The organism is Paraburkholderia bryophila, from assembly GCF_013409255.1.
Classification (GTDB): Bacteria; Pseudomonadota; Gammaproteobacteria; order Burkholderiales; family Burkholderiaceae; genus Paraburkholderia.
Map to the genome: position 1 here is coordinate 1,897,964 of NZ_JACCAS010000001.1, position 115,343 is coordinate 2,013,306.

Below are 115,343 nucleotides of genomic sequence, written 5' to 3' on the forward strand. Positions count from 1 at the left end.
TTTCGCGACGTCCCACAGGGTCAGGCCATGCGCCGCGAGCTGCACGTAGTTCTGCGTGTCGCGCAAAAAGCCCAGCACCGGCAGATTCAATCCTTCGACAAAGCGATGCAGTTGTTCCGCCGAGCGCGTGCGCGCGTCGACACGCATGCCAACTACGCCGATTTCGATCGTGCCCTTGCGGACCGCTTTTTCCTTCGCCAGACGCTCGAGAAAGTCCTGCGTGGCGAGAATGTCGAACATGGACGGCTGCAGCGGCACGATAACCTTGTCGGCCAGATCCAGCGCGATGCTCATCCGGTTGCCGTGCAACCCGGCGGGGGTGTCGATGACCGCGTGCTCCAGCCCCTTGGGCGGCTTGGCCGGCGTGTCCTGGTTGATTTCCCAGGTTTCGATGGCCGGCAGCGTGTCGGGGCGCAACGAGAGCCACGCGTGCGCGGACTGCTGCTTGTCCAGGTCCGCGAGGGCGACCCATTCGCCCGACGCCGCGAAATAGCCGGCCAGATTGGTGGACAGCGTGCTTTTACCCACGCCGCCCTTCGGATTCGCCACCACAATCACCGTCATGAATTCTCCCGGAAAGAAGGCTGGTCGCCGCCAGCCGGTTTGCCGCGTATGTCGTTCTGACTTCGTTCTGAGTTCGCGCCGGCCCGCTGCCGCACCGGCTGAACCTGCCGGTTTCGGGCACGCATGCCGATCCAGCCGTTGATAATATCGAGAAATGCACCGGGGCCGAAGCCCCCAGGCGGCCAAATGACCGCTTGGCACCGTCGATTTTTCCACTTGGGGCCCATCAATCCATGAGCAAACTCCGCCCGGAATACACCGTCGAACGCCTGCACGAACGCCAGCGGGGCAAGCTGCCCGGCTTGCTGGGCGTGCAGGTCCTGTCGCTCGAACAAGGCGCCCTGACCGCGGAATTGACCGTGCGGGAAGAATTGCTCGCGCCGAACGGTTTTTTGCATGCCGCCACCGTGATCGGGCTCGCCGACACGGCGTGCGGCTACGCGTGCCTCGCGCATCTGCCGGAAACGGCGCGCAATTTCACGACCGTCGAGCTGAAAAGCAATTTTCTCGGCACGGCGACCGAAGGCACGATCCGCGCAGTCGCCAAGGGCGTGCATCTCGGGCGCAGCACGCAGGTGTGGGATGCGACCGTGACTGATCCGAATGGCAAGACGATCGCGCTGTTTCGCTGCACGCAGATCGTGTTGTATTGATGGGGTGGGTGCGCTGCGGTGAGCGCCGATAAAGCCGCAGCGTCATGCCATAAAAAAGCACGCGACCTCACGGCGCGTGCTCAGACTGCTGACAAAGTACCCCCAAAGCCTGGCCTTGCGTCGGGCTTTGTCGTTTAATTGGGGCATGCTGAAGACACCGACGCCCATGCAGCACGAACTCGAGATGGTGACGCTCGAGGAACTCGTGCCGAAGGACCACCTGCTGCGCCAGATCGACGCGGCGGTGGATTTCGAATTCATCCGTGAGAAGGTGGCGCACCTGTATTGCGCGGACAACGGGCGCCCAGCGCTCGATCCGGTGGTGATGTTCAAATTGCTGTTCATCGGCTACCTGTTCGGGGTACGCAGTGAGCGCCAGCTCATGCGCGAGGTGCAGGTCAACGTGGCCTACCGGTGGTTTGCACGCTTTCGGCTCACGGACCGGGTGCCTGACGCCTCGACGTTCTCGCAGAACCGGCGACGGCGCTTCACCGACACGACGGTCTACCAGGAGATCTTCGACGCAATCGTGCAGCAGGCGATCGGGCGCGGCATGGTCGAGGGACGGGTGCTCTACACCGACAGCACCCACCTGAAGGCGAACGCCAACAAGCGCAAGTTTGATCTGGTGCAGCTCGAACAGGCGCCTTCGGCTTATCTGGCGGCGCTGGACGCTGCGGTCGATGCGGACCGGGCAGCGCACGATAAGAAGCCGCTGCGGCGCGACGAACGCAAAGGCCCCGACGACGATGAGGGCTCGAGGTCGGCTGCCACACCGGAGCGCAAGGAAACGAAGGTCAGCCGCACCGACCCGGACAGCGGCTACATGGTGCGCGACGACAAGCCCACGGGCTTCTTCTACCTGGATCACCGCACGGTCGATGCGCGCTATTCAATCGTCACCGACACGCATGTGACACCCGCCTCGGTGCACGACAGCCAGCCGTATCTGGCGCGGCTGGACCGGCAGCGCGAACGCTTTGGCTTCCAGGTGCAGGCGGTGGGGCTGGATGCGGGCTACTTCACGCCGGCAATCTGCCAGGGGCTGGAGGATCGCGGCATTGAGGGCGTGATGGGCTACCGCACGCCGAATCACAAGCCCGGGTTCTTCTACAAACGCGAGTTCAGATACAGCCGGTATCGCGAGGAATACACGTGCCCACGCGGGCAGGTACTGCGCTACAGCACGACAAACCGCGCGGGCTATCAGGAGTTCAGGTCCGATCCGTCGCGCTGCGGCACCTGTGAGGCGCGCGGCCAATGCACGACGAGCGCAAACCATGTGAAGGTGGTCATCCGGCACGTATGGGAGCGCGCGAAGGAGCGCGTCGATGCGCGTCGCCTGACCGACTGGGGCAAGGCGATCTACAAACGGCGCAAGGAAACGGTGGAGCGCAGCTTCGCGGATGCCAAGCAGCTGCATGGGCATCGCTACGCGAGGATGCGCGGGCTGCGCAAGGTGGCCGAGCAGTGCCTGCTCGGCGCTGCGGCGCAGAACATCAAGAAGATCGCGCTGCTGGTGGCACGCCTGCGGGCGTGTTTATGCGTGCGCCAGCGGCCCGGCAATCGCCTGCAGTGGCTCATCGCTGCACTTCTGGCCCGTTTCAACCGCCACGTCGTGCTTCACTGCCAGATTTGCTTTGCCTGAAAAACAAAACCCCACGCTCCGAAAAACGTGGGGTTGGTCAGCAGTCTGAGCACGCGACCTCACGGCGCGTGCTTTTTTGTTGTCCGACATTGTTGCCGGCGAGACTGCGCAGCCCTTACGCCACCGCAGCCCGCACCGTCTTCACGCTACCCAGCGCCAGCGCACCGCCGCCCAGCAGCGACTGCACCGCCAGCGTCACCGCCCAGAACGCCGGATATTCCCAGCCGCCGTTCGGCGACGCGAAACCCCAGCCGTTATGCCAATGCGCCGACATCGCGCCGAGCATGAACGGCAGCAACGCCAGCGCGACCCAGCGGACCTGCACGCCGAGCAGCAACGCAATGCCACCGAGCAATTCGACGAACGCCGTCACATAGCCGAGCCAGCCCGGCAAACCCAGCGAAACGAAAAATTGCGCCGTGCCCGGCAGCGTGAAAACGAAGATTTTTTGCAGGCTGTGCGCGAGATACAGCACGCCCAAGGCCACACGCAGCAGTAAAGCAGCCAGATCGGCGGAGCGGTTCGAGTTCATGACGAGTCCTTGAAGAGAGAGACGGCCAAAACCAGCCGTCGATGTCAGGACTCTATTCGAACCATATGGAGTGAAAAACCACGTTTCAGGCTTAGATTAATTCCCATCAGGATTTAATCGGTATTGCGGTGTTGATCCAGATCACGCCATCGCCCCAAAAAGCTTCGCCAGATCAAGATGTTCGGCCAGCGTGTCGGCGAGTCGCTCCAGCGACGCCTCGCGCAACGCCGGATAGTCGATCGCTTCGGCGTCGCTCAACCCCGCCCACGCCAGCAACGCGGCGCACGCGGACGGCGTGTCGAACAGGCCATGCACATAGGTGGCGAGGATCTGGCCGTCGGCGGACAACGCGCCATCCGGACGCGCGGCAAGCGCATCGCCCAACTGCAACGCGGGCGAGTCCAGCGCCGGGCCGTGCGTCTCGCCCATGTGGATTTCGTAACCCGACACCTCGGGCGAACCGGGCAACGCGAGGCGTCCGGTGACGTTCTTCAGCGTCTTGTCGCGCGTGAGCACCGTAGAGTAATCGAGCCAGCCAAGTCCCGCCGACGTCCCCGGCGCGCCTTCCACGCCATGCGGATCGGCCACTTCGCGCCCGAGCATCTGCATGCCGCCGCAAATGCCGATCACCCGTCCGCCGTAACGCAGATGCCGTTGCAGCACCGCGTCCCACCCTTGCGCGCGCAGAAACGCCAGATCGCCGGGCACATTCTTCGAGCCCGGCAGAATGATCAGATCGGCCGACGGCATCGGCATGCCGCTTCGCACGTAATGAAAATCGACCTGCGGATGCGCGCGCAGCGCATCGAAATCGGTGTGGTTGCTGATGTGCGGCAGCACCGGCACGACCACGCGCAGCATCCGCTGCGCGTCGCCGCGATGGGCCGCGCGCAGTTCCGGCGGCAGCATGTCTTCCGCGTCGAGCGTCAGGCCGTGCAGATACGGCACCACGCCGAGCACCGGCTTGCCGGTCTTCGCTTCGAGCCAGTCGAGGCCGGGTCGCAGCAAGCTAACGTCGCCACGAAACCGGTTGATGACGAAGCCGCGCACCCGCGCCTGCTCGCTCGCCGACAGACACGCAAGCGTGCCGGTCAGATGCGCGAACACGCCGCCGCGATCGATATCGGCCACCAGCACGACCGGGCAATCCACCGCCTCCGCGAAACCCATGTTGGCGATGTCGCGATCGCGCAGATTGATCTCGGCGGGGCTGCCCGCGCCTTCGACAAAAATCGCGTCGTAGCCGGCCTGCAGGCGCGCATACGATTCCAGCACCGCTTCGAACGCGATGGGTTTGTAGTCGTGATAAGCGCGGGCATCGAGATTCATGCGCGCCTTGCCGTGGATGATCACCTGCGCGCCACGATCGCTCGTCGGCTTGAGCAGCACGGGATTCAGATCGGTGTGCGCGGCGATCCCCGCGGCCACCGCCTGCAACGCCTGGGCGCGGCCGATCTCGCCGCCGTCGACCGTGACCGCGCTATTGAGCGCCATGTTCTGCGGCTTGAACGGCGCGACCCGCACGCCCGCGCGCCGCGCGAGCCGGCATAAACCGGCCACCAGCGTGCTCTTGCCGGCGTCGGACGTGGTGCCCTGAATCATCAGCGTGCCGCGCGGGACGGGGACGGCGTCTTGGGGAATCGAGGTGGTGGTCACGAGGTGTGGTGGGTCGGCGGTGAAGAGGAACGCGGCATTATCCCACCCCGCCGCCGCCATCCGCGCGCCGGTACAATCACGCGATGACTCCCCGCGACCTCACCTTCGTCCTCGGCGGCGCCCGTTCCGGCAAGAGCTTGCACGCCGAGCAACTGGCCGATCGCAGCGCCCTTCCCGTCACCTACATCGCCACCGCGCGCGTCAGTGACGACGCCGAATTCGCCGCGCGTATCGCGCATCATCGCGAGCGGCGTCCGGCACATTGGCGGCTGGTCGAAGCGGGTGTCGATCTCGCCGCTGCGCTCACGCAAGCAGATGCGCCCAAACATTGCGTGCTGATCGATTGCCTGACGCTGTGGCTTGCCAACCTGCTGTGTCCGTCCGAAGGTGAAGCGCTGTCGCTCGATCGCTATCGCGCGCAAGTCGCCGCACTCGAAACGGCGCTCGGCGCCGCGCACGGCAAAGTCATCGTGGTCAGCAACGAAATCGGCCTGGGCGTCGTGCCGCTCGGCGCGGCCACGCGTCTTTACGTCGACGAACTCGGCCGGCTCAATCAGCGCATCGCCGCGTTGAGCACCCAAGCCACGATGATGGTCGCGGGCTTGCCGCTCGCGTTGAAAACGGCGGGCCACGCGTGATGCTGTCGCTTCCTCTGATCGTCACGCTGGCGACCGCGGGCGTCGCGGTCGACCGCTGGCTCGGCGAGCCGCGCACCGCGCATCCGCTGGTCGGCTTCGGCAACTGGGCGAAGCGCCTCGAAGCGCGCTACAACACCGGCCGCCGCTTGCGGCTCAAGGGCTTGCTCGCGTGGGCGCTGGCCGTGTTGCCGCCGGTGCTGGTCGCGTGGTGGCTGGTCTCGGTGCTGCCGTTTTTCGCGGCCTGCGCGGTACATGTCGTGCTGTTGTGGTTCGCACTCGGCGCGCGCAGCCTGCACGATCACATCGCGCCGATCGCCCAGGCGCTCGCGCAACGCGATCTCGCGCAGGCGCGTCTCCTGACCGCACGGATCGTCTCGCGCGAAACCGCGCACGCCGACGAAGGCGCGTTGTCGCGCGCCGCCGTGGAATCGGCGCTCGAAAACGGCAACGACGCGATCTTCGGCGCGCTGTTCTGGTTCGCGATCGCGGGCGGTCCGGGCGCGCTCGGCTTCCGTCTCGCCAACACGCTGGATGCCATGTGGGGCTATCGCACGCCGCGCTATTTGCGCTACGGCTGGGCGGCTGCACGCATCGACGACGTGCTCAACTGGATTCCCGCGCGTCTGACCGCCGCGAGTTACGCGTTGCTCGGCGATACGCGCACGGCGTGGCGCTGCTGGCGCGAGCAGGCGCCGCGCTGGGACAGCCCGAATGCCGGGCCGGTGATGGCGGCCGGCGCGGGCAGTTTGAATGTGCTGATCGGCGGGCCGGCGGTGTATCACGGCGCGCTGGAGCAGCGGCCCACGCTCGGCTTCGGACATCCCGCGAAGGCCGCGCATGTGACGGCCGCGTTGATGCTGGTGGAACGCACGGTGATTCTCTGGCTGGCGATGTTGATCGTGCTGGCACTGTTGAGTGTGCCGTTTCATGCGTGAGGGTGCGATCGATCCGGTCAACGGAGACGCGGCCGCGGCAACCGCCCCCGCCGTTCACGGCGGCAATCTGCACGAAGCCGCCACACGTTATGGCATGCCGTACGCGCAGTGGCTCGATCTGTCGACGGGCATCAATCCGCACGGCTATCCGGTGCCGCCGGTTCCCGCCGATGCATGGCGGCGTCTACCCGACGACGGCGACGACTTCGCCGCCTGCGCCGCGCGCTACTACGGCGCGCCGGATGCCGCTCACGTGCTGCCCGTCGCGGGAAGTCAGGCCGCGATTCGCGCGCTGCCTGCGCTACTGCCACGCGCCCAGGTCGGCATCGCGCCGCTCACTTACAGCGAGTACGCGCCTGCATTCGAACGCGCCGGTCATGACGTCGTGCCGCTCGACGTGTCCTGCGAATCCTTGCCCGACACGCTCACGCATGCGGTTATCGTGAACCCGAACAATCCGACGGCGCAGCATGTGAGCGCCGCGAGGCTGTTGCACTGGCATGCGCAACTCAACGCACGCGGCGGCACGCTGCTAGTCGACGAAGCCTTCGCCGATACGATGCCGTCGGTGTCGCTCGCGGCCGACACGTATCGCGACGGCCTGATCGTGTTGCGCTCGCCGGGGAAGTTCTTCGGCCTGGCCGGCGTACGCGCAGGTTTCGTACTAGGCGCGCCGAGGTTGCTCGGTGCCTTGCGACAGACGCTCGGTGCGTGGACGGTCAGCGGTCCCGCTCGTCACGCGGTCAAAGCCGCGTTCGCGGACGAAGCCTGGCAACAGCGCATGCGCTCGCAACTCAACCTGGAGAGCGAGCGTCTGACCAACCTGTTGCACGCGCAAGGACTTGCCACGCGCAGCACGCCGCTTTTCGCCTGGACCGACGACGCACGCGCGCCCGCTTTACACGACGCATTGGCACGGCGCGGCGTGTGGACCCGACTCTTTACTTCCTCGCGCAGCGTGCGTTTCGGCTTGCCCGGCAGCGAGCCGGAATGGGCACGCTTCGAGCAACGCCTGGTCGAAGCGATGCGGGAAATCGACGCCGCATGAATACGCTGATCCAACCCGTCCTTTTCAACGCGCAGCGCCGATGACCGCACTTACCCGCGTATTGCTAGCCCTCTCGCTGTGTGCGGCGACTTTGCCCGCATACGCCGCCATCACCGTCACCGACGACACCGGCGCAACCGTCACCCTACCCGCTCCCGCTCAACGCGTGATCAGCCTCGCGCCGCACGTCACCGAATTGCTCTATGCCGCAGGCGGCGGCGCAAAAATGGTCGGCGCGGTGTCCTACAGCGACTATCCGCCGGAGGCAAAACAACTGCCGCGCGTCGGCGATAACAAAGCGCTCGACCTCGAACGCATCGTCGCGTTGAAGCCGGACCTGATCGTCGTGTGGCGGCATGGCAATGCGCAACGTCAACTCGATCGTCTGCGCGAATTGCACGTGCCGTTGTTCTTCAGCGAGCCGCATCGTCTCGACGACGTTGCCGTATCGCTGACGAAGCTCGGCCAATTGCTCGGCACGTCATCGACCGCGGATGCGGCGGCCGCCGCGTATCGCCGCGACATCGCGACGTTACGCACGCAGTACACGAGCCGGCCGCCCGTCAGCGTGTTTTATCAGGTGTGGGATCAACCGTTGATGACGCTCAACGGCGACCATATGATCAGCGATGTGATCGCACTGTGCGGCGGCCGCAATGTGTTCGCGAAACTCGAGCCGCTAGTGCCGACGGTTTCAACCGAAGCCGTGCTCGCCGCGAATCCGGAAGCGATCGTCACTGCCGCCCCCGGCGCAACCAAGCCAGATACCCCGCTGCCGCAACTCGCCACGTGGCGCGCGTGGCCGAGTCTGACCGCGGTGGCGAACAACAATCTGTTTGCGGTCGACGGCGATCTGATCAATCGCCCGGCGCCGCGCATCGCGCAGGGCGCGAAGCAACTCTGCGAAGATCTGGAAGCAGCGCGCTCACACAGAAAGCCTGGCGCGAAGTAAAACAGCGACGCCTGGCACCCGCTCATTCACATGACGAGCGCCACGCGCGCACGGCAAGCGTCGCGAAGCCCGCCGTCCTCACGCATTCCACCTCACCAACGACCACTGCTGCGTTTCGTCATCGCGCCTCAACCAGACGATCCCGGTCATGTCCAGCGACCAGCGCAGACAGCCTTCCAACTGCACGTCCAGCACCAGCGACGCGATCACCCGCATCACGCCCGCATGCGTGACCACATACGCCGGCGACAACTCGCGCGTCTGCGCGAACGCATCGAGCCACGCACGCACGCGCGTGACGAACTGCGCGACGCTCTCGCCGCCATGCGCACGCGCATGCTCGAAGTTAGCCGCCCAGGCGTCGAGCAACTCACGATCGATCGCGTCCCAGCGTTGCGTCTCCCAATCGCCGAAATCCATTTCCTTCAGACGATCGTCGTGACTGATCACGCACCCGAACGCGTTCGCCATTTCGGTCGCGAGCGCCGAACAGCGCGTGAGCGGACTCGACATCAGCACGCGCGGCGCGGGCACCTGCAAGGTGGCGAGTTTCAACGCGAGCGCGTCGGACGAGATTTCGGCGTCTTCGGCCAGCGCCACATCGCTGTGGCCATAACAAACGCCCGCCTCGAGCGCAACGGCAGGATGGCGAATCAGGACGATATCCATGCAAGCCCCACCAGATAGATGCTCAATTCAAAGATCTGCTGCGCGAAGCCGAGACAGTCGCCGGTATAACCGCCGATGCGTCTGACGAAATAACGTCCCATGACGAAGCGAAGCGCCAGTAGTAACACGAGCGCCGAGGCAGCGAAGCGCCAGGCGGAGGCATCGGGCCACGTGAGCCCATTCGGCCACCCCAGCCACGGCAAGCCAAACAACACGGCACACAACAACGCCGGGCCGCTCAGCCGCTGCGCGACCGGTTTGGCCTTGCCTTCGGCGCGCACGTAGTCGAGCGTCGCCAGATAGCTGATCGCGCACGTGCGGCTCGCCGCGTGCGCGGCAATCATCAGACTTGCGGCGTGCAGCGGCGGCAACGCGGCGAGCGTTTGCCACTTCAATGCCAAGGCGATCACGAGAGCGATGGCGCCAAAGGCGCCGATGCGCGAGTCATGCATGATGCGCAGCACGTCGTCGCGTGTATAGGCGCCACCGAACGCATCGACGCAATCGGCGAGACCGTCTTCGTGAAACGCACCGGTGACGAGCAGCGACGCGGCCATCGACAGCAACACGGCGACGCCGGCCGGAAACACGTGCAGCGCGGCCAGATAGACTAGCGCGCTCAAGCCCCCGACCAACGCGCCGACCAGCGGAAAATAGCGCGCCGCCGCATTCAGATAATGCGGCTCGAAGCCGACCCAGCGCGGCACGGGCACGCGCGTGAAATAGCCGAGCGCCGTGAAGAAATAGCGCAGTTCCGCGAGCGGATTCATGAAGAGCTCCGGGGCACGCGCCGCGCCGTTTCCGTATGACGGATCACGCGGATCACGGGGGTCACCAGGATCACGCGTCGCGATTCGCGACGCCAGCCGATTCAAAGCTGGCCATGTCGTTGACGAACGCCGTCGCCGCGCGCAGCAGCGGCACCGCGAGCGCCGCGCCGGTGCCTTCGCCGAGACGCATGTCGAGCGACAGCAACGGCAGTCCGCCGAAATGATCGAGCATGCGCCGATGCCCCGCCTCGTTCGACGCGTGCGCAAACACGCAGTATTCGCGCACGTTCGGCGCGAGCGCGTCGGCGACCAGGAGGGCCGACGTCGCGATGAAGCCGTCCACCAGAATCGTCATGCGCGCTTCGGCGGCGGCGAGATACGCGCCGGCCATCATCGCGATTTCGAAGCCGCCGAAGGTGGCGAGCACCGTCAGCGGATCGCTGGACACGTCGTGATGCGCGAGCGCCGACGCCAATACGTTGCGCTTTTTAGCGAGCCCGGCATTGTCGAGACCGGTGCCGCGTCCGACGCATTCGTCGATCGGCACGCCGCACAGGCGGCTCATCAGGCACGCGGCCGACGAGGTATTCGCGATCCCCATCTCGCCGAAACCGATCACGTTGGTGCCGAGCGCCGCGTGATGCCGCACGCGCGCCGCGCCGGCCTGGATCGCGGCGAGCACTTGCTGCGGCGTCATGGCCGGTTCGCGCGCGAAATTGCGCGTGCCGGCGGCGACCGGAATGTCGACGAGTCCTTCCGTCGACGGCAGCGGCGTCGCGATGCCCGCGTTGACCACTTCGAGTTCGATGCCCGCGACTCGGCTCAACGCATTGATCGCCGCACCACCCGCGAGAAAATTCGCGACCATCTGCGCGGTCACCGCTTGCGGGTACGGGCTCACGCCTTCGTCGGCAATGCCGTGATCGCCGGCGAACACGATCATGGCCGGACGCTGTACCGTGGGATGCGTGGTGCGCTGGATCAGCCCCATCTGCCGCGCGAGCGTTTCAAGCCGGCCAAGACTGCCGGGCGGCTTGGTCTTGGTATCGATGATGTGTTGCAGGTCGGCCCGCAGCGATTGATCGAGCGGCGCGACTTCGGGCAAACCGGCCAGGCGGGACAAAGAAGTCATAGGTCTATCTGAAAGAGAATGTTTGTTTGGGTAGAGCGCTCAGCTTGCCGGTCCATCATGAACCGCAAGCGATTCGTGACGCGCGCGCGGCGCCGGAATCAGCGCCTCGTGTTCGCCATCGCGAATCAGAATCAGGGGATAGCCGAACGCGCGGCTGGTCAGCGTGGGCGTCAGCACGTCGTGGGCGGGGCCGGCATACGCGCCGCCCTCGCCGTCGAGCAATAACGCATGCGTGGCGAAACGGCGCGCGAGGTTCAGGTCATGGCACGAAAACAGCACGGTACGACGCGGCTCGCGAGTCCATGCGGCCAGCGCTTCTAAACAGTCGATCTGATGATGCAGGTCGAGATGCGATAACGGTTCGTCGAGCAGCAGCAACGGCGCGTCCTGACACAACACCGCCGCCAGCGCCACGCGTTGGCGCTCGCCGCCCGACAGCGACAGCACGTCGCGCGCGGCAAATGCGGTGAGGCCCAACAGGTCCAGCGCCGCATGCGCCGCGTCGCGATCCGCCTCGCCTTCCCAACCCCAGCCGTTCAGATGCGGGAAGCGGTTCAACATCACGATGTCGAGTACGCTCGCGCTGAATGCGTCGGCGGCGCTTTGCGGCATGAGCGCGCGGCGCTGCGCAAGCGGCAACGGCGGCCAGTCGGCGACCCGCACGCCATCGAGCTCGACGTGCCCCGCCGCCGGTTGCAGCAAGCCCGCGAGCGCGGACAGCAGCGTCGTCTTGCCCGCGCCGTTCGGCCCGGCGACGCACCAGATTTCGCCTGCGTAGAACGTGTGCGTAAAGGCGTCGAGCAAGGTGCGCGAGCCGGCGCGCAAGGTCAGACGTTGCGCGCTGAGCGAAGCTTGAACGAGGTCGTGGGAAGGCGTCATCGGCGTTTGCGCAGCAGCATCCACAGAAACACCGGCACGCCGACGATCGACGTAATCACGCCGACCGGCAATTGCGCCGGCGCGATCACCGTGCGCGCGATCAGGTCCGCGCCCATCACCGCCACGCCACCGCCGAGCGCCGCGGCCGGCAGCAGCATGCGTTGATCGTTGCCGAACGCGAGCCGCAACATGTGCGGCACGACGAGCCCGACAAAACCGACGGTGCCCGCCGTGGTCACGGCAGCGGCCGCCGCGACCGACGCCGCCAGATACACGCGCAACCGCAACGGCATGACCGCGACGCCCAACGCCTGCGCGGCCGCGTCGCCGCGCAGCAAGACATTCAGACGCGGCGCAACCGGCACGATCGCGACCAGCACGATCACGAGCGCGACGAGTGCAACCCATGGCATCGCGCCGCCGTTGAGGTCGCCGGTCAGCCAGAACAGCATGCCGCGCAGCCGGTTGTCGGGCGCGAGGTTCAGCAGCAAGGTGATCAACGCGGCCCAACCCGAGGCGACCACCGCGCCGGTCAGCAGCAAACGCGGCGACGTGTCCTGCGGCTCGCCACGCCACAACTCGCGGCGCGCGAGTCCGAGCACCAGCAGGATCGACACGAAGGCGCCGGCGAACGCGCTGGCATCGACCATCCACCATGCGCAGCCGGCGATCATCGCAACGAGAGCGAAGGTCGCCGCGCCGCCGGACACACCCAGCACATACGGCTCGGCCAACGGATTGCGCAACAGCACCTGCAGCAACGCGCCGGCCAACGCGAGCAGCGCGCCGCACGCGAAGCCGGCGAGCGCACGCGGCAGACGCAAGTTGCGGACGATCTCGCCCGCCAGATCTGTCGACGAGCCGAGCGAGCTTCCCACCGACGCGTGCGAGGGCAGCAGCGCCGCGAGCACACGCATCGGCGCGAGCGACACGCTGCCGAGCGCGAGCGACGCCATCAGCACCGCGAGCGCGATCAGCGCGAGCACGAGCCAGATCGCGGCGGCGCGCTTCGCGTTCATCACGCGCAGTGTGGCGGGCATCGAACCCGACTGGCGGTTCATTCGCGCGATCCCGGCGAGCCCGGTTCGTCACGGCGGATACCGACCGGCAGTGACGGACGCGATGCGGCGCGGCGCTGGATACGAATAAGCCTTTTCATGGTCCCTGTTCAACGGATTCTAATTAGCGTGGCCGCTTAGCACGTCGTCGTGACGTTATAACGCGCGGACAGACTCATGACGACGTGACGACGTGACATCGTGAAGTCACGACGCCGAAGGCGAGATAGTAACTGTTCGACCTTGCGGAATCGGAATAAGGGGTGCGCCGCTTCTGCGCCGCCTTCCCACGCGCGACGCGCAGTGGCACACTCGCAGGTTGAACTTTGAACGCACGATCCGGACTGGTGAATCCGCGCGCGATCTGTTCTGTTAAGTGCGGGTTATTGTCCGATGCATGAGTACTTTTTCGTCATAAGGTCGATAAAAGCCGGCACAAAGCGATGTTGTTACGTCTCGAAACGAGACAATTGTCGGAACCTGCGACATTCCGCGCTAAAATGCGATGTCTTTAGAGGACGCAGCAGATGCTCACCGAACTCGAATCACTTTCACAAAATATCGGCAAGCTGATCACGATCAGCCAACGCCACAATGAAGCGCGTCTCGCGCTCGAAGAGCAGCTCGCCCAATCACGTGCCGAGGTGGAAGCCACGCGCACGGAACTTGCGCTGTTGCGCGAGGAACGCGACACGCTGCAAGCGGAACGCGACGCCCTGTCCGCAAAAATCGACGACGCTCAGGTGCGCCTGAATGCGATTCTCGAGAAGCTGCCGCGGGGGCGCGCGCACAACGAGCCGGATAACCAGCTCGATCTGCTCGAACCCGCGCAGCAAGAAGTCGAAGCGCAGGGCGACGTGACCCGCCACGGAGAAAATGCATGACCACCAAGCAGATCGAAGTATCGATTCTCGGCGTGCCGTATCGCCTCGCCTGCTCGCCGGAAACGGAAGGCGCGCTGCTTGAGGCCGTCGCACGCGTCGACGCCGAAATGTCGAAGATCCGCAATAACAGCAACGTGCGCGGCACAGATCGCATTGCTGTCATGGCTTGCCTGTCGCTGGCATCGGAACTGCTTAAGCTGCAATCGAGCGTGCGACACGGAGAAGCATTTCCCGCAGAGGAAATCCGGCGTACAATGCATCAAATGAACGAACAACTGGGTACTGTGATTCAGCAGTACAGCATGCAGTAAGCACCAGCGGTATCGAGCAGTGTCAAGGTTCCAAGCAGTCGGTCCTGAGATCGGCTGCGAATTCAAACGGAGTGATCGAGCTAGAGTCGTGAAACGTTTGAGTTCCATCGTTTAAGCTTCATCGGTTTAGCTTCCCTGCCTGGTTCGCCAAGGTCATATATTCCTTGAACCAATGCCATGTGCACGGTTGCGGAAATTTGTAGCACGGGTGTGCGCGTCACTCTGTCTGATGTACCCGAAGTGTTGCTAACTGCGACCAATTCTGAACCCCCGGTTCAGGATGCCGGCCTAGCGGCTAAGGCGGGGACCTTATTTAGAACGGCATCGGACTTCGGTTCGATGCCGTTTTTCTTTGGGCCACAGTTTTTCTCTGTGTTGTCAAACCCTTAACGTTCAATTCGATTCATGCGCTACTGGCTAATGAAGTCCGAACCGGACGAAGCAAGCATCGATCATCTCGCCCACGCGGCGCATCACACGTTGCCGTGGACCGGTGTGCGCAACTATCAGGCGCGCAACTTCATGCGCGACATGATGCAGGTCGGCGACGGTGTGCTGTTCTATCACTCGAGCTGTCCCGAGCCGGGTATCGCAGGGCTCGCGGAAGTCTCGTCGACCGCTTATCCGGACCCCACGCAGTTCGATAAGAAGAGCCCGTACTTCGACCCGAAGTCGTCGCAGGAAACACCGCGCTGGTTACTCGTCGATGTGGTGTTCAAGAAGAAGATCCCGTTGATTCCGCTCGCCGCGTTGCGCGAGCACGAGGAATTGAAGGACATGCGCGTGCTCGCTCGTGGCAACCGTCTGTCGATCACGCCGGTGAGCGAAGCCGAGTGGCGCTTCATCATCAAACGGCTTGCGTGAACGTGAGCCTAAGCGTGAGCCTGAACGTGTCGGCGTGACATCCGTTCACGCAGAAGCATGCTGCGAAATCATGCGCAATGATGCGTAATGCGCACGCAGTTGCAAGCAAACGTGAAGGCATTGTCAAATTGGGGAACCAAGCTTAGGTTACAAGCGCCTAACGGTCGCGCAAACGTTGTGCCACCACAGCGCTTGCTCTTATCGTGCATAACCTGTTCAAGCAAGGAGTCCAACAATGACGAAAAACACCGCACGGGCACTCGCTCTCGCTCTCATATGCGCTACGCCGGTCGCGCTCGCACTCACGCCGACGCTGGCTCGCGCGCAGAGCGCCGCGCCGTATCAGCCCGCCGGCGTGCTGTCGCTCAATGCCCAGGCCAGCTCGGAAGTCCCGCAAGACGTCGTCAATATCACGCTGTTTTTCGAGCAGGAAGCGAGCGATCCGTCGGCGCTGACCGCCACGTTGAATCAGCGCGCCGATTCGGCGCTGCAAAAAGCCAAGGGGGTGAGCGGCGTGACGGCTCGCACGGGTTCGTTCTCGATCTATCCGTCCACCGATCGCGACGGCCGCATTTCCGCATGGCGCGGCCGCACGGAGATCGTGCTCGAGTCGCACGACTTCGCTGCGGCATCAAAGCTCGCGGGTCAAATGGCATCGATCATGCAGGTCGGCAACGTGCAGTTCTCGTTGTCGCCGGAAGCACAGCGCGCCGCCGAGCAGAAGCTCACCGGCGAAGCGATCAAGTCGTTCCGCCAGCAAGCGGCTTCGTCCGCGCAGGCATTCGGCTATAGCGGCTATGCGATTCGCGAAGTCAACGTCGGTCAGAACGGTGGCGTGATGCCGCGTCCCATGATGATGATGAGCGCGCGTGCCATGAGCTCGGACGCGAAGATGTCGGCGCCGGTGCCGATCGAAGGCGGTACGTCGACGGTCACGGTCAACGTGTCGGGCTCGGTGCAGATGAAGTAATGCTTGTGGGTTCGGGCGCCGCTTTGTGTGTGCCCGAGCCGCTAGCTGATGCAAAAAAGCCACGGCATGCCGTGGCTTTTTTCGTTGAGCGCTCATCTACATATCGTTTGATAACGCTCGATACCGCTGGCTACGATAACCCGTAGCCGCCATCAGTTCGCACTAACCGCCTGCGCCGGTTCACGACGCGCACGGCGATACGACCACACCAGCACACCGATACCGACGAGGATCATCGGCAGCGACAGCCATTGGCCCATGGAGAGACCCATCGCCAGCAAACCGAGGAAGTCGTCCGGCTCGCGCGCGAATTCCACCGTGAAGCGCGCGAGGCCGTAGCCGATCAGGAACACCGCGGAAATCGCGCCCAGCGGCTTCGGTTTGCGCGAGAAGAAGATCAGCACGAAGAACAGCGCGATACCTTCCAGCGCGATCTCATACAACTCCGACGGATGACGCGGCAGCATGTGATATTGCGCGAACACTTCGTTCAGATGCCACTGCGCGGCCAGTTGCGGATGCGCGCTGAGCCATGCGGCGTCGTCAGGTGCGGCACCGGGGAACATCATTGCCCACGGCGACGACGGATCGGTCACGCGGCCCCACAACTCGCCGTTGATAAAGTTGCCGAGGCGCCCTGCCGCGAGCCCGGTCGGCACCATCGGCGCGACGAAGTCGGTGACTTGCAGCCACGAGCGTTTGCGTTGATACGCGAACAGCACCATGGCCAGCGTCACGCCGAGGAAGCCGCCGTGGAACGACATGCCGCCTTCCCACACCTTGAAGATGTCGAGCGGATGCGCGAAATAGAAGCTCGCTTTATAGAACAGCACGTAGCCGAGGCGGCCGCCGAGGATCGTGCCCAGCACGCCGTAAAACAGCATGTCGTCGATATCTTTCGCGGTCCAGCCTTGCGCCGCGACGTACGGCAAACGCAGCCGCAGCCGGCCGACGACGATCGCCGCGATAAAGGCGACGAGGTACATCAGTCCATACCAGCGCACTGCGAGCGGCCCCAGATGAATGGCAACGGGGTCGAAATTCGGGTGAATGAGCATCGTGTTGTTATGGGCAGTTCAGGTTCAGAAGCGGGTTTTCTAATCGATTCTTTGGGACGGGTGACAGCCTGCGCACGCCGCTAGCACAGACCGCGGCGCAAGCATTGGACGGCGCCGCGCGCAATGCGTTCGCGGCCGCGCCGTTAAACATGCTGCGCGCCGGCGTGCTGCGCCTCGACGGTAGCGGCATGCGCCCGCGCGATGTCGATGAAGCCCGCCAGCACCGGACTCACCTCCGCCGTGCGCCAGACCAGCCCCGTTTCGATCGCCGGCACCGACTCGACGAGCGGACGATACACCACGCCGGTGCGGCGCAGATTACGTAACGATTGCGGCACCAGTGCGACACCCATGCCGGCCGACACGAGGCTCACGATCGTCTGCATCTGGATCGCCTCCTGGCCGATCTGGGGCGTGAGGCCCGCCACGCCGTAGCAATCCATAATGATGTCATAAAAGCCAGGCGCCAAACGTCTTGGGAAGATCACGAGCGGCGCATCGGCGACGTCGCGCAGGCTGATCGGCGTGTCGAGCCATTCGGCTTCGAGGTCCACGTCGTGGCCAGCGTCACGGGCGTCATGTCCTGCATTGTGCCCGGCGGCCTTGGCCAAGCGCGCCGCCATCTCCGACGACATCGCGACGATCAGCGGCTCGCGCGCGATCGGCAGCCACGACAACTGCGTAGCGTGGCGCGACGGCAGCGGCGCGATCACGAGGCCCGCATCGATGCGTCCGGCCACCAGTTCATCGACTTGCACGTCGCTGGTGGCCTCGGTCAGTTCGAGCCGCACGCGCGGATGGCGCGCGCCGAAATCGCGCAGCAGCAGCGGCAGGAGCCCGTAGTCCGCGGTCGAGACGAACGCCAGCGACAACACCCCCGCCTCGCCGCGCGCCAGGCTCTGCGCAAGCGGCCGCAGCCCTTCGGCGCCGGCCAGCAGGCGCTGCACTTCAGGCAACAGATCCGCGCCCACCGGCGTGAGCTCGACCGAGCGCTTGGTGCGCGCGAACAGCTCGACGCCGAGCGTCTCCTCCAGCGCGCGAATGGCCTGCGACAACGGCGGCTGCGTCATCGAAAGACGCACGGCCGCGCGCCCGAAGTGCTTTTCTTCGGCGACGGTCACGAAATAGCGCAACTGGCGCAGGTCGGGGATGGCGGGCAACATGATTGATACATTTTACGACCTAATCGGCCGTCAATAATATATTGGACACGCAGTTGGCAAAACCGCATCCTTGCATCACGCGTCGGAACTACACTGGATTGACGCACGACACCCGCCGCATCCAAGCCGCAATACAGCAAGACAGACACGCAGCACAGACCAGAACAAAACAGACTGGAGTTCCCCATGGCATACAACCGTCGTTCGAAGAACATCACGCAAGGCGTGGCGCGTTCACCGAATCGTTCCATGTACTACGCTCTCGGCTACGAGAAAGAAGACTTCGACAAGCCGATGATCGGCATCGCCAACGGCCACTCGACCATCACGCCGTGCAACTCCGGCCTGCAACGTCTGGCCGACGCGGCCGTCGCCGCGGTCAAGGGCGCCGACGCGAATCCGCAGATCTTCGGCACGCCGACCATCTCGGACGGCATGTCGATGGGCACCGAAGGCATGAAGTACTCGCTCGTCTCGCGCGAAGTGATCGCCGACTGCATCGAGACCTGCGTGCAAGGCCAATGGATGGACGGCGTGGTCGTGATCGGCGGCTGCGACAAGAACATGCCGGGCGGCATGATCGGCCTCGCGCGCACCAACGTGCCGGGCATCTACGTGTACGGCGGCACGATCCGTCCGGGCAACTGGAAGGGCGTGGACCTGACCATCGTGTCTTCGTTCGAAGCGGTCGGCGAATTCACGGCGGGCCGCATGTCGGAAGAGGATTTCGAAGGGATCGAGAAAAATGCGTGTCCGTCTTCCGGATCGTGCGGCGGCATGTACACCGCCAACACGATGAGCTCGTCGTTCGAGGCACTCGGCATGTCGCTGCTGTATTCGTCGACGATGGCCAATCCGGACGACGAAAAGGTCGACTCGGCCGCCGAATCGGCGCGCGTACTGGTCGAAGCGGTCAGGAAAGACCTGAAGCCGCGCGACATCATCACGAAGAAGTCGATCGAGAACGCCGTCGCGCTGATCATGGCGACCGGCGGCTCAACCAATGCCGTGCTGCACTACCTGGCGATCGCGCACGCGGCCGAGGTGGAATGGACTATCGAAGACTTCGAGCGCATGCGCAAGAAAGTGCCGGTGATCTGCAACCTGAAGCCGTCCGGCCAATACGTCGCGACGGATCTGCATAAGGCCGGCGGCATTCCGCAAGTCATGAAAATCCTGCTCGACGCGGGAATGTTGCACGGCGATTGCATCACGATCACCGGCAGGACGCTGGCTGAAGAACTGAAAGACGTGCCGGGCAAGCCGAGCGCCGATCAGCAGGTGATTTTCCCGATCGACAAGGCGTTGTACAAAGAAGGCCACCTCGCGATCCTGAAGGGCAATCTTGCCGAAGACGGCGCGGTCGCCAAGATCACCGGCTTGAAGAACCCGGTCATCACCGGCCCGGCCCGCGTGTTCGACGACGAACAGAGCGCGCTCGAAGCGATTCTGGCCGACAAGATCGTCGCCGGCGACGTGGTCGTGCTGCGCTATCTCGGTCCGAAGGGTGGACCCGGCATGCCGGAGATGCTCGCGCCGACGTCGGCGATCATCGGCAAGGGGCTGGGCGAGACCGTCGGCCTGATCACCGACGGCCGCTTCTCGGGCGGCACGTGGGGCATGGTGGTCGGCCACGTCGCACCGGAAGCGTTCGTGGGCGGCACGATCGCGTTCGTGCAGGAAGGCGATTCGATCACGATCGACGCGCACAAGCTGCTGCTGCAATTGAATATCGACGACGCCGAGTTGCAGCGCCGCCGCGCCGCCTGGCAGCAGCCGAAGCCACGCTACACGCGTGGCGTGCTGGCGAAGTATTCGGCGTTGGCGTTGCCGGCTAACAAGGGGGCGATTACGGGGTGATGCCCGAGCGCAGGAAATGGAAACGCTGCTTTTGATTTGACTCGCGTGGCTTTCGCGAGGCGCGTCTGAGGCTGCGGTCCAGCCCGCGCCGGCAACCTATGCCAGGTCGGTAAGCTACACAACTAAGCTACGTAAAAGCGCAGAGGGGCGCACGGAAAACCGTGCGCCCCTTTCCTTTTATAATGCCTGCACCACGAGTCGGGCATCTGCACCGACGGAGACCAGAATGAAATCCATGTCGCATGCAGCGCTTGCAACCGCCGGCCTGCTAGGCGTTATCTTGAGCGTCGGCAGTCCGGTCGCGCATGCCGAGGCCGCTGCCGGTCTGGCGCTGGCCCAGCAGCAGAACTGTATGAGTTGTCACGCGGTCGCGCGTCCGTTCATGGGACCGGCGCTACATGATGTCGCAACGAAATATGCCGGTCGCGACGACGCCGCAACCTATCTGAAGAACAAGATTCTGGATGGCAGCGCCGGCGTGTGGGGAATGGTGCCCATGCCCGCGAACACGCAACTCACGCCCGATCAGGCGGCCACGTTGGCAGGCTGGGTGTTGTCGCTGAAATGATGACGCCCATGCATCGGTGAGTGTGCATCGGTGAGTGTGCATCGGTGAGTGTGCATCGATGATCGTGCAGCGTTGATGGCGCTGAAACGCATGCCCGCGTTTCAAGCCGCCTTCCCTTCGAATCACGCGTGGCCTGAGCGCCGCGCGATCTCTTCCTCAACCGCTTCCCGCACCCACGCGGTCATTTCGGTTTCCAGCGTGAGCGCGACTTCACGCGTGATCTGGCTGACCAGCCAGCCCGTGTGCTCCTGCAATGCATCGCGGCAGCGTGCCTCGATGACGTCGCGTCCCTCGCCCGTCAGGAAACTCGCGAAGCGTCCACGCAGGCGCTCGGCGATGAGATCTGCATCGACGAGACCCAACTGCGGCGCCGCCGTGGTTTCATGAGCGATATCGGGCGGCACGCTCGTACCGGCTTCGAACGGAGCAAGAGGCTCGGCGCGATTGAAGACGCCGGCATCGCGCTCGGGCACATCGTCATGCGCGTGATGCGCGCGCGAACGCTTCTTCGGATGATGATCCGCGCCATGCGCTGGCGTATGCACAGGTTCCGGCGCGGCCACGCGGCCTAGCTCAAGCACCTCGTCCAGCGTCGGCAAGGGCGGCGGCTCGGCCGCGGGTCCCTGCTCGGCAGCGAGTTCATGCGCATGCATCGCGTGCGGCTCGAGCACCGGCTCAGTGCGAAAACCCGGCTCGCGCGGCGCACCGTCCTCCGTGATGGAGTGTTCCGCCGGCCCGGCGGCGTCGTTCGACGGATGACGCGCCTGCACCGGATTGCCCGGCACGAGAATCTCGCTTAGCACCGGAATCGAATTGTCGTGGGGATCGGACACGTGCGCTCTCCCTGTTTAAGTCGAAGCCAAGGCAGGCCGCATCCACGCCGGATCCTTCAGACAGGAGACCACGCGACGCGGATGGAAAAAGGCCTAGCTGCCTTGCTTGTAGTTGTTCAAAGCATAGCCGCGATCGCGATAGAAACGATAGCGTTCGCGGCCCGCAGCGAGTTCGTCGTGTGCGTTACCGACCACTTCCAGCAATCTTTCGAAGCGGGCGAACTGGGCCGGCACCGTAGCACCCAGATTGAGCAGCACCTGATGATGCGGCACGTCGTCGAGATTCGACGCCAGGACGATAGGCGTTTGCGCGGCGAGCGGTGTGCCCGCCATGCAGTGCGGCACGAAGTCGAGCGGCGAGAAGGTCCACAGCTGTTCGTCGAAAGCCCGCAGACGCTCGGGCTCGGCCAGCACGATGGTCGGCTGGCCCGCCTGATACGCCTTGCGGATCAGGCGGCACGCATACAGCAGCGAATCGCCGACGTTCGAGTGAAAATCGATCCTCGTCATCGGCGGCTCCGCCTTGCGTCGACAGCCGGGCTTGCGCGCCGTTGCACAGCGCGGACCCGGCTTGCCGCCGGGTCCGCTACCGCGCTTGCTACCTTACTGCATTGCGTCATTGTGCAGCGCGGTCGATCAGGAACTGCGAGAGCAACGGCACCGGACGACCGGTCGCGCCCTTCGCCGCGCCGCTCTTCCACGCCGTACCCGCGATGTCCAGATGCGCCCACGGATACGCTTCCGTGAAGCGCGACAGGAAGCACGCCGCCGTCACGCTGCCGCCAGGACGGCCGCCGATGTTGGCCAGATCGGCAAAGTTCGACTTGAGCTGGTCCTGATACTCGTCGTCGAGCGGCATGCGCCAGGCCGGGTCCGAAGCCTCACGCGATGCGTCGAGCAACTCGCCCGCCAGCGCGTCGTCTTTCGAGAACAGGCCGCTGTTGTGGTGACCCAGCGCGATGACGCAAGCGCCGGTCAGCGTGGCGACGTCGATCACGGCTGCCGGCTTGAAGCGCTCGGCGTAGGTGAGTGCGTCGCACAGGATCAACCGGCCTTCGGCGTCCGTGTTCAGCACTTCGATCGTCAAACCCTTCATGCTGGTGACGATGTCGCCCGGCTTGGTGGCCGTAGCCGACGGCATGTTCTCAACCGCCGCGATGATCGCCACCACGTTGATTTTCAAGCCCATTTCGGCGACGGCGCGGATCGTGCCCAGCACCGAACCGGCGCCGCACATGTCGTACTTCATCTCGTCCATGCCTTCGCCCGGCTTCAGCGAGATGCCGCCGGTGTCGAACGTGACGCCCTTGCCGACCAGCACCACCGGCGCGGCCTTCGCGGCGCCGCCGTGGTACTGCAGCACGATGAACTGGGCAGGTTCGACCGAGCCGGCCGTGACCGACAGGAACGAGCCCATCTTCAGCGCTTCGCATTGCTTCTCGCCGAGCACTTCGACCTTCAGCTTCCAGTCTTTGGCGAGCTTCTTCGCGGTGTTGGCGAGGTAGGTCGGCGTGCAGACGTTGCTCGGCAGATTGCCGAGGTCGCGCGTCAGGTCCATGCCGTTGGCCAGCGCGGCGCCTTGCTTGGCGGCCAGCTTGGCGGCCTTGTCGTCGCCGGTGTTGACGCTGAACACGATGCGCTTCAGCGCGCGCGGCGTGGTGTCCGGCTTGCTCTTCATCTGCGTGAACTTGTACGTCAGCTCGCGCAGCGCGAGGATCGCGGCGCGCACGCCCCAATCGGCCGAGCGTTCGAGGATAGGCAACTGGGCGAGCGTGAAGGTGACCTGGACGATCTTGGTGCCCAGCAACGCGCGCCAGGCGGCGCGCGCAGCGTCGCCGTAGGCTTTCTGATTGAAAGCGTCCTGCTTGCCGAGACCGACCAGCAGCACACGCGACGCGCCGATACCCGACACTTCGTGCAGGAACAGCGTGGAGCCGGCTTTGCCTTCCATATCGCCGGCTTTGATGACACGGGTCAACAGCCCTTTCGTGGCCGCGTCGATCTCGAGCGCCGCGCCCGAAAGCGTCTGCGACTCGAACACACCGATCACGATGCAATCGGATTTACCGGTCAGGAAACCGTTTGACGAGCCTTTGGTCCAATCACAGGCTTTTATGCTAAAGTCCATCGCGCTTGTCCTCGGATAAAGTCTGGGCTTAGGATGAAAGCCGCAATTATCCGCTATTTTTCCTGCGGCGGCTGCACCGGAGGTGTGACGGGGAGTAACCCTCGCGCCACTGAGAGCGCCCCCTCTCATCATCAATAATGATCTTCGAACGCTCCCTCCAGCGCGAACTCGCGTATACGGCTGGTGCCGTGTTCATGGTTCTCCTCACGCTCGTGCTGACGACGATGATGATCCGTATCGTCGGCTTCGCGGCCTCGGGCGAGATCGATCCACGCGACGTGCTGGTCCTGATCGGACTGACCGTGATCGGCTACCTGGCGATCATGCTCGTCGCGACCCTGTTCGTGTCGATCCTGTTCGTCCTGACGCGCTGGTACAAAGACTCCGAGATGGTCGTGTGGCTGTCCTCGGGTGTCAGCCTGACCCAATTCATCAAGCCGATCGGTATTTTTGCCACGCCGATCATCATCCTCATCATGTTCTTCGTGTTCGTCGGCTGGCCGTGGTCGAACCAGCAGAGCAAGCTGATCCGCGCGCGCTTCCAGCAGCGCGACGAGGTCTCGCTGCTGGCGCCGGGTCAATTCCGCGAGTCGGCCACCAGCCACCGGGTGTTCTTCATCGAGAAGATGTCGCCTGATCAGGGACACGTGGAAAACGTGTTCGTGACCAGCACCGAGAACGGCAAGGTCAACGTGGTGGTGTCGAAGAACGGCCATACGGAGACGCATAAGAACGGCGACCGCTTCGTCGTGCTCGAAAACGGCCGGCGCTACGACGGCGAGCCGGGGCATCCCGACTTCCGCATCATGGAATTCGAGCGCTATGGCGTGAAGATCCAGAGCCAGCCGGTCGTCAACACGGCGACCAGCACCGGCATGTCGACGCTCGCGCTGTTGCGCAATCCGACCAAAGAGAATCTCGCCGAATTCGCGTGGCGCGCGGGGCTGCCTTTGATCGCGCTCAATCTGATGCTGCTGGCGATTCCTCTCGCGCACCAGAACCCGCGACGCAGCCGCACCATCAATCTGGTGATGGCGGTGCTGATCTATCTGACGTATTCAAATCTGTTGAACGTGGTGCAGTCGTGGATCGAGCAGGGCAAGATGTCGTTCGGCGTCGGGCTGGTGGGACTGCACGTGGTCGTCGCGGTGGTCGTCGCGTTTATCTTCTGGCTGCGCGTGCGCAACCGTCCGCTGTTCACGCGCGCCATGTTCAACCGTTCGCAGGGGACCTGACCGATGCGCATTTATGAAAGGTATTTCGCGCGTCAGATCTACCTCACGTTCATTTTCATTCTGTTTGCGTTTTCGGGTCTGTTCTTCTTCTTCGACCTGATCAACGAACTGAATTCGGTTGGGCACGGTAACTACAAGTTTCAGTATGCGGTGCTGCGGGTCGCGTTGCAGACGCCGTCGCGCTTCTACGAAATCATTCCGGTTGCCGCGTTGATCAGTGCGATTTATGTGTTCGCGCAAATGGCGGCGAATTCCGAGTACACGATTTTTCGGGTATCCGGGCTGGCGACCAATCAGGCGTTGCGCTCGCTGTTGAAGATCGGGATTCCGCTGGTGTTCCTGACGTATCTGATCGGCGAAGTAGTTGGGCCTTATACGGATCAGTTGTCGGAGCGGGTGCGACTGGAGGCGCTGGGGTCGTCGGTGTCGAGTAACTTCCAGTCGGGTGTGTGGGTGAAGGACACGCTCACCGCGCGGGCCGATGGCGAGCAGGTGACGCGCTTTGTGAACGTCGGCGAGTTGAAGCCGGATGCGACGATCAGCAATGTGCGGATCTATGAGTTCGATTCGAAGTTCCGTTTGTCGAATGTGCGGATCGCTAAAAGCGGCAAATATCAGCCGCCGGGCCATTGGCAATTGACTGATGTGACCGATACGCAGTTGATCGATGTGCCGCCGCCTCCCGGGACGCCCGCGGATGCGTTGAATCCGGTTTATCGCGCGACTCAGGTTAGCTTGCCGGAGTATTCGCTGCGCTCGGAATTGACGCCGCAGATTCTGTCAGTGCTGCTGGTGTCGCCGGATCGGATGTCGATGTTCAATCTGTTTAGGTATATCCAGCATCTGACGGAGAATCATCAGGATACGCAGCGGTATGAGATCGCGCTCTGGCGTAAGATTTTGTATCCGTTTGCGGTGTTCGTGATGCTGGTTTTGTCACTGCCGTTTGCTTATCTGCATACGCGGGCTGGCGTGGTGGGGGTTAAGGTGTTCGGTGGGATCATGCTGGGGATGAGTTTTCAACTCTTCAACACGCTGTTCTCCCATATCGGCACTTTGAATACCTGGCCTGCGCCTTTGACTGCGGCTACGCCTGGGTTGGTTTATCTCGTGCTCGGGTTGGTTGGGTTGAAGTGGGTTGATCGGCATTAGGGGCCTCTTGTATGGCTATGCATGGGCTTGTTTTGTTTGGGCACGGTGCAAGGGATGCGCGCTGGCGGGAGCCGTTTGAGAGGCTCGCTGAGAAGCTGCGCGGGGCTCGTAGCGCTGATGCCCTGGCGGGGCCGGTGGTGTTGGCGTTTCTTGAGTTGATGGAGCCGGATTTGCCTGCTGCTGTGGGCGTTCTTGCCGCTGGCGGGTGTGACCTTGTTACCGTTGTGCCGGTTTTTTTTGGGCAAGGCGGGCATGTGCGGAAAGATCTGCCTCTCGTCATCGAACGCTGTCGCGAACTTCATCCCTCCGTTCAGATCAAGTGCGCTGGTGCTGTTGGGGAAGATGAGGGTGTTCTTGATGCTGTCGCGCTTTATTGCCTTCGGCAGGTTTAGGTCTCCCTGTTCTGCTTCGCTTCGCGTCAAGTCGCCTGTTCTTGTCGCTGTACTGCTCTGCCTCCTCCCCCTCCCATTTCTGCACTCGCGGCGCGCTCGGTTGTTCTCTTCGCGTGTTGGCCTTTCCTTGAAGTCATGGTGGTCTATTAGCGTCGCCCCTGTGCGGGGCGGCACTCACTTTTCTTTGCCTGCCGCAAAGCAAAGTAAGCAAAAGAAAGCGGCTCACACCGCCAGCTCATAAGCGGGTCCCCCGCGCAGTCACGGCAGTGGTGCATCTGGAATCTGTGTTCTCGCACATTCCGCGTCCGTGACACAGCAGTCATTCTTCCGGCGGCGCTTCGCGCGCCGTCGCGGTCGTTCGGTGACTACGTGGCTTTTTCCGATTGAGTTCATTCGTGCAGTGATCTGGACTTCCAGCCGCAACGCTCCTTTCGAATGCCTGCGTTAATTCGAAATGCATGTGAGTTCGCGTGGCACGTCCAATCATGCGAACAAAAGCGTAGGAAATTTCAGAAAGCGGCGCAGCGCGCTATTTTTAGCTCGGACGAGTGATCACTCGTTCAGCAAGACGTTCTAGACTCCTCATCGCCGTCAAGACAGCGACGGCCAGGCTTGGCAGCCTGCTCACCATACTCACACCTGCGCATGCGAGTCGCGTGTTTTTCACCACGAGACTCTTGCTATGGGCGGGCCGTGACAGGGAGACCTTCGGGTCTGCTGGTTTGGTGTGGTCCAGTCTGCCAACCTTGTTACTGTGCCCGCTCACCACTTTTGCAAGCGCGTGTCGGGCGATCCAAGTCAGCAATTGGAGATCGCATATGAGCAAATCCCCCACGAATTGTCGAAGCGCTTCGCGCCCGCCTGTTGACGCCATCCAGTATGAAAAGCTCGCGCTATCGGCTTTTGAACTCGTTGACCGACAGATTGCGAACCTACGAAAGCTGGTCACGCTTGCGACATCGATATACAGAAGTCCCGCTATTACGCGTGACGAAATAGCACGCCAGCGAGCGCTACTGGGCGTACTGATCGATACGACTGAGAACTACCAGCAGGAAGTCGAAACCGACCGCGAGTTGTACCAAATCATTGCGCTGGATGCGCAGGGAATTCCCGAGCGCCGCATCACGGCTCGCCACGCCGCGAAGCTTCTGGCAAAGGCCGCACAGAAAGCCGCGAAGAACGGCGCGGGTACTTGCGCAACCGAGCCGATGCCGATCCGGCGAGTACGCTTCAAAGGTAATTTGCGGCACGTGGTGATTACGCACTAACTGGCATTCGGCGATCCATTGTCCGCAGAGCGGGCGTATGAAGCGGCGAGCAAATCCACGATCGCACGCAAGCATTCCGCTGAGGCGAGACCACTTGTTTCTAATCGCGCCGTCCCGGCGAGCGCATAGCGCGAACCGGGACAACAGCCCGCCGTTTTACCGACGATGAATGCGTAAGAGATGTGTGAAGACGACCACGACGGCGCGCGAAGCGCCGCCGGAAGAATGACTGCTGTGTCACGAACGCGGAGTGTGCGAGGACACAGATTCCAGATGCACCACTACTGGAACTGCGCGAGGGACCCGCTTAAGAGCTGGCGGTGTGAGCCGCTTTCTTTTGCTTACTTTGCTTTGCGGCAGGCAAAGAAAAGTGAGTGCCGCCCCGCACAGGGGCGACGCTAATAGACCACCATGACATCAAGGAAAGGCCAACGCCCAAAGAGAACAATCTGAAAGCGCCGCACCGGCAAAAGCCGATCAAGCCGCCACCAGAATCCCATCCGCGGAGCGAACAACCCCATCCACTTGCCGCTCAGCAAAAGCCTCGCCAATCATCAACAAGCTAGGCTGCGCGGCATCAACCCACTTCAGCGCCTCGCCGCAGGCGAGTTCTTCAAGCGTGAGCGTCAGAATCCTTTCCCGCGGCGTACTACAAGCCTCAACAATCGCCACAGGCGTAGAAGCAGGCCGCCCAGCCTCGATCAACTGCTGAGCGATCTCAACCCCACTATCCCGGCCCATATAAAACACAACCGAGTCAGCATTAACCTGCTCACGAATCTCATCAGACCCAGCAGCCCGACTAAAAGTCGCCAAAGCCACACTCCGAGAAACCCCTCGCAGCGTCAAAGACCGCTTCAACGAAGCCGCACTGGCCAACGCAGCGGTGATGCCAGGCACGACCTCATACTCGATCCCAGCCGCCTCAAGCGCCCGCATTTCCTCATCGGCGCGCCCAAACAGCATAGGATCGCCGCCCTTGAGCCGCACGACAACATCGTGCTCAAGCGCAGCATCCACAATCTGCTTATTGATGAACTGCTGCGCGGTAGAAAGCTGCCCACAGCGCTTCCCAACAGCAATCCGCCGCGCGTGCGAAGGCGCATAGTCGAGCATAGCCGGCTCGACCAAAGCATCATGCAGCACCACATCAGCCGAACCCAAAAGCCGCGCGCCGCGCACGGTAATCAGATCCGCGGCACCCGGCCCTGCGCCGATCAAATAAACCTTACCCATTTGCCTCAACCTGTCCGTAAGGGCATCTGTGTCACGCAGCAGCACTCAGCAAGCACCGCGAGCCACCCAGCCTTAAGCCGAAAACGTCCGAATCATCCCAGCCGCGACGGTATGGTGCGTTGCCTCGTCGATCAGCACAAACGCCCCCGTCCCCTGATGCGAATCATACACATCGCACACCAGCGGCTTCTGCAACGTCAACGCAACGCGGCCGATATCGTTCATCGCCAGTTCCTTGCGATCGGTCGCCTGCGACAGCGTATGCACGTCGAGCACTTCCTTGATCGCACCGATGCGCGCGAACACCGTATTGGTGGTCTGCTTCAACAGATACTTGCGTTGCGTCGACAGCGGCGTGTCGTCGAACCAGCACAGATCGGCTTCGAGCTTCTTGGCCGGTTCCGGCGCTTCCTCACGCAGCACGAAGGTATCGCCACGCGACACGTCGACGTCTTCCGCGAGACGGATCGTCACCGTCTGACCGGCAAACGCGCGATCCACCAGCGCCGTGCCGCCCACCACCGGCGCGATGATCTCGGCCACCGTGGCTTCGCGATTCGCCGGCAGCACGACGACCGTGTCGCCCACCTTCACTTCGCCCGCTTCGACACGGCCCATGTAGCCGCGGAAATCGTCGGCCTGGCTGCCGTCCTGACGCGCGACCCATTGCACCGGGAAACGCAGCGCCTGACCCGTCGGAATCTCCACCGGCAACGCTTCGAGCAAGTCCAGCAGCGGCTCGCCCGCATACCACGGCATGCTTTCGCTTGCGGTCACGATGTTGTCGCCCTTCAACGCCGACACCGGCACGAAGCGCACATCGCTCAAACCCAACTGACGCGCGAGTTCGACATACGCATCGCGAATCTCGTTGAAGCGTTGCTCGCTGTAGTCGACCAGGTCCATCTTGTTGATCGCGACGATCGCATGCTGCAAACCGAGCAGCTTGACGATTGCGCTATGACGCTTGGTTTGCGGCAGCAATTGCGCGACGCCATCGACAAACGTCACACGCGTCGCATCGACCAGAATGATCGCCGCATGCGCGGTCGACGCACCGGTCACCATATTGCGCGTGTACTGCTCGTGACCCGGCGTATCGGCAATGATGAACTTGCGCTTCGCGGTCGCGAAGTAACGATACGCGACGTCGATCGTAATGCCCTGCTCGCGTTCGGCTTCGAGGCCGTCGGTGAGCAGCGACAAATCGATTTCGTCGCCGACGGTACGCTTATTCTTCGCGCGCGACAGTGCCGAAAGCTGGTCGCTCAACACGGCCTTGCTGTCGTACAGCAGGCGGCCGATCAACGTGCTCTTGCCATCGTCGACGCTGCCCGCAGTGATGAAACGCAGCACGCCGAGGTCTTCTGGTTGGTGAATACCGCTCATGATTGTCTTACCCTCGTGTGCTTAAAAGTAACCTTGCTTCTTACGCTGTTCCATCGCGGCTTCGGAGACCTGGTCGTCCATCCGCGTCGCGCCGCGTTCCGTGATTTCAGTCACGGCCGTTTCGGCGATGATCTTCTCGAGATCGTCCGCATCGCTTTCCACCGGGCACGTGCAGCTGATATCGCCAACGGTCCGGAAGCGCACCAGCGCAGTCTCGCTGGTTTCACCTTCACGCATCGGCGTCAGCGGCGTGACCGGCACGAGCAGACCATTCCGACGCACGATCTCGCGATGATGCGCGTAGTAAATCGACGGCAACTCAAGCTGTTCGCGAGCGATGTACTGCCACACGTCGAGCTCGGTCCAGTTCGAAATCGGGAACACGCGCAGATGTTCGCCGTTATGCAGACGCGCGTTATACAGGCTCCACAGTTCCGGGCGCTGTGCCTTCGGATCCCACTGACCGAATTCGTCGCGGAACGAGAAGATGCGTTCTTTCGCACGGGCCTTTTCTTCGTCACGGCGCGCGCCGCCGATCAGCGCGGTATAGCCATGCTCAGAGATAGTTTCGAGCAGCGTCACCGCTTGCGCGGCGTTGCGCGAATCCAGTTCGCGGCGCAGGCGCACGGTGCCGCGCTTGATCGAATCTTCGACGTGACCCACCACCAGTTCCGCGCCGATCTCTTTTGCACGACGATCGCGGAAGTCGATCACTTCGTCGTAGTTGTGACCGGTGTCGATATGCACGAGCGGGAACGGCAGCACGGTCTTGCGATTCGCGCCAATGCCGAACGCCTTCAGCGCCAGATGCAGCACGACGACCGAATCCTTGCCGCCCGAAAACAGCAGCGCGGGCTTGCTGCATTCGGCGACCAGTTCGCGCAGGATATGAATCGACTCGGCTTCGAGCCAATCGAGGTGATCCATCCGGTTTGCCGTATTAGCGAGTGGTGCGTTCACAGTGGAGTCGAGCGTGGTGCTCATGTTCGGTCCTTCGTTGATTCGCCCGGCAAGCGGTGGCTTGCCGACGCGGAAGTATTCAAATCAGTATGTGCGGTGTTCGAACCGAAAGCCAAGGTCCATTAAGACCTAAACTTTCAAGCCGATGCGTTCTCGCTGCTATTGAACGGAATCGGGGTAATCGTCGTGATATGTAACCCACATTCCTTGGTATCGCGCGATTCCCACCACCAGCGCCCTGCCCGGCTATCTTCACCGGGACGGATCGCGCGCGTACACGGCTCGCAGCCAATGCTCGGATAACCGCGCGCATGCAGCGGATTGACCGGCACGTCGAACGCTTTCAGATAATCCCACACTTCAGTTTCGGTCCAATCGGTGAGCGGATTGAACTTGGCGATGTTGCGCGCGGCGTCGTGCTCTTCCGCATGCAGTTCGGCACGCGTCACCGACTGCTCGCGACGTTGCCCGGTCACCCACGCGCTGACATCCGACAGCGCGCGATTCAGCGGCTCGACCTTGCGGACTTCGCAACAGCGCTTGCGCAGATCGACGCTTTCATAGAACGCGTTCAGACCGTGCGAGCTGACGTATTCGTCGACCGAAGCCGCCAGTGGATGGAACTGTTCGATGTCGTAGCCATAGCGGTCTTTCACGCGATCGAGCATGCCGAGCGTTTCCGCATGCAAGCGGCCCGTGTTCAGCGAGAAGATACCGATCTTCACGCCACGCGACAGGATCGCGTGGGCGAGCAGCATGTCTTCCGCCGCGAGGCTGCTGGCGAGCTTCACGTTCGCGTGACGCGCGGCGATCGAATCGAGCAGCGCATCGAGGCGCTCGACCTTCGCAGCGAGTTCCGGCGTGAGCGAGGTAGCGATCGTCATGCCGAAGCCTTTTCCGAGGCAGCAGCCGCAGCAGCTTCACGGCGACGGAACCACGGCAGCGGGTTATCCACCGCACCCTGATACTGCACGCTGAATTCGTCGAACGCCTTCAGCGCATCGTCGAAATCTTTGTCCTCGCGCAGCGCGTAAGCATCGAAACCGCAGCGAAACATAAACGTAATCTGATCGCGCAGCACGTCGCCGATCGCACGCAGTTCGCCCTTGTAGCCATAACGCTCGCGCAGCAAGCGGCCAATGCTGTAACCACGGCCGTCGCGGAACACCGGGAAGTCCACGCCGATCAGCGCGATCTTGTCGAAGTCGGCGACGAGATCCGCCGGTTCGCTATCCGGCGCGAGCCACACGCCCATTTCCGCGACGCCGCGCGAAGCGGCGAGCGCATCGCGTTCAGCCTGCCACAACGCGAGCGGCACCAGCACCTTGCCTGCGGGCAAGTCGTTCACTGCCGGCAGCGAGCCGTCTTCGGCGGGACGTACGAGCGTCCAGTCATCGTTGACGATCGCGCGATTCTTGATGATAGAAGCCATCTGTTCAGTATCCTTGTCGCGGTTACGCGTGAGCCGGTTGACGCGAGGCGTACACACGTTCCTTGAACGGAGCCATGCCGATGCGGTTATACGTTTCGATGAAGCGCTCGCCTTCGTGGCGATTCTCGACAAACGTATCGATCACTTTGCTCATCACGTCCGGCATTTCTTCCGCCGAGAACGACGGGCCGATCACGCGGCCGAGGTTCGCACCGCGCGCGCCCGTACCTTGTTCACCGCCGAGCGTCACCTGATACCACTCCGAGCCGTCCTTATCGACGCCGAGAATGCCGATGTTGCCGATATGGTGGTGACCGCACGCGTTGATACAGCCCGAGATATTCAGCGACACGTCGCCGAGGTCGTACACGTAGTCGAGATCGTTGAAGCGCTCCTGAATCGCCAGCGCGATCGGAATCGACTTCGCATTCGCGAGCGAGCAGAAATCGCCGCCCGGGCACGCGATGATATCGGTCAGCAAACCGATATTCGGCGTCGCGAAACCCTGCGCCTTGGCCTTTTCCCACAGCGCGAACAGATCGCGCTTCTTGACGTTCGCGAGAATCAGGTTCTGCTCGTGCGAGACGCGAATCTCGCCGAGCGAGTACTCGTCGGCCCAATCGGCGACGGCTTCCATCTGCGCATCCGTCGCATCGCCCGGGGCGATGGTGGTCGGCTTCAACGACAGCGTCACCGACGAATAACCCGACACCTTATGCGGACGCACATTACGCTCGACCCAACGGGCGAACGCACGGTTTTCCAGCAGATGTTTTTCGTACGACGCATCGGTATCGGCCAGTTTTTCATAAACCGGCGGCTGGAAGTACTGCGACACGCGATCCACTTCGGCTTGCGTGAGCGTCGCCGGACCGTCCTTCAGGTGCTGCCATTCTTCTTCGACCTGCGCCGAGAATTTCTCCGGGCTCAACGCCTTCACGAGAATCTTGATGCGCGCCTTGTAGATGTTGTCGCGGCGGCCGTAGCGGTTATACACACGCAGCACGGCTTCGCAGTACGACAGCAGATGTTGCCACGGCAGATCTTTACGAATGATCGCGCCGATGATCGGCGTGCGGCCCATGCCGCCGCCGACCAGAATGTCGGCCACCAGTTCGCCCTGCTCGTTCTTCTTCAGATACACGCCCATGTCGTGAAGCTGCACGGCGGCGCGGTCTTCCTTCGAACCCGATACGGCGATCTTGAACTTGCGCGGCAACCACGCGAATTCCGGGTGAAACGTCGACCATTGACGCAGGATTTCCGCCCACGGCCGCGGATCGACCATTTCGTCCGGCGCGACGCCGGCGAACTGGTCGGCGGTAATGTTGCGGATGCAATTACCCGAGGTCTGGATGCCGTGCATCTGCACCGCGGCGAGCTTGCGCAGGATTTCCGGCGTTTCTTCGAGCTGGATCCAGTTGTACTGGATGTTCGAGCGCGTCGAGAAGTGGCCGTAACCGCGGTCGTGTTCGCGCGCGATCTGCGCGAGCACGCGCATCTGGTCGCTGCGCAGGTTGCCGTAAGGAATCGCGATGCGGTGCATGTACGCGTGGCGCTGCATGTACAGGCCGTTCTGCAGACGCAGCGGACGAAACTCCTCTTCGCTCAATTCGCCCGACAAGCGGCGGCGAACCTGATCGGCGTACTGCGCGACCCGTTCATCGACGATGGTCTGGTCGTACTGATCGTATTGGTACATTCGGGGACCCCAATTTTTTTGCGTGATACACGGCGGTCCGGCGGCCGGCGATCCGGTTCCGCTGCGCCTTGAATACCTGGTGTTAGTCAGCTGCTGCAAACGAGCGTTTAGACCCATCTCTCATTTGCTTATGACAAATACAGATATCCATATTGAAAAAGATGGACAGATCGTAATAAACTCGCCTTATATTTCAAACGACTAAAAAATTACTTTGATATGCGGAGAGGTTATATATGAACCTGCACCAATTCCGCTTCGTCCGCGAGGCCGTGCGGCAGAATTTCAACCTGACGGAAGCGGCCAAGGCGCTGTTTACCAGCCAGCCGGGCGTTTCCAAGGCGATCATCGAGCTGGAAGACGAGCTGGGCGTCGAGATCTTCACGCGGCACGGCAAGCGGGTGCGCTCGCTGACCGAGCCGGGACGCATCATTTTGCAGTCCGTCGAGAAGATCCTGCAGGAAGTGGAGAGTCTCAAGCGAGTCGGTAAAGATTACGCGGCGCAGGATCAGGGCAATCTGGTCATCGCCGCGACCCACACGCAGGCGCGCTACTCGCTGCCGGCGGCTATCGCCGAGTTCAAGAAGCGTTTTCCGAAGGTTCACCTTTCGATTCTGCAAGGCAGCCCGACCCAGGTCGCCGAAATGGTAATTCACGACCAGGCCGATCTGTGCATCGCCACCGAAGCGATCGCCAACTATAAGGAGCTGGTGTCGCTGCCCTGCTTCCAGTGGCATCACGTCGCGGTAATGCAGCCGGATCATCCCCTACTCGACCGCAAACTTTTGTCGCTGGATGATCTGACCCAGTATCCGCTGATCACCTACGACAACGCGTTCGCCGGCCGCACCAAGATCAACGAGGCGTTCCGCCTGCGCGGTCTGCATCCGGACATCGTGCTGGAGGCGATCGACGCCGACGTGATCAAGACCTACGTCGAGCTGGGTCTGGGCGTCGGCATCATGGCGGATATCGCGTTCAACGCCGAACGCGACCGTCATTTGCGCGCCATGCCGGTCGGCCACCTGTTCGGCAGCAACGTGACGCGCGTCGCGCTGAAAAACGGCGCGTATCTGCGCAGCTATGTGTACACGCTCGTCGAGCTGTTGTCGCCGAGCATGAACCGCAAGCTGATCGAGCAGGCGTTGAAAGGCGAGCACGAAACCTACGAACTTTGACCGCAGTATTTGACAGCACCACGCTTCCCGCTACGGAGACCTCTCGATGACGTCGCATCAGTCGCATAAAAAAAGCATTCGCGGCCTGGCCGCCCTCGGCGCGCTGTTGCTCGCCACCGCCGCGCACGCCGACATCAAGGTCGGTATCGATCTGTCGAGCACCGGCCCGGCGGCCGTGATCGGCATCACCAGCAAGAACGCCATGCTGATGTGGCCGGCCACGATCGCCGGCCAGAAAGCCGACTACATCTTCCTCGACGACGGATCCGATCCGGGCGCCGCGGTGCGCAATATCCACAAGCTGATCAATGAAGACCACGTCGACGTGATCGTCGGCCCGAACATCACGCCGGCGGCGATGGCGGCGCTCGATCCGGTCGCCGAAAGCCAGACGCCGATGATCACGCTGATCGGCTCGGCCAGCGTCGTCGAGCCGCAGGAAGGCAAGAAGGTGTGGGCCTACAAGATGGCGCAGACCGATAGCGCGATGGCCGACGTGATGACGCGCTACATGTCGAACCACAACGTGAAGACGGTGGGCTTTATCGGTTTCGCAGATGGCTACGGCGAAAGCTGGCTCAACGAGTTCAGCAAGTTCGCGGCCTTGCGTCACATTCAACTGGTCGCGACCGAGCGCTATAACCGCACCGATGCCAGCGTCACCGGCCAGATTCTGAAGCTGATGGCCGCCAAGCCGGACGCGATCCTGATCGCCGGCGCGGGCACGCCGACCGTGTTGCCGGAGCGCACGCTGATCGAACGCGGCTTTAAAGGCCCGATCTATCAGACACACGGCATCGCCACGCCGGAGTTCATCAAGCTCGGCGGCAAAGATGTGGAAGGCACGCTGTTCCCGACCCAGCCGGTCGTGGTGGCGCGCACGCTACCGGCCGATCATCCGGCGAAGAAAGCGGCGCTCGCGTTCACCAACGAATACGAAGCGAAGTACGGCGCGGGCAGCGTGACGCAGTTCGCCGGCGATGCGGCCGGTGTGTATCCGCGCTTGCAGGATGCCGTGGCCCGTGCGTTGAAGACGGCGCAGCCGGGCACCCCGGCGTTTCGCGCCGCGTTGCGCGACGAGCTGGAGCACGCGCATGAGCTGGTCGTGCCGAACGGCGTGGTCAATACGAGCCCGAAGGATCACGTGGGTTTGGATCAGCGCGCCAGCGTGATGGGCATCATCAGGAACGGCAAGTTTGTTTATCTGAGTCAGTGAGTGACTTAGCTTAGTGACGTCGTGAGCGGCTGAGCCGCGGAACGCACCGGTATGCCCGGCGAGTTCCGCGCCGCTCAACATCGCGCAAGGCATTACTGCCGCATTCCGGCCGCTGCGTCTGACCGCTATTCGCGCAACCCGTTCGGGAGGCGCATCGCACGCACGCTGCGTGTACCATGCTGACGGCCAGCTTGCGATGACCGCAGGCCCAGGCTAATTCGCCGATTCCGTGCGAACGCGCAGCGCCTCGTGACCATGAGGCCGCTAGCGCTTCCGCCAGTGCCGTGAAGTCCGTCAGACCGCGCATGCTAAAAACCAGAAAACGTATCGTCATCGCCGCCCTTGTCGTCATCGTGATCCTCGCTATCGCGATCGTCCAGGCTATCAGGAAGCGCAGCGCACCCGCTGCCGCCACGGAAACCGTCTCTTCCATCGTCGAATTCGCACCCGACGATCTCACCACGGTCGGCCGTCGTACTCTGTCCGAAACCTTGCCGCTGACCGGCTCGCTGCGCGCGATCACGCAGGCCGCGGTCAAATCGAAAGTGGCCGGCTCGGCGCTCGACGTCGCAGTGCGCGAGGGCGACACGGTCAAGACCGGCCAGATCCTCGCCAAAATCGACGCCCGCGATTACGTGGCCCGCGCCGAACAAAGTCGCGGCCAGATGGCCGCCATGGGCGGTCAGCTCGACATCGCCAAACAGACGCTCGACAACAACCGCGTGCTGGTCGAAAAAGGCTTCATTTCGAAGAACGCGTTCGACACCGCGCAAAGCCAGTATGAAATCGCCCGCGCGAATCTGGATGCGGCGCGAGCGGCGCTGGCGTCGTCGAATCTGTCGCTCGACGATACGGTCGTACGCTCGCCGCTCGACGGGCAAATCGCCACGCGCTCGGTCGAGCCCGGCGAAAAAGTCGCCGTCGACACCAAGCTGTTCGACGTGGTCGATCTGCGCACGCTCGAACTGGAAGCGCCAGTACCGGTCGGCGAGATCGGCCGCGTGCGGATCGGCCAGCCGGTGAGCATCGCGTTCGACGGTATCGATACGCCGGTGCAAGGCGCGATCACGCGGATCAACCCCGCCGCGCAGCCGGGTTCGCGGTCGATCATGGTGTACGTGCAGGTCGCCAATCCGGCGGGCACGTTGCGGGTCGGCATGTTCGGCACGGGCACGATCGCGGTGGGCAGTCGGCAGAACGTGCTGGTGGTGCCCGCCACGGCCGTGCGTACCGATGGCGCGCGCCACAGCGTGTATGCGCTGGTCGGCGGCAAGCTGGTCGAGCAGCCGGTGCAGACCGGCGCGACCGGCGACGCCGACGGCGACTCGTGGACCGAAATCACCAGCGGACAGTTGAACGTCGGCGAGCGGATCGTGAAGAACAATCTCGGCTCGTTGCGGATCGGCAGTACGGTGCATGTGGTGCAGCCTGCATCGGCGGCTTCGTCGGCACCGGCCGCGTCGTCGGCCGCCGGCCAGCACTGACCGGAGCCCGCGCCTATGTGGTTCACCCGCATCAGCATCGGCAACCCGGTGCTCGCCACGATGATGATGATGGCGCTGCTCGTCATCGGTCTGTTCTCTTATCAACGGCTGAAGGTTGACCAATTTCCCGACATCACGTTTCCTATCGTGGTCGTGCAGACCGCGTATCCGGGCGCGTCGCCGGAATCGGTCGAGTCCGACGTCACGCGCAAGATCGAGGAAGCGGTCAACACGATCAGCGGCATCGACGAAATCACGTCGCGCTCCTACGACGCGCAGTCGGTCGTGATCGTGCAATTCGACCTGTCGGTCGACGCGGTGCAGGCCGCGCAAGACGTGCGCGACAAGATCGCGCTGATCCGCCCCGATCTGCGCGACGGCGTGAAGGACCCGCGCGTGCTGCGCTACGACCCGGCGGATACGCCGATCGTCACGGTCGCGGTGTCGAACGCGCCGGGCGCCACCCTGTCTATGCGCGACCTCACCACCGTCGCCGATCAGATCGTGCGCAAGCGGCTCGAAACCGTACGCGGCGTCGGCTCGGTGTCGCTGGTGGGCGGCGTGAAGCGCCAGGTGCAGATCGACGTGAAGCCGGAAAAACTGCAGGCGCTGTCGATCGGCGTCGATCAGGTGATCCGCGCGGTGCAGAACGAGAATCAGGAGATTCCGGCCGGCCCGCTCACGTCGAGCCATATCGAGCAGACCGTGCAGATCAAAGGCCGCTTCGATAAACCGGACGACTTCAAGCGCATCATCATCGCGCGACGTGGCGCGCAGTCGGCGATTCCAACGGCAAGCTCAGCGACGCAACCGGTCACGCTCGATCAGGTCGCCGACGTGGTGGACGGCCAACAGGAACCGGACAGCACCGCGCTATTGAACGGCCAGCGCGCGTTGTTCGTATCGATCATCAAGGCCCAGGGCGAAAACACGGTCGACGTCGCGCATGGCGTGCGTGACGAAGTCGCGCGTTTGCAGCCGTTGCTGCCGCCCGGCGTCAAGCTCGATGTCACCGACGATTCGTCGATCGAGATCGAAGACAGCGTCAACGAAGTGAAGCGCACCCTGCTCGAAGGCGCGTTGCTCACGGTGCTGATCGTGTTCCTGTTTCTCGGCTCGTGGCGCAGCACGGTAATCACCGGCCTCACACTGCCCATCGCGCTGATCGGCACGTTCGCGGTGATGTACGCGTGCGGCTTCACGATCAACGTGATCACGCTGATGGCGTTGTCGCTGTGCGTCGGCTTGCTGATCGACGACGCGATCGTTGTGCGCGAGAACATCGTGCGGCACGTGCAGCTCGGCGCGGACCATCGCACGGCCGCGCTCGACGGCACCAAGGAAATCGCGCTGGCCGTGCTGGCCACCACCTTCTCGATCGTCGCGGTGTTTCTGCCGGTGGGTTTCATGGGCGGCATCATCGGCCGCTTCTTCCACCAGTTCGGCATTACGGTCGCGGCCGCCGTGCTGATCTCGATGTTCGTGTCGTTCACGCTCGACCCGATGCTGTCGTCGATCTGGCCGGACCCCGATCTGCACGACGCGGACACGGGACGCAAAGGCTACCGTTACGGCCGCTTGATCCAGCGCTCGCTGCATCTGTTCGACAAGCAGATCGACCGGCTCACGGCGTTTTATCAGCGGCTGCTCGGGTGGTCGTTGAAGCATCGCGCGATCACGCTGGTGATCGCGGCGGTGACGTTCTTCGGCAGCCTGTTTCTGGTGCCGTTCGTCGGCACCGAGTTCGTGCCGAACGCGGACTTCTCCGAAACGCAAATCGGTTTGAATACGCCGGTGGGGACGTCGCTCGAAGCGACATCGGAGAAAGTCAAACAGGTGCAGGCGATTCTCGCGACCTACCCCGAAGTGCGCTTCACGTATGCAACGGTCAACTCGGGCAACACGCAGGGCAAGAACACCGCGCTCATTACGGTGCGCCTGAAAGACCGGCGCGACCGCACGCGCGGCATGGTCGAGCTGAACGATGCGTTTCGCGCGCGGCTGGCGTCGGTGGCGGGCGTCTCGGTGACCGAAATCGGCATGTCGGACGGCGCGGGCAGCACCAAGGCCATTCAGTTGAGCTTGCAGGGCGACAACATCGACGAACTGCGTCGCTTGTCCGACGTGGCTCAGGCGCGCATGGCGAAGATTCCGGGCCTCGTCGATCTGGATTCGAGCCTGAAAGCGGACAAGCCGATCGTCGCGATCAACGTGAAGCGTGAACTGGCGTCCGACCTCGGCGTAGGCGTCGCGGATATCGGCACGGCGCTGCGACCGTTGCTCTCCGGCGACGCGATCAGCACCTGGCGTGCGCCGGACGACCAGGACTACGACGTCAGCGTGCGGCTGCCGCGCGAGCAGCGCCAGGACGTGGACGATCTCGCGCGGCTGATGATCGCCACCAATCGCACCGATGCGAACGGCGCGCCGGTGCTGGTGCCGCTGCGGCAGATCGCGGATATCGTCAAGACGGCCGGCCCCGACGTGCTGAACCGGCGCGATCTGCAACGCGAGGTGGAATTGTCGGCGAACGTGAACGGCCGCTCGCCCGGCGAAGTCGCTGCCGACGTCGCGAAAACGCTCGACGCGATGCATCTGCCGGCGGGCTATCACTACCGCTTCGAAGGCTCGACCAAGAGCATGAACGAGTCGTTCATTTACGCGGTGGAGGCGTTGGCGCTGGCGGTGATATTCATCTACATGATTCTGGCGTCGCAGTTCGCGAGCTTTGCGCAACCGCTCGCGATCATGGCCTCGCTGCCGCTGACGCTGATCGGCGTGCTGGTCGCGCTGTTGCTGTTCGGCAGCACGTTGAACATGTTCTCGATCATCGGCTTCGTGATGCTGATGGGGCTCGTGACGAAGAACGCGATTCTGCTGGTGGACTTCGCGAATCAGGCGCGGCGCGGCACGCTGCTGGATGCGTCCGGGAAAGGGCGCAAGATGGAGCGGCGCGAGGCCCTGCTCGAAGCAGCTCGGGTGCGGCTGCGGCCGATTCTGATGACTACCCTGGCGATGATCTTCGGCATGCTGCCGTTGGCCGCGGCGCTTGGCGAAGGTGGCGAGCAGCGTGGGCCGCTGGGACAGACGGTGATTGGCGGGGTGATTACGTCGTCGATTCTGACGCTGGTGGTGGTGCCGGTGGTTTATACGGTGCTGGAGGATTGGGGGAGTTGGGTGCGGCGGAAATTGTCGCGCAAGCCGCAGTAAGTCGATTGGGGACTGACGGGACAGACGCGCCGCGTCGGCGAAATTGTTAAAGTAGCGGTCTTTCCCCCACCAGCAGTCGCCCACCATGCGTACCACCCGAGCCATCCACGCTGTCGAGCGGCTGAAAACGCGCAGCGGCAATCCGCAGTTCGCCGCGATCAGCCTGTCTGGCGGCTTGTTCTATCTGGTCGACAAATCGAGCGGATCGGACAAGAAAGTGTCCGACCCGCTCACGCTCGACGACTTCGTCAAATTCGTCGATGCGTATGGGCCGCCGAAACCGCGTAAAGCGAGCAAGCTCGATATCGCGTTCGAAGAGCAGATCAAGAAAAGCAAGGGCAGTTGAGCGGAGGGGGGCCTCGCTTTCACAGTGCTTCAAGTCATTTTCAACCTCTTTCAAACGCCCCCAATCTCCCGCCACTGCCCATCCGCCGTGCTGCTCGCAAGCATCGCATCGATAAACCGCAGCCCCGCCACACCGTCTTCCACCGTCGTCAGCAACAGGCTTTCCGCCGGCAGTGCGCGACCCGAGTCCAACGCTTCGATCTGCAACGCCGCGTCTTTATACAACTGCGCGAACGCTTCCAGATAGCCTTCAGGATGCCCCGCCGGCACACGCGTCGCATGCGCCGCGATCGCGCTTTTCACGCGCCCGCGCGTCAAACGCTCAGCCGAACCACCCAGCGGCGTGAACCACAGTTCATTCGGCTGTTCCTGATCGAAGGCAAGATTCGCCTTCGTTCCATACACCCGCAGACGCAACGCGTTCTCCGCGCCGCTCGCCACCTGACTCGCCCATAGCATGCCGCGCGCGCCGTTCGCATAGCGCAACATGGCCTGCACATGATCGTCGATGCGACGTCCCGGCACGAAGGTATGCACCTCCGCCGCGAGCGACGACGGCGTCATCCCCATGACGAAAGCCGCCAGATGATACGCGTGCGTGCCGATATCGCCGAGGCAGCCTGCCGGACCCGCTAACGCAGGGTCCGTGCGCCAGCCGGCCTGCTTATTCGTGCCGCTCGTTTCGATCGGCTCCGCCAGCCAGTCTTGCGCGTATTCCACCTGCACCAAGCGCAATTCGCCGAGTTCGCCCGTGTCGATCAGTTCACGCGCGTAACGCACCATCGGATAGCCGGAATACGTATGCGTCAACGCAAACAGCTTGTTCTTTTCGCGCGCGAGTTTCGCCAGCGCCTCGCCTTCCGCCAGCGAAATCGCCAGCGGCTTGTCGCACACCACATGAATACCCGCTTCGAGAAACGCCGTCGCAACCGGCGCATGCAGATGATTCGGCGTGACGATCGCCACCGCGTCGATGCCATCGTCGCGGGCGGCTTCGGCGCGCGCCATCTCGCGCCAGTCGGCGTAGCTACGCGCGATGCCCGCCTCGGCGGCGCTGGCCTGCGCACGCTGCGGATCGGACGACAACGCACCCGCCACCAGTTCGAAGCGATCGTCGAGCCGCGCCGCGATCCGATGCACCGCGCCGATAAACGCGCCCTGCCCGCCGCCGACCATGCCCAACCTGAGCCTTCTTTGCGCCATTGATTTCATCCCTGTCAGATACCCAGCACACGCTTCAACTGCGCCGCATCCACGCCACTCTCCGCGAAATCGTCAAACGCATGCTCCGCCACACGAATGATGTGCCGCCGGATAAACTCCGCGCCTTCACGCGCGCCATCATGCGGATGCTTCAATGCGCACTCCCATTCCAGCACCGCCCAGCCGGGAAAATCGTACTGCGCCATCTTCGAGAAGATCGCGCCGAAATCGATCTGCCCGTCGCCGAGCGACCTGAAGCGCCCCGCGCGTTCGACCCAGCCGCTATACCCGCCGTACACGCCTTGTTTGCCGTTCGGTCGAAACTCGGCGTCTTTCACATGGAACGCTTTAATCCGCTCGTGATAGATGTCGATAAACGCCAGATAGTCGAGTTGCTGTAAAACGAAATGGCTCGGGTCGTAAAGAATATTGGCCCGCGCGTGCTGTTTGACCGCATCGAGAAAACGCTCGAAGGTCACACCGTCGTGCAGATCTTCGCCGGGATGGAGTTCGTAGCACACGTCGACACCGGCGGCGTCGAACGCATCGAGAATCGGCGTCCAGCGGCGCGCGAGTTCATCGAACGCGGCTTCGACCAAACCCGTCGGACGCTGCGGCCACGGATACAGATAAGGCCACGCCAGCGCACCGGAAAACGACACATGCGTGCTCAAGCCCAAACGCTGTGAAGCTTTCGCGGCCAGCTTCAGTTGCTCGATCGCCCATTGCGTGCGAGCTGCCGGATTGCCTCGCACTTGCGGCGCGGCAAACCCGTCGAACAACGCGTCATAAGCCGGATGCACCGCCACCAGTTGCCCTTGCAGATGCGTCGACAATTCGGTGATCGTCACGCCCGCGTTCTCCGCGGTCTCGCGCAATTCATCGCAATAGGCTTGGCTTGCCGCCGCCTGTTCGAGATCGATCAGACGCGGGTCGCACGGCACCTGAATACCTTTGAAGCCGAGACTCGCCGCCCACTCCGCGAGGTGCGCGAGATTGTCGAACGGCACCTCGTCGCCCATGAACTGGGCGAGAAAGATTGCCGGACCTTTGATGGTTTTCATCGTACGGTTCCTTGAACGGGAGCGCGCTAGCGTTGCCTTCGCCGCAGCGGCGAAGGCAAGAGCAAAGCAAAGCAAAGCCGGCCAACACGCTCCAGATGCTCAGGCCAACATCACACCGCCATCACGCTAACGTCAGCCCGGATTCAAAACGGCGAGTCCGGAAAATAAAACTGCTGCGCGTTTTCCTTCGTGATCAGCACCGACGGAATGATCGTCGTGGCGGGCAACTTCTCGCCTTTCAGACGCGCCTCGGCGGTGAGCTTGATCGCGTCGTAGATGAATTTCGGCGAGTACGACACGTCCGCCTTGATCATCGGCGCACCGTCCATCACGTTCTTCACCATGCCCTTCGAACCCGCGCCGCCGAATACGATCTTGATGTCCGTCCGCTTGGCCTGCTCGATCGCCTTCAGCACGCCGACCGCCATGTCGTCGTCAGCGGCCCAGACGGCGTCGATGTGCTTGAAGCGCGTCAGATAATCCTGCATCACCTTGAAAGCGTCGTCGCGATTCCAGTTCGCGTACTTCGCGTCGAGAATCTTCATCTCCGGATGGGTCTTGATCACGTCCGTGAACGCGGTCCAGCGCTCGTTGTCGAGCGTGGTCGGAATGCCGCGCAGCGCGACGATATTGCCTTTGCCGTCGAGCGCTTTCGCCAGATACTCGGCGGGAATCTTGCCGAACGCGGTGTTGTCGCCGGCCACGTACGCGTCCTGCGCGCTGGTGTCCGTCAGGCCGCGATCCACCACCGTCACATACACGCCTTTCTTCTTCACCTGCGCGACCGGCTGCGTGAGCGACGCCGATTCGAACGGAAAGATCACCAGCGCGTTGATCTTGTTCACCGTCACCAGATCCTGCAACTGGTTCGCCTGCTCCGGTGAGCCGGCAGCCGTCTTCACGATGATCTTGAGATCGGGATGCGCTTTCTCCAGATCGGTCTTCGCCTTGTTCGCCCACCAGACGATGCCGCCCGTGAAGCCGTGATCGGCCGTCGGAATCGCGACGCCGAGTATGACTTTGTCGTCGGCGCGCGCCATGCCCGCCGTGCCCAGTATCCCCAACGCCAGCACGCCGGCGCCGACCGCTCGAATGACCTGTTTCATGGTTGTGTCTCCAATGTCGATGAGGCGTTCGTGCGCCCCGATTCTCGAACCTGCCGTCGTGCCCAAGTGAAACGCTAAAGCTATCTCCGTCCGCGCTGCACGAACGCGACGAAAATAATCACCACGCCCTGCACCGCCGCGTTCAGATACACGCTGATGATGCTGGTGAGATTCAGAATATTGGCAATCACCGACAGCAGGATCGCGCCGATCACCGTGCCGACCACGCGTCCTTCGCCGCCCTTGAGCGCGGTGCCGCCGACCACGACCGAAGCGATCGCTTCGAGCTCCCACAACAATCCGGTGGTCGGCGTGGCCGACCCGAGCCGCGGCACATAGAGCACAGTCGCCACGCCCACGCAAATACCGAGCAGCACATACGTCACGATCTTCACGGTATCGACGCGAATCGCCGCGTAGCGCGCGACCTGTTCATTGGAGCCGATCGCCTGCACGTGACGACCAAACGCGGTGCGATTGAGAATCAGCGCGCCGCCGGCGGCCACTACGAGAAAAACCCAGATCGGCACCGGCACACCGAACAGGCTCGCGTAATAGACCGGGCCATACAGATCGGACAGCGAGTTATCCAGCGTCAACGCGCCGCCATCGGCGAGCCACGTCAGCACCGCGCGAAAAATCCCCAACGTGCCCAACGTGACGATGAACGGTTCGATCCGTCCTTTGGTAATCAGCAAGCCATGCGCGCAGCCGAACAGGCCACCGAGCACCAGCGCGAACACGATCCCGAGCGTGAGAATCAGCATAGGCGGGAGCGACTGTCCGCCGACGCCCGCCGCGAGCGCGTTCATCAGCCAGATCATGCTGCCGGCGATCAGCGCGGCCATCGACCCCACCGACAGATCGATGCCGCCCGAAATGATCACGAAGGTCATGCCGACCGCGATGATGCCGATGAACGACGTGCGCGTGAGCACGTTCATCAGATTGTCGAGCGTGGCGAAATCGCGATTGAGCAGCGTGCCGACAATGCACAGCAGAATCAGCCCGACGAGCGGCCCGAGCGCATACAGTCGATGCGCGAAGCGCAGCGCGCGGCCGGATTGCACGGCTTCAGTGGGTGCCGGTCGCATGGGCGATCAATTCCTCTTCGGTCAGATGATCGAGCGTCAGCGTGGCCTGCAAGCGTCCCGCGCGCATCACGGCGACGCGATGGCACAAGCCGATCAGCTCGATCAGTTCGGATGAAATGACGATCACCGCGCGCCCCTGCGCGGCGAGACGGTGAATCAGAAAATAGATGTCGCGTTTCGCGCCGACATCGACGCCGCGGGTCGGTTCGTCGAGCACGATCACCTGCGGGTCGGGTTGCAGGAACTTGGCGAGCGCGAGCTTCTGCTGATTGCCGCCGGACAGCATGCGCGCGCGGCTCGACAGGTCGCCGGTGCGGATGCCGAATTCGTTCACCGCTTTGGTCAACGCCGCGCGGCCCGCTTTCATATCGAGCAGCGGATGTGCGTAGCGTTCGAGCGTCATCAGCGTGACGTTGTCCTGCAGGCTCAGGTTCACGTGCAGGCCTTTGCCTTTGCGGTCTTCGCTCAGATACGTGAGGCCGTGGCGCATGGCGTCGCGCGGGTTTTTCAGATCGGCGGGACGGCCGGCAATTTCGATGCGGCCCGCCGTGCGCTTGCGCAAGCCGATGATCGCTTCGAACGCTTCGGTGCGGCCCGCGCCGACCAGTCCGGCGAAGCCGAGCACTTCGCCGGCGCGCACGTCGAAGCTGAGGTCGTCGACCCAGTCGGGCACGCTGAGTCCGGCTACTTTCAAAGCGAGCGGCGCGTCGGCGGATACCGTGAGCTTGTCGGGGAACATGTCGGACACGTCGCGGCCCACCATCAGATTCGCCATCTGCTGACGCGCGAGCCCCGCTGTTTCGCTGCGCGCGACGAAGCGGCCGTCGCGCATCACGATCACTTCGTCGGTAATGCGTTCGACCTCGTCGAGCTTGTGCGAGATATAGACGATGGTCACGCCGTCGGCCTTAAGCTTTGCCATCAGCGTGAAAAGTCGCTCGGTTTCGGACGGCGTGAGCGTGGCGGTCGGCTCGTCCATGATGAGCAAACGCGCACGGCGCGACAGCGCCTTCGCGATCTCCACCATCTGCTTTTCGGCGACGATCAGTTCGCGCACCTTCGTGTCCGGCGCTTTCGCGAGGCCGACCTGCGCGAGGTAACGCGCGGCGTCGCGGCGCATCGCCGCATCGTCGACGAACCAGCCACGCCGCTTCTCGTGGCCGAGATACATGTTCTGCGCGATCGTCAGATGCTCGGCGAGATTGAACTCCTGGTGAATCAGCACGATGCCCTGCGCTTCCGCGTCGCGCGAACCGATGAACTGCTGCGCGTGGCCATCGATCAGCAAGGTGCCCGACGTCGCGGTCTCATAGCCCGCGAGGATTTTCATCAGCGTGGATTTGCCCGCGCCGTTCTCGCCGAGCAGGCCGTAAATGCGTCCCGGCGCAAGCTCGAAACTCACGCCGTGCAGCACACGCACCGGCCCGAAGTCTTTGCGGATGTCGTCGAAGCGAATCGCGAGGCTCATGGTCATGCGCTCCCGCGAATCACGAGTCGGTGCGGCAGCAGCACGCCGGGCACGTTCGCCAACGGATTGGCGAGCCGCTGCAGCAACAGCCGCGCGGCGGTCTCGCCCAACTCACGCATGGGCTGCGCGATCGTGGTGAGCGGCGGGTCGATCTGCGCGGCCAGCGAGATATCGTCGAAACCGACCACGGCGACATCGTCCGGCACCCGCTTGCCGACGCTGCGCAAACCGTGGATCACGCCGATCGCGAGCGTGTCCGACACCGCGAATATCGCGCTGGGCGCGTGCGGCGGCAACATCAGCGTGGCCGCGGCGGAGGCGCCCGCTTCGTAGTCGAGACTATTCAGGTTCATGCACCAGCGCTCGTCGGGCGTGATGCCGGCTTCGGTCAATGCGTCGAGATAGCCTTGCTGACGCTGCCGCGCGTACAGATAGTCGACGTCGGAATTGATCAGGCCGATGCGCTCGTGGCCGCGCGACAGCAGGTACCGCACGGCGTCGCCCGCGGCGCGGTAATTGTCGATGCCCACGTACGGCACGCCCATCGCCGGATCGAACTCGCAGCACGCGACCCAAGGCAGCGCGCTACTTGCCTCGCCGAGCGCCTGCTGGATAGTCGCCGGATCGAGGCAGATCGCACCGTCCGCGCGACGCCGCCGCAGCAGATCGAAGTAGCTGCGCTCGCGGCCCGGATCGGCGCCGGTGTCGCACAACAGCATGAAGTAGCCGTGCTGACGCGCCACGCTGTCGATGCCGCGCACGATCTCCGCGTAAAACGGATTGCCGACGTCAGGCACCATGGTCAGCAGCAGACGGCTTTCGGCGGTGCGCAGATTGCGCGCGAGTTCGTTGACGCGGTAGCCGCTCGCGTCGATGGCGGCGAGAACTTTGTCGCGGGTCGCGGGCCGCACGTTCTGGTGACCGTTCAGCACGCGCGACACCGTGGCCACCGACACCCCCGCCTGTTCCGCGACGCCGGCAATGGACAGGCCCTCGGCCGTGCCACGCGAGGGCTGAGCGCCAGGCTGGTTGTTGGGCTGGGCATCGGGCTGGGAACGCGCGCCGGATAACCCGGCACGGGCCACTTTGGACGACGGTTTGGACAAGTGAACTCGCCTGCAAAATGTAATCGATTACATTTTTGCGCGATGAAGGCCGGAATCGCAAGGTCGGATCGCTAGGGATTAACACGGGGTCGCTGGGTTTCGGCGCGGTAACGATCAGGCGACAAGGAGGCGCCCGCTGCGCTTGCGCGCGCCTGTCGCGCGGGCCCGGCGCCCTGCCCGCGGCGGCACGTTTTGACGCCGCCATTTGGTACAATCCCGCAGTTACCCTGCCGTGGCCCGCATCGTGAGCGATGCCTCCAGGCCGCCGGTCAGCGGGCAAACCGCCAAACTCGCCCACCCATACTGCCGAATCCACCATGAACATCGAGCAAGCGCGTTTCAACATGATCGAACAGCAGATCCGCCCCTGGGAAGTGCTCGACCAGGACGTGCTGAATCTGCTCTCGATCGTCAAGCGTGAACATTTCGTCCCCACCGTGTACCGCGATCTGGCCTTCGTCGACTTCGAAGTGCCGCTGCCGGCCGGCCAGCACATGCTGGCGCCGCGCGTCGAAGCGCGCGTGCTGCAGGAACTGGCGGTGAAGAAGCACGAAAGCGTGCTCGAAATCGGCGCCGGCTCGGGTTACATGGCGGCACTGCTCGCGCATCGCGCGCAGCACGTGCTGACGGTGGATATCGAACCGGAACTGGCCGAACTGGCCAAGGCCAACCTGATCGCCAACGGCGTGCTGAACGCCGAAGTCGCCACCGGCGACGCGTCGCGCGGCTGGGCCAACGCCGCGCCGTACGACGTGATCTGCGTGTCGGGCGGCCTGCCGGTGCTGCCGCAGGAAATTCTCGAACACCTGAAGATCGGCGGCCGCCTCGCGGCGTTCGTCGGCACCGCGCCGGTCATGAAGGCGCAGGTCATCACGCGTATCGACGAGAAGCAATATCGTATTGCCGATGTCTTCGAAACGTATGTCGAGCCGCTGACCAACGCCGTGCAGCCGCCGCGTTTCAAGTTCTGATTCACCTGGCCTGGCCGCTCGTCGGCCGGCAGGCTCGAATCACGTGCATTGATACGGACGGCCGGCATGGCCGCCGTCCTCTGAACCGGAAGTCCCGCTGATGCAAAATCTGACCGCTCCCGCGCTCGCCGAATGGCTCGCCGACACATCGCGCCCCGCGCCCGTGCTGCTCGACGTGCGCGAACCGTGGGAAATCCAGACGGCCTCGCTGGCCGGCGCCGTGTCGATCCCGATGCGTGAGATTCCCGCCCGCAGCGAAGAACTCGACGACGACGCGCAAATCGTCTGCGTCTGCCATCACGGCGCGCGCAGCGCCCAGGTCGCGATGTTCCTAGAATCGCGCGGCCATGCCAACGTGTTCAATCTGCAAGGCGGAATCGACGCGTGGTCGCGTCAGGTCGATCCGTCGGTTCCCACCTACTGAGCCCACTGCCGCGATGATGCGCCTCCGGGTGCCGGTCTTCGCGGCCGCTCTGGCGCTGGCCGGCACGCTGCACACGCTGACCGCACACGCCGTCGGCCTTTCCCAACTCTACGACGAAGCGCTCTCCAGCGACGCGCAACTGCAAAGCGCGCGCGCCGCCCTCGCTGCCAACAGCGAAGAGTTGCCGCTCGCGCGCGCCAAACTGTTGCCGCAGGTCTCGGCGTCGCTGTCCGCGAACCGCCAGAGCACGGACTTCGGCGGCGGCTTCCCGTCTTCGTACGGCAATAGCAACGGCTATACGATCTCGCTCACGCAACCGCTGATTCATGTGGACAGCTGGTACGGCTTTGCCCAGGGCAAGCTCGCGGTGGAGTCGGCGCAGGCCTCGTTCGCGCAGGCTCGCCAGGATCTGATCGTGCGGCTCGGCCAGGCGTATTTCGACGCGCTGTCCGCGCAGGACAGCCTCGCGATCGCGCGTTCGCAGAAGGCGTCGATCGCGCAGCAGCTCGAATCGGCCAAGCGCTCGTTCGAAGTCGGCAACACCACGATCACCGATACCAACGAAGCGCAGGCCAAATACGATCAGGCCATCTCGCAGGAAATCGCCGCGCAGAACGATCTCGCGGTGAAGCTGGCGGCGTTGCAGCAGATCGTCGGGCACCCGGTCGAGAAGGTCGACGGGCTGGTTGCCGGCGCGCCGCTCCCGCCGCCGGTGCCCGCCGACATCAACCAGTGGACCGACACCGCCAGCGACGCCAACTACCAGGTCGTCATCAAGCAGATCGCGCTGTCCACCGCGCAACGCGAAACCTCCAAGGCCAAGGCCGGCCATCTGCCGACCGTCGATCTGGTCGCGAGCCGCTCGCGCAGCAGCCTCGGCGCGGCCGGGGCGGGCAACTTCGGCGGGAACTTCGGCGGCGGCTTCGGCAGCGGCGCCGAGACGCCCACGGCCGGCACGCCGGCGCTGGCCGCGGAATTGGGTAATCTGGGTTCGTCGTACACGAACAGCACGATCGGCGTGCAGGTCACGATTCCGCTCTTTGCCGGCGGCGCGACGCAAAGCCGCGTGCGTCAAACGCTCGCACTCGAAGACCAGGCGGCCGCCGATCTCGATACCGCGCGGCGCAATGCCGCGCTGTCCGCGCGCCAGGCGTTTCTCGGCGTGGTGAGCGGACTCGCGCAAGTGCGCGCGTTGCAGACCGCCGAGCGTTCGGCGAACACGTCGCTCGAATCGAATCTGCTGGGTTATCAAGTGGGCGTGCGGATCAATATCGACGTGCTCAACGCGCAGGATCAGTTGTTCTCCGCTCGGCGCGATCTGGCGAAGGCGCGTTACGACACGCTGATCAATAGTCTCAAGCTGAAGGCTTCGACGGCGGATCTCACCGATCAGAACGTACTGCAATTGAGCGCGCTGCTGTCGCCGGTCGATGACGGTGCGTTGACCGCTTTGCCCAAGGTGCCGACGGTGCCGCACCCAGGCGTCGCGGCGAAAGGCGCGGCCGGGAAGTTGGGGCGGCGGGCGATGCCGCATGCGGCGGAGTCGCAGTAGGAGGCGGTGAGCCTGCCATTGCACCGATTCGTACATTCATTTCGGAATTTTCGTACGGTTTCCTGACCTTTGCGCAGGCACCATGCTTCGACCTTTTTTGGGAGAGCATGGTAATGAAACTTGTGAAGGCCGCGCTCGCGGCCTCGGCCTTCTGGCCTTTGGCGTCTTACGCCGTGCTGGGCGGTTCGCCCGGCGCAAACACCGGCGTGACCGCTCGGTCGATGCTGCAAGCCGCGGCGCCTCGCAACGCCTCCGCGGCCGCCGCGTCTTACACGATGCGCGAATCCGAAGACGCCGACGGCGTGACGATCCACGAATACGCGCTGCCTACCAACGTGGTGTTCGCGGTGAGCTGGCAAGGTCCGGTGCGGCCGGACATGCGTGCGCTGCTTGGCAGTTACTTTCCCAACTTTGCGAATGGCGGCGCTAGCCAGACGCGAGGCGCGGGTCCGATGGTCGAACACAGCGGCGATTTTCATCTCGAATCGGCTGGCCGCGCGGGCCACTTCTTCGGCAAGGCGTATTTACCCCGCCTCGTTCCCGCCAACGTCCGCGTGGATCAACTGCCATGAAACAGCGCATTGATTCACTCAACGCCCTCGACATGAAGACGCTCAACAAGGCGTTTTGTGGCGCACTGCTGACGGCAAGCGTGGCCCTGAGCGGTTGCGGCGGCGGTAACGGCGGCGCCGACGGCAGCGATAGCGCGGCGAAAAGTAATGGCGCGGTGGTGCCGGTGACGCCGGCGTCGGGTTCGGCGGCTGCGGTGGTGCCCACGCCTACGCCTACGCCCGCTCCAACACCAACACCAACACCAACACTGAGTCCGACTCCGACTCCTGCTCCTGCTCCTGCTCCTGCTCCTGCTCCTGCTCCTGCTCCTGCTCCTGCTCCTGCTCCAGCGCCGGCACCCGCCCCCGACACAAACACCGTCCCCATCACCGTCGAACGATGGACGGGCAACTACGCCAACATGCCGTACGTCACGGTCACGATCTGCATCCCCGGCGTTCAGGGCGGCGATCGATGCGCCACCATCGATCACGTCCAGCTCGACACCGGCTCGGTCGGCTTACGCGTTCTCAGCAGTGCGCTGGGCCCGTCCCTCGCCGCCCGTCTGCCGACTCAAACCGGCGCCACCGACGACCCGACCGGCAACGCATCCATCGCCGAATGCGCAGCGTTCGGCTCCGGCTTCACCTGGGGCTCCATCCGCCGCGCCGACGTGACGATCGGCGGCAAGGCGGCGGGCAATCTGCCGCTGCAGGTGATCGCCGACGGCAAGTACGCCACCCCACCGGACTGCCAGGCGCGCGGCGGCGCCGACCTGGGCACCGTCGCCCAGCTCGGCGCCAACGGCGTGCTCGGTATCGGCCCGGCGCAGCACGACTACCCGGCGGCCGCGCAATACGTGCTGCCGTCCGGCTACTACTACTGCACCTCCGCGACCTCCTGCACGAACACCCGTGTGCCGCTCGACACACAGGTCATGAATCCGGTCTCCAACTTCACCTCGGACAACAACGGCACGATCATCCGTTTGCCGGCGTTGCCCTCGGGCGGCCAGGCGAGCGTGACCGGCACGCTGGTGTTCGGTATCGGCACCCAGCAGAACAACGCGCTGCCGTCCAACCCGAACGTCCTCGCGCTCGACCAGTACGGCTATTTCCCGACCACCTACAAGGGCACCCGCTACACCAGTGCGATCGACAGCGGTTCCAACGCGAACATCTTCATCGATACGACGGTGCCCTACTCGGGCTCGTGGTACATGCCGGCCACGACACTCAGCCTGTCCGCGGTCCTGAGCGGCGTCGACAAGGCCGCGTCGCCTGTCACCGTGCCGTTCTCGCTGGCCAACGGCTGGAGCCTGCTGGCCAACCGCTATGCGGCCTATGACAGCCTCGGTGCGCCATCGGGTGGAATGTTTATCTGGGGCCTGCCGTTCTTCTTCGGCCGTAACGTGTACACGGCCATCAACAACGTGACGGTCGGCAAGCAAACCGCGCCGTTCATCGCGTTCTGATCCGACGCGGCACGTCCCGTCGAGCCCTACAAAAAGGCCAGCGCCGTAAAGCGCTGGCCTTTTTTCATACGGGCAAGACGACTGTTACATGCACAACGGCGCAGCGGCCATGCACCGCCGACGCCCGCTGGCGGATACGCACGCTTCGTCGCGGCGCGACACGCACCCGAACGAGGCGCGGATAGCGATCGTGCACCAGTATTGCGCCGCATCCCACGTTCATTACGCATAACTGACTGCCGTCGCAGCCACGCTGCAGCGCGCAAACCGCGAAGCACAAGTCGAAATTACAGCATGGCATGTGGCTTGCAGTACACAAGCGGCAAGTCATGCGGGATAAGCCCTGCTGGCTGAAATCGACGCCCATAAACAGTCACCATCAAATGGCAAGGGGATACACATGAAACGTCGCAGTCTGTTGAAGTTCGGCTCCATGTCGGGCGCGCTCGCGCTGGCAGGTCAGGTTCCGTTCGCGCAAGCGCAGTCCGACAGTGGTCCGATCAAGGTGGGGATTCTGCATTCGCTGTCCGGCACCATGGCGATCTCGGAGACGTCCCTGAAAGACACCGCGTTGATGACCATTTCGGAAATCAACAAGAGCGGTGGCGTGATGGGGCGTCAGATCCAGCCGGTGGTGGTCGATCCGGCGTCGAACTGGCCGCTGTTCGCCGAAAAAGCACGTCAGCTGATTACCCAGGAAAAGTGCGCCGCGGTGTTCGGCTGCTGGACCTCGGTGTCGCGCAAGTCGGTGCTGCCGGTGTTCGAGGAACTGAACGGCCTGCTGTACTACCCGGTCCAGTACGAAGGCGAGGAAATGTCGCGCAACGTGTTCTACACGGGCGCCGCGCCGAATCAGCAGGCGATCCCCGCGACCGAATATCTGATGAGCGCGGAAGGCGGCGGCGCCAAGCGCTACTTCCTGTTGGGCACCGACTATGTGTACCCCCGCACCACCAACAAGATTCTGCGCGCGTTCCTCAAATCGAAAGGCGTTCAGGACGCCGATATCCAGGAGGTCTACACGCCGTTCGGCCATAGCGACTATCAGACCATCGTCGCGAACATCAAGACCTTCTCGCAAGGCGGCAAGACCGCGGTGATCTCGACGGTGAACGGCGATTCGAACGTGCCGTTCTACAAGGAACTCGGCAACCAGGGGCTGAAGGCGACGGATGTGCCGGTGGTCGCGTTCTCGGTCGGCGAAGAAGAACTGCGCGGCATCGATACGAAGCCGCTGGTCGGCAACCTCGCGGCGTGGAACTACTTCATGTCGCTGCGCAATCCGGAGAACACCAAGTTCAAGGCGATGTTCGCCAAGTGGGTGAAGGACAACAACCTGCCGGGCGGCGACAAGCGCGTGACGAACGACCCGATGGAAGCCACCTTCGTGGGCATTCACATGTGGAAGCAGGCGGTCGAGAAAGCCAGGAGCGCCGATGTCGACAAGGTGCGCGTGGCGATGATCGGCCAGACCTTCAACGCACCGTCGGGCTTCGTGCTGACGATGGACGGCAATCACCATCTGCACAAGCCGGTGATGATCGGCGAAGTGCGCGCGGACGGTCAGTTCAACGTGGTGTGGCGCACCAAGACCGCGATTCGCGCGCAGCCGTGGAGTCCGTTTATCGCGGGCAATTCGAGCAAGCCGGATATGGTCAGCTCGATTCCAGACTTCCTCCGCCGCCGTCGCGTCGCCTGAGTTTTCTGAGCATGGAGTGATGGTGAACACGCCGTCACTCCTCCGAGACAGGCCCACCTCGCAGTCCGTTTGAACCCTGCCTATGATCTCCCGCTTTTATTGCAGAACGTTATTGGTGTCGCTTGCGTTCGCGCTGCTGAGTCCCGCCGCGTTCGCGCTGACGCAGGCCGACGTCGCGCCGCTCGCCGGCGACGACTTCGATGCCAAATCCGCGGCCGTCGACAAGCTGATCGCCAACCACGACAAAGAATCGATGGCGGTGCTCAAAGCGCTCTCCGACGACAGCGCGCTCGCCACCGACGCAGGCGCCGTGCTGCTGCAGGACGGCGACACCACGCGCGACGCGGTCACCGGCAAAACCGTCACCGCTGGGAGCGACGCGCAGTCGGTCACGCTGAACAATCTGCTGCGCTCGAAAGTAGCCGGCGCGCTGTCCGGCCTGCAACTCGATTCACCGGACAAAACAACCCGCGACGCCGCCGTCACGGCGCTGCTGCAAAACCCCGATCCATCGATCAAGCCGCTCGTCGACGCGGCCCGCGCGAAGGAAACCGATCCGACGCTGAAGAAGCGCCTCGACACGCTGTGGGCGATGACCGCGTTGCACGACACCGACCCGGCCAAGCGTCTCGACGCTGTGCAACTGGTCGCCGCGCGGCATGACCTCGACATGAACGAACTGCTGCGCCCGCTCGTCGCGAAGAAGCCGGACGGCACCTTCGCCGAGCCCGACGATCGCGTGCGCGCCGCCGCGCAAAGCGGCATCGACGAACTCGACGCGATCCAGCGCCGCAGCCAGATCGCCGGCACGCTGTTCGCGGGCCTGTCGCTCGGCAGCGTGCTGCTGCTCGCCGCGCTGGGGCTCGCCATCACGTATGGGCTGATCGGCGTCATCAACATGGCGCACGGCGAATTCCTGATGATCGGCGCGTATGCCACCTACGTCGTGCAGAACCTCTTTCAACGCTTCGCGCCCGGCGCGTTCGACTGGTATCCGCTGCTCGCGGTGCCGGCCTCGTTTGCGGCGGCGGGGCTGGTCGGCATCGTGCTCGAACGGCTGGTGCTGAAGCATCTTTACGGCCGTCCGCTGGAAACGCTGCTGACGACCTTCGGCGTCAGCCTGATCCTGATTCAGGCGACTCGCATGCTGTTCGGCGCGCAGAACGTGCAGGTGATCAACCCGTCGTGGATGAGCGGCGGCGTCACCGTATTGCCGAATCTGATCCTGCCGTATAACCGGCTCGCAATTCTGGCGTTCTCGATGATCGTGGTCGGGATTGCGTGGGCGGTGTTGACCAAGACACGCCTCGGCCTCTTCGTGCGCGCCGTCACGCAGAACCGGCGGATGGCCGCTTGCGTCGGTGTGAAAACCGCGCGGGTCGATTCGTATGCGTTCGCGTTCGGCGCGGGCATCGCCGGTCTCGGCGGTTGCGCGCTGTCGCAGATCGGCAATGTCGGACCGGACCTCGGCCAGAGCTACATCATCGATTCGTTCATGGCCGTGGTGCTCGGCGGCGTAGGTCAACTGGCCGGCACGGTGATCGGCGGCTTCGGGCTCGGTCTCGTCAGCAAGGCCATCGAACCGTTCTGGGGCGCGGTGCTCGCGAAGATCGCGGTGCTCGTGCTGATCGTGCTGTTCATCCAGAAGCGTCCGCAGGGCATGTTCGCCCTCAAGGGCCGTAGCGCGGAGGCATGATGACGACTGCTACTTCATCCGCCCATGTCGGCGCGAGCGGCGCCGCCGCAGCGGCCGACCGCGAGGCGCAGTCCGGCTTCGCACTCGGCTTGCCGCCGCGGCCCGCGCTGTTGTCGCGCCGCGCGTGGCTCGCGCTGATCGCGTTGATCATCGTGTTCGGTCTGGGCGTGCCGTTCGCCACGCTGGTCGTGCCGGACACCAGTGCGTTCCACCTGTCCGCCTACGCGATGACGATCACCGGCAAGTTCATGTGCTACGCGATCGCGGCGTTGGCGCTGGATCTCGTGTGGGGCTACTGCGGCATTCTGAGCCTCGGCCACGCGCTGTTCTTCGCGCTGGGCGGCTACGCGATCGGTATGTACCTGATGCGCGCCATCGGCCACGAGGGCAAGTACGGTAGCGATCTGCCGGACTTCATGGTGTTTCTCGACTGGCATCAGTTGCCGTGGTACTGGCAGGGCACCCAGCATCTCGGCTACGCGTTGCTGCTGGTGGTGCTGGTGCCGGCGGTCGTTGCGTGGGTGTTCGGCTTCTTCACGTTCCGCTCGCGCGTGAAAGGCGTGTATCTGTCGATCATCACGCAGGCCATGACCTTCGCCGCGATGCTGCTGTTTTATCGCAACGAAACCGGCTTCGGCGGCAATAACGGCTTTACCGACTTCAAACGGATCGGCGGCTTTCCGATCACGCATCCGGGTACGCGCACGGCGCTTCTGCTGATTACGTTCGCGGTGCTGGTGCTCGCGTTCATCGGCGCGCGCGCGATCGTCACGTCGAAACTCGGCCGCGTGGTGACCGCCGTGCGCGACGGCGAAACGCGTCTGATGTTCCTCGGCTACAGTCCGCTCGCGTACAAGCTGTTCGTGTGGACCGTGTCCGCGGTGTTGTGCGGCATTGCCGGCGCGTTGTATGTGCCGCAGGTCGGCATCATCAATCCGGGCGAGATGTCGCCCGGCAACTCGATCGAAATGGCGATCTGGGTCGCGGTGGGCGGGCGCGGCACGCTGATCGGGCCGATCATCGGCGCGTTCGCGGTGAACGGCGCGAAGAGCTTCTTTACCGCGAACTTCCCTGAATACTGGTTGTTCTTTCTTGGCCTGATCTTCGTGCTGGTCCCGCTGCTGCTGCCGAACGGCATCATGGGCCTGATCGAACTCGTGACGCGCAAGAGGAATCGCTCATGAACGAAAACCCGATGGTGCCTGATCTGGCGTTACCCGAAGAACCCGCTGAAACTTCATTGAGCGGCGTCGCGAGCATGGGGCGCGCTGTCACGCCGGGCGAGATCGACGTGTCGCACGGCACGATTCTTTACCTCGAAGACGTGACCGTGAGTTTCGACGGCTTTCGTGCGTTGAACGCGCTGACGCTGACCATCGACGCCGGCGAATTGCGCTGCATCATCGGGCCGAACGGCGCCGGCAAAACGACCATGATGGATGTGATCACGGGCAAGACCGAGCCGGATTCCGGCAAGGTGTTTCTCGGCCAGTCGATCGACCTGACACGGATGAACGAGCCTTCCATCGCGCGCGCGGGTATCGGTCGCAAGTTCCAGAAGCCGACGGTGTTCGAGCAGCATCCCGTGTGGGAAAACCTCGAACTGGCCATGAAAGCAGATAAGGGCTGGTGGGCCTCGTTACGCGCGCGGCTGGATCGCGAAGCGCAGGCGCGGATCGAAGAGACGCTGTCGTTGATCGGACTTGAAAGCGAAGCGCGGCGTCTGGCCGGTGAGCTCTCGCATGGACAGAAACAGCGGCTCGAGATCGGTATGTTGCTGATGCAACAACCTGCGTTGCTGCTGCTCGACGAACCCGCCGCCGGCATGACCGACGACGAAACCATGCAGCTCGCCGAGTTGCTCAATCATCTGCGCGGCACCTGTTCGATGATGGTCGTCGAGCACGATATGGAGTTCGTCGCGGCGTTGTCGGGCGAGACCGGCAAGGTGACGGTGATGGCCGAAGGACACGTGCTCGCGCACGGCACGCTCGATCAGGTCAAGCGGGACGAGACGGTGATCGAGTCTTACCTGGGTCGGTGAAAGAGCCTGCAAGAAGGTCTGAGAATCTAAGGGTCGAACGGATATGCTCGAAGTAGAAAACCTGAACCAGTATTACGGCGGCAGTCACATTCTGCGGAATGTGAAGCTCACTGTGCCCGATGGCAAGCTCACGGTTCTGCTGGGCCGCAACGGCGTGGGGAAGACCACGTTGTTGCGCTGCCTGATGGGTGTCGTGCAGACCAAAAGCGGCTCGATTGCGTGGCGTGGTGCGCCGATTACCAAATTGCCGACTTACTCCCGTGTGGAAAAAGGCCTGGCGTATGTGCCGCAGGGGCGCGATATTTTTCCGCGTCTGACCGTCGAGGAAAATCTGCTGGTCGGCGCCGCGAGCAAGAAAGCGCCGAAGAAGATTCCGGATCGCATTTACGAACTGTTTCCTGTTCTGAAGGACATGCGCACGCGGCGCGGCGGCGATCTGTCTGGCGGTCAACAGCAACAACTCGCGATTGGCCGCGCACTGATGAGCGATCCGCAACTGCTCATTCTCGATGAACCCACCGAAGGGATTCAACCGTCGATCATTCAGGACATCGGGCGCACGCTGCGTCAACTGGTCGAAGAGATGGGCATGACCGTGCTGCTGGTCGAGCAGTACTACGACTTCGCTAAAGATATCGCCGACCGGTATTGGGTGATGAGCCGGGGCGAGATCGTCGCGGGTGGCGAAGGGGCGAATATGGATACGGACGGGGTGCGTGCGCTGATTGCTGTTTGATGCGTGCGGCGCGGTTCAGGGCCTCTGGCCGCGCGTGCTATTCTCGCCGCATCTTGTGGCGGCGCTGTTCGCGCGTTGTCTGACGCGCTCAGGCACGTTCCGTCCTAACACGTCGATCGCTCGTTCATTCGCATGTCGCTTCACGAAAATCACATCACGCTCGCCACTGCTGCACAAGCCAGTGCGCATTCGCAATGGCGCGCGCGGCTCGAACTCGGGTTCGTCGAACACGATGGGCGGACTACCCTCAAGCATCGGCTGCATGAGGGGCCGTTGCGAATTCAACGGCCGCTCTATCCCGAAGGTCAGGCGATCTGTCATGCGGTGATCGTGCATCCGCCGGGTGGAGTGGCGGGTGGGGATCGGCTGGATATCGATGTGGATGTTGGCGCTCGCGCGCATGCTGTTGTCACTACGCCTGGGGCGACCAAGTGGTACAAGTCGAATGGGCGGGAGGCTCGGCAGCAGATTGCCGTGCGGGTTGGCGAGAATGCCAGGCTCGATTGGTTGCCGCAGAACAATATCGTTTTTGATCACGCTAATGCTGGGCTTGAGTTCTCATTGACACTGGCTGAGGGGGCTACCGCTTTAGGTTGGGATGCCACCCAACTCGGCCGGCAGGCAGCCGGTGAGCGGTGGTCCGAAGGAACCCTGCGGGCCGTGTCGCGGATCGTCGGGCCAAAGGGTGAGTTGCTTTGGCTTGAGCGCGCCAATCTTGCTGCAAGCGATTCGTTGCGGGATGCGGCGCAAGGGTTGGCCGGGTTTCCCGCTTATGGCACGTTGTGGGCCGTTGGGGCGGCTTGTGATGATGCTCTCGCTGAGGCGATTACGGCGCAGATGCCGTTTGATGATTCTCTGCGTGGCGCGGCCTCCTGTGTCACCAACGGCGTGGTTATCGTGCGCGCTGTCTCGCGGTCCATGGAGACGCTGCAGCGTGCTCTTACTCAGTGCTGGTTGCAGTTGCGCCCCGTTGTGCATGGGGTTCGGGCTGTGCCTTTGCGGATTTGGAATACGTAGGCTGTCTTTGTCTGCATGCCTGCGGGGTTGGCCTTTCCTTGTTGTCATGGTGGTCTATTAGCGTCGCCCCTGTGCGGGGCGGCACTCACTTTTCTTTGCCTGCCCTCCATGTCAGCCTAGTTGTCGCGTCGCCCGAACCGATTGATGTAAAGATGGAGGGCGGACAGCGAAAGGAAGATGCAACGCTATTCAGCAGAGACGCGGGAATGGGTAGTCCAACAGATGATGCCGCCGTTCAATCGTGCGGTCATCGAGCTGGCGGGAGCGACGGGCATCACGACGGTGACGCTACGCGCCTGGCGGCAGAGCGCAAGACAGGCTGGGGAATTCATGCCGGGTAATGGCAAGACAAGCGATCAATGGTCGAGCGCCGACAAGTTCAGGGTGGTGCTGGAGACGGCGTCGCTGAGCGAGGTGGAGACTTCAGAGTACTGCCGCAGGAAGGGCATCTATCCGGAGCAGATCCGGCAGTGGCGCGAGGCGTGCGAGCAGGCCAACCCGCCGGAGGTAAAACTCACGCTGGCCCAGCGCCTGGAAGTGAAGGCCCAGCAGAAACGCATCCGTGAACTGGAGCGTCAACTCAAGCGCGCCGATGCGGCACGTGCGGAGGCGGCGGCGTTGCTGAACCTGCGAAAAAAAGCCGACGCGATCTGGGGCAAGGAAGAGGAAGACTGATCAGCCGCCCGGATCGCGATGAAGCCATGCAGTTGATCGACGAAGCGGTGCAGCAGGGGGCGCGCCGTGCCCTTGCGTGTGAGCAGTTGGGGATCAGCGTGCGCAGCGTGCAGCGCTGGCGCGAAACGCGGCAGGATGGCCGGACGCTGGCCATCCGGGAGGCGCCGCCGAACCGGCTGACTGAGGCCGAGCGTGAGGCCGTGCTGGAGGTGGCCAACCGCCCGGGTTATGCGAGTCTGACGCCCCACCAGATCGTGCCGAAACTGGCTGATGAGGGCGTGTATATCGCGTCCGAATCGACGTTCTACCGGATCCTGAAAGCAGCCGGTCAGGGGCAGCGTCGCGGTCGCGCGCAGGCCCCACAACGACGCACGCTCACGACGCATTGCGCCACCGGCCCGAACCAGGTGTGGTGCTGGGATATCACGTGGATGCCCAGCACGGTGCGGGGGCGCTACTTCTACTGGTACATGATGAAGGACATCTACAGCCGCAAGCTGGTGATGAACGAGGTGTGGGAGCAGGAGTCGGCCGAGCACGCGGGCGTGCTGCTGGCCAAGGGGTGTCTGCGCGAAGGCATTGCCGGTCGTCCGCTGGTGCTGCACTCGGATAACGGCAGTGCGATGAAGGGCGCCACGATGCGCGCGGCCATGATTGATCTGGGCGTGCAGCCTTCATTCAGCCGGCCGCGCGTGAGCAACGACAACGCGTTTGCCGAGTCGCTGTTCCGCACGGCGAAGTATTGTCCGATGTGGCCCGAGCAGCCGTTTGATACGCTCGACGCTGCCCGTGTCTGGGTTCAGCGCTTTGTGCAGTGGTACAACGAGGAGCACCGTCACAGTGGCCTGAAATATGTCAGTCCGGCGCAACGGCATCGCGGCGAAGCGAACGAGCTGCTGGTCCGACGGCGTGCACTCTACCAAACCTCGCGCCAGCGCAATCCCGCACGCTGGTCAGGCGCTATCCGCAACTGGCACCTCGCGGATTCGGTCTATCTGAACCCTGAGCGAACCCAGGCTTCGGCCGACATGTATAAGCACGCAGCGTAACGGTTCACGCGACAACTACCTTGACACACACCGCCTGCCGCAAAGCAAAGTAAGCAAAAGAAAGCGGCTCAACCCGCTAGCTCATAAGCGGGTCCCTCGCACAGCCACGGTAGTGGCTCATCTGGAATCTGCGCTCTCGCACATTCCGCGTTGGTGACACAGCAGTCATTCTTCCGGCGGCGCTTCGCGCGCCGTCGCGGTTGCTCATCCTCGTGGCTGCTTTCACCTTCGTAAGATCAGGTGCACCACGCTGGCGCGTCGCGTCGTTCCGCTTTGGTGCATCACCCCCCTCCTTCGCTCGCCAGCCTTTGCTGCACCGGCTTGGCACATACCTTGCATCGATTTCGTCACGATGCTGCCGCGCCCCTGACGGCAGCCGACCCGCTCGACACCACGCTTACACAACATGAAACGATCCGCTTCCCGCCCCGCGCGTCGCGCCTGGCTCGCCGCTCTTCTGCTGTCGCCAGTTCTCGTCATTACCGCGCCCGCCGCTCACGCGGATACGCTCGATAACATCGCTAAGGCCGGGGTGCTCAAAGTCGCCGTGCCGGAAGACTATCCGCCGTTCGGTTCGGTCGGCGCGGATATGAAGCCGCAAGGCTATGACATCGATACCGCCGCCCTCCTCGCGAAGTCGATGAACGTGAAGCTCGAACTCGTGCCAGTCAATAGCGCGAACCGGATCCCGTATCTGCAAACCGGTAAGGTCGATCTGGTCATCTCGTCTCTCGGTAAAACGCCCGACCGCGAGAAGGTCATCGATTTCTCCAACACCTATGCGCCGTATTACCAGGGGGTGTTCGGTCCCGCTGATATCAAGGTCTCCGGTCCCGCCGATCTCACCGGTAAAACCGTCGGCGCCACCCGCGGCGCACTCGAGGAAATCGCCCTCACGCAAATGGCGCCGAATGCGACCATCAAACGCTTCGAAGATAACAACGCCACCATCGCGGCGTTTCTCTCGGGGCAAGTGCAGTTGATCGCTGCCGGCAATATCGTCGCTGCCGCGATTCTCGCGAAAAATCCGCCGCGTCGGCCGGAGCCGAAGTTCGTTATCAAGAACTCGCCGTGCTTCGTCGGTATGAACAAGAATGAGCCGCGTCTGCAGCAGAAAGTGAATGCGGCTATCGCGCAAGCGAAACAGGACGGCACGCTCAACACGATGTCGAAAAAATGGTTCGGCGCTCCACTGCCCGCCGACCTGTAAGCGCATCGTTAGCCGAACTTGATACTGTGACCGGCTTATCCGGCATTGCACTCGTCATGGCTTCATCCCGTGCGCCGCACGCGATCGCAGCCATGGCACGCAGCGCCTAACATCGTCGTAGCCGGTGCCCCCACGGGGCCGCCGCCGCGGCCGTCGCAACCCTACGCACACATTCGATGAAGCTGACACCTCGCGAGAAGGACAAGCTGCTGATCTTCACCGCCGCGCTGCTCGCCGAAAGGCGCCGCGCCCGCGGCCTCAAACTGAATTACCCGGAAGCGATCGCGTTCATCACCGCCGCGCTGATGGAAGCGGCCCGCGACGGCAAAACCGTCGCCGAGGTCATGCACTACGGCACCACGCTGCTCACCCGTGACGACGTCATGGAAGGCGTGCCGGAAATGATCCCGGACATCCAGGTCGAAGCCACCTTCCCCGACGGCACCAAGCTCGTCACCGTGCATCACCCGATCCCCTAATCACGAAGGCAGCCCCATGATTCCCGGCGAACTCATCATCGACGACGGCGAACACGAGCTCAACGCGGGCCGCGCCACCGTGACGGTCCTCGTGTCGAACACCGGCGACCGGCCCGTGCAGATCGGCTCGCATTACCACTTCTACGAAGTCAACGAAGCACTCGCCTTCGACCGCGAAGCGGCGCGCGGCTTCCGGCTGAATATCGCGGCAGGCACTGCGGTGCGCTTCGAGCCCGGCCAGGAACGCACCGTCGAGCTGGTCGAACTGGCGGGCGACCGTGTCGTCTACGGCTTCAACGGCAAGGTGATGGGCAAGCTGTGATGCGCCACGCGCGCTCGCTCGCCTGAACCGCCCTGCTCATTTCCGGACCCACACCATGACCTTACGCATTGGCCGCCGCGCTTACGCGGAAATGTTCGGCCCCACCACCGGCGACCGCGTGCGCCTCGCCGATACCGAGCTGCTGATCGAAGTCGAACGCGACTTCACCACCTACGGCGAAGAAGTGAAATTCGGCGGCGGCAAAGTGATTCGCGACGGCATGGGCCAGTCGCAGCGCGTGCATGCCGACGTGGTCGATACCGTCGTGACCAACGCGCTGATTCTCGATCACTGGGGCATCGTCAAGGCCGACATCGGCATCAAGAACGGCCGCATCGCGGCGATCGGCAAGGCGGGCAATCCGGACATCCAGCCGAACGTGACGATCGCGATCGGCGCGTCCACGGAAGTGATCGCCGGCGAAGGGCTGATCGTGACGGCGGGCGGCATCGACACGCACATTCACTTCATCAGCCCGCAGCAGATCGAAGAAGCGCTCGCGAGCGGCGTGACGACCATGCTCGGCGGCGGCACGGGTCCGGCCACCGGCACCAACGCGACCACCTGCACGCCGGGTCCGTGGCATCTCGAACGCATGCTGCAGGCCGCCGACGGTTATCCGATGAACCTCGGCTTTCTCGGCAAGGGCAACGTGAGCCAACCGCAACCGGCGCTGGAACAGATCGCCGCCGGCGCCATCGGTCTGAAGCTTCACGAGGACTGGGGCACGACGCCGGCCGCGATCGACAACTGTCTTTCCGTTGCCGACGACACCGACACGCAGGTCGCGATCCACACGGACACGCTGAACGAAGCGGGTTTCGTGGAAGCGACCGTGGCCGCGTTCAAGGGCCGCACGATTCACACGTATCACACGGAAGGCGCGGGCGGCGGCCACGCGCCGGACATCATCAAGGTGTGCGGCGAAGCGAACGTGCTGCCCTCGTCGACCAATCCGACGCGCCCGTACACCGTCAATACGCTCGACGAACATCTCGACATGCTGATGGTGTGCCACCACCTGGACCCGTCGATCGCGGAAGACATCGCGTTCGCCGAGTCGCGGATTCGCCGCGAAACCATCGCGGCGGAAGACATCCTGCACGACCTCGGCGCGTTGTCGATGCTGTCGTCGGATTCGCAGGCCATGGGCCGCGTCGGCGAAGTGATCATCCGCACCTGGCAGACCGCGCACAAGATGAAGGTGCAACGCGGCGCGCTGCCCGAAGACAACGCGCGCCACGATAATTTTCGCGCGAAGCGTTACATCGCCAAGTACACGATCAATCCGGCCATCACGCACGGCATCTCGCATGAAGTCGGATCGATCGAACCAGGCAAGTGGGCCGATCTGGTGTTCTGGGAACCGGCGTTCTTCGGCGTCAAGCCGTCGCTGATTCTGAAGGGCGGGATGATCGCGATGGCGCAGATGGGCGACCCGAACGCGTCGATCCCGACACCCCAGCCGGTCCACTATCGCGAGATGTTCGCGACGCGCGGCGGTGCGTTGGGGCGCACGTCGCTGACCTTCGTCTCGCAACTCGCCGCCGATGCAAACGTGGGCGAACGTTATGGACTGAACAAACGTATCGTCGCGGTGAAGAACTGCCGCAACATCTCGAAGGCCGACATGATTCACAACGCGTGGCGCCCGACTATCAGCGTCGATCCGGAAACCTACCAGGTGATCGCCGACGGTCAGTTGCTGACCTGCGAACCGGCCACCGTGCTGCCGATGGCGCAGCGCTACTTCCTGTTCTAAATCATGCGCACACTCGACAAACTGATCGCGCCGCATCTGAAGCTGGCACCGGTGCTGGTGAAGCGCGCGCCGACGCTCACGCTGGCATTCGACGAGCGTCGCAAGAGCCGGCTCGCGGCCACGCTGGATAGCGGTGAAGAGATTGCGTTGCTGTTGCCGCGCGGCACGGTGCTGCGCGACGGCGACGTGCTGGTCGCCGACGACGGCGGTCTCGTGCGCGTGGTGGCCGCGCCGGAAGCGGTGCTGGTCGTGCGCGCGAAAGACGTGTTGACGCTGACGCGCGCCGCTTATCACCTCGGCAATCGTCATACGCCGGTGGAAGTCGGCGCGGATTATCTGAAGCTCGAATACGATCCGGTGCTGGCCGACATGCTCAAGCGCATCGGCGCGACGGTCGATCAGGTATCGATGCCGTTTCAGCCGGAATCCGGCGCGTATGGCGGCGGCCATAAGCATGGGCATGACGAGACGTTCGCCGAGGACTATGCGCTCGCGCAGCAGGTGTTTGGCGAGCATCATGGGCATGATCACGGGCATTCGCACGAGCAGGGGCATGACCACGCTCATGGGGATGCTCACTCGCACGACCATGATCACGACGAGCACAGCCATGCGCACGGCCACTCGCATGATCACGGCCACGATCACAGCGCCCACGATCACGCTAAAGCCGCCTCCGACCACGTCCACGACGAATCGTGCAGCCACGGCCATCACCACCACCATGCGCATCGCTGAACTCACGGCGCTGCTGCATCTCGCGTCGCCGGCGCTGCCGATCGGCGCGTTCAGCTACTCGCAAGGCCTCGAAGCGGCGATCGAAGCGCAACTGATCACCGACGCCGATTCCGCCCGCGCCTGGATCGCGAGCGGCCTCTCCGACGTGCTCGCGCACGGCGAACTGCCGTTCATCGCGCATCAGATGGAACGCTGGCGCACGCATGACGCCGCCGGTCTCGCCGAAGCCAACAGCGAATTCCTCGCCAGCCGCGAGTCCGCGGAACTGCGCCGCGAAACCGAACAGATGGGCTGGTCGCTGCGGCAGTTGTGCGTCTCGCTGGAATGGGGCGATGCCGCCCGACGCGCGACGCTCGCCGCGCTCACGCCGCTCGCGCAACCCACGGCCTTTGCCTTCGCCGCCTACACGCACGACGTCGCCGTCGACGCCACCCTCGCCGCCTACGCGTTCAGCTGGGTGGAGAACCAGGCGGCCGCCGCATTGAAGGCCGTGCCGTTGGGACAGCTCGCGGGGCAACGCATCATCGTCGCGTTACGCGAGCCGATCGACGCTGCCGTCACGCGCGCCCTGGCCACGCCGCCGGATCACATCAACACGTTCGCGCCGCAGCTCGGCATTCTGTCGGCGCGCCACGAGTCGCAGTATTCGCGGCTCTTTCGCTCATAAAACGATCCATCATGAACGCACCTCATCATCCCGCCCTGCGCACCAAAAAACTGCCGCCGCTGCGCGTGGGCGTCGGCGGCCCGGTCGGCTCGGGCAAGACCACGTTGCTCGAAATGCTCTGCAAGGCGATGCGCGAGCGCTACGACCTCGTCGCGATCACCAACGACATCTACACGAAAGAAGATCAGCGTCTGCTGACGGTGGCGGGTGCGTTGCCGGCCGAGCGGATCATGGGCGTCGAAACCGGCGGCTGCCCGCACACGGCGATTCGCGAAGACGCGTCGATCAATCTCGAAGCGGTGGACCGCATGCTGACGCGTTTTCCCGACGCGGATATCGTGTTCATCGAATCGGGCGGCGACAATCTCGCGGCGACTTTCAGCCCGGAATTGTCGGACCTGACGATCTATGTGATCGACGTGGCCGGCGGCGAGAAGATTCCGCGCAAAGGCGGCCCCGGCATCACGAAGTCGGATTTGCTGGTGATCAACAAGACGGACCTCGCGCCGTTTGTCGGCGCGAACCTGGAGGTGATGGCGTCCGACGCGAAGAAAATGCGCGGCGAACGGCCGTTCGTGATGTGCAATCTGAAGGCGCTGGACGGCCTTCCGGATGTGATCGCGTTTATTGAAAAGAAGGGGTTGTTGAAGGTGTGAGGCTTCACTCGCCCGGATGGCATTCCAGCAGGAAGGCCATCATCTCCGAGCCGTCCTTCGACAGATAAAAGCGCACCATCTTTTCGTTGAAATCGGCAGCGCGTTGCGCCGGAACACTGATCGCGTCGATACCGTTTGCCATCAGCACGCCGTTCATCATGAAGCGCGAGGTGCGCTTGTTGCCGTCGAAGAAAAACTGCTGCAACGCGCCGAACAGAAAGAACGCGCAACCGCGCTCGAACGCGTTTGAAACCTGCTCGGTGAGCGCAAGCGTGCCGGCGGCGAAAACGCGGTTGAGTTCCGGTGCGCCGGGCAAAGTGGGGAGCGGCGTATGCCGACCGGCCTCACCTAACGCGACATCAGGCGTGTAACGCGTTTCCTCGCCCTCCCCGCGAAAGACACCCCATTCGAGCGCTTCGTTACGCGCTACCAATCGATGCAAGTCGCAAAACGTGGCCTTGTCGAGCGCAAAGCGCCCGTTCTGCACCATCGCCAACAGATGCTTCGAACTGTCCGCCAGATTCAGGACCTGTTCCTGATCCGAGATTTTCCGGCCGCCTACCGTAACGCCGTCAAGCAGCGTTTTCACTTCGGGAAACGTAAAAGGATTCCCTTCCAGCACGCTCGCGTCCCACACGAATTCCGGCAGCATTCGGTGAAAACGGAAACTCACCCGCTTGATCGAATGAGTCGGGACGTCTTGTGGAATCGCGGCGCGATCCCATTGAAAGCCGAGGTCGGTGAAAAGCGTCATCGCAGGTGGTGAAAAAGCGGTTCAAGTCACAGAGCGGCAGAACACCGCCCCAATCTTCGCAGAATATATTACTTATCGATGCGCGAAGCGCCGAGTCACGCGCCGCGATCCGCAGCACCCGCCCCCACGCCTACTCCGGCAACAACGCCATCAACACATCCACCGTACGCGCCGTCGCGCCGCGATGGCGCGCGGCAAACGCCGACGCCGCGCCGCCCATCGCCAGCCGCCGGGCCTTGTCGCCGAACAGTTCGCGCAGGGCCTTCGCCAGTTCGGCGGGGTCCTGCACCTGCACTGCCGCGCCTGCCGCGACTGCATCGGCCGTGGCCTGCGTGAAGTTGAACACGTGCGGGCCGATCAGCACCGGCACACCGACCGCGCAGGCTTCGATCAGATTCTGTCCACCAAGCGGCAGCAAGCTGCCACCGATAAACGCGAGATCCGAAGCCGCGTAGTAAGCGCCCAGCTCGCCCATCGAATCGCCCAGCAGCACGTTCACGCCAGCGGGCAAAGCCGCCAACCCACCACCGCTCGTGGCCGCAGCCGCCGATGCCACCTTCGCACCCGGCGCCCAGTTCGAACGCCGTTCGAGCCGCATCCCCAACCGTTCGACCAACGCGGCCACTTCGTTGAAGCGCTGCGGGTGACGCGGCACCAGGATCAGCAACGCATCGTCCACACCCAGCGCCGCGAACGCCTGCAACACCAGCTCCTCTTCGCCTTCACGCGTACTCGCCGCCACCCACACCGGCCGCGTGCCGATCGCCGCACGCCACGCATGACCGCGCGCCGCCAACTCAGGCGGCGTGCTCATGTCGAACTTCAGATTGCCGAGCACCGCCACATTGCGCGCGCCCAGCGCGGTCAGCCGCTCCGCATCCGACGGACTCTGCGCCAGCACACGCGCGAAGCCACCGAACACGTCTTTGGTCGCGCCGCCGAACTTGGCCGCGCGCTTGAACGAGCGCGCCGACATCCGCGCGTTGGTCAGCACCAGCGGCACCTCCGCGCGACGGCATTCGTCGATCAGCGTCGGCCACACTTCGGTTTCCATCACCAGACCGAGCGACGGACGCCACGTCCGCAAAAACCGCCGCACCGCGTGCGGCATGTCGTATGGCAAAAAGCTGCGCAGCACCCGGTCGCCGAAGATCTCCTCGCCGGTCGCGCGGCCGCTCGGCGTCATGTGCGTCAGCAGAATGCGCGCGTCGGGACGCGCCTCGATCAGCGCGTCGATCAACGGTTGCGCGGCGCGCGTCTCGCCCACCGACACCGCATGCACCCAGATCAACGGCGCGTTGTCTTCAGGCAGCCGGCCGCGCGCGTAACCGAAGCGCTCGCCGATATGCTCGCGATAACCGCGTTCCTTGCGCGACCGGATCAACAGACGCAGCACGGCAAGCGGCGCGACGATCCACCAGAGCGCGTTATAGATCACCCTCAGCATCGGGGCTCCGCGCGTCTGAGCCTACGACCCGGCGCGGCTTGCCGATCCGGCCGCCGCGCACCATTCACCTCATGGACCGCGGCGCTCAAACCAGCGCCTTGCCCTGCAGGCGCTCGAGAATGCCGAGCGGCGCGCATTCGGGTTGCGCCATCGCCTTGACCGGCAGGAAGAAGGTCTGCTCCAGCATGAACTGGCCGGACATCACCGCGTGCGAAGTCTGGTCCGAGAAACACACCCACACGCTGCCCGGCGGAAACGGCATGGTCTCCTGCGGGCTCGACTTCTGATAGTCGAGGTCGGCTTTCATGCCGTCGTGCAGATTCAGCATCAGATGGTCGTACTCGCTGCGCGGCGATTTGGTCACGTGCAGCAGATTCAGCAGCCACGCGGCGCCCGGCATTTGCGGTTTGATGCGCGGCAGGAAGCGTTTGGCCATGTCCTCGAACGGTTCGCCGACGCGCCACACGCGCGGCGACCCGTTCGGATTGACGTTGGTGAACACGCGCAGAATCCGCTCGCCGTAGTTCGGCCGCGACGGGAACGCGTCGACATGCAGGCGGCTATCGTCCTTGCGCCACGAGGTTTCGCGCGTTTCCACCTGATGCAGCCGCAGGCTGGTCGGCGCCACCCGCAGCTTGCCGTTGTATTCGGGGAAGAGGCCGTCCACCAGCGTGCGCGCATTGGCCTGATAACGCGCGATCAACGCACGCACCGCCGACTGCGTGACGGCGTCGCCGGCCACGCCATGCAGCGCGCCGCCGTTGGGTTCGAGACTGATGTTCTTGCGATTCGGATCGGCGAGCGCGGGATCGAGCAGCGCCGGTTCGCCGCCTTCGATCGCGAAACGCAGGTTCGGGAAATACAGCACTTTGCCGCGTTCGACGCCGGCGAGCAGCGTCTCGCGCGGCACGGACAGGTTGCGTCCGTGCCAGTCGGCGTTCGCTACTTCGATGATCTGGGTTTCGTTCATGGTCGCCCTTGAAAACGGATGGAGCTTAAGGCGAAGCGCACCGCACGGGCTACAGCAGGCCAAATCCGGCCAGCGCCGACTTCACCTGCTGCAGCGTAGGCGGCTGCCCGGCCGTGCCGAGATTGACGACGTTCGGCGACCAGTAGCCGCCGGTGCGCCACGCGGTGGCGAAATTGTACAACTCGACCGTCGGGCGCTTCAGCGCCGCCGCGATGTGGACTAGACCTGTGTCAACCCCCACCGTCGCGGCCGCGCCTTCGATCAGGCCGACCACCGCGGGCAACGACAGCTTCGGCGGCACGATGGCCGCCGCGCCGAATTCCTTCGCCAGCCGCTCGCTGGTGGCGCGCTCTTCCTCGCTGCCCCATGGCAGCACGAGCGACGCGCCGCGCCGCACCAGCGACTGCCCCAGCTCGATCCACGCGGTATCCGGCCACTGCTTGTCGGCCCGCGAGGTGGCATGCACGAACACCACGTACGGCACCGGCAGGTTCAGATCGGCCTGCGACAACGCCAGCGCGGCGCGCTGGGTGTCGAGACCGAAGTCGATCTCGTCGGTGGGTTGCGGCGCCGGGTCGTTCAACGCCGCGGCCACCAGTTGCCGCGTGCGTTCGACCACATGGGTGCGCGGCTCGATCGGCACGCGCTTGTCGTAGAAGAACCGCACCGGCCATTCAAAGCCGGCGCCGTCGGTGCGATTCGCGAGGCCGACCAGCGGTCCGCGCGCCATGCTCGCGACCCACGCGGTCTTGATGAGCCCCTGGCAGTCGATCACCAGGTCGTAGTTTTCGGCGGCAAGCGCGCGGCGAAACGCGCCGATCTCGCGCCAGTTTTCCGCCGACAGCAAACGCTTGCGCCAACGCCGCAGCGACACGGGAATCGCGCGCCGCACGCCGCTCACGAGCTGCACGAGGCCGACGAAGCTCTCTTCGACGAGCCAGTCGATCTGCGCCTCGGGATGGCGGCGCCGGATGTCGGCAATCACCGGCATGTTGTGAACGACGTCGCCCAACGACGACACCCTCACGATCAGTATCTTTTGCACGCTCAAGAGTGGGAAAACCGGCTATCCGGCCCGAAGATGCGTTGAAAGAGCCCCAAAGGGCGGAGAAAACACGGATGTCCCGGTTGTCTCACGAGGACGGCAATTCTAGCGCGTTGCATGTCAATTACATGAAAAAACGCGGCGCGGTAAGTCAAACCCGCGCCGCGTTCGACGACGGCGGCGATTCGGGTCGAAGCGCGACCCGAATCGCCCCGCCGCTGCAACGTTTAGAACGGCAGCTTCGCGTCCGCCTTTTCCGCGAGAATCACGCGGCGGAAGTCTTCCTGAATGCGCTTGAGCGCCGCGTCGTTGTCGGCTTCGAAACGCATCACCACCACCGGCGTGGTGTTCGACGAACGCGCCAGACCGAAACCGTCCGGATACTCGACGCGCAGGCCGTCGATCGTCACGACGTCGTCCGCGCCGGTGAACTTTGCGTTTTTCTGCATACGCGCGATCAGTTCGAAGTTTTCGCCTTCTTCGAGCTTCAGTTGCAGTTCCGGTGTGGAATGCGAGTTCGGCAACGAATTCAGCAGCGCGCTCGGGTCCGACACCCGCGTGAGGATTTCAAGCAGGCGCGCGCCGGTGTACAGGCCGTCGTCGAAACCGTACCAACGGTCCTTGAAGAACACGTGGCCGCTCATTTCGCCCGCCAGCGGCGCGCCGGTTTCACGCAGCTTCGCCTTGACGAGCGAGTGGCCAGTCTTCCACATCAGCGGCTCGCCACCTTTTTCCTTGACCCACTTGGCCAGATTGCGCGTGCACTTCACGTCGTAAATGATCTGCGCGCCCTTGTTGCGCGACAGCACTTCTTCAGCGAACAGCATGAGCTGACGGTCCGGGTAGATGATCTGGCCGTCTTTGGTAACCACACCGAGGCGGTCGCCGTCGCCGTCGAACGCGAAGCCGATTTCAGCGTCCGTTTCCTTCAGCGCGCGAATCACGTCCTGCAGATTTTCCGGGTGCGCCGGGTCCGGGTGATGGTTCGGGAAGTTACCGTCGATCTCGGTGAACAATTCGACCAGTTCGCAGCCGAGCTTCTTGAAGAGCTTCGGCGCGAGACCGCCGGCCACGCCGTTGCCGGTGTCGACCACGATCTTCATGGGGCGTGTGAGCTTGATGTCGCTGGCAATACGATCGAGATAAACATCCGCGATGTCGTATTCGGTGTAGGTGCCGCTGCCTTGCGAGAAATTGTCGTCGACGATGCGCTGATGGAGTGCCAGGATCTGTTCGCCGTAAATGGCCGCGCCGCGCAGAACCATCTTGAAGCCGTTGTAGTCCGGCGGATTGTGGCTGCCCGTCACCACGATGCACGAATCGACGCGGCGCTCGCCGCCGGCCAGTTGCAGCGGTACGCTGGCCGCGAAGTAGCCGACCGGCGTGGGCACCATGCCGACGTTGACCACGTCGACGCCCGCTTCACGCAAGCCGTCCGACAGCGCCTGGATCAGTTCAGGACCCGACAGGCGGCCGTCACGCGCAACCACCACGGCGTCCCCGCCTTGCGCCCGCACTTCGCTGCCGAATGCGCGGCCGATGGAACGCGCGGCGTCGGCGTCGAGCGTCTTGCCGATTACGCCACGAATGTCATACGCCTTGAAAATAGATTTGGAGATCATGTTGGCTCACTTGCGTGCAATGGAAAATTTTGACTGGCGCACCGACTAACGATCGGTAAAACATAGCGATGAAACATTGCGATGCGCCCTCGCCGGAAGCGATCCGGTTCCAACTTATAATCGCGTTTTTCGGACCTGCCTGATTACGCCATTCTAATGCTTAGACGCTCTCCATTTGTAACGTTGCCGCGACGGCCAACCCAGTGGGGAGAGTGGCAGATCACCGATGCGCGCGTTGTACCCGCGTTTCCCATCATGCAAGTCGAACAGTGCGAGCCCGCGGACCGCCACGCGGCCATCGCATGCTGACGCTCAAACGCTTCGCCAATCCGGACGTTACGCGCGCCTTCGCGAATATCGTCTGGCTAGGCCTCGAACGGCTCACGCAGATCGGCGTGGCGATCGCGATCAGCGGCATGCTGGCGCGTTACTTCGGGCCGGACACGTTCGGCAAGTGGCAATACGCGAACACGCTGCTGCTGGTGCTGTCGCCGATCACCTGGGTGTGCGGCGCGGAAATCCTCGTGCCCACCATCGTCGCGCGGCCGCCCGCGCAACTGGGCACCGTGCTCGGCAGTGCCTTCGCGCTGCGCTTTTCCGTGTCGGCCGTGGCCTTGCTGCTCACCTGGCTCGGCATTGCGTTGCACTTCTTCGACCCGCTGGTCGGCGCCATGCTCGCCGGCCTCGCGGTGACCATGCTGTTTCGCGAGCCGTTCGTCGGCGTGATCAACGCGTGGCTGCAAAGCATGACCTACAGCAAGCCGCAGTTGCTGACCAGCATGAGCACCGCCGTGCTCAAGGCCGGCCTCGTCTATCTGCTGGTGCGCGCGGCGGCCACGCCCGCGCGCTTCGGCTGGCTGTGGGCGCTCGAGTCGGCCGTGATCGGCGCGGTGCTGCTGATCTATTTCATCCGGCGGCATGGCGGCACGCTCGGCTGGCGCATCGACCGTTCGCTGTTCAGGCATTTCGCCAGCGCGGGGACCGTGTTCTGGGTCGGCCTGATCTGTATGTACCTGTTCCTGAAACTGGACCGGCTCATGCTCGAACACACCATTTCGTTCGCCGACCTCGGGCGCTATTCCGCCGCCCAGCAATTGAACGAAAACTGGATCACGCTCGCGCTGATGCTCGCGCAGACCATCGCACCCGCCTTCGTCTACCGGGTGCAGGACGCCGCGCAGCTGCGCCGCAATATGTGGAGGCTCACTGCGATGACTGCCGCGCTGATGGTGAGCGGCGCGCTCGTGCTCGATCTGCTGGCCGGCTTGATCATTCGCCGCGTGTTCGGGCCGGACTTCGAAGGCGCGATCGAGATCTTTCGTTGGGCGGTCTGGCTGTCCGTGCCCGCCGGCATCGAAGCAATCGGCAATCTGATCGTGCTCAAGTATCAGGCGCGCTTCGTCCTGCTCGCCAAATGGGTGCTGGCGCTGGCCGTCGCGTTCGTGGTAAATCTGCTGGCGATTCCGCGGCTGGGCGCCTACGGTGCGCTGGTCGGCCTCGCGGCCGGCTATCTGGCCGCCGCGTCGGTTAATCTTTATTACATTCGTTTCAAATTGCGCCCATGACGAACTCATCCGCCGCCGCGCAGATTCCCCTCGACGACGTCGCGGTGTTGATGCCCGCGTACAACGGTCAGGCCGACGTCGATCTGACGCTCGCGTCGTTCAGCGAAACCGCGCCGATCCACGTGCTGATCGTCGACGACGGCAGCACGCCGCCCATCGTCGCACCGGTCATCGCCAACATGACGATCGAGGTGCTGCGCATGCCGCAGAATGGCGGCATTGAACGTGCGCTGCAAACCGGCATCGACACGCTCGCTGAGCGCGGCTTTCGCTACGCGGCCCGCATCGACGCGGGCGACCGCAGCGTGCCGCAGCGGCTCGCCAAACAACGCGTGTTCATGGAGTTGCATCCGCGTGTGGCCGGCCTCGGCATGTGGACGCAAGTCGTCACGCGAGCCGGCAAACCGCTTTTCATGCTGACGCCGCCGCCTGAGCCCAAAGCGATCCGGCGCATGCGCTTCTTCCGCTTAAGTCTCGCGCATCCGTCGATGATGCTGCGTATCGACGCCGTGCGCGAAGTCGGCAACTATCGCGCCGAGTACGGCTCCGCCGAAGACCTCGATCTGTTCGTGCGTCTGATGCAGCGCTACGACTGCGCGAACCTGCCGGAGCTCGGGCTCTACTACGAGCTGAACGAAGGCGGCATCAGCGCGACCAAACGGCGCAGTCAGGTGATCTCGACCCTGCGTCTGCAATTGCGCTACTTCAACCCCGTCAATCCGTACGACTGGCTTGGCCTCGCCAAGAATCTGCTGCATCTGGTGACACCGTACCGCGCGCTGCAGCGGATCAAACGTCTGCTGCTCGCGCCGCGCGCGAGTCGTTGATTCACCTCTCCCCATTCACCGCCGAGCCCGTTCCGCATGAAGCCTGCCTTGAAGTCGACGCCCGCGTTGCGCATTACACTCGTTTGCAATACCGCCTGGGCAATCTATACCTACCGGCAAGGGCTGATCCGTATGCTGGTGGGACGCGGCGTCGACGTGACGGTGCTCGCGCCGCGCGACCGCACCTTCGAACTGCTCACCGCGATGGGCTGCCGCTGTATCGAACTGCCGATGGCCTCGAAGGGCACCAGTCCGCGCGACGACCTGCGCACGCTGTGGTCGCTCTACCGGCAATACCGCACGATCCGCCCACACGTGGTGTTCCATTACACGATCAAGCCGAATATCTACGGTTCGATCGCGGCGAAGCTGGCGGGCGTGCAATCGGTCGCGGTCACAACCGGACTCGGTTACGTCTTCATTCAGGCAAGCCGCGCCGCTCAGGTCGCCAAAAAACTGTATCGTTTCGCGTTCCGTTTCCCGCGCGAAATCTGGTTTCTGAATCGCGACGACCACGCCACCTTTGTCGAGCAGAATTTGTTGGTGCATCCAGAACGCGCGCGGCTGTTGCATGGCGAGGGCGTCGATCTCGACCAGTTCGCGTTCGCACCGTTGCCCGAGCGCGCGGACTTCCGCTTCCTGCTGATCGGGCGGCTGCTGTGGGACAAAGGCGTCGCCGAATATGTCGACGCCGCGCGGCGTTTGCGTGAACGTTATCCGCAGGCGCGGTTCCAATTGCTCGGTCCGGTCGGCGTCGACAATCCGAGTGCGATTACGCGTGAAGAAGTGGCGGCGTGGGAGCGGGAAGGCATCATCGAGTATCTTGGTGAGGCGCACGACGTGCGGCCTTTTATCGCCGATGCGGATTGCATTGTCTTGCCGTCGTATCGCGAAGGCGTGCCGCGTACGCTGATGGAAGCATCGGCGATGGGCCGGCCGATCGTCACGACCGATGTGCCGGGCTGCCGCGAAGTCGTGAAAGACGGCGTCAACGGCCTGCTCTGCGAAGTGCGCAATGTAGACAGTCTGGCGGCGAGCCTGGCAAAGATGCTCGACATGGGCAACACCGAACGCCGGGCCATGGCGGAACGCGGCCGACAGAAAGTCGCGGAAGAATTCGACGAACGCGTGGTCGTCGAAACGTATAAAGACCTGGTGCAGAAAATGACGGGCGTTTTACTTTAACGGAGCAACAGCATGACCACGAAGGGCACGATTCTGGTAACCGGCGGTGCAGGCTTTATCGGCTCGCACACCTGCGTCGAACTGCTGAACGGCGGTTTCGACGTCGTGGTGATCGACAATCTCGTGAATAGCAACCGCGAGTCGTTGCGGCGCGTGGAGAAGATCACCGGCCGCGCCGCGACCTTCTACGAAGCCGACGCCTGCGACACCGCGGCGCTCAACCGTATTTTCGACGCACATCCGATCAGCGGCGCGATCCACTTCGCCGCACTGAAAGCGGTGGGCGAATCGGTGGCCAAGCCGATCGAGTACTACAGCAATAACGTCGGCAGCTTGCTGAGCCTGCTCGGCGTGATGCGCGACCGTAACGTGAAGCAGTTCGTGTTCAGCTCGTCGGCCACGGTGTATGGCGTGCCGAAGAGCTCGCCGATCGACGAGTCGTTCCCGCTGTCGGCCACCAATCCGTATGGCCAGTCGAAACTGATCGCCGAGCAGATTCTGCGCGATCTGGAAATCGCGGACCCGTCATGGCGGATCGCCACGCTGCGCTACTTCAATCCGGTCGGCGCGCATGAGAGCGGCTTGATCGGCGAAGATCCGGCCGGCGTGCCGAACAATCTGATGCCGTATGTCGCGCAGGTGGCGGTCGGCAAACTGGAGAAGCTGCGCGTGTTCGGCGGCGACTACGACACGCCCGACGGCACCGGCGTGCGCGATTACATCCACGTGGTGGATCTGGCGCGCGGGCATCTGGCCGCGCTCGACGCGCTGGTTAAGCGCGACGCGAGCTTCGTGGTGAATCTTGGCACGGGCCAGGGCTACAGCGTGCTGGATGTCGTGCGTTCGTTCGAAAAGGCGTCCGGCAAGCCGGTGCCCTACGAGATCGTGGCGCGCCGTCCGGGCGACGTCGCTTCGTGTTTCGCCGATCCGGCCGCGGCTGAGCGGATCATCGGCTGGCGTGCGCAGTTCGGCATCGAGCGAATGTGCGCGGACCACTGGCGCTGGCAGTCGAACAATCCGCAGGGATTTGCGTGAGTCGGTGCTGAAGTGAAATGCGAAGGGGCAGCGGCATTGAGATTCTCCGACTGCCCGTTCCTTTGCAAGCACATGCCTATCAGGCATGGTCGCGCTATCGCAGACTCAAGCGGCACCACTGATAAACCTGCACGCCTTTGCCGATGCCGGACCGGTAGGGTACACACGAAGCGACATCGAGATTGAATCCGTTTCGTTCGAAGATCGGTACCGTCCGGGCCGCCATATCGCGATTCTCGGCGGTAATATCGCGTCGATCATCGTCGCGTATCCCCAGGCTGCATTGCTCGCCAGGCTCATGCTCAGTCGTCACGGCAGCATGAAACCGCAAACGGGACAGCACCCATCGCATCGCATCACAACCTCGTTTAGTTTTATTGACACCGAGCGCCAAAGCGATCCTGTTCACACGCTCGACGCTCTCCTGACGCCAATTGTAGGTACCGTTGATCATCCCGAACGTCGGTCCGCCGCGCTCACGCGCCAACGCCGGTATGCGGTTTCGAAACGCATCGGTTGCAGGGAAGCTGCTTTCGATCTGGGTGAAGGCGACGGTGTCGGGGAACCGGGTAGCGACCCAGCCCCACGCTGCATCGTCACTATATATGACCACCGTCGTCCGCTCTGGCTGCGGCAGAGGTGGCAGTTGCGCGTGGTATAGCGGATCAGACCAGCCTTCGTGCCCCCATGTATGCCCCCCTCCTGTCACCACCACCGCCGACGCGATCGCAAGGAGGATGGCCCCCGAACGCTGCGCACGCCGCTCCGGCAAAAGGCACTGCAGAAGGAGCAGAAACACCATTGGCGCCAACACTTCTATTGCGACGATGTATCGGTAAATGCTGAACAGCTTCATCCAGAGAACAAAGCCGAGGGCAACGAACAGCACAACAAGGCGCTGCCGGGGATCAAACATCCGTTCCCGGTTTCCTTTTAGCCACCGGCCAGCGAAAACGACGCACACACAGCAGAGCGCCACTTCAACCATCGGCCAGATGATCTGACGGATCGGGGTCTCGCCGACTCGATGAGAATCAGCGGTAATGATGAACGGCCACAACAGCGTCTCCAGCAGGCCACGAGGCAACCATCGGACATCCGCGGCGGCTGCCTGCTGCGTCAGCGGATTGTGAAAAATCGCGCCAAACTGGGGATACATAGGGTTGCCGAACAATTCCCACATATGAAACATCCAGTATCCGCCCGTTATCGCGATTCCGATTAGAACGCCGACACCGAACAGAAAACTGATTCTCAGCCGAACAACGAGGTTGCCCGGGTAGCTAAGCAGACTCAGGCAAAGGGCCACCGCATAGACCGCGTTCGTCAGCTTCAAACCTGCACCGAGGCCTACCAGCAGGCCACTACCGATTGCCACGAGAGTGGCGCTAAAGGAGACTTCCGCGAGGCGCTGCCAATTGGCGAGTACGGTCAGCAATCCACCCAGATTGAGAAGCGCCGTCGTATCGTCGCCCATCGAGTTGCCTAGCCCGGATAGAAAGTTCGCGGTGAGACATCCGGCTACGGCGATCAGGATGGGAACGCGGTATCGATTGTCGTTCGACAGCGCCGGCCAGATCTGGCGTGCGATCGCTACGAGCAGGACGAACGTCAAACCATGCAGCACCCCCATGAAAAAGCCGACGACACGAGACGGTAAATGGGAGTTGAGCGTGTACAGAACCACGTCCATCAGCGGATTGAAGTACGACTGCATGCCTGCCGGGGCCAGGTCTATCAGCAGTTTTCCATGCAGCCACGCGAATGGGTTGTATAGGTGATAGTTATACAGATCCCAGTTTGAATCCGCGCCAAGCCACAGCGAATACAGACCGAACAGCAGCGGCACAAAAATACACGCGAGTTTCATCGCACGGCGCGAATTCAGATCGATCCGTCGCAATCCCCTATTGGCGGGCGTGTCAGCATGTTGAACGTTTGATTTCATCGGGAGGTGATCAGGAGCGTTTCTTGAAGACCCACAACCTGGCGCCAAGAAAATTAATTGCCATGCCCGCTATCGAGCCCACGGCTACCGCATAGACCGGTAGCAGACCGCCCTTTGGCAAGAGGACGACCATCGCGGCATAAGCCGCGTAATTGACGGCGCCGCCGCCCATCATGGCGAACAGATACTGCCACCACTCTGTCCACCACGACTTGTTACGGCCAACCGCGAACGTATAGCGGCGATTGATTTGCCACGTGACCCAAACGGCCGCAACAAACGAAAAGCAACGTCCCACGAAATAGCCCGCACCCAAGGCGAGCATGCCGTATAAAACACCGGCATCGACGACAAAGCCGATGGCGCCCGCCATCGCAAAACGAACAAACTCCCGTTTCATTCTTCGCGCCCGTCAGCGCGTTCACCGGAAGCGGGATGCGCGAGATAGGCCAATCGCTTTACCTCCGCCCGGCCGTGCGTGACTGTGTCGAGCACGATGCCGCAGACGAGGAAGAGGGCCCCGAAGATCATCAGCGCAGCGCACAGAACAGCTGTGGGCAGTCGGGGAACCAGACCCGTCGCGAAATAGGTTTGGAACAGCGGTACCGCCATGACGATCGAAGCCAACGCACATACAACGACACCGATCGAGTAAAAAGCCAGCGGACGTTCGGCGCGAAACAGCTTGACGATCATCGAAAGAATACGAAAACCGTCCCGGTATGTGTTGAGCTTACTAATCGACCCTTCGGGCCGGGATTTGTAGTTCGTCACTACCTCGGCGACAGGCATTCTCAGTTCAAGCGCGTGGACCGTCAGTTCCGTCTCGGTCTCGAAGCCCTTTGAATGGGCGGGGAATGACTTGACGTAGCGCCTCGAGAAGACCCGATACCCCGACAGCATGTCGGTGAACGTCCGCCCGAAGATCGACGCGACGAACCGTGTCAGCACGACGTTTCCAAACCGATGTCCGAGCCGGTATGCCTCCTGCTCGCTCGATTGGCGCCTGGCCACCACCATGTCCAAGGCCTCGGATACCAGACGGTCGACCAGTTTGGGAGCCGCAGCAGCGTCGTACGTGTCGTCGCCATCCACCAGCACATAGACGTCAGCGTCAATATCGGCAAACATCCTGCGAATGACGTTGCCTTTCCCTTGATACGCAACCTGGCGTACCCGAGCCCCTGCGTCGCGAGCGACCTTTATCGTGTCATCGGAAGAGTTGTTATCGAAGACGTAAATCTCCGCTTCGGGTAAAGCGGCGCGAAAATCGTTCACGACGGAACGTACGGTTGACTCCTCGTTGTAGCAAGGAATCAGAACGGCCAAACGAAGATGATGGTAATCAGGCATTGGGGCAACGAGGGGCCGCATTAATGGTCTGTGAAACGCGCGCGCTTTGCGAGTCACGTTGAAGCGCGACAAATGAGCGAAGCATTCTACCGCGACGTCGATAGCGCGGCGAATCTGAACCCGGCCCCCGGGCGTCAGCCCAATTCGTCAACCTTGAACACAGCAACCGCGTCACGCAACGCCACCGCGTGCTCCTCCAGCGATTTCGCCGCGGCCGCCGCTTCCTCGACCAGCGCCGCGTTGTGCTGCGTGACCTCGTCGATCTGCGACACCGCCTTGTTGACCTGTTCGATGCCGTCGCTCTGTTCGAGCGCCGACGCCTCGATCTCGCTCATCACGCCGGTCACGCGCTGCACCGCGCTCATCGCTTCGTGGATCGTCTTCTGCGCATCGGACACGAGCGACGCGCCCTGCTCCACCTTGGCCCCCGATTCGCCGATCAACTCCTTGATCTCCTTCGCCGCCGCGCCGGAGCGCTGCGCGAGGCTGCGCACTTCCGAGGCCACCACCGCGAAACCGCGCCCCTGCTCGCCGGCCCGCGCCGCTTCCACCGCCGCGTTCAACGCCAGGATGTTGGTCTGAAACGCGATCCCTTCGATCATGCCGATGATCTCGGCCACCTTGCGCGACGACGCGCTGATCCCATCCATTGTTTCGGTCACGCGCGACACCACCGTGCCGCCTCGCGTGACCGTATCCAGCGCGCCATGCGCGAGCCGGTTCGCCTGCTTCGCGTTGTCGGCGTTCTGCTTCACCGTGGCCGACAGTTGCTCCATGCTGGCCGCGGTCTGCTGAAGCGCCGCCGCCTGCTGCTCGGTGCGCGCCGACAGATCCGCATTGCCCGACGCGATTTCGTTGGCGCCCTGCGTAATGGCCGCGGTGCTGCCGCGCACTTTACCCACTGTTTCCACCAGACCGTCACGCATGTTCGTCAGCGCGCCCAGCAACTGGCCCATCTCGTTGCGCGATTTGACCTTGATGGCCACCGTCAAATCGCCGGCGGCAATCCGCTCGAAATGCTTGACGGTCGCATTGACCGGCTTGATCAGCGCCGCCGACAACGCGACCCGCGCCACCACGCTGATCACAATCGCGATCACGCCGATCGCGCCGAACAGCAGCGTGGCGAGCTGAAAACGCTGCGCGGCGGTGGCCGCCTGCTGATGCTGACTCTCGGTCTGCGCATGCTCGAGCGCGTCGATCGCCTTCGAATAGACCGCGTAGAAACCGTTCGCGGTTTCGCCCTGAATGTTGCGGAAGGTATTGAAATCGAAGTCGTTGAGCGCCTTGAACTCCGGCTCGATCGCCTTTTCGACCAGCGCGCTGCGCGCCTGCTCGACGCTCTGCGCGAGGCGCTGCTCTTCGGCGCTGGCGAACGGACCGGCCATGTAATTGCGGAAGTCGTTGTTCGATTCGACCAGCACCTTGTGCGCGGCCGGCAGCAGGTCGTCGGTCTGCTTGCCGACGCTGAACAGCGTCTGATACGAACCCACCGCCAGTTGCACCTGCAACAGCTTCTCGGAACTGGCCTTCAGATGCGATAACGCGACGGCGCTACGCTGGGTGTCGTCGAGACTACCGTTGGCGAGCTTGAGCGCGCCATAGCCGACGGCGATCACCGTCAGCAGGAAGGCGACGAACACGCTGATCAACAGCGTCAGGCCGCCACGAATTGTGATGTTGTTTAGCATTGGATCTCCGGAGCGTCTTGTCGAGCGGCGGCGAAGCAGGCCGGCCTACGTTGTGCCGTGGTATGCGTTGTTGTGCCGTGTTTTTCGTGCTGGATTCTTGCTTGACTTACACTTCGCCGCATCCAGGTTAACGACCGCGCCGAGGCCTCCTTAAATAGGTGAAATCCATGACTGGCAAGGCTTTGCGGGGCATTTTCGCGCCACTATCTGGGATTTGACGCTGCTTGCGCGCCCAGCGCGCTTTTCCGGAGCCGTCGCGTTTCGTTTGTATAATTCGGCGTCTTCGCTCAGGCCCACTTTCATGCTTAGTTTTGCGCTCGGCTTTCTCGTTTCACTGCTGATCACGCTGTTGATCGTGCGCTATGCGCATCTGCATGAAAAATTCTCCACCGACACCGATCTGGCCGGCGTGCAGAAATTCCACGTGCATCCGGTGCCGCGCATCGGCGGCGTGGGGATTCTGCTCGGGCTGATCGCGTCCGCCGTGCAACTGCATCACGCGTATCCGGCCGTGTCGGGCGGCATTCTCGGGCTGATTGCGTGCGGCATGCCGGCCTTCGGCTCGGGCATGATCGAGGATCTGACCAAGCGCGTATCGCCGCTTGCTCGGCTCGTCTGCACGATGGCCGCTGCCGCGCTCGCCTACTTTCTGCTGGATATCGCGGTCACGCGTATCAGCGTGCCGCCGCTCGACTTCCTGCTGTCGTACGCGGTGATCTCCTGCGCGGTCACGGTGCTCGCGGTCGCCGCGCTCGCCAACGCGATCAATATCATCGACGGCTTCAACGGGCTGGCCTCGATGGTCGCGTTCATGATGTTCGCGTCGCTCGCCTACGTGGCGTTCCAGGTGTCCGATCCGGTCGTGTTGTCCGCGTCGTTCATGATGATGGGCGCGGTGCTCGGCTTCTTCATCTGGAATTTCCCGGCAGGACTGATCTTTCTCGGCGACGGCGGCGCGTACTTCATCGGCTTCATGCTCGCCGAACTGTCGATCCTGCTGGTGATGCGCAATCGCGACGTCTCCGCATGGTATCCGGTGCTGCTGTTCATGTACCCGATCTTCGAGACCTGCTTCTCGATCTATCGCAAGAAATTCATTCGCGGGATGTCGCCGGGCATGCCCGACGGCGTGCATCTGCATATGCTGGTTTATAAGCGCTTGATGCGCTGGGCGGTGGGTGCACGCACGGCGCGCGAATTGACGCGACGCAACTCACTGACTTCGCCCTATCTGTGGTTGCTGTGCCTGATCGCTGTTGTGCCCGCCACGTTGTTCTGGCGGCATACGCTGCATTTGTTCTGCTTCGTGGTCGTGTTCGCGGCGACTTACGTCTGGCTTTACGTCAGCATCGTGCGCTTCAAGTCGCCACGATGGATGGTGGTCAGGAAAGCCAAACGCTAATCGGTAAGCATAAAGTCAGCGCTTTGTTTGCATGGCTCGGCGGGCACGAATATCATCGGACCACCTTAATAAATAGAAAGGGTCCGTTATGAAGTCGAAAGTCCATTTCTTCGCCCTTGGTGTGCTCGCCGCAAGCCTGCCGGCGTTGGCCAATACGGCAGCGGACAATGTCGTCTGGAGTGCGCGGCCGGTCGCGGCGGTGGGCGCGCAGCCCGAGTGCACGGCCTACACGGGCCGGCAGATTGCGAATCCTAACGACTCGACGGACCCGCTGACCAAGACGTTGAAGGTGGTTGGCACGATGGCGGCCGTAGGGGCCGTCAGCGCCGCAACGAAAGCTGGTGGTCAGCCGGGGCCGAATCCCTGCGGCGGGCTTTGAGGTGGTCCTAAGGAACGGTGTAGCCAGATAGGAAGAAGGTACAATAATGGGCCAATAGATACGGCCCAACACGGCGCACTTCGACGTCGTGACGGCCGTCTAAAGTTAAAAAGACATGTCGACGCCCGCTAGTCCTTCACCGTTGAGCGTCAGCCTCCGCAGCCTGTTGCCCGCGTTTTTTCTGCTTACGTTTCCCGCGCTCACCCTGCTGCTACAGGGCGGAGCAAGCGCCGTATCGATCGCGGCCACGCTTATCTCGCTGGCGTTACTGCTCGGCCCTCGATCCTGGACCGGTCTTGCACCGTTGCGTTGGGACCAGGCGGACGCACGCTTGTGCATCGCGATGGCCTGCCCGCTCGTGGCCGTGCTGATCAGTGAACTCTCGCACGCCAAAGTGGTGCCCAATACGCTCGATTCCCCGGCGCGCTTCCTCGCAGCGATGCCGCTCTTTCTGGTCTTGCGACAAGCGCTGCCGCGCACGCTCGCGTGGAGCGATCTGTCGTTTGCGTTGGGGGCGCTGGCGTCGCTGGGCATTCTGCTGATCGCGCCGCAATACTCGGGCATTGGGCGAGTCAGCAGCCGGTTTCTGAATCCGATCCACTTCGGCGACATCGCGCTGATTCTCGGCGTGCTGTCCATTCTTTCGCTGAACTGGTGGCGCAAGGACAGTTTGCCGGTACGGATCCTCAAGATCGCCGGCCTGCTGGCTGGTCTCGCCGCGTCGGTGCTGACCGGCTCGCGCGGCGGCTGGGCCGCCGTGCCCGTGGTGGCGGTGCTGATCTTGTATATTCGCGGCCGTGGTAAGTCGCGCCTCTGGAAGGTGCTTTTGCCGCTGGCGATTGTCGCGATCGTGGCCGGCGTGTTTGTCTTTTCGAGCTCGGCGCGCGACCGGTTCAGCGATCTGTCGTCGGATCTGACCCACTACGAGCATGGGCAGCGCGATACGTCGCTCGGTATCCGTCTGCAGTTGTATGAGACCGCGCTCACGATCGTCGAGAACCATCCGCTTCTCGGCTTGGGCGCGCATGGTTTCCGCGACAGCATGCAGTCGTTCGAGGAAGCGGGCATGCTCACGCCGTTGGCCGCGCAAAACGGTAAGGGGGAGACACACAACCAGTTCTTCGCGTATCTGACGGACTACGGGATCGTCGGCGGCCTCGCGTTACTGGCCATCTACGTGGCGCCGGGGGTGATCTTCTGGAGGCGGTTGAGTGCGCCGACCGATCCTGCCGGCCGCGCCGCGCTGATGGGGTTGACCTTCGTGGTGTCGTTCTGGATTTTCGGGCTCACGGTCGAAACCTTCGACCTCAAAATGACCGTCGCTTTCTACGCGACCATGATCGCGATACTGGCGGCGCTGGCGACCTATGCGGATAAGGTCGCGCGCGTTCCGCCGCAATAACGAAGGTAGCGCGACACCGCCCGGTCAAGCACCAGTGAATCCTTCGCTCCCGGCTAGGCGGGCGTGCCGATGATCGCAAAAAAGCCGTCCGCGGGCGGCTACTGATTGGACCAGCTTTTAGTATCGCTGAGTCAGTCCCGATGCCGTGCCGCATCACTTTATATTTCGGTTCGAGCAAGCGTGGAATCTTTCAGTTGAAACCTCCGCCCGAGCAGCGTAAAGGGTTTCTCGACCCAGCTATAGGACAATTGCGCGAGACAGATCGCAATTAGAACCGACAGAAAGCACACGAAACTCATAATGACCAAGGGCCAACGGATAACGACAGCGCTCGGCAAGATGCGCAGAACAAGGTGGCCGGTGCCGTAAAGCACGATGAAATGCAGAAGGTAAAAACTGTAGGAAACCCGGCCAAGGTATCGACACCACTGCGCATCGAAGATGCGGAGTATCTTGCTGCTGTGACCAAACCCGAGCGCCCAGACCAGTCCCGCCGTGCCTGTCACGACCAGAAAGTCTGCTGCCAATGGGTGTATGAGCGGAAAGCAGACGCTTGCGGCCAGAATCAGTAGCAGGCAACCGACCACGAAAAGCCCGCTTTCCGTCACCGCAGAACGCAGTTGCGAGCCGTGGCTTGCCAGAATAGCGCCCACTACGAACATATAGACATAGTGACCGAGATCCGATGGGGCATCTCGGTAAATCCACGCGAGAGCAACGGTGCACAACAATGCAATGATGCTTCTCACCGCTTTACGGCTGCCTAAGAACCAAACGATAAATGGCAGCAACGCTGAAGCAAGAAGCTCAACTTTAAGCGTCCACGCATTGGGATTGAGCCATGGCGATACAAAGGTCGCATTTTCGATCCATTCGCGGATCGATAGCGGATCGCTATACCATCGAGTGAACCACTCGGAGGCACCGGGAAAATCTTCGTGCCCGGGATAGATAACCAGAAGATAAAACAGCACAACAAGTAACGAGAACCAGAATGCGGGGATGATTCTAAACAGGCGTCGAACGGCAAATCGCAGATACCCCTGTACGCTCAAATTCGATCTGAAGATAGATCGAGCGAGCACGAATCCGCTCAGCACGAAAAAGATGTCGACAGCAGCGGCGCCACTGAACACGGAAATCGTGGCGCGAGCGATGTGGGCCTGAATGCCTTGAACCGCCCAGAGGGGTTTTGACCAGATCGCCGGCTCCGATCCAATGACCAGCCAGATCATCGAATGACCGACCGCGACCCAAAGAGCAGCGACGCCGCGCAACGCTTCCAGGCGCCCCAAAAAACCCTTCGAGCTACTTTCTTCAATAGACATAGCCAAGCCACCACAAAGAACGCGGAATGGTAGCAGACCGCGAGACGCTCAAGGGTGGCACTTTCCCGAGAAGACCACCATCGGTCCGGCCGTGGCAGGCCCACGAAAGATTACAGCCCGACAACACTCAGGAGACCCGCGCAACCGTCGTCACGCTTTGCAGGTCGGGGGCGGCAGCCGGCTGATATTCCGGCACCCAGCGCCGCAAGTCGCGTCGAACCTCTTGATCGTTCGGCACCCGATGCTGCATCAGCCAGGGGAGGAGCTCGTCCAGCAGATTGTCGGGCGTTCCACGCGCCTGGGCGATGCGCAGTTTCGGATGCGGCGTGCGCGTGGTCGCTTCGTCGTCGGCCAGAAGTTCTTCGTAGAGCTTCTCGCCCGGCCGCAATCCCGTGTAGACGATGCGAATATGTTCCTCGCTGAACCCGTACAAACGAATCAGATCTCGCGCGAGATCGACAATCCTGACGGGCTCGCCCATATCGAGAATGAAAATCTCGCCGCCCTGTCCCATGCTGGAGGCCTGCAGCACAAGCTGCGAGGCTTCTGGAATCGTCATGAAAAAGCGTGTGATCTCCGGATGCGTGACCGTGACAGGACCGCCCTTCGCGATCTGTTGCTGAAACTTTGGAATCACGCTTCCCGCGCTACCCAGCACGTTGCCGAAACGGACCGTCTCGAACTGCGTACGCGTACTCGTTTGCTGCAGCGCTTGGCATGCCATTTCCGCGAGCCGCTTGCTCGCTCCCATCACATTGGTGGGATTCACCGCTTTGTCCGTGGAGATCAGCACAAAGTGTTTGACGTCGTGCCGAATCGCCGCGCGCGCCACCCGGTAGGTGCCGAGAACGTTGTTGCGCACGGCCTGCCATGCATTCAATTCCTCCATCAGCGGCACATGCTTGTATGCCGCCGCGTGAAACAGGATGTGCGGCTTGTAGCGCGTCAGCACATGATCGAGCAGCAATGAATCTTTTGCGTCGCCCACGACCGGGACGACCGAGAGCGCCGGAAAGCGATCATGCAACTCTTCAACGAGCCGATACATCGCGAATTCGGACAAATCGAAGGCAATCAACTGCGCAGGCTCGAAGGGCAGAATCTGGCGGCAAAGTTCTGAACCAATCGAACCGCCCGCACCTGTCACCATGACCACACGGCCACGCAACAGCGCCTCGACATGCGGCATGTCGATCTTGACCGCCTCACGTCCCAGTAAATCTTCCAGGTCAATCTGACGCACGCGCGACAGAAACGCTTCGCCTTGCGTGAGGGTGGTCAACGCGGGCAGCACCATGGCTCGCACACCGGCGCGGACACACAGTGTTGCCACGCGGCGCTGCGCGTCCACGGAGGCAGAAGGGATCGCGATGATCGCGTGTTCGACCTTCATATTGTTGGCCCACTGCTGCAGATCGCTAATTGGACCCCACACCTTGTACCCATAGATTTCGCGGCCTTGCTTGGCCGGATCGTCGTCTAGCAAACCGACGAGGCGCCATTCTCCCGAACGCGCCAGTTCGCGGGCGAGGCTCGCGCCGGCATTGCCCGCGCCGAGCACGACCACGGGCTTGCCCTGCCCCACCAGTCCGCCGTAAAGGTAAAACTCTTTGGCAGCCCGGTAGAGGGCGCGCGCGCCACCCATGACGAGAAACAAAAGAACTGGAGAAACGACAAGGACGGAGCGCGGAATGATGGGATGCGGCTGGATCATCACCGCCACCATCATCATGACAAAGGCGGCACTTAGCACGGCCTTCGCGATACGCAGCAGATCCGGAAGGCTCGCGAAAACCCACATTCCCCTGTAGAGGCCGAAGACACGGAAACTTAGCCCGTATACAGGGAGCACCCAGACAAGCGTTCGAACGGCGCCGGACCAGAACTCCGCCGGGACATAGCCGTTAAAGCGGATGATGTACGCTGCCAGCCACGCACCGGTGACGGCGGACAGGTCGAAGAAGAATGCGCTAAATGATAGCCATGAGGCTTTATATCGGAACATCGGCGTCACATCCCAGATTGTTCGGAATGTGCTACGTGGAAGCGGCGCCAACGAGAATCAACGCCGACACCGACCAACGTCAGCACGATAACCCACAAGCCTACGCTACACCACTGGAGCGCAGGAGGCCAGCCGAGAGCAAATAGAGCAAAAATTATGCCAATAATCATAACTATATACCATATCTTCGCCGTGTTCGAATGCCCGAGTCCGTACTGCACCATCCGCTGGTAGTAATGTTCGCGATGAGCTTGCCAGATCCGCTCACCCCGGATGAGCCGCCGCAGCAATGTCACTGAAGCATCGCAGATAAACGGCGAGAAAATAAGGGCGGGAAACCACACTGGCCAGACGCCGTCGCTCCACCCCCAATAACCGAATGCCCCCGCCAGAAAGCCGAGCGGGATCGAACCGGCATCGCCAAGGAAAATCCGCGCAGGATGGAAGTTGAAAATCAGGAAGCCCGCCGCCGCGCCCGCCACGGCAGCCGAGGCCAACGTTAGCTCGGGCAAAGGATGCACGGCAACCGAGGCGCCCACCGCATAGCCCAGGAAGCCAAATAGCGTCATTCCGCCAGCCAGACCGTCTGCGCCATCCATAAAGTTGTAAAGATTGACCAACCACAACAGCAAAAATGACATGGCGACGAGCGCCCAGATCGGCACCTGTGCCGGGTGAGCCCAGACCAATAGAGCGACGGCTGCAAGATGTGCCGCGAATCGAACTCTGGCTGGCAATCCGTGCCGGTCGTCGAACTGAGACAACGCCGCAAGGAAAACGGCACACCCCGCAGCAACCCGGAGGGTTGGCCCAACGAACAACACCGCCACCACCACCACAGGGATAATTCCCCAACCGCCGACGCGTGGCGTCGGTCGGGTGTGAAGGGAACGGTCGTTGGGCACGTCGGTCGCGAGGCGCCACGCCAATCCAGTTTTCAACAAGGTGTAAAGAATCAACGCGCACGCCGCGAGCGAAATGATCGATACCACCGCGGCCGTCGGCAAAATGCCGATCGAGTTGGCGACGCTCATCATGCGCGGCTCCCACGCACGGAACGGTACCAATTTGCGGTCACTGCCAAGGCCTCGTCGGCAGAAAAGGGGGGTTGCCAACCAAGCACACGGCGGATACGGGACGAGTCGACCCGTAGCTCTTCAACTAGCCTGTCGACCTGCTGCGTCCGCCCACTCAGCTTTCCAGCAACGCGCAGCCAACTTACGGGCACCGGCGCCAGCCAGACGTTGCTGTGCAGATGCTTCGCAAGCGCTTTTGCCAACTCCGATACCGTTAAATCCGTGCCGTCGGTAACGTGGAAACACTCGCCCGCCGCACGCGGATCGGTAGCGCACACCATGAGCGCATCGGCGAGGTTGTCGTTGAAGATGAGACTGCGACGCGCAGCGATGGCGCCAAGCGGCAACGGAACGCCGCTCGCCAGCGCCTTCATCAGATGCAAAAAATTAGCCCGAACCCCGGGACCGTAAACCAGTGGAGGGCGCACGATCACAATCTCCAAACCCGTCGCCTTACCAAAGCGCACCAGCTCCGTTTCCGCTTCGAGTTTCGACACGCCATAAGGGTCTTGCGGCAGCGGTCGATCCTCTTCGCTCAGCGGACGGCCGTTATCGGCTTCCGCCAAGGCCTTAATGCTACTCACAAATACCAGTCGACGCGCCCCAGCGCCGTGAGCCGCGCGAGCGACGCGGAGAGAGCCCGTGACATTGGCCTCGCGGAAGGCGCCGAGCGACTCGGAAGCGTTCTCCCGCATGACGTGCACGCGAGCGGCCAGATGAATGACGGCGTCCGGCCTTAGATCACCCGGCCAAGATGGCACGTCAACAGGATTTATCACGCACTCCCTGACTCCGCTAATGCCGTCTGTGCTTCGTCGAACGACGGCCGTCACTTCGTGCCCGCGCGTTAATAGCGCACGTACGATCGCGCCCCCAACAAAACCGTATGCGCCAGTGACTGCAATGTGGCTCACAACCATTTCCATCCGAATCGGTTGAAGAACCTGAACATGGACGCAACGAACATGCGCACGTGAAGCCAGCCTTTACGCGATGCGCCGCCGCCGTGATGAACGATGCGCACGCCGGGCAAGTACGCTACCTGTGAAAATTCATGGGTACGCAGCGAAAGATCGTAGTCTTCGAAATAGAGGAAGTAACGATCGTCGAAGCCATGCAAGCGCAGCAAAATATCCGTGCGGAACAGCATGAAACAACCGCTCACGATAGGCGGGTTGCTCACCAGTTCACGGTTGTTGACTACGTCGCGCATCTCATACTGCGATAAACGCCGAGCGAAAGATGCACGCAGGCGTGCCGGGGCGAAACCTCGAAGCAGCAGGTCGAACACAGAGGGGAACCGGCGGCAAAGAAATTGCTGCTCGCCGTGCTCGTCACCCACCCACGGCGTCAGCAGCCCATAACCTGGATTGGCATCGAGAAAAGCGAGCGCGCTCGCCAATGCATCGACAGCCAACTCCACATCGGGGTTGAGAATTAGATGGTACGTGCTGTTGGATCGCGCCAAAGCGAGGTTATGCCCCGCCCCGTAACCGACGTTGCCATGGCCTGCAATTACGGTGCACGGGATGCCGACGGCCGCAAAATCGGCGACCATCGAAGTCAAGTCAGGTGAGCCGCCGTTATCCACCAGAAAGACGCTCGCAGAGGGTCTTTGCTGGCCCGCCCAACTGGCACGCAGCGTAGAGAGGGTGCGCTCGAGCTGGGCGATGTCTGGCCGGTAAAGGACAACGGAAACCGACAGATCGACTCCGTTTTCTTGCGGCTCTGTTACGTCAGCCGCCTGGCAGACAGCGCTGTTGATGCTTCGACCCAATTTACCCCCAAATTCCAGATTTTCCAGTGTGAACCAAAACGATAATTTTGGGCACCTGGATTGCTATTTGTTACGAACCCTGCATCTACCCCACAGCGTCGAAGGACCGACGACGACGCGCCCAAATCGCCCCGCGGGCAACGGCGAAGCTGCAAGCAGATAGCTTTGCGAAAACATGCCTGAAGGAATCGCGACACGACGCTTGCACTTCAGCATTCAAGACGTAACGCGATAACCGACCCGCATCGTAATCCGCACGGCGACCGGGTGAAAGAACGGAAAATCTGTCAACCTTGATAATGCCTTAATGCCTCGATTTAGATTCAGATACTAAACATTACTTAGACAACGATATCCAGTGCTTAATGTTCACCTTTACCCGAGAAAGCTGACTTTGAGTGAAAGCGCCGAGCCATTCCGGGAAAACCCCGTGGCACGCGGGTAAGTGGCCACAGCAGCTGCGCGGCAATTGCGAAACAGTCGTGATAACCTTATTATACTTTGCGACGACGCTGCGGACTGCGGCAACAGGATGCTCGGCGTTCGTCACGTAAACGGCCGTCTTCATGGGCCGCACGAACTGAATCCTGTGTGTCGGCGCGCTGCGCGTTACCGCATGTTTCGTGCGCCGCAGGTGTCACCCGATCGGCAACTTGACGCCGCCGAGGGCTCGCGAGAGGCCCGCGCGGTCGCACCATTATTCCCAACCCCTACATGGTCAAAACCCGATTGAACTCAGAATTGAAGCGACTGGCCGTCGAAATGGTAGCGCCGAACGACACGCAGCTACCCGCGGTCATAGACGAACTTAGTCTCGAGCGTATCGCGACGCTTCTGCAAACGTCCCCGACTATCGCTGTGGTTGATCTGGGTGTACATGCAACGCCCACGAGCCATCCGTCTTTTCTCCGGTTTGCTCAGTTGATCGGCGGCACGCTCAGAGAGCGCGGCGGCTATATCGTCGTTTGGTGCGACACGACAACCGATCGCGACGTGCTGGCGAAGCTGGCTCAGTCCACCTGTCCCATCGTCACGATTGCGCTGCCCACCGCCGACGATGACGAAGTCAACAGCCTCAACAGGTCCGCGGGCCTTTTGACCGGCGACGATATTAGTCCGGATGACCGCTACGCATTGGGTGTTCCGCTTGCGGCACGCCCGGACGCGCCATACCCGATCGTTACCGAATCGATTCGCGGCGGCTGCCCCATCGTCGAGCAGCGCTTATGGTTTTTTGGCACTGACGGACGCGAGTTTGCATGCCAGCGACGCATGCAGCGTCAGGATGCGCTGCGGAGTCAAATGCAGGACGGGTCGGCCTACAAGACTGCAACAGAGCAATGGCATGAACTTCGCCACGAACTGAGACTGGATCATCGCGAGCAGGCAGGGGCATCCTGCGCGGGTTGTAAGTTCTCTTATCAAGGGTGGGTCGACGATGACCGGCTTCGGACCTTCTGGATTCAGCAGGACGACCGGGGAGACGTCGTCAATCCTCTCGAACGCGAGTATCTGTTCGGCGAAGCCATTCCGACGGCTCAACGCGTCACCAAGGTCGACCTTGGGTGCGGGCCGATCAAACGCCGGGGGTTCGTCGGGATCGACCGTTTTGCGCTTCCCGGCGTGGACATTACGGCCGATATCAATACCGGCATTCCGTTGCCGGAAGATTCTGTCGACTATCTGGTCGCCTCGCACTCCCTGGAGCATTTCGACGATCTGCCCAATGTGATCCATGAGATCCACAGAATCTGCAAAGACCGGGCGCTCGTAACGATCGTGGCACCGTACTCCGCGACGGGACTCAATCTCGCCAATCCTTATCACGTTCAGGTATTCAACGAACATACCGCGCGTTTCTTCACGAATGGATCGGAAACCGCGCTGCAACCCGCCGACTACGATTTCCCCTCCGCGGAGAATTGGGGCTTGGCCTCGTCGGACCATAGCAACTGGCGCGCAGATCTTCGCTTGCTGAAATGTGAATTTTTCTACATGCCGGCATACAGAGGGCTCAACGAATCCGCCAAGCGGGTGTTGCGTCAATCTTTGAACGATGTTTGCGAGCAGATGCTGCTGCAATTGCTCGTCGTCAAATCGCCAATTAGCGAGGCGGAATTCTCTGAGCGTGCCCGTAGCACCGTCTATCAGGAGCCCCCTGCTGTCACTGCGCGCCGCAAGGAAGAGGCCATTAGTGGCCAGGCAAATATTTTTACGGAACTTACCGAGTTACCCCAATCGGTTTACTCGTTGAGCGAAGCAGTCACACGGTGGAGTTCGCAATTCAATGAGCGGCTGTCCGTCATAGAGCGCGACGTTGCCGAGCGCCGTCAAACGAGCGACGCCGACAGAACGAACGTTGCAAAACGCGTTACGGCAGTCAATAGTGAGTTGATTCGACGCGATTTGGCGCAACAAAACAGGCTTGCAGAGCTAGAAGCGGCGGTGGCACGCTTGCAACCTCACTCAGCAGAACAGTTCGGTACTACGCCCCACGCGACGGCGGCGTCTGCTGAGGGCAAGCTTTCGCCTGCTCGCGCCAATGACGCAGGAGCCGCCAGCCCGAGTGGCCAGCAAACTCAGGCAGTTCGTGAGATTTTGTCGCGCGAGCGCGATGGGAAAAACCTGACTCGCTTGATTCGACGCTACCGTCGAAGGGCACAAGACCTCACCAGCCTGATTGCGCCCAACTTTGAATCATTAAAGCAATATGGCGACCGGCAAGGGTGGATTGCGCGGGGACTCCGCCTGCAAGAAAGCGATCTTTGGCACAACGGACAGGAGTGGATTTATGACCTCCCCGTTGAGACAGGATCTGTTGTGGGAATCAGACTCGCCATTACGACGCAGTTCAAGCCAACCGCGCCTATACCCCTGTTCGATTGCACCGTGTGGTCGGCAACCACGGGCACGCAGCTCACGGGCGTCAAGGTTGCGCCCTACAAAGACTTGGCGGCGGAACCCATGCAACTTTCTTTCGCACCGATCGACGTGACTCGCGGTTCTATCAGCGTACGGCTAGTCGGCCTCCCCGCAGTAGAAACGCTCGGCGTTCGGACAATCGAATGGCGCGGCCTCACTGCACTGCGACAAGTGCGATCGATGTACCTGTTCTGCGAACCGGTTTACAAGTAAGTTGAAGAAGCGACCCTAGGGTCGCTTCTTCACTTGCTGATCAATGCCTTCTTCCGCTGCCACGCGAGAGCGATCCCTTCCTCGAGGGACACGGCCGGCTGCCACCCCACGGCGCTGCGCAATAGTGAACAGTCGATCGAACTGCGCGCTACACCTTGATACTGATCTTTGACAAGCTCGAAGCGATGTTGGCCTTCCGTGACCTGACCAATGAGGCTCAGCACCTGGCGCAAGGAGTGGCTCTCAGACTGGCCGACGTTGTAGATTGAGCTCGACCGCCGGGTCGCCTTTAGCAGAGCGAGCACGGCGTGGGCCACATCGTCGGTGAAGATGTAATCACGCTGAACCTCAAGGCTGCCCCAAACCTGCGATGTCACTCCTCGAACCGCGTCGTCAAGAAAATGATCGATCACGCCTTGCGGAACCGTTCTCGGACGAGCGTTCCCATAGACATTCGAGATTCGCAGAATATCGCTGCGAATATTGAAAACGTCGTTGTAAAAACGGATAGTTTGTTCGGCTAGCGCTTTGCCCAGCGCGTAGGCGGACAAGGGATGAGTTGGACTCGACTCGCGAGGCGCACTGTCACAGGATCCATAAATCGCGCCGCCTGTGGAGGGAAAGAAAAACCTTGCATGCGGGTTATGGCGCACCAGCGCATTCAAGACATTCGTCACCGGGGGAAGGGACGCTTTAAATTCGATCCCCGGATCGTCACCGGATGTTGCCGGCACTGAAGTCCCGGCGAAATACAGCACCGCTTGTGTTCCTTTGACGGCCGTGTCCAGACCTTCTCCGGTCAAGATGTTCCCGCGCACAACCTCGTGCGTGGAGGACGTAAGCGGGACACTCGCCCCACCCTCCCGCTCAAATACCCGCACTTTATAGCCGTGCAAAGGCAGGATCGACATGATCGCAGAACCGATCATGCCGGACGCTCCAATTAACAACACGGGCGATTGATCCGTCATGCTGCGTCACGCTCCTGTCAATATTTCTGAGAGACTTCTCTCGCTCGTCGACCGAGTGGCGAATTCATTATGCACTCCCCTCTAAAAGGAGATCCACGAAGGCATTGGACGTCGACTGACGTGAATAATCCCGATTGATGATCGCTTGAGTCCGCCCAATCATATCCGGCCAGTTGTCGCGATCCTCGATGGCTTTGCGCAACAGTGCGACGATACCGTCCACCGACGCGTCATGCGTTAAATAGCCGGTAACACCGTCGACGAGAATTTCGTCAATCCCACCACTCAAAACGCCGGCACCGATCAGGCCACAGCGCAGCAGTTCCAGCAAAGTCTGCGGGAGACTCTCGTCGAGTGACGCGGACAGAATAATATCGTTATTAGCTGCAATCTCGCTTAGCGGCACCAGACCGGAACGACGCACTCGCCCCGTCAGATTGAGCCGTTCAATCTGCTCGTCAATTTTTCGCACGTAATCGTCGAGCATTGACAACGCATAACCGTAAATATTCAACTCGACATCAAAACCGGCGTCGCGCAAGGTCGAAACAGCCAATACAGCCTCGAGTTGACGCTTGCGCGGCTGCAGCGTTCCACCCACCGCAATGCGAACCGACCCTTGACCCGATTGAGGGTGCGTTCTTACCGGCGCAACCGCACTCTCGTTTAGCGGAAGTGAAGTCCGGACGACGCGAGACGGCCCTTCGAAGATTTTAGAAAAATGGTTGAGCGACCATGCACAATCGGACAGTATTCCGTCGACCCGACCCCGAAGGTACGAAATATCGGCAAGGTCGTAGGCGGAAGGTTGGAAAAGGGCCTGGTAAACCTTGTAGGAACGCTGGCCGTTGTCGGACGCAAAAGTGGGCATAAAACCCGAGCAGATCACTACACCGATGCTGCGCTCACGAATAAAATCGGCAAGCTGGTTGATTTCACCGTCCCGCCGGTTTTTATCAAAACGCAGAAACTCTCCGCCAATCGTATAGGGCGCACGTTCGACCGGATAAAGCCCCTGACGAGTCAGCCAGTTATTAATCTCCGTCAGCCCGGAATCCGCGCCATATTTGTGCTCTTCCGGAACGTAAACGCGAACCTCCATGCCCAGCAAGAACAGGTTGCGTGCTAACGCCAATCCATAAACCTCGGACCCGGAAAACATCTCGCTATTCAAAAAGACGGCCGCGGTGCGCGCTTCGGTGCTGCCGCGATACATCGACGCAACGCGCACGAAATTCCGCATCCACTCCTCGACCAATTTCGCCGCGGCGTGATCGACTTTCAGTGCGCGCCCGTCTGTCGAAATGATGTCGAGGTTGTTGCGCGCCGCAGTCGCCGAAAGCCCGAAACGCTCGACATCGGACAGATCGTCGTAACTCGACGCAGATATAGCGATTTGACAATCGCTGCGGACCTGAACGAGCGCACTCAGTGACTCCCACGTCGAGCGCATGGTCTTCTGGTTTGAAGAAGAGCTGGTATCGGGACGATGATTGGGCGGCATCAATCGTTCAACTGCGCCGGCGAAAACACCGGACGGCACGTCGAATGTAGTCATGCCACGATCGACGGATTCCGACGCGTCCTCACGATGCTCCCACACCCCTGCGGGGAGCCGGGGCAGTTCGACCCGAGCACACGACGCACCGAGCAAATCGTAAGCGCCTGCCGTACCCACCACCACGGTCGAGAGCGCCGCAATCTGACCCGCGAGGGCGAGGTGCTGTCCGTTCATGGTCGACCCCGGCTGCGCAAAATACACATGCCCGGAAAAGGTCGACGCCACGTCCTTATTGTTCAGAAAATCACGGGGGTTCGCGTCGAGACGCTCTGCATGATCTTCGCCAACGATGCCATTGCTCGCGAAATACACGATCGGTACGCCTGCATCGCGAAACGCCTCGATTTGGCGAACAGTTGCGACATAGCTCCCTTCGAAGAGCACCAGAACGTCGATGTCCGCCGGCCGGAATACCGACAGATTCCACTCCGGTGTATTCAGGACAATCAACGCAGGGTCGTTTCTCAGCGCTTCGAGCCAGGTTCCTACCCATGCATTCACTACATTGCCGACTATCAGCACGCGCCGGCGCTCCTGCCCGACCGCCTTCGAGAACCACGTGTCCGGCATGCTCACCGATTGCCGATTTGTCAGCGTCTGCAGCGAGCTGGCGCTGGCGCGGCGGGTAAAAGGCTCGAAGAAGGTCTTAACGACTTCAAGCCACTCGTCCGTATTGCGGAGATAAGGGAAAAACGGCGTGGGATCCAGGACGTCCACGTCGACGATCCGCTCCGGCGTCAGGGTCTGGGTTCTTGCCGCGAAGTCCCGCTCATCCATCATGTAGCCGTAGACCACCTTGACGTCCCAGGCGATCGTATTGCCAAGCGAGTTCGGCGAAACGAGTCCGTGCTCGATCGCGCTCACCGTGTCCAGATACGCGAATTTGGCGCCCAGGCGCATTGCACGAAGCCACAAATCCCAATCACAGACCCGGCGCAGAAGCAGATGCGGATCGTACAAGCCAAAGCGGTCAAAAAACGACCGGCGCACGAGTACGCCTCCGTTCGGGATGGTATTCAGATTCCGCATCAGCTCGATCGTTTGCGGCCATCCGCCCAGCAGGAAACCATCGCCTTGTTTGGTGAGCATCTCGACGTTCGTCACGATGACGTCCGCGTCGCTACTCTCCAGTTTGGCCCACGCTTTCTCCAGAAAATCGGCAGCGAAAACGTTGTCGTCGAAGAGAAATGCAATCGCGTCACCGCGCGCACGCATGATCCCTTCGTTGGTTCGTACGCCAGGCAGCCCGCTGTTCCGGTCATGACGGATATAGACGATCCGGTCGTCGCGCAGCGCGGCATCGGTCAGGACCGCTTGCGATCCGTCGGACGAACCATCGTCGATGACGATATGTTCGAAATCCGCGAACGTCTGGATAGACGCGGAATCGAGGCAGTTCAGCAACAAGCCTTCCGCGTTGCGGCAGTATGTCGGCGTGATAATGCTGATCTTCGGCTTGTAGCAGGGACGTCCGGCGCTGATGACTCGCGCGTCCGCGATGATTTCAGATACTTTCATTTCTTTTGCATTAGATCGGAAATGGGATATAAGTGCCTTATGCCATGTCCATCTACCGGCACAAGCAGTGTCATGCCAGTCGGAGTCATTCTGGCCAAACCCGGCATGTTCCTCGAACCAAAGAGCCGTTGCAGGTTACCCTCCTCATCCTACTAGACTCGAGCTGGACCATTCCGGGTTTTGGACTAGCACGCGCCCCGTCGAATTGGCGTACCGCGGGCGCCGCAAGGTGGCATTTGACGACCTCACCACGGGATGCCGACTGTCCGACCGGCACGCACCCAGTCAAGAGGCACTCATTTTGCCTTGACGATTGCGAAAACCATCCCGGAGTCCGGCCAACATGCATCGGAACCTTCGCAAACGCGGAGGCTGGGTTACGCCAAAAAAGACGATGGACGCAGCAAGCCTTCCAACGAGAAAAATCCGCCAACCGAGCGACATGCGTACTTTTCGCAAGATCAGCAGGGTGTTACGGCACATGTAGTAATCGCGCGTCGGCGAATGCACGAACACTTCTCGCATTCGACCGAACCATACATGCACGACGTCATCGCCAAGCGAGTGAGTCAAACGCGCAGCACAGACACCAAACAGTGCGTACCCTGCCGCTTTGGCACGCAAGCACCATTCCGTGTCGACATGATCGATGAAGAGTTCCTCGTTCATCTCGCCGATCGTCAGGAACGTATCGATACGCACGAGCGTGCCTGAAGAGATCAGAAAGTCTACGTTCAGCTCACCGCATTCTGGCTTACATTTGACACGCCTGACAAGAAAGTCACCTGAACAGACAAAGCGCCCCGTGGTGCCGGTTCGATGATCGACAATCGCCGGCCCGACAGCGCCCACACGAACACCACTTGCGCGCATGCGCAGGTCCGAAGCAATCAGTAAATCAACCATGTCTTCGGCGGGGATGCTGTCGTGATCGAGGAAGAGCACGTAACCGTTGCTGGCGCATGCCCCTCCTTCCTCGGCCATCAGCGCGCGAAGTCCTCGGTTCTGCGCCGCGCCAATGCCAAGGTTCGCCCTTAGCGCCTCAAGGCCGCACGAGTACTCGCTCGCAAGCATCCTGATTCGCGCCAACGCCTCGGCGGCTGACGCATTGTCGACCAGCAATATCCGATCCACCTGCGGCAACAACGCGTCGATCATGGCGCGGAGCGTGCCCAGATCCGGGTTGAACGTCACGATCACCGTGACGATCGGCGGGCGCTGCACCGCGCTGGCGTGGTTTGCGCCGATAGGTACTGAGTTCATTGACCGCGCTCGCCATGCATGCGGTGGGCGAGTCCGACTACCCGGCTTCGAATGCGTGCGATTCGCACCAGCACACGGATCCTTGTCTGCCCGAGCCACCGACGTGCCCGGATTCGCACAATTGCCACAGGATGCGCACTTTTACCGGGGGTCGACGTGCGGTATTGACGCGCGTAACTGCGCAGGAACACACCCCATTGTTGCGCCACCACGCTTTGAGCGTAATTCGTCTTCACGTCCTCATACGCTGCGGTCGCGATCCGGGCGCGCAGGTCTACATCGGTCACAAGCTTCTCGAGCGCCTCGTACCACGCTTCGATACTGTGGTTCACGAGCAGCCCAGTCTCACCATCCATCACACACTCTTTATAAGGCGACGTGTCCGTGTAGATGCCCGCAATTTTCATCGCACCGTACTCGCGGTACTTGTTGTTTGTTTTGTACAGATTCGCGGCGGATGCGGCCATTGGCGCAAGACCGATATCGAGACTGTGAGATGCCTTCAACCTGATGAACTCGGAATAGTTGGCGACGTGCGGCACGTAGGTGACGCGCTCCGAATTGATCAGTTCGGGCGGGCAATATCCAAAGAACGTTAGCGTGACATTCCCGTAGGTGTCGCGCAACCGCGTCAGCGCCGGCAGAATTTCGACGAAATCATCGGCACGCGTAATGCTCCCCGCGAATCCAATTCGCACTTCGTGCTCGGATTTCGCAGCTCGAGGTAATCCTTCCAGCAACGAGAAATCAAAGGGGGCATTCAGAAACGATATGCTGGCTTCGGGATAGCGGTCTTTGATGTATTCGCCCAGAAGTGGCGCATTGACGATGACGGCCTTCGCGTCGTTGATCGACCGATCAAGCGTACGACGGACCGGCGCACTTCGATAGAACTGGGCCAGCGGGGTGTCGCCCGCCAGTTCCCAGAAGTTATCGTCAATGTAGTAAACAAAGGGCACACCGTACGCCTTCATCCACTCGATCATGGGCAAAGACGCGGGACTGGCGGTACGGCTCATGATCACGATTCCGCCATCCAGCAGCGTATCCGGCGTGAACTCCGCGAGCAGCAGCTTCCTGACCTGCCCACGCGTCCCAATCGCTTCGACGAGCAGTCGCTCAATGATTTGATTGGTCGGAATATCGCCTTCTATTACTAGCTTTACTTTGACAAAGGCCTCACTGTCGGCCGGCGGCGAATCAACGGAGCCTTGCGCGCGCGCGCTTATAGCAGCGGGATTTTTATCGCCAAACAACAGTTCCATAAAAGGCGTCGGCAAAGAATAAGACGTACCGAATTTGCGTCGATTGACCATCTCATAGACATAGACCGGCACGGACGCGTAGCAACGCAACCGGACCCGCCAGCGACTACCTGTCGGTATCTCGACCGGGTCGAACATAAAACGTACCGGCCGTGTCAGATCGATCCGACTCAACTCACGCGTGGCGTGTGCAGCCAGCTCACCGCTGTCCGAAAGCAATTCAACCGTGATTTTGCCTCGCCTCGGTCCGTCTACGACCAGCGCAAAGGCCATCCCGTCGAGTGTACCGACCGGCAACATCACCTCGTACTCGCGCACCTGCAGTGCGTGCAAGTCGTCGCTGAACTCCAGCGTGCCACCCGGACGGCGCCAACCGTGCTTCAGCGCATCGCGCTGCAGCGCCCAAAAAGCGGGGCTGCAGTGATCCCAAAGATCGGATGGGCGCGACAGAACCCGATGCCGCCAGGAGTAGCGCCGCATATGTCGCAAAGCAGACAACTCATGCGCGCTCGACGCCCATGACTCATCCGCGTCGCGGTTCAAGGCCGCGCCTGAAGATGCCCGCGAGGCCGAAAACGTATTGAGACGCCTATATTGAAGCGGCCAGGACGGGATTCCCCCGCCTTCGGCCATGACGTCATGGAGTACACGTACATTGATCTCGCCTGAGAATTCGCGCTCGCAATAAATCCGATTGCGCTCCTTCATACCCTCGACGTCGACATGCCCCTCGACGATTCGGTGCAACACCCGATACCAGCCTTCGCGTTCGAACGGCTGGTCCACCATCAGCGCCACCGAGCCATCGGCAACGTCGACATAAGGCTCAATTGACGGCAGCACCGCGACGGCGCCAACAAGGTTTGCGGTCAATAACGGATGGCGGGTCTTATATTTATTGTTAGTCGTCTTGCTAGGCGCGAGCAGTACATAGTCGGGAGACATCTGCGCGAAACGACGCAACGCAAAAGCATAGCCCGGATCCCAGGGAAGTAACGTGACTCGAACCGACGCGGGCAAAGCGTCAATCAATTTGCTATCGCTCTTCATCACCGGCGCGATGAAGTGGATTCGCTTTCCTTCCGATGCGATCTGCGCAAGCGCCGGCAGGATCAGGTCCCAGACCGCCTGTGAACGGTGCAGACCACCCATGAAGGCAAACACGATTTCATCAGGATCTTTCGGCTCACGGCCTGCTTGAAACTGTTCGCTTAGATGCTTTTGTGCGGCACAAACAATTGGAAAATGCAGAAGACGCGGATGTAGCTTGTGCTCCTGGAAGTACTCCATCAACGGCAAGCTACTCAGCAATATGCCGTCGAATTCCTCGAGCGTATCCCTCAGGGCGTCGAGGCGAAAGTCCTCACCGGCCATGCCTGCCTCGCCTGTCTCGACAAGCAACGGCATATTGTCGTCGAGGAAATAATAGGCAGGAATGCCCAGATCGCGTGCTGCGTCTATCCATGCCTGGCATGACCGCACCGCGCGGGACACGACCACTGCCGTCGCTCTGGCCAACGCATCGGGAGAAGGCGTCGACGTATTGGAAACGACACGTATCCGGTAGGCGAACGGTGGCGGCAACATATCAAAATAAAGCGCCGTCGACGCGTCATATTGAACATTCACAACCAGTAGGTAGCCGTCGTCTTCCACCGACGCGTCCACGAGCGGGCGAGTGTCGCTCAGCGTACGGCCAGGCAGTCCGCGGCGGCTCGAAAGATCGAGGCAAACCTCACGGGTAGGCCAGCCGTGCGCCGGGTCAAGCGCGTCGATATCGTACTCGCCGATACACGCCAGTTTTAGCAGGTCGTTGCGTGGCGTTCGCATCCGTTCTTCGATTGCCCAAAGATCGAGACCGACTGTTTCATCTTGCAGGGTATCCGCACCGCCCGTACCGATGGCAAGATCGATGGACTTCATTTCGAAGCGCTCGGACAACCGACGCCATAGATCCCATTCCGCGGATCGTTCCATCAGCACATGAGGGTCGACAAAGCCGACCACATCGATCGCGTGCCGCGGAATCAACACCGCATTGCGTCCGATAAAATTGCTGACGCGCAAGTCGATCATCGACTTGCCGCGCTGGGCGTGTCGCCCGGAGAACTGAATCGCACCCGATTCGTCTCGCTCAACAATCTCGATATAGCCGAAGCAGATAGATCCGGGTTCGCGGCGTGCTTCCTGATGCAGTTTTGCCAGAGCGTCCTGATTTAACACGTCGGACTCTCTGGCAAGCACGATCCAGGGCGCCCTGGCGTGCTGAATGGCCTCAACCCAGCCCACGGCCGGCAAGCCGATCACGTAAGAATGCCGCAACACACCGATCTGCGGATGACTCTCCTGAGCCTCGGCAAGCCAGAGCGACACTTTCTCGTCAAAGCTGTCGTCGATGACGATGAGCTGAATTGCCGTTAACGTCTGCGCCAACACCGATTCGACAGCGCGCCGGAGTTCCAGGGTATCGCGATTGCCGACATACAGGAGCACTGACACTTCAGGCTGCATCTTGACTGATTCGGCAAACCATTGAGTGTCGCGGATTACCGTTTCGACTTTCATTCGTATCCCTTCAACGCACGCTAACCACGTCCAACAAACCCAACAGGACGGACATAAGCGTGCCAGCGCCGTCACTGCCCAGCTTTAATATCGTACTCGGTAAGGACTCGCTTGGCCGGTCCGTCCATGACAACCTCGCCCTTGCGCATCCAGATCACGCGTTCGCAAAAGGATTCGAGCATTTCGAGGCTATGACTGGAGAACACCAGAATTTTCCCCTGCTCCATGAATTCGTGCATTCGGCGCTTGGCCTTGTTAGCGAATTGCACGTCGCCCGCGCCCATGACTTCGTCGAGCAACAGAATCTCTGGATTGATGGCGGTCGAGACTGAGAAAGCCAGGCGGATGAACATCCCGGCCGAATATGTCTTTACCGGGTAGTCCAGGAATTCGCCCAACTCCGAGAACTCGGCGATCTGGTGAATACGCTCCTCGACCTGAGTGGGAGTCAGGCCCAGCAACATGCCGCGAATGCGGATATTGTCCCAGCCGGTCTGCGTCATCTCGAACCCGGTCGCAAGTTCGAACATTGCCGAGACGTGACCGCTGATTTCTGCCTCGCCGGAAGTGGGCGGGTAAATCCCGGCCATCACTTTCAGTATCGTGCTCTTGCCCGCGCCATTCAAGCCGATAAGGCCGACCCGTTCACCGTGTTCGATGTTCAACGTCACGCCCTTCAGGGCGTGCACCACGCGGCGTTCATTCTTCTCCCGCTTGCCGGTTCGACGGATCGCGTTGAGCACCGTGGACTTGAGACTGTCCTGACGTGCTGACACATCGAACCTCACGCCCACATCACGCAGGCTAATCTTCAGGTCTTCAGTCATAGCACGTACACAATTCGATGCGACATCTTCTTGACAACATAAGTGGCAACCAGACCCGCGACAATGCAATAGCCCACCGCAACGTAAATCACTTCGGGCGGCGGCGCCTCACTGTTGAGGAGTGGATAACGCAAGATCTCGATCAGGTAATAAAGTGGGTTAAACATGTAAACGAACGCCAGCCCCCGATCCTTTAGCATCGTGACGGTGAAGATGACCGGCGTCAGATAGAACGCAATCTGGATCAAGCTGCCCAGCAAGTGAGGCAAGTCCCGGAACCGGACGCCCACGTGTGCGACGATGATCAGATGAAAAAAATTGATGACCAGGAAGAGCACGAAGAACGGCACCGCCCACAGAGCTCCCCAACCGATATGTCGTTGATAGAGCGCCATAGAGGCGAAGAAAACCAGCAGACCCACCGCGAAAACGACCGTATAGGGCACGGTCGCACGGTAGAGATAGATGATCTTCGGAAACGGGAATTGCTTGATGTAGCCTTCGGCAACGACAAACGCAGACGAACCCTCAACCAACGCTGACGAGATGAACGTCCAGATCACCAATCCAAGTGTGAGAAACGGCAGAAACTCATTCATCGGCTGATGAAACAGACGACCGTAGATCACACCGATCGCGGCAATCACAGCACCCAGATTAATGAGAATCCACGCGGGACCGAGCGCGGAACTCCTGAAACGACTCTTGACGTCCTGAAGCCCCATGTGGAGCCAAACGCGCCAGAGTTTAGCAGCGCTGACGAACTCCGCCAAAAACGGACGAGCGCTGGCGCTGTTATAGGTGATCATTGATGCTTCGCTCCATTTCGATCATGCCATCGGCGCGCGAGACCTCGACAAAACCAAGATGCTCATACAGCGCCCGCGCACGCTCATTGGTCTCACGCACTTGCAAATACACCGACGTCAGGCCGAGTACTTTGTGCGCGAATTCGATCAATGCGGCGATACCTTGCCGCATAAGTCCGCGCCCCTGGAACTCAGGCGACGCGACAAAACGCCCGATCTCAGCACGGCGAGCAGCAGAGTCGATTGCGTAGATTGCTACCTGTCCGATGCGCGCGTGGGTTGTTGCGTCCTCAACGATGAATACCAGATCGTCCGGTTTCTCGACGAAACGTTGAAACCAGCCGATATGCTGATCCCACTGCAACGCATCGGATGTCCCGAACTGTTGCCGCACGCCATCACGATTGCGCCATTCCAGAGTACTCGGCAAATCGGACTCGGCAAGCGGCCTCAACCGAAGGTCGCCGGCGACGAACGGGAGGTACGCTTGCTTCATGCGGCGGCGTAGCGAATGACGAGGCTCGCAATCAGTTCGACGTCCTTGCGCGACACGCCCATGTGCATGGGCAGCGACAGGATTTCGTGACTTGCCTGATGCGAGTTCGGACACTGCCCCTTACCGTGTGCATACATGCGGTACTCGGTGTTGTCGCGGTAGTGAACGCCTGGGTAGATTTCGTGCTCGTTGAGCGCCAGCATCAGTTCGTCGCGATTCTTAACGCGGATCTGGAAAAGATGGCGCGACGATTCACAGCCTTCCGTGATCGGAATCAGACGCACGTTGCTGTGCTTGCCAAGAAGTTCTTCATACCAATTGGCGAGTTGGCGGCGATATGAGTTGTCGTTGTCCAGGTACTTCAGTTGCACGAGCCCGATTGCTGCCATGATCGAGTTGCCGTGATACTTGAAGCCCACTTCCTCGACGTCATACATCCACTTGTAAGCACCTTGCGACGCCGTACGCGCGTACGTGTCCTTGTTGATGCCGAGCCAGCTCATTTTACGAGCCCGCGCGTCGTCTTCCGCATCACGGAAACAGATCATGCCGGAGTCCGCGGTCGGCAGATTCTTCACCGCCTGAAAACTGAACACCGTCACGTCCGCGTCGTGGCCAACATGCTTCCCATGCAAGCGCGTACCCGACATGTGCGCCGCGTCCAGAATCATCACAATACCGCGATCACGGCACAGCTTCAGAACACGCTCATACTGGCCGACGTTGCCACCGACACCGACGTAGATCACAGCACGCGTACGTTCGGTGATACGCGCCTCGATGCTCTCCGGCGAGAGGCACAGCGAATCGTCGACGTCGGCGAAGACCGGCGACAGTTGCGAGTAAAGAATCGCGTGGTTCGACGACACGAAGGTCAGCGGCGTCGTGATGATTTCATCGCCATCAGCCCAATTGTGCTTGGTCTTCAGCAGTTCGAACGCCAAATGCAAGCCGACCGTGTTCGAGCTCAGAAAGTGCGCATGCGGCAGGCCTGTGTAAGCTTTCCATGCATCTTCGAACTGGTTGGTCTTGAAACCAAGTCCGGTCCAGCCCTTCTCGAGGCATTCCTTGATTTCGTCAAGGCATTCTTGGATGCGAAAATTGGGTACGAATAACTGGATAGCCATAAAAGTCTCCTCGGGAGTCGGGCTAGTTAAACAATTCGGCGTCGGCAAGCGCGGGCGCAACAGCGTCTTTTTTGGACAGCAGTGGCTCGCCGTCGAACGGCCATTCAATTCCGATGGCTGGATCGTTCCACGCCAAAGAGCGCTCATATTCCGGAGCGTAATAGTCGGTCGTCTTATACAGGAATTCAGCGAATTCCGACAGCACGACAAAACCGTGAGCGAAACCTTCAGGTATCCATAACTGACGCTTGTTTTCAGCCGACAACTCGATACCTGTCCACTTACCGAAATTGCTCGAACTACGACGAATGTCGACAGCCACGTCGAACACGCGGCCGCTCACCACGCGGACCAGCTTGCCTTGTGGCTGGTTGATCTGATAATGAAGGCCGCGCAGAACATTGCGCGCCGAACGCGAATGATTGTCCTGCACGAAATTGCGATCGACCCCGGTGCCTTCGGCAAACTCACGCCCGTTGAAACTCTCGTAAAAAAAACCCCGATCGTCGCCAAAGACCTTCGGTTCCAGAATGACGACTTCCGGCAACGCGGTGCGGATAGCGGTCAGATTCATGCCACGGACTCCTGGAGAATGCGATGCAAATATTGGCCGTAGCCGTTCTTGGCAAGCGGCTTGGCCAATGTCGCGAGATCTTCAGCGGAAATCCACTGATTGCGGAATGCAATTTCTTCGGGGCATGCGACCATCAACCCCTGACGTTTCTGCAGCGTAGCGATGAAAACCGCAGCGTCCTGAAGCGAATCGTGGGTTCCGGTATCGAGCCACGCATAACCGCGCCCCATGATCTCGACAGCCAGTCGATCATTGCGCAGATAGTGCAGATTGACATCGGTGATTTCGAGTTCGCCACGGCCGGACGGCTTAATGCCCGCAGCAATATCGCAAACGTCGTTGTCGTAGAAATACAGGCCGGTCACCGCATAGTTCGATCGCGGTGCGACGGGCTTTTCCTCAAGCGAGACCGCGCGAAAGCTCTTATCGAACTCGACCACGCCGTAGCGTTCCGGATCAAGCACGTGATACGCAAAGACCGTCGCCCCGTGCTCCCGGGCCGACGCATCCTGGAGCTGGCTCAGCAGATCGTGGCCGTGGAAAATGTTATCGCCGAGAATCAGCGCCGACGGATCGGCACCGACAAAATCCCGCCCGATAATGAACGCCTGAGCCAGACCATCGGGCGATGGCTGCACGGCGTACTGCAAATTCAGCCCCCAGCGACTGCCGTCACCGAGCAACTCGGCAAAACGTGGCGTGTCCTGGGGTGTCGAAATGATCAAAATGTCACGAATACCCGCAAGCATCAATGTGCTTAGCGGGTAATAGATCATCGGCTTGTCGTAGACAGGGAGAAGCTGCTTCGACACCGAACGTGTTATTGGATAGAGGCGCGTGCCTGACCCACCGGCCAGAATAATGCCTTTTCGCTTCATAACGGACCCCTCAAATATTCAAGCGCACAATCAGCCAAGCAACCGCTGCCCCTCGACAAGCTGGGCAAGCACGCGGTTGACGCCTTCACGCCAGTCGGGCAGTTCGATGTGCAACGCCGAGCGCAGTTTCGAAGTATCGAGTCGCGAATTCAAAGGGCGGGCTGCGACACTGCCGTATTGCGCGGCCGTGATCGGATGCACATCGTCCGGTGCAACAGCAAGCTGAACACCGGCACTGCCAAGCGTTTCCACAATATGGCGCGCGTACCCGTGCCAGCTGGTTTCACCCTGTGCCGCGACGTGGTATACCCCGTACGGCATCGGAGCAGCGGCATGCAGATACCCATGAGCGGCGAGCGCCGTGACGTCTGCCAACAGGGCTGCCGGTGTGGGCGCGCCGATTTGATCGGCGACCACCGACAACGACGTGCGAGTCCGCGCGGCTCGTGCAACCGACTTAAGAAAGTTGCCGCCTTGCAAACCGAAGACCCAGCTCGCCCGGAAAATATAGTGCGCCGCGCACGCACCGCTCACCGACGACTCACCGTCCAGCTTCGAGCGGCCATAGACGGAGAGCGGCAACGCGGTGTCGTCTTCGGTGTAGGGCGTTGACTTGGCCCCGTCGAACACATAGTCCGTCGAATAGTGAACCATAAGTCCACCGAGAGACTTCATCTCTGCCGCCAAGACACCGGGTGCGACAGCATTGACCACATGCGCCAGCTCGGCGTCGGTCTCCGCGGCATCCACAGCGGTATAGCCGCCGGCGTTGACGACCACACGCGGCCTCACCGAACGCATCAGCGCGATGATCTGTTCCGCGGATGTCAGGTCGCAGGCCTCCCGACCCACCGCTACAACACGGCCCAACAACGATAGGCTGCGCCGCAGTTCAAGCCCAACCTGCCCGTGTGCGCCGACGATCAGAATCGTGTCAAGTTCGCCGCGCGCTCGCGCGTCACCTTCACGCATAGTGCTGGCCTACCCACTTCCGATACTCCCCCGAGGTGACGTCGTCCACCCAAGGCTGATTATCAAGGTACCACTGCACGGTCTTCCTGAGGCCGGTCTCGAACGTCTCAGCCGGCTTCCAGCCCAGCTCGCGCTCGAGCTTGCGTGCGTCGATGGCATAACGTCGGTCGTGACCGGGGCGATCCTTGATGAAGGTCATCTGATCACGATACGAACCGTCGGCTTTGGGCTTGAGGTCGTCGAGCAGGTCACACAAGGTGTGCACGACGTCGAGATTCGTTTTTTCGTTCCAGCCGCCAACGTTGTAAACCTCGCCCGGCTTACCGGATTCGAGAACGCGGCGAATCGCCGAACAATGATCCGTCACATACAGCCAGTCGCGCACATTCTGCCCGTCGCCGTAGATCGGCAACGACTTGCCTGCCAGCGCATTGGTGATCATTAGCGGAATGAGTTTTTCCGGGAAATGATAGGGGCCGTAGTTGTTCGAGCAATTGGTGGTAAGCGTCGGCAGCCCGTACGTATGGTGGTAAGCACGCACCAAATGGTCGGACGCGGCTTTGGTCGCCGAGTAGGGGCTGTTGGGCGCGTACGGAGTCGTTTCGGAAAACTGCGGGTCCTGCGGACCGAGCGAACCGAACACTTCGTCTGTGGATACGGCAAGAAAGCGAAACACGGCTTTCTCCGCCTCCGGCAACGTGGTCCAGTATGCGCGAGCGGCTTCTAGCAGCGTGAACGTGCCCACGACATTCGTCTGCACAAAGTCGGCCGGGCCGTCGATCGATCGGTCGACGTGACTCTCGGCAGCGAAGTGAACCACAGCGCGCGGCCGATACTCGGCAAACAGTTTGTCCAGCGCGGCACGATCGCAAATATCGACTTGCGCGAATGTATGCTTCTCATTTCCTTGAAGCGACTTGAGCGTAGAAAGATTGCCCGCGTACGTGAGTTTATCCACGTTGAGTACGGATTCGTCACCTACACTCAGCCAGTCAAGTACGAAATTCGCGCCAATGAAGCCGGCGCCGCCCGTTACGAGAATCATACAAATCCTTAAGGTATATTCATGCGCCGCAGCTAGGCAGCAGCGCCCCGCCCCGCTTTTCCGCTAACCGCCGCAGCGGTCGGCACTCTCAATAGCAAATCGACGTCACCAACTTGAGTTGGGACGGACGTGCATTTCTGTCCGCGTCGGGCCGAGGGCACCGCTGCTGGATACGTCCTTGACGCGTGGGGCGCTAGAATTATATGACACCAAGCCCCTAAAACAACGATTGCATACAACTTGATACATCGAATGGATGCTAAAAGGGTCGCGGGCCAACAAGGGCCGCGCCACCTTGCATACGTCAAATGTAGCGGGTCAAACACCCACCCAGGTTGGCCCGCCTGCACGCGCCATCAAGGCCCGACTGCGACGGCCCGCGACCCGGAGATGTGTCAAATTTCGTCCGTCGCCGCGCCGCAAAACAGGCATCCGACGACAACTTCCGCCGCCTCGCGCCGCTCAGGCCGCCAGCATCCAGCGCAGCGTCTCCATGAATGGAATCGACTCAACCGCCGGCGCCAGCGAACGCAGCTTCGCCGGCGAGCCGGCCAGCATCTTGACGTCGGTTTGCCGCACAAAGGCGGGATTGATCTGAATCTCGAGCTCGTGACCGGTCAGCTCGCTCGCCGCGCCCAGGATCTCGCGCAACGTGTACGGCGTACCGGTGCAGACATTGACCGTCTCGGACGTCACGTCGGAAGCGAGCAGCGCCTCATACGCCCCCGCCACATACCGCACATCCGAAAAATCACGCGCCACATCGATATTGCCCAGCTCGATCCGCGGTTCGCGGCGCGCGAAATGGTCAACGATCTTCGGCACGAGGAAGTTCGACGTCTGCCCACGCCCCGTGTAGTTGAACGGCCGCGCGATCAGGATCGGCAGGCGGTCGAACCAGGTGCGCACCATGGTTTCCATCGCCGCCTTGCTGGCCGCGTAATGATTGACCGGCGTGACCGGGAAACTTTCGTCGATCGCGTCGCTGGTCACATTGCCGTAGACGTTCGCACTGCTCGCAATCAACAGCTTGCGCGGCGTATGACCGACCGCCGCGCAAGCCTCCAGCAGATTCAGCGTGCCGATCACGTTGACGCGGTAAAAGTCGAGCGGATCGTTATGCCCGACGAAGCTGATCGCCGCCAGATGGACGATATAGTCGGGCCGCGCGATCTCGATCACGCGCCGGCACGCGTCCGGCGACGTGATGTCGAGGTGTAGGCGCGTAGGCGTTTCCTGCGCGTCGCGTGCACCGACCGTTTCGATCACGGTGTGGCCGCGACCCAGCAGTTTCTCGACCAGATAGCGGCCGGTAAAGCCGCTCGCACCGGTCACGAGCGTGCGGATGGCTGGCTGCGGCTGAAACGGCGACATGCTTGCTGTGTTCACGAGGGACGTCCTGTTGTATTGCAATATCGCGGGCAGCTTGCGGCGTGCGGGCGGGCGGCGGGCAGCGCGCCTTGCGCCACCGGCCTCGGGGGCCGTGCGGTGCGATATTCGTGCATCAAACGGGCTATTATGTCACGCTAGCATGTTGCACTGCTCAACGCGGCACGACTCCTGCGTCACCGCGTGGTTCGAACCGTACTCACTTCCTCGATGACACCCGCCACCACGCTTTCCTCCACCTCCCACCCCCCTCTCGCACCGCTCGCGTTCGGCGATCTGCAAGGCTGTCGCAAGCCGTTCCAGCAACTGTTGGCCAAGGCCGCGCCGCCGGCCGGCACGCCGCTGTGGTTCGCGGGCGACCTGATCAATCGCGGCGCTGAATCGCTCGCCACGCTGCGCGACATCATCGCGCTCGGCGAACTCGCGGTGCCGGTGCTGGGCAATCACGATCTGCATCTGCTGTCGGTATCGGCGGGGATCCGCAAGTTGAAGAAGGGCGACACGATCGCCGAGATTCTCGCCGCGCCGGACGCCGACGACCTGCTCGAATGGGTCCGCCACCGCCCGCTCGCGCACTTCGAGCACGGCATGCTGATGGTACATGCGGGCGTCCTGCCGCAATGGGACGCGAACCTGACGATGGAACTCGCCGACGAGCTGCAGCGGGCGCTGCGCGCGTCGAACTGGAAGGAAACGCTGGCGGGCCTGTACGGCAACGAGCCGAATCGCTGGACACCGGGTCTGAAGGGCATCGAGCGACTGCGTCTCACATGCAGCACGTTGACGCGCATCCGTTTCTGCAACGCCGAAGGCGTAATGGATTTCAGCAGCAGCGGCGCGCTGAGCGCGGCGCCGCCGGGTTGCATGCCGTGGTTCGACGTACCGTCGCGCAAAACTGCGAATGTGACCGTGGTGTTCGGCCATTGGGCCGCGCTCGGTTTGACCGTGCGCGATAACCTGGTTGGACTCGACTCGGGTTGCGTCTGGGGTGAAAAGCTCTCGGCCGTGCGGCTGACGCAAAACCCCGCGGAACGCACGCTGACCCAGGTCGACTGCGAGAGTTGCCGCGTGCCGGGCGGCGGCAACTAGGAGAGTTCTTCCGCAGCCACCGCGCCGACCGTCGCCGTGCCGCCCTGCATGGCCTGCAACGCCGCCGCGATCGCCCCTTCCGCTTGTGCGGCCAGCGTGCGCCGGTCCACGCCCGGCGCAATCGCCGCGCCGACAACCACATGCGCGGTCAACGGGCCGCCGCGCAACAGCAGATTCAGCGAATCGGCCAGCGAGAGATCGTCGATATAAGCCGGCGAGGTGGATTGCCGGCCCTGCGCGTCCTCGTACATGATGCACAGCGGCTGCACCGGCGCCGCGGCCGACACGGCCGCCTGAAACATATTCGCG

103 protein-coding genes and 1 other RNA gene (2 of these 104 running past the window's edge) are annotated in these 115,343 nt (G+C 62.0%); 50 read left to right on the forward strand and 54 right to left on the reverse strand.

Annotation, left to right across the window (positions count from 1 at the left end):
• Positions 1-564 carry the 5' portion of a ParA family protein gene (locus GGD40_RS08465; RefSeq protein ID WP_179743347.1) on the reverse strand. 75 nt of this gene lie to the left of the window's left edge, so 564 of the gene's 639 nt are visible here — the first part of the coding sequence; the start codon lies at positions 562-564; its stop codon lies beyond the left edge, outside the window.
• A 233-nt stretch (positions 565-797) separates the two neighbouring features.
• On the opposite strand from GGD40_RS08465, the gene GGD40_RS08470 reads away from it, so the two are divergent.
• Together GGD40_RS08470 and GGD40_RS08475 are read left to right on the forward strand one after the other, a co-directional pair.
• On the forward strand, positions 798-1,217 hold the full coding sequence (locus GGD40_RS08470; RefSeq protein ID WP_179743348.1) for a PaaI family thioesterase: 420 nt from the start codon (positions 798-800) through the stop codon (positions 1,215-1,217).
• Positions 1,218-1,362: 145 nt separating this feature from the next.
• On the forward strand, positions 1,363-2,865 hold the full coding sequence (locus GGD40_RS08475) for an IS1182 family transposase (RefSeq protein ID WP_179707906.1): 1,503 nt from the start codon (positions 1,363-1,365) through the stop codon (positions 2,863-2,865).
• A gap of 115 nt (positions 2,866-2,980) precedes the next feature.
• Here the strand turns inward: GGD40_RS08475 and GGD40_RS08480 are convergent, their stop codons facing one another.
• Both GGD40_RS08480 and GGD40_RS08485 read right to left on the reverse strand, forming a co-directional pair.
• Positions 2,981-3,397 carry a DoxX family protein gene (locus GGD40_RS08480; RefSeq protein WP_179743349.1) on the reverse strand — a complete coding sequence of 139 codons (417 nt, stop codon included), beginning with the start codon at positions 3,395-3,397 and terminating at the stop codon, positions 2,981-2,983.
• A 141-nt stretch (positions 3,398-3,538) separates the two neighbouring features.
• The gene (locus tag GGD40_RS08485; protein ID WP_218901066.1) at positions 3,539-4,999 is read right to left on the reverse strand and encodes a cobyric acid synthase; all 1,461 of its coding nucleotides are present in this window, start codon (positions 4,997-4,999) and stop codon (positions 3,539-3,541) included.
• A 137-nt stretch (positions 5,000-5,136) separates the two neighbouring features.
• Between GGD40_RS08485 and cobU the strand changes: the two genes are divergently transcribed.
• From cobU to GGD40_RS08505, 4 genes are read left to right on the forward strand one after another with little or no spacing between them, the layout of a single operon-like run.
• Positions 5,137-5,691: a bifunctional adenosylcobinamide kinase/adenosylcobinamide-phosphate guanylyltransferase gene (cobU, locus tag GGD40_RS08490; protein WP_179743351.1), complete on the forward strand. Its 555-nt coding sequence runs from the start codon at positions 5,137-5,139 to the stop codon at positions 5,689-5,691.
• On the forward strand, positions 5,691-6,626 hold the full coding sequence (cbiB, locus tag GGD40_RS08495) for an adenosylcobinamide-phosphate synthase CbiB (protein ID WP_179743352.1): 936 nt from the start codon (positions 5,691-5,693) through the stop codon (positions 6,624-6,626). The genes cobU and cbiB overlap by 1 nt, the downstream gene beginning before the upstream one ends.
• Positions 6,619-7,674 carry a threonine-phosphate decarboxylase CobD gene (gene cobD, locus GGD40_RS08500; RefSeq protein WP_179743353.1) on the forward strand — a complete coding sequence of 352 codons (1,056 nt, stop codon included), beginning with the start codon at positions 6,619-6,621 and terminating at the stop codon, positions 7,672-7,674. Before cbiB ends, cobD begins: the two co-directional genes overlap by 8 nt.
• A gap of 40 nt (positions 7,675-7,714) precedes the next feature.
• Positions 7,715-8,626: a cobalamin-binding protein gene (locus tag GGD40_RS08505; protein WP_179743354.1), complete on the forward strand. Its 912-nt coding sequence runs from the start codon at positions 7,715-7,717 to the stop codon at positions 8,624-8,626.
• A gap of 78 nt (positions 8,627-8,704) precedes the next feature.
• Here GGD40_RS08505 and cobC read toward each other — a convergent pair whose 3' ends face one another.
• The 5 genes from cobC to GGD40_RS08525 form a co-directional block, all read right to left on the reverse strand.
• Positions 8,705-9,295: an alpha-ribazole phosphatase gene (gene cobC / locus GGD40_RS08510; protein WP_179743355.1), complete on the reverse strand. Its 591-nt coding sequence runs from the start codon at positions 9,293-9,295 to the stop codon at positions 8,705-8,707.
• Entirely contained in the window at positions 9,280-10,065 is a 786-nt protein-coding gene (locus tag GGD40_RS08515) for an adenosylcobinamide-GDP ribazoletransferase (RefSeq protein WP_179743356.1), read from the reverse strand. Before GGD40_RS08515 ends, cobC begins: the two co-directional genes overlap by 16 nt.
• Before the next feature lie 70 nt (positions 10,066-10,135).
• Positions 10,136-11,197, reverse strand: a complete 1,062-nt coding sequence (gene cobT, locus GGD40_RS36865; protein WP_257030377.1) for a nicotinate-nucleotide--dimethylbenzimidazole phosphoribosyltransferase — start codon at positions 11,195-11,197, stop codon at positions 10,136-10,138.
• A gap of 39 nt (positions 11,198-11,236) precedes the next feature.
• Positions 11,237-12,076: an ABC transporter ATP-binding protein gene (locus GGD40_RS36870; RefSeq protein WP_179759511.1), complete on the reverse strand. Its 840-nt coding sequence runs from the start codon at positions 12,074-12,076 to the stop codon at positions 11,237-11,239.
• Positions 12,073-13,137, reverse strand: coding sequence for a FecCD family ABC transporter permease (locus GGD40_RS08525; protein ID WP_179743357.1), 1,065 nt, complete (start codon positions 13,135-13,137; stop codon positions 12,073-12,075). The genes GGD40_RS36870 and GGD40_RS08525 overlap by 4 nt, the downstream gene beginning before the upstream one ends.
• A 524-nt stretch (positions 13,138-13,661) precedes the next feature.
• Between GGD40_RS08525 and GGD40_RS08530 the strand changes: the two genes are divergently transcribed.
• The 5 genes from GGD40_RS08530 to GGD40_RS08550 all read left to right on the forward strand — a co-directional run bounded on the left by GGD40_RS08530 (position 13,662) and on the right by GGD40_RS08550 (position 16,163).
• Positions 13,662-14,018, forward strand: coding sequence for an ATPase (locus GGD40_RS08530; RefSeq protein WP_179743358.1), 357 nt, complete (start codon positions 13,662-13,664; stop codon positions 14,016-14,018).
• On the forward strand, positions 14,015-14,329 hold the full coding sequence (locus tag GGD40_RS08535) for a cell division protein ZapA (RefSeq protein ID WP_035552510.1): 315 nt from the start codon (positions 14,015-14,017) through the stop codon (positions 14,327-14,329). Before GGD40_RS08530 ends, GGD40_RS08535 begins: the two co-directional genes overlap by 4 nt.
• Positions 14,330-14,458: 129 nt before the next feature.
• Positions 14,459-14,640: non-coding RNA, 6S RNA (gene ssrS / locus GGD40_RS08540), on the forward strand.
• Between the two features lie 94 nt (positions 14,641-14,734).
• A complete protein-coding gene (locus GGD40_RS08545; protein WP_179743359.1) occupies positions 14,735-15,193 on the forward strand; it encodes an EVE domain-containing protein in 459 nt (152 codons plus the stop codon).
• Positions 15,194-15,428: 235 nt separating this feature from the next.
• The gene (locus tag GGD40_RS08550; protein ID WP_179743360.1) at positions 15,429-16,163 is read left to right on the forward strand and encodes an SIMPL domain-containing protein; all 735 of its coding nucleotides are present in this window, start codon (positions 15,429-15,431) and stop codon (positions 16,161-16,163) included.
• A 152-nt stretch (positions 16,164-16,315) separates the two neighbouring features.
• Here the strand turns inward: GGD40_RS08550 and lgt are convergent, their stop codons facing one another.
• Together lgt and GGD40_RS08560 are read right to left on the reverse strand one after the other, a co-directional pair.
• On the reverse strand, positions 16,316-17,221 hold the full coding sequence (gene lgt, locus GGD40_RS08555; RefSeq protein ID WP_179743361.1) for a prolipoprotein diacylglyceryl transferase: 906 nt from the start codon (positions 17,219-17,221) through the stop codon (positions 16,316-16,318).
• A gap of 143 nt (positions 17,222-17,364) precedes the next feature.
• Positions 17,365-18,384: a LysR family transcriptional regulator gene (locus tag GGD40_RS08560; RefSeq protein ID WP_179743362.1), complete on the reverse strand. Its 1,020-nt coding sequence runs from the start codon at positions 18,382-18,384 to the stop codon at positions 17,365-17,367.
• A 186-nt stretch (positions 18,385-18,570) separates the two neighbouring features.
• Between GGD40_RS08560 and ilvD the strand changes: the two genes are divergently transcribed.
• Together ilvD and GGD40_RS08570 are read left to right on the forward strand one after the other, a co-directional pair.
• Positions 18,571-20,244, forward strand: coding sequence for a dihydroxy-acid dehydratase (gene ilvD / locus GGD40_RS08565; RefSeq protein ID WP_179743363.1), 1,674 nt, complete (start codon positions 18,571-18,573; stop codon positions 20,242-20,244).
• Positions 20,245-20,470: 226 nt separating this feature from the next.
• Positions 20,471-20,812, forward strand: coding sequence for a c-type cytochrome (locus GGD40_RS08570; RefSeq protein ID WP_179743364.1), 342 nt, complete (start codon positions 20,471-20,473; stop codon positions 20,810-20,812).
• A 122-nt stretch (positions 20,813-20,934) separates the two neighbouring features.
• Here GGD40_RS08570 and GGD40_RS08575 read toward each other — a convergent pair whose 3' ends face one another.
• From GGD40_RS08575 to GGD40_RS08585, 3 genes are all read right to left on the reverse strand, one after another.
• A complete protein-coding gene (locus GGD40_RS08575) occupies positions 20,935-21,645 on the reverse strand; it encodes a DUF2486 family protein (RefSeq protein WP_179706459.1) in 711 nt (236 codons plus the stop codon).
• Between the two features lie 93 nt (positions 21,646-21,738).
• Positions 21,739-22,155: a DNA polymerase III subunit chi gene (locus GGD40_RS08580; protein WP_134960722.1), complete on the reverse strand. Its 417-nt coding sequence runs from the start codon at positions 22,153-22,155 to the stop codon at positions 21,739-21,741.
• A gap of 106 nt (positions 22,156-22,261) precedes the next feature.
• Positions 22,262-23,773, reverse strand: coding sequence for a leucyl aminopeptidase (locus GGD40_RS08585; protein ID WP_035552530.1), 1,512 nt, complete (start codon positions 23,771-23,773; stop codon positions 22,262-22,264).
• A gap of 137 nt (positions 23,774-23,910) precedes the next feature.
• Here GGD40_RS08585 and lptF point away from each other — a divergent pair, with 137 nt between their 5' ends.
• From lptF to GGD40_RS08605, 4 genes are all read left to right on the forward strand, one after another.
• Positions 23,911-25,008: an LPS export ABC transporter permease LptF gene (lptF, locus tag GGD40_RS08590; protein ID WP_179743365.1), complete on the forward strand. Its 1,098-nt coding sequence runs from the start codon at positions 23,911-23,913 to the stop codon at positions 25,006-25,008.
• A gap of 3 nt (positions 25,009-25,011) precedes the next feature.
• Positions 25,012-26,160 (forward strand): LPS export ABC transporter permease LptG, encoded by a 1,149-nt coding sequence (lptG, locus tag GGD40_RS08595; RefSeq protein ID WP_179743366.1) that lies wholly within the window; start codon positions 25,012-25,014, stop codon positions 26,158-26,160.
• Between the two features lie 11 nt (positions 26,161-26,171).
• Entirely contained in the window at positions 26,172-26,552 is a 381-nt protein-coding gene (locus tag GGD40_RS08600; RefSeq protein WP_179743367.1) for a sirohydrochlorin chelatase, read from the forward strand.
• 818 nt (positions 26,553-27,370) lie between these two features.
• A complete protein-coding gene (locus GGD40_RS08605) occupies positions 27,371-27,823 on the forward strand; it encodes a hypothetical protein (RefSeq protein WP_179706461.1) in 453 nt (150 codons plus the stop codon).
• Between the two features lie 477 nt (positions 27,824-28,300).
• Here the strand turns inward: GGD40_RS08605 and cobA are convergent, their stop codons facing one another.
• The 6 genes from cobA to GGD40_RS08635 form a co-directional block, all read right to left on the reverse strand.
• Positions 28,301-29,059, reverse strand: a complete 759-nt coding sequence (gene cobA, locus GGD40_RS08610; RefSeq protein WP_179706463.1) for a uroporphyrinogen-III C-methyltransferase — start codon at positions 29,057-29,059, stop codon at positions 28,301-28,303.
• 72 nt (positions 29,060-29,131) lie between these two features.
• Complete coding sequence (locus tag GGD40_RS08615) at positions 29,132-30,448, reverse strand: sulfate adenylyltransferase subunit 1 (protein WP_179743368.1); 1,317 nt, start codon at positions 30,446-30,448, stop codon at positions 29,132-29,134.
• A 21-nt stretch (positions 30,449-30,469) separates the two neighbouring features.
• Positions 30,470-31,432: a sulfate adenylyltransferase subunit CysD gene (gene cysD / locus GGD40_RS08620; RefSeq protein ID WP_179706468.1), complete on the reverse strand. Its 963-nt coding sequence runs from the start codon at positions 31,430-31,432 to the stop codon at positions 30,470-30,472.
• A 113-nt stretch (positions 31,433-31,545) separates the two neighbouring features.
• Positions 31,546-32,292: a phosphoadenylyl-sulfate reductase gene (locus tag GGD40_RS08625; protein ID WP_179743369.1), complete on the reverse strand. Its 747-nt coding sequence runs from the start codon at positions 32,290-32,292 to the stop codon at positions 31,546-31,548.
• On the reverse strand, positions 32,289-32,840 hold the full coding sequence (locus tag GGD40_RS08630) for a DUF934 domain-containing protein (protein ID WP_179743370.1): 552 nt from the start codon (positions 32,838-32,840) through the stop codon (positions 32,289-32,291). The genes GGD40_RS08625 and GGD40_RS08630 overlap by 4 nt, the downstream gene beginning before the upstream one ends.
• 22 nt (positions 32,841-32,862) lie before the next feature.
• The gene (locus tag GGD40_RS08635; protein ID WP_179743371.1) at positions 32,863-34,542 is read right to left on the reverse strand and encodes a nitrite/sulfite reductase; all 1,680 of its coding nucleotides are present in this window, start codon (positions 34,540-34,542) and stop codon (positions 32,863-32,865) included.
• 236 nt (positions 34,543-34,778) lie between these two features.
• On the opposite strand from GGD40_RS08635, the gene GGD40_RS08640 reads away from it, so the two are divergent.
• The 5 genes from GGD40_RS08640 (at position 34,779) to GGD40_RS08660 (ending at position 41,976) form a co-directional block, all read left to right on the forward strand.
• Positions 34,779-35,720, forward strand: coding sequence for a CysB family HTH-type transcriptional regulator (locus tag GGD40_RS08640; RefSeq protein ID WP_179706476.1), 942 nt, complete (start codon positions 34,779-34,781; stop codon positions 35,718-35,720).
• 46 nt (positions 35,721-35,766) lie between these two features.
• Positions 35,767-36,936, forward strand: a complete 1,170-nt coding sequence (locus GGD40_RS08645; protein ID WP_179743372.1) for an ABC transporter substrate-binding protein — start codon at positions 35,767-35,769, stop codon at positions 36,934-36,936.
• A gap of 305 nt (positions 36,937-37,241) precedes the next feature.
• Entirely contained in the window at positions 37,242-38,420 is a 1,179-nt protein-coding gene (locus GGD40_RS08650) for an efflux RND transporter periplasmic adaptor subunit (RefSeq protein WP_179743373.1), read from the forward strand.
• 15 nt (positions 38,421-38,435) lie between these two features.
• Positions 38,436-41,630, forward strand: a complete 3,195-nt coding sequence (locus tag GGD40_RS08655; RefSeq protein WP_179743374.1) for an efflux RND transporter permease subunit — start codon at positions 38,436-38,438, stop codon at positions 41,628-41,630.
• An 85-nt stretch (positions 41,631-41,715) separates the two neighbouring features.
• Positions 41,716-41,976 carry a hypothetical protein gene (locus GGD40_RS08660; RefSeq protein ID WP_035552568.1) on the forward strand — a complete coding sequence of 87 codons (261 nt, stop codon included), beginning with the start codon at positions 41,716-41,718 and terminating at the stop codon, positions 41,974-41,976.
• A 50-nt stretch (positions 41,977-42,026) separates the two neighbouring features.
• On the opposite strand, the gene GGD40_RS08665 is transcribed toward GGD40_RS08660, so the two are convergent.
• The 6 genes from GGD40_RS08665 to GGD40_RS08690 all read right to left on the reverse strand — a co-directional run bounded on the left by GGD40_RS08665 (position 42,027) and on the right by GGD40_RS08690 (position 48,995).
• Positions 42,027-43,178 (reverse strand): Gfo/Idh/MocA family protein, encoded by a 1,152-nt coding sequence (locus GGD40_RS08665; RefSeq protein WP_179743375.1) that lies wholly within the window; start codon positions 43,176-43,178, stop codon positions 42,027-42,029.
• A gap of 14 nt (positions 43,179-43,192) precedes the next feature.
• Complete coding sequence (locus tag GGD40_RS08670; protein WP_179706481.1) at positions 43,193-44,242, reverse strand: sugar phosphate isomerase/epimerase family protein; 1,050 nt, start codon at positions 44,240-44,242, stop codon at positions 43,193-43,195.
• Between the two features lie 143 nt (positions 44,243-44,385).
• A complete protein-coding gene (locus GGD40_RS08675) occupies positions 44,386-45,348 on the reverse strand; it encodes a substrate-binding domain-containing protein (RefSeq protein WP_179743376.1) in 963 nt (320 codons plus the stop codon).
• A gap of 80 nt (positions 45,349-45,428) precedes the next feature.
• The gene (locus tag GGD40_RS08680; RefSeq protein ID WP_179743377.1) at positions 45,429-46,442 is read right to left on the reverse strand and encodes an ABC transporter permease; all 1,014 of its coding nucleotides are present in this window, start codon (positions 46,440-46,442) and stop codon (positions 45,429-45,431) included.
• Positions 46,423-47,910 carry a sugar ABC transporter ATP-binding protein gene (locus GGD40_RS08685; protein WP_179743378.1) on the reverse strand — a complete coding sequence of 496 codons (1,488 nt, stop codon included), beginning with the start codon at positions 47,908-47,910 and terminating at the stop codon, positions 46,423-46,425. The genes GGD40_RS08680 and GGD40_RS08685 overlap by 20 nt, the downstream gene beginning before the upstream one ends.
• 2 nt (positions 47,911-47,912) lie before the next feature.
• Positions 47,913-48,995, reverse strand: a complete 1,083-nt coding sequence (locus GGD40_RS08690) for a LacI family DNA-binding transcriptional regulator (protein ID WP_179744905.1) — start codon at positions 48,993-48,995, stop codon at positions 47,913-47,915.
• A 338-nt stretch (positions 48,996-49,333) separates the two neighbouring features.
• Here GGD40_RS08690 and GGD40_RS08695 point away from each other — a divergent pair, with 338 nt between their 5' ends.
• The 4 genes from GGD40_RS08695 to GGD40_RS08710 all read left to right on the forward strand — a co-directional run bounded on the left by GGD40_RS08695 (position 49,334) and on the right by GGD40_RS08710 (position 52,535).
• Positions 49,334-49,987 (forward strand): protein-L-isoaspartate O-methyltransferase family protein, encoded by a 654-nt coding sequence (locus GGD40_RS08695; RefSeq protein WP_179706485.1) that lies wholly within the window; start codon positions 49,334-49,336, stop codon positions 49,985-49,987.
• A 100-nt stretch (positions 49,988-50,087) separates the two neighbouring features.
• Positions 50,088-50,411: a rhodanese-like domain-containing protein gene (locus GGD40_RS08700; protein ID WP_179743379.1), complete on the forward strand. Its 324-nt coding sequence runs from the start codon at positions 50,088-50,090 to the stop codon at positions 50,409-50,411.
• 13 nt (positions 50,412-50,424) lie between these two features.
• A complete protein-coding gene (locus GGD40_RS08705; protein WP_179706488.1) occupies positions 50,425-51,963 on the forward strand; it encodes a TolC family outer membrane protein in 1,539 nt (512 codons plus the stop codon).
• Positions 51,964-52,076: 113 nt separating this feature from the next.
• Positions 52,077-52,535: a DUF2844 domain-containing protein gene (locus tag GGD40_RS08710; protein ID WP_179743380.1), complete on the forward strand. Its 459-nt coding sequence runs from the start codon at positions 52,077-52,079 to the stop codon at positions 52,533-52,535.
• A 213-nt stretch (positions 52,536-52,748) separates the two neighbouring features.
• Here GGD40_RS08710 and GGD40_RS36875 read toward each other — a convergent pair whose 3' ends face one another.
• The gene (locus GGD40_RS36875; RefSeq protein WP_257030378.1) at positions 52,749-52,889 is read right to left on the reverse strand and encodes a hypothetical protein; all 141 of its coding nucleotides are present in this window, start codon (positions 52,887-52,889) and stop codon (positions 52,749-52,751) included.
• A 47-nt stretch (positions 52,890-52,936) separates the two neighbouring features.
• Between GGD40_RS36875 and GGD40_RS08715 the strand changes: the two genes are divergently transcribed.
• The 15 genes from GGD40_RS08715 (at position 52,937) to ureG (ending at position 68,739) form a co-directional block, all read left to right on the forward strand.
• Positions 52,937-53,989, forward strand: a complete 1,053-nt coding sequence (locus GGD40_RS08715) for a DUF3443 domain-containing protein (protein ID WP_257030379.1) — start codon at positions 52,937-52,939, stop codon at positions 53,987-53,989.
• A gap of 400 nt (positions 53,990-54,389) precedes the next feature.
• Entirely contained in the window at positions 54,390-55,688 is a 1,299-nt protein-coding gene (urtA, locus tag GGD40_RS08720; protein WP_179743381.1) for an urea ABC transporter substrate-binding protein, read from the forward strand.
• An 82-nt stretch (positions 55,689-55,770) separates the two neighbouring features.
• Positions 55,771-57,384 (forward strand): urea ABC transporter permease subunit UrtB, encoded by a 1,614-nt coding sequence (gene urtB, locus GGD40_RS08725; RefSeq protein WP_257030380.1) that lies wholly within the window; start codon positions 55,771-55,773, stop codon positions 57,382-57,384.
• Positions 57,384-58,568 carry an urea ABC transporter permease subunit UrtC gene (gene urtC / locus GGD40_RS08730; protein ID WP_179744907.1) on the forward strand — a complete coding sequence of 395 codons (1,185 nt, stop codon included), beginning with the start codon at positions 57,384-57,386 and terminating at the stop codon, positions 58,566-58,568. Before urtB ends, urtC begins: the two co-directional genes overlap by 1 nt.
• Positions 58,565-59,428 carry an urea ABC transporter ATP-binding protein UrtD gene (gene urtD, locus GGD40_RS08735; protein WP_035552609.1) on the forward strand — a complete coding sequence of 288 codons (864 nt, stop codon included), beginning with the start codon at positions 58,565-58,567 and terminating at the stop codon, positions 59,426-59,428. Before urtC ends, urtD begins: the two co-directional genes overlap by 4 nt.
• Before the next feature lie 43 nt (positions 59,429-59,471).
• Complete coding sequence (urtE, locus tag GGD40_RS08740) at positions 59,472-60,164, forward strand: urea ABC transporter ATP-binding subunit UrtE (RefSeq protein WP_179706496.1); 693 nt, start codon at positions 59,472-59,474, stop codon at positions 60,162-60,164.
• A 132-nt stretch (positions 60,165-60,296) separates the two neighbouring features.
• Positions 60,297-61,181 carry an urease accessory protein UreD gene (locus GGD40_RS08745; protein WP_179743382.1) on the forward strand — a complete coding sequence of 295 codons (885 nt, stop codon included), beginning with the start codon at positions 60,297-60,299 and terminating at the stop codon, positions 61,179-61,181.
• A gap of 177 nt (positions 61,182-61,358) precedes the next feature.
• Positions 61,359-62,905 (forward strand): IS3 family transposase gene (locus GGD40_RS08750; protein WP_373565269.1). Its coding sequence is split into 2 segments (ribosomal slippage): positions 61,359-61,824 and positions 61,824-62,905, totalling 1,548 coding nucleotides; the frame shifts between segments, so codons are not numbered across the junction.
• A gap of 406 nt (positions 62,906-63,311) precedes the next feature.
• A complete protein-coding gene (locus GGD40_RS08755; protein WP_179743383.1) occupies positions 63,312-64,115 on the forward strand; it encodes a transporter substrate-binding domain-containing protein in 804 nt (267 codons plus the stop codon).
• Positions 64,116-64,291: 176 nt separating this feature from the next.
• Positions 64,292-64,594 carry an urease subunit gamma gene (gene ureA / locus GGD40_RS08760; protein WP_011487082.1) on the forward strand — a complete coding sequence of 101 codons (303 nt, stop codon included), beginning with the start codon at positions 64,292-64,294 and terminating at the stop codon, positions 64,592-64,594.
• A 16-nt stretch (positions 64,595-64,610) separates the two neighbouring features.
• Complete coding sequence (locus GGD40_RS08765; RefSeq protein ID WP_035552621.1) at positions 64,611-64,916, forward strand: urease subunit beta; 306 nt, start codon at positions 64,611-64,613, stop codon at positions 64,914-64,916.
• Between the two features lie 55 nt (positions 64,917-64,971).
• On the forward strand, positions 64,972-66,678 hold the full coding sequence (gene ureC, locus GGD40_RS08770) for an urease subunit alpha (protein ID WP_179743384.1): 1,707 nt from the start codon (positions 64,972-64,974) through the stop codon (positions 66,676-66,678).
• Positions 66,679-66,681: 3 nt separating this feature from the next.
• Positions 66,682-67,416: an urease accessory protein UreE gene (gene ureE / locus GGD40_RS08775; protein ID WP_179743385.1), complete on the forward strand. Its 735-nt coding sequence runs from the start codon at positions 66,682-66,684 to the stop codon at positions 67,414-67,416.
• Positions 67,403-68,083 carry an urease accessory protein UreF gene (locus GGD40_RS08780; RefSeq protein WP_179743386.1) on the forward strand — a complete coding sequence of 227 codons (681 nt, stop codon included), beginning with the start codon at positions 67,403-67,405 and terminating at the stop codon, positions 68,081-68,083. The genes ureE and GGD40_RS08780 overlap by 14 nt, the downstream gene beginning before the upstream one ends.
• A gap of 11 nt (positions 68,084-68,094) precedes the next feature.
• The gene (gene ureG / locus GGD40_RS08785; RefSeq protein WP_179706507.1) at positions 68,095-68,739 is read left to right on the forward strand and encodes an urease accessory protein UreG; all 645 of its coding nucleotides are present in this window, start codon (positions 68,095-68,097) and stop codon (positions 68,737-68,739) included.
• A gap of 4 nt (positions 68,740-68,743) precedes the next feature.
• Here the strand turns inward: ureG and GGD40_RS08790 are convergent, their stop codons facing one another.
• From GGD40_RS08790 to GGD40_RS08810, 5 genes are all read right to left on the reverse strand, one after another.
• Positions 68,744-69,493 (reverse strand): Fic family protein, encoded by a 750-nt coding sequence (locus tag GGD40_RS08790; RefSeq protein WP_179743387.1) that lies wholly within the window; start codon positions 69,491-69,493, stop codon positions 68,744-68,746.
• Between the two features lie 130 nt (positions 69,494-69,623).
• A complete protein-coding gene (gene waaA / locus GGD40_RS08795; protein WP_179743388.1) occupies positions 69,624-70,940 on the reverse strand; it encodes a lipid IV(A) 3-deoxy-D-manno-octulosonic acid transferase in 1,317 nt (438 codons plus the stop codon).
• A gap of 85 nt (positions 70,941-71,025) precedes the next feature.
• Positions 71,026-71,910: a Kdo hydroxylase family protein gene (locus tag GGD40_RS08800; RefSeq protein WP_179706512.1), complete on the reverse strand. Its 885-nt coding sequence runs from the start codon at positions 71,908-71,910 to the stop codon at positions 71,026-71,028.
• A 49-nt stretch (positions 71,911-71,959) separates the two neighbouring features.
• On the reverse strand, positions 71,960-72,961 hold the full coding sequence (waaC, locus tag GGD40_RS08805; RefSeq protein ID WP_179743389.1) for a lipopolysaccharide heptosyltransferase I: 1,002 nt from the start codon (positions 72,959-72,961) through the stop codon (positions 71,960-71,962).
• A 221-nt stretch (positions 72,962-73,182) separates the two neighbouring features.
• Complete coding sequence (locus GGD40_RS08810; RefSeq protein WP_179743390.1) at positions 73,183-74,577, reverse strand: phosphomannomutase/phosphoglucomutase; 1,395 nt, start codon at positions 74,575-74,577, stop codon at positions 73,183-73,185.
• A gap of 302 nt (positions 74,578-74,879) precedes the next feature.
• Between GGD40_RS08810 and GGD40_RS08815 the strand changes: the two genes are divergently transcribed.
• The 4 genes from GGD40_RS08815 to galE are packed head-to-tail and all read left to right on the forward strand — an operon-like array spanning position 74,880 to position 79,189.
• Positions 74,880-76,142, forward strand: a complete 1,263-nt coding sequence (locus GGD40_RS08815) for an oligosaccharide flippase family protein (RefSeq protein WP_179743391.1) — start codon at positions 74,880-74,882, stop codon at positions 76,140-76,142.
• On the forward strand, positions 76,139-76,969 hold the full coding sequence (locus GGD40_RS08820; protein WP_179743392.1) for a glycosyltransferase: 831 nt from the start codon (positions 76,139-76,141) through the stop codon (positions 76,967-76,969). Before GGD40_RS08815 ends, GGD40_RS08820 begins: the two co-directional genes overlap by 4 nt.
• A 36-nt stretch (positions 76,970-77,005) precedes the next feature.
• Positions 77,006-78,154, forward strand: coding sequence for a glycosyltransferase family 4 protein (locus GGD40_RS08825; protein WP_179706522.1), 1,149 nt, complete (start codon positions 77,006-77,008; stop codon positions 78,152-78,154).
• Between the two features lie 12 nt (positions 78,155-78,166).
• Positions 78,167-79,189, forward strand: coding sequence for a UDP-glucose 4-epimerase GalE (galE, locus tag GGD40_RS08830; RefSeq protein ID WP_179706524.1), 1,023 nt, complete (start codon positions 78,167-78,169; stop codon positions 79,187-79,189).
• Positions 79,190-79,283: 94 nt separating this feature from the next.
• On the opposite strand, the gene GGD40_RS08835 is transcribed toward galE, so the two are convergent.
• The 4 genes from GGD40_RS08835 to GGD40_RS08850 form a co-directional block, all read right to left on the reverse strand.
• On the reverse strand, positions 79,284-81,137 hold the full coding sequence (locus GGD40_RS08835; RefSeq protein ID WP_179743393.1) for a glycosyltransferase 87 family protein: 1,854 nt from the start codon (positions 81,135-81,137) through the stop codon (positions 79,284-79,286).
• A 10-nt stretch (positions 81,138-81,147) separates the two neighbouring features.
• Positions 81,148-81,537, reverse strand: a complete 390-nt coding sequence (locus GGD40_RS08840) for a GtrA family protein (protein ID WP_179743394.1) — start codon at positions 81,535-81,537, stop codon at positions 81,148-81,150.
• Complete coding sequence (locus GGD40_RS08845) at positions 81,534-82,490, reverse strand: glycosyltransferase family 2 protein (protein ID WP_179743395.1); 957 nt, start codon at positions 82,488-82,490, stop codon at positions 81,534-81,536. Before GGD40_RS08845 ends, GGD40_RS08840 begins: the two co-directional genes overlap by 4 nt.
• 134 nt (positions 82,491-82,624) lie before the next feature.
• Positions 82,625-84,181, reverse strand: a complete 1,557-nt coding sequence (locus tag GGD40_RS08850; protein ID WP_179743396.1) for a methyl-accepting chemotaxis protein — start codon at positions 84,179-84,181, stop codon at positions 82,625-82,627.
• Positions 84,182-84,482: 301 nt separating this feature from the next.
• Here GGD40_RS08850 and GGD40_RS08855 point away from each other — a divergent pair, with 301 nt between their 5' ends.
• The 3 genes from GGD40_RS08855 (at position 84,483) to GGD40_RS08865 (ending at position 87,364) form a co-directional block, all read left to right on the forward strand.
• On the forward strand, positions 84,483-85,583 hold the full coding sequence (locus GGD40_RS08855; protein WP_179706527.1) for an MraY family glycosyltransferase: 1,101 nt from the start codon (positions 84,483-84,485) through the stop codon (positions 85,581-85,583).
• Positions 85,584-85,671: 88 nt separating this feature from the next.
• The gene (locus tag GGD40_RS08860) at positions 85,672-85,962 is read left to right on the forward strand and encodes a hypothetical protein (protein ID WP_179743397.1); all 291 of its coding nucleotides are present in this window, start codon (positions 85,672-85,674) and stop codon (positions 85,960-85,962) included.
• A gap of 115 nt (positions 85,963-86,077) precedes the next feature.
• The gene (locus GGD40_RS08865) at positions 86,078-87,364 is read left to right on the forward strand and encodes an O-antigen ligase family protein (protein ID WP_179743398.1); all 1,287 of its coding nucleotides are present in this window, start codon (positions 86,078-86,080) and stop codon (positions 87,362-87,364) included.
• Between the two features lie 158 nt (positions 87,365-87,522).
• On the opposite strand, the gene GGD40_RS08870 is transcribed toward GGD40_RS08865, so the two are convergent.
• The 5 genes from GGD40_RS08870 to GGD40_RS08890 all read right to left on the reverse strand — a co-directional run bounded on the left by GGD40_RS08870 (position 87,523) and on the right by GGD40_RS08890 (position 93,478).
• The gene (locus tag GGD40_RS08870; protein WP_179743399.1) at positions 87,523-88,692 is read right to left on the reverse strand and encodes an acyltransferase family protein; all 1,170 of its coding nucleotides are present in this window, start codon (positions 88,690-88,692) and stop codon (positions 87,523-87,525) included.
• A gap of 127 nt (positions 88,693-88,819) precedes the next feature.
• Complete coding sequence (locus tag GGD40_RS08875; protein ID WP_179744908.1) at positions 88,820-90,697, reverse strand: polysaccharide biosynthesis protein; 1,878 nt, start codon at positions 90,695-90,697, stop codon at positions 88,820-88,822.
• A gap of 5 nt (positions 90,698-90,702) precedes the next feature.
• Positions 90,703-91,734 carry an MraY family glycosyltransferase gene (locus GGD40_RS08880; RefSeq protein ID WP_179743400.1) on the reverse strand — a complete coding sequence of 344 codons (1,032 nt, stop codon included), beginning with the start codon at positions 91,732-91,734 and terminating at the stop codon, positions 90,703-90,705.
• Entirely contained in the window at positions 91,731-92,693 is a 963-nt protein-coding gene (locus GGD40_RS08885; RefSeq protein WP_179744909.1) for an NAD-dependent epimerase/dehydratase family protein, read from the reverse strand. Before GGD40_RS08885 ends, GGD40_RS08880 begins: the two co-directional genes overlap by 4 nt.
• The gene (locus GGD40_RS08890; RefSeq protein WP_179744910.1) at positions 92,684-93,478 is read right to left on the reverse strand and encodes a glycosyltransferase family 2 protein; all 795 of its coding nucleotides are present in this window, start codon (positions 93,476-93,478) and stop codon (positions 92,684-92,686) included. Before GGD40_RS08890 ends, GGD40_RS08885 begins: the two co-directional genes overlap by 10 nt.
• Positions 93,479-94,291: 813 nt before the next feature.
• On the opposite strand from GGD40_RS08890, the gene GGD40_RS08895 reads away from it, so the two are divergent.
• Positions 94,292-96,685, forward strand: coding sequence for a class I SAM-dependent methyltransferase (locus tag GGD40_RS08895; protein WP_179743401.1), 2,394 nt, complete (start codon positions 94,292-94,294; stop codon positions 96,683-96,685).
• 29 nt (positions 96,686-96,714) lie between these two features.
• Here the strand turns inward: GGD40_RS08895 and GGD40_RS08900 are convergent, their stop codons facing one another.
• From GGD40_RS08900 to GGD40_RS08960, 13 genes are all read right to left on the reverse strand, one after another.
• Positions 96,715-97,656 carry an NAD-dependent epimerase/dehydratase family protein gene (locus GGD40_RS08900; RefSeq protein WP_179743402.1) on the reverse strand — a complete coding sequence of 314 codons (942 nt, stop codon included), beginning with the start codon at positions 97,654-97,656 and terminating at the stop codon, positions 96,715-96,717.
• A 67-nt stretch (positions 97,657-97,723) separates the two neighbouring features.
• On the reverse strand, positions 97,724-100,735 hold the full coding sequence (locus tag GGD40_RS08905; RefSeq protein ID WP_179743403.1) for a glycosyltransferase: 3,012 nt from the start codon (positions 100,733-100,735) through the stop codon (positions 97,724-97,726).
• A 285-nt stretch (positions 100,736-101,020) separates the two neighbouring features.
• Positions 101,021-101,998, reverse strand: a complete 978-nt coding sequence (locus GGD40_RS08910; RefSeq protein WP_179743404.1) for a glycosyltransferase family 2 protein — start codon at positions 101,996-101,998, stop codon at positions 101,021-101,023.
• Complete coding sequence (locus GGD40_RS08915) at positions 101,995-105,828, reverse strand: glycosyltransferase (RefSeq protein ID WP_179743405.1); 3,834 nt, start codon at positions 105,826-105,828, stop codon at positions 101,995-101,997. Before GGD40_RS08915 ends, GGD40_RS08910 begins: the two co-directional genes overlap by 4 nt.
• Positions 105,829-105,899: 71 nt before the next feature.
• Positions 105,900-106,655: an ABC transporter ATP-binding protein gene (locus tag GGD40_RS08920; protein WP_179743406.1), complete on the reverse strand. Its 756-nt coding sequence runs from the start codon at positions 106,653-106,655 to the stop codon at positions 105,900-105,902.
• Positions 106,652-107,464 (reverse strand): ABC transporter permease, encoded by an 813-nt coding sequence (locus GGD40_RS08925; protein WP_179743407.1) that lies wholly within the window; start codon positions 107,462-107,464, stop codon positions 106,652-106,654. Before GGD40_RS08925 ends, GGD40_RS08920 begins: the two co-directional genes overlap by 4 nt.
• Positions 107,451-107,960: a GNAT family N-acetyltransferase gene (locus tag GGD40_RS08930; RefSeq protein WP_179743408.1), complete on the reverse strand. Its 510-nt coding sequence runs from the start codon at positions 107,958-107,960 to the stop codon at positions 107,451-107,453. The genes GGD40_RS08925 and GGD40_RS08930 overlap by 14 nt, the downstream gene beginning before the upstream one ends.
• Positions 107,957-109,087 carry a DegT/DnrJ/EryC1/StrS family aminotransferase gene (locus GGD40_RS08935; protein ID WP_179743409.1) on the reverse strand — a complete coding sequence of 377 codons (1,131 nt, stop codon included), beginning with the start codon at positions 109,085-109,087 and terminating at the stop codon, positions 107,957-107,959. The genes GGD40_RS08930 and GGD40_RS08935 overlap by 4 nt, the downstream gene beginning before the upstream one ends.
• A 22-nt stretch (positions 109,088-109,109) precedes the next feature.
• Complete coding sequence (gene rfbC, locus GGD40_RS08940; RefSeq protein WP_179743410.1) at positions 109,110-109,661, reverse strand: dTDP-4-dehydrorhamnose 3,5-epimerase; 552 nt, start codon at positions 109,659-109,661, stop codon at positions 109,110-109,112.
• Complete coding sequence (gene rfbA / locus GGD40_RS08945) at positions 109,658-110,539, reverse strand: glucose-1-phosphate thymidylyltransferase RfbA (protein ID WP_179743411.1); 882 nt, start codon at positions 110,537-110,539, stop codon at positions 109,658-109,660. Before rfbA ends, rfbC begins: the two co-directional genes overlap by 4 nt.
• A gap of 30 nt (positions 110,540-110,569) precedes the next feature.
• Positions 110,570-111,511, reverse strand: coding sequence for a dTDP-4-dehydrorhamnose reductase (gene rfbD, locus GGD40_RS08950; protein ID WP_179743412.1), 942 nt, complete (start codon positions 111,509-111,511; stop codon positions 110,570-110,572).
• Positions 111,504-112,556 (reverse strand): dTDP-glucose 4,6-dehydratase, encoded by a 1,053-nt coding sequence (gene rfbB / locus GGD40_RS08955; protein WP_179743413.1) that lies wholly within the window; start codon positions 112,554-112,556, stop codon positions 111,504-111,506. Before rfbB ends, rfbD begins: the two co-directional genes overlap by 8 nt.
• Before the next feature lie 462 nt (positions 112,557-113,018).
• The gene (locus GGD40_RS08960) at positions 113,019-113,930 is read right to left on the reverse strand and encodes a GDP-mannose 4,6-dehydratase (protein WP_179744911.1); all 912 of its coding nucleotides are present in this window, start codon (positions 113,928-113,930) and stop codon (positions 113,019-113,021) included.
• A 225-nt stretch (positions 113,931-114,155) separates the two neighbouring features.
• Between GGD40_RS08960 and GGD40_RS08965 the strand changes: the two genes are divergently transcribed.
• Entirely contained in the window at positions 114,156-115,034 is an 879-nt protein-coding gene (locus GGD40_RS08965) for a symmetrical bis(5'-nucleosyl)-tetraphosphatase (protein ID WP_179743414.1), read from the forward strand.
• Here GGD40_RS08965 and GGD40_RS08970 read toward each other — a convergent pair.
• Positions 115,031-115,343: the 3' portion of a lysophospholipid acyltransferase family protein gene (locus GGD40_RS08970; protein WP_179743415.1), read on the reverse strand. The gene runs 464 nt beyond the window's last position; only the last 313 of its 777 coding nucleotides appear in the window; the start codon falls outside the window, past its right edge — the gene reads right to left on this strand; its stop codon occupies positions 115,031-115,033. The two genes, GGD40_RS08965 and GGD40_RS08970, sit on opposite strands and share 4 nt — an antisense overlap.

Bases quoted from the DNA above. Each gene is read 5' to 3' on its own strand.
- GGD40_RS08870 (WP_179743399.1), bottom strand. From the start codon at position 88,692: ATGTCTATTGAAGAAAGTAGCTCGAAGGGTTTTTTGGGGCGCCTGGAA.
- urtC (WP_179744907.1), top strand. From the start codon at position 57,384: ATGACGACTGCTACTTCATCCGCCCATGTCGGCGCGAGCGGCGCCGCC.
- GGD40_RS08600 (WP_179743367.1), top strand. From the start codon at position 26,172: ATGGCTATGCATGGGCTTGTTTTGTTTGGGCACGGTGCAAGGGATGCG.
- GGD40_RS08875 (WP_179744908.1), bottom strand. From the start codon at position 90,697: ATGTTCCGATATAAAGCCTCATGGCTATCATTTAGCGCATTCTTCTTC.
- GGD40_RS08630 (WP_179743370.1), bottom strand. From the start codon at position 32,840: ATGGCTTCTATCATCAAGAATCGCGCGATCGTCAACGATGACTGGACG.
- cobC (WP_179743355.1), bottom strand. From the start codon at position 9,295: ATGGATATCGTCCTGATTCGCCATCCTGCCGTTGCGCTCGAGGCGGGC.
- GGD40_RS08660 (WP_035552568.1), top strand. From the start codon at position 41,716: ATGCGTACCACCCGAGCCATCCACGCTGTCGAGCGGCTGAAAACGCGC.
- GGD40_RS08840 (WP_179743394.1), bottom strand. From the start codon at position 81,537: ATGAAACGGGAGTTTGTTCGTTTTGCGATGGCGGGCGCCATCGGCTTT.
- GGD40_RS08470 (WP_179743348.1), top strand. From the start codon at position 798: ATGAGCAAACTCCGCCCGGAATACACCGTCGAACGCCTGCACGAACGC.
- urtB (WP_257030380.1), top strand. From the start codon at position 55,771: ATGATCTCCCGCTTTTATTGCAGAACGTTATTGGTGTCGCTTGCGTTC.
- GGD40_RS08905 (WP_179743403.1), bottom strand. From the start codon at position 100,735: ATGAAAGTATCTGAAATCATCGCGGACGCGCGAGTCATCAGCGCCGGA.
- GGD40_RS08885 (WP_179744909.1), bottom strand. From the start codon at position 92,693: ATGGTTGTGAGCCACATTGCAGTCACTGGCGCATACGGTTTTGTTGGG.
- urtA (WP_179743381.1), top strand. From the start codon at position 54,390: ATGAAACGTCGCAGTCTGTTGAAGTTCGGCTCCATGTCGGGCGCGCTC.
- GGD40_RS08965 (WP_179743414.1), top strand. From the start codon at position 114,156: ATGACACCCGCCACCACGCTTTCCTCCACCTCCCACCCCCCTCTCGCA.
- GGD40_RS08710 (WP_179743380.1), top strand. From the start codon at position 52,077: ATGAAACTTGTGAAGGCCGCGCTCGCGGCCTCGGCCTTCTGGCCTTTG.
- ilvD (WP_179743363.1), top strand. From the start codon at position 18,571: ATGGCATACAACCGTCGTTCGAAGAACATCACGCAAGGCGTGGCGCGT.
- GGD40_RS08570 (WP_179743364.1), top strand. From the start codon at position 20,471: ATGAAATCCATGTCGCATGCAGCGCTTGCAACCGCCGGCCTGCTAGGC.
- GGD40_RS08550 (WP_179743360.1), top strand. From the start codon at position 15,429: ATGACGAAAAACACCGCACGGGCACTCGCTCTCGCTCTCATATGCGCT.
- rfbB (WP_179743413.1), bottom strand. From the start codon at position 112,556: ATGATTCTCGTAACGGGCGGCGCCGGCTTCATTGGCGCGAATTTCGTA.
- GGD40_RS08505 (WP_179743354.1), top strand. From the start codon at position 7,715: ATGACCGCACTTACCCGCGTATTGCTAGCCCTCTCGCTGTGTGCGGCG.
- GGD40_RS08535 (WP_035552510.1), top strand. From the start codon at position 14,015: ATGACCACCAAGCAGATCGAAGTATCGATTCTCGGCGTGCCGTATCGC.
- rfbC (WP_179743410.1), bottom strand. From the start codon at position 109,661: ATGAATCTGACCGCTATCCGCACCGCGTTGCCGGAAGTCGTCATTCTG.
- cobT (WP_257030377.1), bottom strand. From the start codon at position 11,197: ATGACTTCTTTGTCCCGCCTGGCCGGTTTGCCCGAAGTCGCGCCGCTC.
- GGD40_RS08925 (WP_179743407.1), bottom strand. From the start codon at position 107,464: ATGATCACCTATAACAGCGCCAGCGCTCGTCCGTTTTTGGCGGAGTTC.
- GGD40_RS08615 (WP_179743368.1), bottom strand. From the start codon at position 30,448: ATGAGCGGTATTCACCAACCAGAAGACCTCGGCGTGCTGCGTTTCATC.
- ureG (WP_179706507.1), top strand. From the start codon at position 68,095: ATGAACGCACCTCATCATCCCGCCCTGCGCACCAAAAAACTGCCGCCG.
- lgt (WP_179743361.1), bottom strand. From the start codon at position 17,221: ATGCTCATTCACCCGAATTTCGACCCCGTTGCCATTCATCTGGGGCCG.
- GGD40_RS08695 (WP_179706485.1), top strand. From the start codon at position 49,334: ATGAACATCGAGCAAGCGCGTTTCAACATGATCGAACAGCAGATCCGC.
- GGD40_RS36870 (WP_179759511.1), bottom strand. From the start codon at position 12,076: ATGACGCCTTCCCACGACCTCGTTCAAGCTTCGCTCAGCGCGCAACGT.
- GGD40_RS08715 (WP_257030379.1), top strand. From the start codon at position 52,937: ATGCCGTACGTCACGGTCACGATCTGCATCCCCGGCGTTCAGGGCGGC.
- GGD40_RS08915 (WP_179743405.1), bottom strand. From the start codon at position 105,828: ATGAAAGTCGAAACGGTAATCCGCGACACTCAATGGTTTGCCGAATCA.
- GGD40_RS08480 (WP_179743349.1), bottom strand. From the start codon at position 3,397: ATGAACTCGAACCGCTCCGCCGATCTGGCTGCTTTACTGCTGCGTGTG.
- urtE (WP_179706496.1), top strand. From the start codon at position 59,472: ATGCTCGAAGTAGAAAACCTGAACCAGTATTACGGCGGCAGTCACATT.
- GGD40_RS08665 (WP_179743375.1), bottom strand. From the start codon at position 43,178: ATGGCGCAAAGAAGGCTCAGGTTGGGCATGGTCGGCGGCGGGCAGGGC.
- urtD (WP_035552609.1), top strand. From the start codon at position 58,565: ATGAACGAAAACCCGATGGTGCCTGATCTGGCGTTACCCGAAGAACCC.
- waaA (WP_179743388.1), bottom strand. From the start codon at position 70,940: ATGCTGAGGGTGATCTATAACGCGCTCTGGTGGATCGTCGCGCCGCTT.
- GGD40_RS08910 (WP_179743404.1), bottom strand. From the start codon at position 101,998: ATGAACTCAGTACCTATCGGCGCAAACCACGCCAGCGCGGTGCAGCGC.
- GGD40_RS08850 (WP_179743396.1), bottom strand. From the start codon at position 84,181: ATGCTAAACAACATCACAATTCGTGGCGGCCTGACGCTGTTGATCAGC.
- ureE (WP_179743385.1), top strand. From the start codon at position 66,682: ATGCGCACACTCGACAAACTGATCGCGCCGCATCTGAAGCTGGCACCG.
- cobU (WP_179743351.1), top strand. From the start codon at position 5,137: ATGACTCCCCGCGACCTCACCTTCGTCCTCGGCGGCGCCCGTTCCGGC.
- cbiB (WP_179743352.1), top strand. From the start codon at position 5,691: ATGCTGTCGCTTCCTCTGATCGTCACGCTGGCGACCGCGGGCGTCGCG.
- cobD (WP_179743353.1), top strand. From the start codon at position 6,619: ATGCGTGAGGGTGCGATCGATCCGGTCAACGGAGACGCGGCCGCGGCA.
- GGD40_RS08745 (WP_179743382.1), top strand. From the start codon at position 60,297: ATGTCGCTTCACGAAAATCACATCACGCTCGCCACTGCTGCACAAGCC.
- GGD40_RS08515 (WP_179743356.1), bottom strand. From the start codon at position 10,065: ATGAATCCGCTCGCGGAACTGCGCTATTTCTTCACGGCGCTCGGCTAT.
- GGD40_RS08820 (WP_179743392.1), top strand. From the start codon at position 76,139: ATGACGAACTCATCCGCCGCCGCGCAGATTCCCCTCGACGACGTCGCG.
- GGD40_RS08835 (WP_179743393.1), bottom strand. From the start codon at position 81,137: ATGAAATCAAACGTTCAACATGCTGACACGCCCGCCAATAGGGGATTG.
- rfbD (WP_179743412.1), bottom strand. From the start codon at position 111,511: ATGCGTGAAGGTGACGCGCGAGCGCGCGGCGAACTTGACACGATTCTG.
- GGD40_RS08755 (WP_179743383.1), top strand. From the start codon at position 63,312: ATGAAACGATCCGCTTCCCGCCCCGCGCGTCGCGCCTGGCTCGCCGCT.
- GGD40_RS08655 (WP_179743374.1), top strand. From the start codon at position 38,436: ATGTGGTTCACCCGCATCAGCATCGGCAACCCGGTGCTCGCCACGATG.
- GGD40_RS08585 (WP_035552530.1), bottom strand. From the start codon at position 23,773: ATGGACTTTAGCATAAAAGCCTGTGATTGGACCAAAGGCTCGTCAAAC.
- GGD40_RS08645 (WP_179743372.1), top strand. From the start codon at position 35,767: ATGACGTCGCATCAGTCGCATAAAAAAAGCATTCGCGGCCTGGCCGCC.
- GGD40_RS08780 (WP_179743386.1), top strand. From the start codon at position 67,403: ATGCGCATCGCTGAACTCACGGCGCTGCTGCATCTCGCGTCGCCGGCG.
- GGD40_RS08960 (WP_179744911.1), bottom strand. From the start codon at position 113,930: ATGTCGCCGTTTCAGCCGCAGCCAGCCATCCGCACGCTCGTGACCGGT.
- GGD40_RS08920 (WP_179743406.1), bottom strand. From the start codon at position 106,655: ATGACTGAAGACCTGAAGATTAGCCTGCGTGATGTGGGCGTGAGGTTC.
- GGD40_RS08815 (WP_179743391.1), top strand. From the start codon at position 74,880: ATGCTGACGCTCAAACGCTTCGCCAATCCGGACGTTACGCGCGCCTTC.
- GGD40_RS08560 (WP_179743362.1), bottom strand. From the start codon at position 18,384: ATGTTGCCCGCCATCCCCGACCTGCGCCAGTTGCGCTATTTCGTGACC.
- GGD40_RS08545 (WP_179743359.1), top strand. From the start codon at position 14,735: ATGCGCTACTGGCTAATGAAGTCCGAACCGGACGAAGCAAGCATCGAT.
- GGD40_RS08800 (WP_179706512.1), bottom strand. From the start codon at position 71,910: ATGAACGAAACCCAGATCATCGAAGTAGCGAACGCCGACTGGCACGGA.
- GGD40_RS08625 (WP_179743369.1), bottom strand. From the start codon at position 32,292: ATGACGATCGCTACCTCGCTCACGCCGGAACTCGCTGCGAAGGTCGAG.
- GGD40_RS08705 (WP_179706488.1), top strand. From the start codon at position 50,425: ATGATGCGCCTCCGGGTGCCGGTCTTCGCGGCCGCTCTGGCGCTGGCC.
- GGD40_RS08530 (WP_179743358.1), top strand. From the start codon at position 13,662: ATGCTCACCGAACTCGAATCACTTTCACAAAATATCGGCAAGCTGATC.
- galE (WP_179706524.1), top strand. From the start codon at position 78,167: ATGACCACGAAGGGCACGATTCTGGTAACCGGCGGTGCAGGCTTTATC.
- GGD40_RS08675 (WP_179743376.1), bottom strand. From the start codon at position 45,348: ATGAAACAGGTCATTCGAGCGGTCGGCGCCGGCGTGCTGGCGTTGGGG.
- GGD40_RS08605 (WP_179706461.1), top strand. From the start codon at position 27,371: ATGAGCAAATCCCCCACGAATTGTCGAAGCGCTTCGCGCCCGCCTGTT.
- GGD40_RS08930 (WP_179743408.1), bottom strand. From the start codon at position 107,960: ATGAAGCAAGCGTACCTCCCGTTCGTCGCCGGCGACCTTCGGTTGAGG.
- GGD40_RS08680 (WP_179743377.1), bottom strand. From the start codon at position 46,442: ATGCGACCGGCACCCACTGAAGCCGTGCAATCCGGCCGCGCGCTGCGC.
- GGD40_RS08845 (WP_179743395.1), bottom strand. From the start codon at position 82,490: ATGCCTGATTACCATCATCTTCGTTTGGCCGTTCTGATTCCTTGCTAC.
- GGD40_RS08900 (WP_179743402.1), bottom strand. From the start codon at position 97,656: ATGACGGATCAATCGCCCGTGTTGTTAATTGGAGCGTCCGGCATGATC.
- GGD40_RS08640 (WP_179706476.1), top strand. From the start codon at position 34,779: ATGAACCTGCACCAATTCCGCTTCGTCCGCGAGGCCGTGCGGCAGAAT.
- GGD40_RS08580 (WP_134960722.1), bottom strand. From the start codon at position 22,155: ATGACGAGGATCGATTTTCACTCGAACGTCGGCGATTCGCTGCTGTAT.
- GGD40_RS08765 (WP_035552621.1), top strand. From the start codon at position 64,611: ATGATTCCCGGCGAACTCATCATCGACGACGGCGAACACGAGCTCAAC.
- GGD40_RS08700 (WP_179743379.1), top strand. From the start codon at position 50,088: ATGCAAAATCTGACCGCTCCCGCGCTCGCCGAATGGCTCGCCGACACA.
- cobA (WP_179706463.1), bottom strand. From the start codon at position 29,059: ATGGGTAAGGTTTATTTGATCGGCGCAGGGCCGGGTGCCGCGGATCTG.
- GGD40_RS08525 (WP_179743357.1), bottom strand. From the start codon at position 13,137: ATGAACCGCCAGTCGGGTTCGATGCCCGCCACACTGCGCGTGATGAAC.
- GGD40_RS08810 (WP_179743390.1), bottom strand. From the start codon at position 74,577: ATGATCTCCAAATCTATTTTCAAGGCGTATGACATTCGTGGCGTAATC.
- GGD40_RS08635 (WP_179743371.1), bottom strand. From the start codon at position 34,542: ATGTACCAATACGATCAGTACGACCAGACCATCGTCGATGAACGGGTC.
- GGD40_RS08880 (WP_179743400.1), bottom strand. From the start codon at position 91,734: ATGATGAGCGTCGCCAACTCGATCGGCATTTTGCCGACGGCCGCGGTG.
- lptF (WP_179743365.1), top strand. From the start codon at position 23,911: ATGATCTTCGAACGCTCCCTCCAGCGCGAACTCGCGTATACGGCTGGT.
- GGD40_RS08865 (WP_179743398.1), top strand. From the start codon at position 86,078: ATGTCGACGCCCGCTAGTCCTTCACCGTTGAGCGTCAGCCTCCGCAGC.
- GGD40_RS08935 (WP_179743409.1), bottom strand. From the start codon at position 109,087: ATGGCTATCCAGTTATTCGTACCCAATTTTCGCATCCAAGAATGCCTT.
- GGD40_RS08650 (WP_179743373.1), top strand. From the start codon at position 37,242: ATGCTAAAAACCAGAAAACGTATCGTCATCGCCGCCCTTGTCGTCATC.
- GGD40_RS08475 (WP_179707906.1), top strand. From the start codon at position 1,363: ATGCTGAAGACACCGACGCCCATGCAGCACGAACTCGAGATGGTGACG.
- GGD40_RS08825 (WP_179706522.1), top strand. From the start codon at position 77,006: ATGAAGCCTGCCTTGAAGTCGACGCCCGCGTTGCGCATTACACTCGTT.
- GGD40_RS08860 (WP_179743397.1), top strand. From the start codon at position 85,672: ATGAAGTCGAAAGTCCATTTCTTCGCCCTTGGTGTGCTCGCCGCAAGC.
- rfbA (WP_179743411.1), bottom strand. From the start codon at position 110,539: ATGAAGCGAAAAGGCATTATTCTGGCCGGTGGGTCAGGCACGCGCCTC.
- cysD (WP_179706468.1), bottom strand. From the start codon at position 31,432: ATGAGCACCACGCTCGACTCCACTGTGAACGCACCACTCGCTAATACG.
- ureC (WP_179743384.1), top strand. From the start codon at position 64,972: ATGACCTTACGCATTGGCCGCCGCGCTTACGCGGAAATGTTCGGCCCC.
- GGD40_RS08790 (WP_179743387.1), bottom strand. From the start codon at position 69,493: ATGACGCTTTTCACCGACCTCGGCTTTCAATGGGATCGCGCCGCGATT.
- GGD40_RS08485 (WP_218901066.1), bottom strand. From the start codon at position 4,999: ATGATTCAGGGCACCACGTCCGACGCCGGCAAGAGCACGCTGGTGGCC.
- ureA (WP_011487082.1), top strand. From the start codon at position 64,292: ATGAAGCTGACACCTCGCGAGAAGGACAAGCTGCTGATCTTCACCGCC.
- GGD40_RS08855 (WP_179706527.1), top strand. From the start codon at position 84,483: ATGCTTAGTTTTGCGCTCGGCTTTCTCGTTTCACTGCTGATCACGCTG.
- GGD40_RS08670 (WP_179706481.1), bottom strand. From the start codon at position 44,242: ATGAAAACCATCAAAGGTCCGGCAATCTTTCTCGCCCAGTTCATGGGC.
- GGD40_RS08685 (WP_179743378.1), bottom strand. From the start codon at position 47,910: ATGAGCCTCGCGATTCGCTTCGACGACATCCGCAAAGACTTCGGGCCG.
- lptG (WP_179743366.1), top strand. From the start codon at position 25,012: ATGCGCATTTATGAAAGGTATTTCGCGCGTCAGATCTACCTCACGTTC.